This is a genomic window from Lysinibacillus sp. FJAT-14222, from assembly GCF_001278875.1.
Taxonomy (GTDB): domain Bacteria; phylum Bacillota; class Bacilli; order Bacillales_A; family Planococcaceae; genus Lysinibacillus; species Lysinibacillus agricola.
Genome location: NZ_LIYL01000002.1, coordinates 1 through 113,136 on the forward strand (window position 1 = coordinate 1; position 113,136 = coordinate 113,136).

At 35.8% G+C, this 113,136-nt stretch carries 120 protein-coding genes, 9 pseudogenes and 1 other annotated feature; of the genes and pseudogenes, 30 read left to right on the top strand and 99 right to left on the bottom strand.

Going from position 1 to position 113,136, the window contains the following annotated elements; translation table 11 throughout:
- Positions 1-824 precede the first annotated feature (824 nt).
- On the top strand, positions 825-2,015 hold the full coding sequence (locus tag AN161_RS00820; protein WP_053592483.1) for an MFS transporter: 1,191 nt from the start codon (positions 825-827) through the stop codon (positions 2,013-2,015).
- Positions 2,016-2,371: 356 nt separating this feature from the next.
- Here AN161_RS00820 and AN161_RS00825 read toward each other — a convergent pair whose 3' ends face one another.
- The 3 genes from AN161_RS00825 to ileS form a co-directional block, all read right to left on the bottom strand.
- Positions 2,372-2,557: a hypothetical protein gene (locus AN161_RS00825; RefSeq protein ID WP_053592484.1), complete on the bottom strand. Its 186-nt coding sequence runs from the start codon at positions 2,555-2,557 to the stop codon at positions 2,372-2,374.
- A gap of 13 nt (positions 2,558-2,570) precedes the next feature.
- Positions 2,571-3,767 (bottom strand): class I SAM-dependent rRNA methyltransferase, encoded by a 1,197-nt coding sequence (locus AN161_RS00830; RefSeq protein ID WP_053592485.1) that lies wholly within the window; start codon positions 3,765-3,767, stop codon positions 2,571-2,573.
- Between the two features lie 276 nt (positions 3,768-4,043).
- Entirely contained in the window at positions 4,044-7,133 is a 3,090-nt protein-coding gene (gene ileS, locus AN161_RS00835) for an isoleucine--tRNA ligase (RefSeq protein ID WP_053592486.1), read from the bottom strand.
- A 53-nt stretch (positions 7,134-7,186) separates the two neighbouring features.
- Positions 7,187-7,426: a binding site (T-box leader), on the bottom strand.
- 164 nt (positions 7,427-7,590) lie between these two features.
- Here ileS and AN161_RS00840 point away from each other — a divergent pair.
- Positions 7,591-8,112, top strand: a pseudogene (locus AN161_RS00840) (DJ-1/PfpI family protein); the annotation flags it as partial.
- A 15-nt stretch (positions 8,113-8,127) separates the two neighbouring features.
- Here AN161_RS00840 and AN161_RS00845 read toward each other — a convergent pair.
- Positions 8,128-9,012 (bottom strand): LysR family transcriptional regulator, encoded by an 885-nt coding sequence (locus AN161_RS00845; RefSeq protein WP_053592487.1) that lies wholly within the window; start codon positions 9,010-9,012, stop codon positions 8,128-8,130.
- A gap of 176 nt (positions 9,013-9,188) precedes the next feature.
- On the opposite strand from AN161_RS00845, the gene AN161_RS00850 reads away from it, so the two are divergent.
- Positions 9,189-10,331, top strand: a complete 1,143-nt coding sequence (locus AN161_RS00850) for an MFS transporter (RefSeq protein ID WP_053592488.1) — start codon at positions 9,189-9,191, stop codon at positions 10,329-10,331.
- 188 nt (positions 10,332-10,519) lie between these two features.
- On the opposite strand, the gene AN161_RS00855 is transcribed toward AN161_RS00850, so the two are convergent.
- From AN161_RS00855 to AN161_RS01175, 66 genes are all read right to left on the bottom strand, one after another.
- Positions 10,520-11,926 (bottom strand): YcdB/YcdC domain-containing protein, encoded by a 1,407-nt coding sequence (locus tag AN161_RS00855; RefSeq protein WP_053592489.1) that lies wholly within the window; start codon positions 11,924-11,926, stop codon positions 10,520-10,522.
- An 80-nt stretch (positions 11,927-12,006) separates the two neighbouring features.
- On the bottom strand, positions 12,007-14,712 hold the full coding sequence (acnA, locus tag AN161_RS00860) for an aconitate hydratase AcnA (RefSeq protein ID WP_053592490.1): 2,706 nt from the start codon (positions 14,710-14,712) through the stop codon (positions 12,007-12,009).
- A gap of 493 nt (positions 14,713-15,205) precedes the next feature.
- Positions 15,206-15,646 carry a hypothetical protein gene (locus AN161_RS00865; protein WP_241774459.1) on the bottom strand — a complete coding sequence of 147 codons (441 nt, stop codon included), beginning with the start codon at positions 15,644-15,646 and terminating at the stop codon, positions 15,206-15,208.
- Positions 15,647-18,241, bottom strand: a complete 2,595-nt coding sequence (locus tag AN161_RS00870) for a hypothetical protein (RefSeq protein WP_053592491.1) — start codon at positions 18,239-18,241, stop codon at positions 15,647-15,649.
- 426 nt (positions 18,242-18,667) lie between these two features.
- Positions 18,668-19,486 carry a GH25 family lysozyme gene (locus AN161_RS00875; protein ID WP_241774460.1) on the bottom strand — a complete coding sequence of 273 codons (819 nt, stop codon included), beginning with the start codon at positions 19,484-19,486 and terminating at the stop codon, positions 18,668-18,670.
- Entirely contained in the window at positions 19,483-19,749 is a 267-nt protein-coding gene (locus AN161_RS00880; protein WP_053592492.1) for a phage holin family protein, read from the bottom strand. The genes AN161_RS00875 and AN161_RS00880 overlap by 4 nt, the downstream gene beginning before the upstream one ends.
- A gap of 12 nt (positions 19,750-19,761) precedes the next feature.
- Positions 19,762-20,007: a hemolysin XhlA family protein gene (locus tag AN161_RS00885; protein ID WP_053592493.1), complete on the bottom strand. Its 246-nt coding sequence runs from the start codon at positions 20,005-20,007 to the stop codon at positions 19,762-19,764.
- A 61-nt stretch (positions 20,008-20,068) separates the two neighbouring features.
- A complete protein-coding gene (locus AN161_RS00890) occupies positions 20,069-20,374 on the bottom strand; it encodes a hypothetical protein (protein WP_053592494.1) in 306 nt (101 codons plus the stop codon).
- Between the two features lie 199 nt (positions 20,375-20,573).
- Entirely contained in the window at positions 20,574-21,197 is a 624-nt protein-coding gene (locus AN161_RS00895; protein WP_143114535.1) for a hypothetical protein, read from the bottom strand.
- Between the two features lie 77 nt (positions 21,198-21,274).
- Positions 21,275-21,427 (bottom strand): XkdX family protein, encoded by a 153-nt coding sequence (locus AN161_RS27190; RefSeq protein WP_082339562.1) that lies wholly within the window; start codon positions 21,425-21,427, stop codon positions 21,275-21,277.
- Entirely contained in the window at positions 21,424-21,642 is a 219-nt protein-coding gene (locus tag AN161_RS00900) for a hypothetical protein (protein ID WP_053592496.1), read from the bottom strand. Before AN161_RS00900 ends, AN161_RS27190 begins: the two co-directional genes overlap by 4 nt.
- Positions 21,643-21,664: 22 nt before the next feature.
- Positions 21,665-23,443: a DUF6273 domain-containing protein gene (locus AN161_RS00905; RefSeq protein WP_053592497.1), complete on the bottom strand. Its 1,779-nt coding sequence runs from the start codon at positions 23,441-23,443 to the stop codon at positions 21,665-21,667.
- 150 nt (positions 23,444-23,593) lie between these two features.
- Positions 23,594-24,235, bottom strand: coding sequence for a hypothetical protein (locus AN161_RS00910; protein WP_053592498.1), 642 nt, complete (start codon positions 24,233-24,235; stop codon positions 23,594-23,596).
- Positions 24,235-24,537, bottom strand: coding sequence for a hypothetical protein (locus AN161_RS00915; protein ID WP_053592499.1), 303 nt, complete (start codon positions 24,535-24,537; stop codon positions 24,235-24,237). The genes AN161_RS00910 and AN161_RS00915 overlap by 1 nt, the downstream gene beginning before the upstream one ends.
- A 13-nt stretch (positions 24,538-24,550) precedes the next feature.
- Positions 24,551-25,210 (bottom strand): putative phage tail protein, encoded by a 660-nt coding sequence (locus AN161_RS00920; protein WP_053592500.1) that lies wholly within the window; start codon positions 25,208-25,210, stop codon positions 24,551-24,553.
- Positions 25,194-26,303 (bottom strand): baseplate J/gp47 family protein, encoded by a 1,110-nt coding sequence (locus AN161_RS00925; protein WP_053592501.1) that lies wholly within the window; start codon positions 26,301-26,303, stop codon positions 25,194-25,196. The genes AN161_RS00920 and AN161_RS00925 overlap by 17 nt, the downstream gene beginning before the upstream one ends.
- A complete protein-coding gene (locus AN161_RS00930; RefSeq protein ID WP_053592502.1) occupies positions 26,281-26,745 on the bottom strand; it encodes a DUF2634 domain-containing protein in 465 nt (154 codons plus the stop codon). Before AN161_RS00930 ends, AN161_RS00925 begins: the two co-directional genes overlap by 23 nt.
- Before the next feature lie 8 nt (positions 26,746-26,753).
- Positions 26,754-27,038: a hypothetical protein gene (locus AN161_RS00935; RefSeq protein ID WP_053592503.1), complete on the bottom strand. Its 285-nt coding sequence runs from the start codon at positions 27,036-27,038 to the stop codon at positions 26,754-26,756.
- Positions 27,035-28,066: a hypothetical protein gene (locus tag AN161_RS00940; RefSeq protein WP_053592504.1), complete on the bottom strand. Its 1,032-nt coding sequence runs from the start codon at positions 28,064-28,066 to the stop codon at positions 27,035-27,037. Before AN161_RS00940 ends, AN161_RS00935 begins: the two co-directional genes overlap by 4 nt.
- Entirely contained in the window at positions 28,063-28,716 is a 654-nt protein-coding gene (locus AN161_RS00945; protein ID WP_053592505.1) for a LysM peptidoglycan-binding domain-containing protein, read from the bottom strand. Before AN161_RS00945 ends, AN161_RS00940 begins: the two co-directional genes overlap by 4 nt.
- A gap of 4 nt (positions 28,717-28,720) precedes the next feature.
- A complete protein-coding gene (locus AN161_RS00950) occupies positions 28,721-31,936 on the bottom strand; it encodes a hypothetical protein (RefSeq protein WP_053592506.1) in 3,216 nt (1,071 codons plus the stop codon).
- A 170-nt stretch (positions 31,937-32,106) separates the two neighbouring features.
- Positions 32,107-32,592, bottom strand: a complete 486-nt coding sequence (locus AN161_RS00955) for a hypothetical protein (protein WP_053592507.1) — start codon at positions 32,590-32,592, stop codon at positions 32,107-32,109.
- A 65-nt stretch (positions 32,593-32,657) separates the two neighbouring features.
- On the bottom strand, positions 32,658-33,101 hold the full coding sequence (locus AN161_RS00960; protein ID WP_053592508.1) for a hypothetical protein: 444 nt from the start codon (positions 33,099-33,101) through the stop codon (positions 32,658-32,660).
- A 51-nt stretch (positions 33,102-33,152) separates the two neighbouring features.
- On the bottom strand, positions 33,153-34,553 hold the full coding sequence (locus tag AN161_RS00965) for a phage tail sheath subtilisin-like domain-containing protein (RefSeq protein WP_198926825.1): 1,401 nt from the start codon (positions 34,551-34,553) through the stop codon (positions 33,153-33,155).
- A 3-nt stretch (positions 34,554-34,556) separates the two neighbouring features.
- Entirely contained in the window at positions 34,557-34,736 is a 180-nt protein-coding gene (locus AN161_RS00970) for a hypothetical protein (RefSeq protein ID WP_053592509.1), read from the bottom strand.
- Positions 34,733-35,578 (bottom strand): hypothetical protein, encoded by an 846-nt coding sequence (locus tag AN161_RS00975; protein WP_053592510.1) that lies wholly within the window; start codon positions 35,576-35,578, stop codon positions 34,733-34,735. Before AN161_RS00975 ends, AN161_RS00970 begins: the two co-directional genes overlap by 4 nt.
- Positions 35,575-35,997 (bottom strand): hypothetical protein, encoded by a 423-nt coding sequence (locus tag AN161_RS00980; RefSeq protein WP_053592511.1) that lies wholly within the window; start codon positions 35,995-35,997, stop codon positions 35,575-35,577. Before AN161_RS00980 ends, AN161_RS00975 begins: the two co-directional genes overlap by 4 nt.
- Positions 35,997-36,377, bottom strand: coding sequence for a hypothetical protein (locus tag AN161_RS00985; protein WP_053592512.1), 381 nt, complete (start codon positions 36,375-36,377; stop codon positions 35,997-35,999). Before AN161_RS00985 ends, AN161_RS00980 begins: the two co-directional genes overlap by 1 nt.
- A complete protein-coding gene (locus AN161_RS00990) occupies positions 36,377-36,730 on the bottom strand; it encodes a hypothetical protein (protein ID WP_053592513.1) in 354 nt (117 codons plus the stop codon). The genes AN161_RS00985 and AN161_RS00990 overlap by 1 nt, the downstream gene beginning before the upstream one ends.
- A gap of 13 nt (positions 36,731-36,743) precedes the next feature.
- A complete protein-coding gene (locus AN161_RS00995; protein ID WP_053592514.1) occupies positions 36,744-37,805 on the bottom strand; it encodes a hypothetical protein in 1,062 nt (353 codons plus the stop codon).
- Entirely contained in the window at positions 37,805-38,206 is a 402-nt protein-coding gene (locus tag AN161_RS01000; RefSeq protein WP_053592515.1) for a capsid cement protein, read from the bottom strand. Before AN161_RS01000 ends, AN161_RS00995 begins: the two co-directional genes overlap by 1 nt.
- Positions 38,207-38,219: 13 nt before the next feature.
- The gene (locus AN161_RS01005; RefSeq protein ID WP_053592516.1) at positions 38,220-39,404 is read right to left on the bottom strand and encodes a hypothetical protein; all 1,185 of its coding nucleotides are present in this window, start codon (positions 39,402-39,404) and stop codon (positions 38,220-38,222) included.
- Between the two features lie 69 nt (positions 39,405-39,473).
- Positions 39,474-40,436 (bottom strand): hypothetical protein, encoded by a 963-nt coding sequence (locus AN161_RS01010; protein WP_053592517.1) that lies wholly within the window; start codon positions 40,434-40,436, stop codon positions 39,474-39,476.
- The gene (locus tag AN161_RS01015) at positions 40,433-41,929 is read right to left on the bottom strand and encodes a phage portal protein (protein ID WP_082339565.1); all 1,497 of its coding nucleotides are present in this window, start codon (positions 41,927-41,929) and stop codon (positions 40,433-40,435) included. The genes AN161_RS01010 and AN161_RS01015 overlap by 4 nt, the downstream gene beginning before the upstream one ends.
- Positions 41,922-43,349: an AAA family ATPase gene (locus AN161_RS01020; RefSeq protein ID WP_053592518.1), complete on the bottom strand. Its 1,428-nt coding sequence runs from the start codon at positions 43,347-43,349 to the stop codon at positions 41,922-41,924. Before AN161_RS01020 ends, AN161_RS01015 begins: the two co-directional genes overlap by 8 nt.
- On the bottom strand, positions 43,342-44,232 hold the full coding sequence (gene terS / locus AN161_RS01025; RefSeq protein WP_053592519.1) for a phage terminase small subunit: 891 nt from the start codon (positions 44,230-44,232) through the stop codon (positions 43,342-43,344). The genes AN161_RS01020 and terS overlap by 8 nt, the downstream gene beginning before the upstream one ends.
- A gap of 43 nt (positions 44,233-44,275) precedes the next feature.
- Positions 44,276-44,515, bottom strand: coding sequence for a hypothetical protein (locus AN161_RS01030; protein ID WP_053592595.1), 240 nt, complete (start codon positions 44,513-44,515; stop codon positions 44,276-44,278).
- A gap of 132 nt (positions 44,516-44,647) precedes the next feature.
- Positions 44,648-45,673, bottom strand: a complete 1,026-nt coding sequence (locus AN161_RS01035; protein ID WP_053592520.1) for a DNA cytosine methyltransferase — start codon at positions 45,671-45,673, stop codon at positions 44,648-44,650.
- On the bottom strand, positions 45,670-46,200 hold the full coding sequence (locus AN161_RS01040) for a ParB N-terminal domain-containing protein (protein ID WP_053592521.1): 531 nt from the start codon (positions 46,198-46,200) through the stop codon (positions 45,670-45,672). The genes AN161_RS01035 and AN161_RS01040 overlap by 4 nt, the downstream gene beginning before the upstream one ends.
- 29 nt (positions 46,201-46,229) lie before the next feature.
- A complete protein-coding gene (locus AN161_RS01045) occupies positions 46,230-46,553 on the bottom strand; it encodes a hypothetical protein (protein ID WP_053592522.1) in 324 nt (107 codons plus the stop codon).
- Positions 46,554-46,619: 66 nt separating this feature from the next.
- Positions 46,620-46,850: a hypothetical protein gene (locus AN161_RS01050; protein WP_053592523.1), complete on the bottom strand. Its 231-nt coding sequence runs from the start codon at positions 46,848-46,850 to the stop codon at positions 46,620-46,622.
- Positions 46,851-46,885: 35 nt separating this feature from the next.
- Positions 46,886-47,656, bottom strand: a complete 771-nt coding sequence (locus tag AN161_RS01055; RefSeq protein ID WP_053592524.1) for an RES family NAD+ phosphorylase — start codon at positions 47,654-47,656, stop codon at positions 46,886-46,888.
- 385 nt (positions 47,657-48,041) lie between these two features.
- Entirely contained in the window at positions 48,042-48,308 is a 267-nt protein-coding gene (locus AN161_RS01060; protein WP_053592525.1) for a hypothetical protein, read from the bottom strand.
- Between the two features lie 115 nt (positions 48,309-48,423).
- Positions 48,424-48,636 carry a hypothetical protein gene (locus AN161_RS01065; RefSeq protein ID WP_053592526.1) on the bottom strand — a complete coding sequence of 71 codons (213 nt, stop codon included), beginning with the start codon at positions 48,634-48,636 and terminating at the stop codon, positions 48,424-48,426.
- Positions 48,637-48,744: 108 nt separating this feature from the next.
- A complete protein-coding gene (locus tag AN161_RS01070; RefSeq protein WP_053592527.1) occupies positions 48,745-49,332 on the bottom strand; it encodes a hypothetical protein in 588 nt (195 codons plus the stop codon).
- A gap of 735 nt (positions 49,333-50,067) precedes the next feature.
- Complete coding sequence (locus AN161_RS01075) at positions 50,068-51,147, bottom strand: DNA-processing protein DprA (RefSeq protein ID WP_053592528.1); 1,080 nt, start codon at positions 51,145-51,147, stop codon at positions 50,068-50,070.
- A 15-nt stretch (positions 51,148-51,162) separates the two neighbouring features.
- Positions 51,163-52,380, bottom strand: a complete 1,218-nt coding sequence (locus AN161_RS01080; protein ID WP_053592529.1) for a ComF family protein — start codon at positions 52,378-52,380, stop codon at positions 51,163-51,165.
- A gap of 26 nt (positions 52,381-52,406) precedes the next feature.
- Complete coding sequence (locus AN161_RS01085) at positions 52,407-52,901, bottom strand: HAD-IIIA family hydrolase (protein WP_053592530.1); 495 nt, start codon at positions 52,899-52,901, stop codon at positions 52,407-52,409.
- Positions 52,902-53,085: 184 nt separating this feature from the next.
- Entirely contained in the window at positions 53,086-53,538 is a 453-nt protein-coding gene (locus tag AN161_RS01090; RefSeq protein ID WP_053592531.1) for a LuxR C-terminal-related transcriptional regulator, read from the bottom strand.
- A 459-nt stretch (positions 53,539-53,997) separates the two neighbouring features.
- Positions 53,998-54,735 (bottom strand): hypothetical protein, encoded by a 738-nt coding sequence (locus tag AN161_RS01095; RefSeq protein ID WP_053592532.1) that lies wholly within the window; start codon positions 54,733-54,735, stop codon positions 53,998-54,000.
- 43 nt (positions 54,736-54,778) lie between these two features.
- Complete coding sequence (locus AN161_RS30295) at positions 54,779-54,964, bottom strand: hypothetical protein (RefSeq protein ID WP_053592533.1); 186 nt, start codon at positions 54,962-54,964, stop codon at positions 54,779-54,781.
- Positions 54,965-55,046: 82 nt separating this feature from the next.
- Entirely contained in the window at positions 55,047-55,394 is a 348-nt protein-coding gene (locus AN161_RS01105) for a hypothetical protein (RefSeq protein ID WP_053592534.1), read from the bottom strand.
- Between the two features lie 227 nt (positions 55,395-55,621).
- The gene (locus AN161_RS01115) at positions 55,622-56,041 is read right to left on the bottom strand and encodes a hypothetical protein (protein ID WP_053592536.1); all 420 of its coding nucleotides are present in this window, start codon (positions 56,039-56,041) and stop codon (positions 55,622-55,624) included.
- Positions 56,042-56,059: 18 nt separating this feature from the next.
- On the bottom strand, positions 56,060-56,680 hold the full coding sequence (gene ssb / locus AN161_RS01120) for a single-stranded DNA-binding protein (protein WP_053592537.1): 621 nt from the start codon (positions 56,678-56,680) through the stop codon (positions 56,060-56,062).
- Entirely contained in the window at positions 56,677-56,943 is a 267-nt protein-coding gene (locus AN161_RS01125; RefSeq protein ID WP_143114537.1) for a hypothetical protein, read from the bottom strand. The genes ssb and AN161_RS01125 overlap by 4 nt, the downstream gene beginning before the upstream one ends.
- A 180-nt stretch (positions 56,944-57,123) precedes the next feature.
- A complete protein-coding gene (locus tag AN161_RS01135; RefSeq protein WP_053592540.1) occupies positions 57,124-57,438 on the bottom strand; it encodes a hypothetical protein in 315 nt (104 codons plus the stop codon).
- Positions 57,439-57,526: 88 nt separating this feature from the next.
- Entirely contained in the window at positions 57,527-57,724 is a 198-nt protein-coding gene (locus AN161_RS01140; RefSeq protein WP_053592541.1) for a hypothetical protein, read from the bottom strand.
- A 104-nt stretch (positions 57,725-57,828) separates the two neighbouring features.
- On the bottom strand, positions 57,829-58,794 hold the full coding sequence (locus tag AN161_RS01145) for a DnaD domain protein (RefSeq protein WP_053592542.1): 966 nt from the start codon (positions 58,792-58,794) through the stop codon (positions 57,829-57,831).
- A 184-nt stretch (positions 58,795-58,978) separates the two neighbouring features.
- The gene (locus AN161_RS01150; protein WP_053592543.1) at positions 58,979-59,677 is read right to left on the bottom strand and encodes an ERF family protein; all 699 of its coding nucleotides are present in this window, start codon (positions 59,675-59,677) and stop codon (positions 58,979-58,981) included.
- 302 nt (positions 59,678-59,979) lie between these two features.
- On the bottom strand, positions 59,980-60,153 hold the full coding sequence (locus tag AN161_RS29330; RefSeq protein WP_158002944.1) for a hypothetical protein: 174 nt from the start codon (positions 60,151-60,153) through the stop codon (positions 59,980-59,982).
- An 80-nt stretch (positions 60,154-60,233) separates the two neighbouring features.
- Positions 60,234-60,368: a hypothetical protein gene (locus AN161_RS30905; RefSeq protein WP_277815913.1), complete on the bottom strand. Its 135-nt coding sequence runs from the start codon at positions 60,366-60,368 to the stop codon at positions 60,234-60,236.
- Positions 60,369-60,434: 66 nt separating this feature from the next.
- Complete coding sequence (locus AN161_RS01155) at positions 60,435-60,644, bottom strand: hypothetical protein (RefSeq protein ID WP_143114539.1); 210 nt, start codon at positions 60,642-60,644, stop codon at positions 60,435-60,437.
- A complete protein-coding gene (locus AN161_RS01160) occupies positions 60,641-60,928 on the bottom strand; it encodes a helix-turn-helix transcriptional regulator (protein WP_053592545.1) in 288 nt (95 codons plus the stop codon). Before AN161_RS01160 ends, AN161_RS01155 begins: the two co-directional genes overlap by 4 nt.
- A 238-nt stretch (positions 60,929-61,166) precedes the next feature.
- A complete protein-coding gene (locus AN161_RS01165) occupies positions 61,167-61,469 on the bottom strand; it encodes a hypothetical protein (RefSeq protein WP_053592546.1) in 303 nt (100 codons plus the stop codon).
- Positions 61,466-62,209, bottom strand: coding sequence for a Rha family transcriptional regulator (locus AN161_RS01170; RefSeq protein WP_053592547.1), 744 nt, complete (start codon positions 62,207-62,209; stop codon positions 61,466-61,468). Before AN161_RS01170 ends, AN161_RS01165 begins: the two co-directional genes overlap by 4 nt.
- 93 nt (positions 62,210-62,302) lie before the next feature.
- Positions 62,303-62,557 (bottom strand): helix-turn-helix transcriptional regulator, encoded by a 255-nt coding sequence (locus AN161_RS01175; protein WP_053592548.1) that lies wholly within the window; start codon positions 62,555-62,557, stop codon positions 62,303-62,305.
- A 171-nt stretch (positions 62,558-62,728) separates the two neighbouring features.
- Between AN161_RS01175 and AN161_RS01180 the strand changes: the two genes are divergently transcribed.
- From AN161_RS01180 to AN161_RS01210, 7 genes are all read left to right on the top strand, one after another.
- Positions 62,729-63,148 (top strand): helix-turn-helix transcriptional regulator, encoded by a 420-nt coding sequence (locus AN161_RS01180; RefSeq protein ID WP_241774465.1) that lies wholly within the window; start codon positions 62,729-62,731, stop codon positions 63,146-63,148.
- A 25-nt stretch (positions 63,149-63,173) separates the two neighbouring features.
- Positions 63,174-63,611: an ImmA/IrrE family metallo-endopeptidase gene (locus AN161_RS01185; protein ID WP_053592550.1), complete on the top strand. Its 438-nt coding sequence runs from the start codon at positions 63,174-63,176 to the stop codon at positions 63,609-63,611.
- Positions 63,612-63,621: 10 nt separating this feature from the next.
- Positions 63,622-63,888: a hypothetical protein gene (locus AN161_RS01190; protein ID WP_053592551.1), complete on the top strand. Its 267-nt coding sequence runs from the start codon at positions 63,622-63,624 to the stop codon at positions 63,886-63,888.
- 179 nt (positions 63,889-64,067) lie between these two features.
- Positions 64,068-65,189: an SAP domain-containing protein gene (locus AN161_RS01195; RefSeq protein ID WP_053592552.1), complete on the top strand. Its 1,122-nt coding sequence runs from the start codon at positions 64,068-64,070 to the stop codon at positions 65,187-65,189.
- Positions 65,190-65,353: 164 nt separating this feature from the next.
- Positions 65,354-66,523 carry a tyrosine-type recombinase/integrase gene (locus tag AN161_RS01200; RefSeq protein WP_053592553.1) on the top strand — a complete coding sequence of 390 codons (1,170 nt, stop codon included), beginning with the start codon at positions 65,354-65,356 and terminating at the stop codon, positions 66,521-66,523.
- 620 nt (positions 66,524-67,143) lie between these two features.
- Positions 67,144-67,563 (top strand): DUF4183 domain-containing protein, encoded by a 420-nt coding sequence (locus AN161_RS01205; RefSeq protein ID WP_241774461.1) that lies wholly within the window; start codon positions 67,144-67,146, stop codon positions 67,561-67,563.
- A 36-nt stretch (positions 67,564-67,599) separates the two neighbouring features.
- Positions 67,600-67,920 (top strand): DUF4183 domain-containing protein, encoded by a 321-nt coding sequence (locus AN161_RS01210; RefSeq protein ID WP_053592555.1) that lies wholly within the window; start codon positions 67,600-67,602, stop codon positions 67,918-67,920.
- A 176-nt stretch (positions 67,921-68,096) separates the two neighbouring features.
- Here the strand turns inward: AN161_RS01210 and AN161_RS01215 are convergent.
- The 3 genes and pseudogenes from AN161_RS01215 to AN161_RS27195 form a co-directional block, all read right to left on the bottom strand.
- A pseudogene (locus tag AN161_RS01215) lies at positions 68,097-68,546 on the bottom strand (IS5/IS1182 family transposase); the annotation flags it as partial.
- 205 nt (positions 68,547-68,751) lie between these two features.
- Positions 68,752-69,141: a Rid family hydrolase gene (locus tag AN161_RS01220; RefSeq protein WP_053592557.1), complete on the bottom strand. Its 390-nt coding sequence runs from the start codon at positions 69,139-69,141 to the stop codon at positions 68,752-68,754.
- A gap of 186 nt (positions 69,142-69,327) precedes the next feature.
- Positions 69,328-69,530 (bottom strand): annotated as a pseudogene (locus AN161_RS27195) (transposase); the annotation flags it as partial.
- A 349-nt stretch (positions 69,531-69,879) separates the two neighbouring features.
- On the opposite strand from AN161_RS27195, the gene AN161_RS01225 reads away from it, so the two are divergent.
- Both AN161_RS01225 and AN161_RS29335 read left to right on the top strand, forming a co-directional pair.
- Positions 69,880-71,136, top strand: coding sequence for a nucleoside permease (locus AN161_RS01225; RefSeq protein ID WP_053592558.1), 1,257 nt, complete (start codon positions 69,880-69,882; stop codon positions 71,134-71,136).
- Between the two features lie 75 nt (positions 71,137-71,211).
- A complete protein-coding gene (locus tag AN161_RS29335) occupies positions 71,212-71,388 on the top strand; it encodes a hypothetical protein (RefSeq protein WP_158002945.1) in 177 nt (58 codons plus the stop codon).
- Between the two features lie 350 nt (positions 71,389-71,738).
- Here AN161_RS29335 and AN161_RS27200 read toward each other — a convergent pair.
- Together AN161_RS27200 and AN161_RS01230 are read right to left on the bottom strand one after the other, a co-directional pair.
- A pseudogene (locus tag AN161_RS27200) lies at positions 71,739-72,031 on the bottom strand (IS3 family transposase); the annotation flags it as partial.
- Positions 72,032-72,477: 446 nt separating this feature from the next.
- The gene (locus AN161_RS01230; RefSeq protein WP_053592559.1) at positions 72,478-76,254 is read right to left on the bottom strand and encodes a S8 family serine peptidase; all 3,777 of its coding nucleotides are present in this window, start codon (positions 76,252-76,254) and stop codon (positions 72,478-72,480) included.
- A 324-nt stretch (positions 76,255-76,578) separates the two neighbouring features.
- Here AN161_RS01230 and AN161_RS31230 point away from each other — a divergent pair.
- A pseudogene (locus AN161_RS31230) lies at positions 76,579-76,748 on the top strand (sigma factor-like helix-turn-helix DNA-binding protein); the annotation flags it as partial.
- On the opposite strand, the gene AN161_RS30075 reads toward AN161_RS31230, so the two are convergent.
- Both AN161_RS30075 and AN161_RS01240 read right to left on the bottom strand, forming a co-directional pair.
- On the bottom strand, positions 76,708-77,037 hold the full coding sequence (locus tag AN161_RS30075; protein WP_053592560.1) for a hypothetical protein: 330 nt from the start codon (positions 77,035-77,037) through the stop codon (positions 76,708-76,710). The pseudogene AN161_RS31230 and the gene AN161_RS30075 overlap by 41 nt on opposite strands.
- 88 nt (positions 77,038-77,125) lie before the next feature.
- The gene (locus AN161_RS01240; protein WP_053592561.1) at positions 77,126-77,356 is read right to left on the bottom strand and encodes a hypothetical protein; all 231 of its coding nucleotides are present in this window, start codon (positions 77,354-77,356) and stop codon (positions 77,126-77,128) included.
- 124 nt (positions 77,357-77,480) lie between these two features.
- Here AN161_RS01240 and AN161_RS01245 point away from each other — a divergent pair, with 124 nt between their 5' ends.
- Complete coding sequence (locus tag AN161_RS01245) at positions 77,481-77,990, top strand: hypothetical protein (protein ID WP_053592562.1); 510 nt, start codon at positions 77,481-77,483, stop codon at positions 77,988-77,990.
- 346 nt (positions 77,991-78,336) lie between these two features.
- Here the strand turns inward: AN161_RS01245 and AN161_RS30415 are convergent, their stop codons facing one another.
- The gene (locus AN161_RS30415) at positions 78,337-78,474 is read right to left on the bottom strand and encodes a hypothetical protein (protein WP_241774462.1); all 138 of its coding nucleotides are present in this window, start codon (positions 78,472-78,474) and stop codon (positions 78,337-78,339) included.
- A gap of 139 nt (positions 78,475-78,613) precedes the next feature.
- Between AN161_RS30415 and AN161_RS01250 the strand changes: the two genes are divergently transcribed.
- Complete coding sequence (locus AN161_RS01250) at positions 78,614-79,564, top strand: MBL fold metallo-hydrolase (protein WP_053592563.1); 951 nt, start codon at positions 78,614-78,616, stop codon at positions 79,562-79,564.
- A gap of 127 nt (positions 79,565-79,691) precedes the next feature.
- Here the strand turns inward: AN161_RS01250 and AN161_RS01255 are convergent, their stop codons facing one another.
- Positions 79,692-81,512, bottom strand: coding sequence for a DNA ligase D (locus AN161_RS01255; protein WP_053592564.1), 1,821 nt, complete (start codon positions 81,510-81,512; stop codon positions 79,692-79,694).
- 104 nt (positions 81,513-81,616) lie between these two features.
- Between AN161_RS01255 and AN161_RS01260 the strand changes: the two genes are divergently transcribed.
- Positions 81,617-82,435, top strand: a complete 819-nt coding sequence (locus tag AN161_RS01260) for a Ku protein (protein ID WP_053592565.1) — start codon at positions 81,617-81,619, stop codon at positions 82,433-82,435.
- A 45-nt stretch (positions 82,436-82,480) separates the two neighbouring features.
- Here the strand turns inward: AN161_RS01260 and AN161_RS01265 are convergent, their stop codons facing one another.
- On the bottom strand, positions 82,481-82,984 hold the full coding sequence (locus tag AN161_RS01265; RefSeq protein ID WP_053592566.1) for an AAA family ATPase: 504 nt from the start codon (positions 82,982-82,984) through the stop codon (positions 82,481-82,483).
- 10 nt (positions 82,985-82,994) lie between these two features.
- On the bottom strand, positions 82,995-83,201 hold the full coding sequence (locus AN161_RS01270; RefSeq protein WP_053592567.1) for a hypothetical protein: 207 nt from the start codon (positions 83,199-83,201) through the stop codon (positions 82,995-82,997).
- Positions 83,202-83,510: 309 nt separating this feature from the next.
- Here AN161_RS01270 and AN161_RS01275 point away from each other — a divergent pair, with 309 nt between their 5' ends.
- The 3 genes from AN161_RS01275 (at position 83,511) to AN161_RS01285 (ending at position 86,331) form a co-directional block, all read left to right on the top strand.
- Positions 83,511-84,266 (top strand): class I SAM-dependent methyltransferase, encoded by a 756-nt coding sequence (locus AN161_RS01275; RefSeq protein ID WP_053592568.1) that lies wholly within the window; start codon positions 83,511-83,513, stop codon positions 84,264-84,266.
- 111 nt (positions 84,267-84,377) lie between these two features.
- Complete coding sequence (locus AN161_RS01280; protein ID WP_053592569.1) at positions 84,378-85,076, top strand: DJ-1/PfpI family protein; 699 nt, start codon at positions 84,378-84,380, stop codon at positions 85,074-85,076.
- 232 nt (positions 85,077-85,308) lie between these two features.
- On the top strand, positions 85,309-86,331 hold the full coding sequence (locus AN161_RS01285) for a serine hydrolase domain-containing protein (protein WP_053592570.1): 1,023 nt from the start codon (positions 85,309-85,311) through the stop codon (positions 86,329-86,331).
- Between the two features lie 199 nt (positions 86,332-86,530).
- On the opposite strand, the gene AN161_RS01290 is transcribed toward AN161_RS01285, so the two are convergent.
- Positions 86,531-87,064 carry a dihydrofolate reductase family protein gene (locus AN161_RS01290; RefSeq protein ID WP_053592571.1) on the bottom strand — a complete coding sequence of 178 codons (534 nt, stop codon included), beginning with the start codon at positions 87,062-87,064 and terminating at the stop codon, positions 86,531-86,533.
- Between the two features lie 105 nt (positions 87,065-87,169).
- Between AN161_RS01290 and AN161_RS01295 the strand changes: the two genes are divergently transcribed.
- Positions 87,170-88,114 (top strand): YafY family protein, encoded by a 945-nt coding sequence (locus tag AN161_RS01295; RefSeq protein ID WP_053592572.1) that lies wholly within the window; start codon positions 87,170-87,172, stop codon positions 88,112-88,114.
- Positions 88,115-88,207: 93 nt separating this feature from the next.
- The gene (locus tag AN161_RS01300) at positions 88,208-89,248 is read left to right on the top strand and encodes a DUF418 domain-containing protein (protein ID WP_053592573.1); all 1,041 of its coding nucleotides are present in this window, start codon (positions 88,208-88,210) and stop codon (positions 89,246-89,248) included.
- A 605-nt stretch (positions 89,249-89,853) separates the two neighbouring features.
- On the opposite strand, the gene AN161_RS01305 is transcribed toward AN161_RS01300, so the two are convergent.
- From AN161_RS01305 to AN161_RS01315, 3 genes are all read right to left on the bottom strand, one after another.
- Entirely contained in the window at positions 89,854-90,246 is a 393-nt protein-coding gene (locus tag AN161_RS01305) for a RidA family protein (RefSeq protein ID WP_053592574.1), read from the bottom strand.
- Between the two features lie 400 nt (positions 90,247-90,646).
- A complete protein-coding gene (locus AN161_RS01310; RefSeq protein WP_241774463.1) occupies positions 90,647-92,017 on the bottom strand; it encodes a serine hydrolase domain-containing protein in 1,371 nt (456 codons plus the stop codon).
- A 355-nt stretch (positions 92,018-92,372) separates the two neighbouring features.
- Positions 92,373-93,065, bottom strand: coding sequence for an SDR family oxidoreductase (locus tag AN161_RS01315; protein ID WP_053592575.1), 693 nt, complete (start codon positions 93,063-93,065; stop codon positions 92,373-92,375).
- Between the two features lie 292 nt (positions 93,066-93,357).
- On the opposite strand from AN161_RS01315, the gene AN161_RS01320 reads away from it, so the two are divergent.
- From AN161_RS01320 to AN161_RS01335, 4 genes are all read left to right on the top strand, one after another.
- Positions 93,358-93,699, top strand: a complete 342-nt coding sequence (locus tag AN161_RS01320) for a hypothetical protein (RefSeq protein WP_053592576.1) — start codon at positions 93,358-93,360, stop codon at positions 93,697-93,699.
- A 442-nt stretch (positions 93,700-94,141) separates the two neighbouring features.
- Entirely contained in the window at positions 94,142-95,209 is a 1,068-nt protein-coding gene (locus AN161_RS01325; protein ID WP_053592577.1) for a hypothetical protein, read from the top strand.
- A gap of 26 nt (positions 95,210-95,235) precedes the next feature.
- The gene (locus AN161_RS01330; RefSeq protein ID WP_053592578.1) at positions 95,236-95,625 is read left to right on the top strand and encodes a hypothetical protein; all 390 of its coding nucleotides are present in this window, start codon (positions 95,236-95,238) and stop codon (positions 95,623-95,625) included.
- Positions 95,626-95,750: 125 nt separating this feature from the next.
- Positions 95,751-96,083, top strand: coding sequence for a hypothetical protein (locus AN161_RS01335; protein ID WP_053592579.1), 333 nt, complete (start codon positions 95,751-95,753; stop codon positions 96,081-96,083).
- A gap of 491 nt (positions 96,084-96,574) precedes the next feature.
- On the opposite strand, the gene AN161_RS01340 is transcribed toward AN161_RS01335, so the two are convergent.
- On the bottom strand, positions 96,575-97,600 hold the full coding sequence (locus AN161_RS01340; protein ID WP_053592580.1) for an alpha/beta hydrolase: 1,026 nt from the start codon (positions 97,598-97,600) through the stop codon (positions 96,575-96,577).
- 261 nt (positions 97,601-97,861) lie between these two features.
- Between AN161_RS01340 and AN161_RS01345 the strand changes: the two genes are divergently transcribed.
- The 3 genes from AN161_RS01345 (at position 97,862) to AN161_RS01350 (ending at position 98,848) form a co-directional block, all read left to right on the top strand.
- Positions 97,862-98,101, top strand: coding sequence for a hypothetical protein (locus tag AN161_RS01345; protein ID WP_053592581.1), 240 nt, complete (start codon positions 97,862-97,864; stop codon positions 98,099-98,101).
- Positions 98,102-98,321: 220 nt separating this feature from the next.
- A complete protein-coding gene (locus tag AN161_RS30910) occupies positions 98,322-98,480 on the top strand; it encodes a tyrosine-type recombinase/integrase (protein ID WP_277815915.1) in 159 nt (52 codons plus the stop codon).
- Positions 98,462-98,848 carry a tyrosine-type recombinase/integrase gene (locus tag AN161_RS01350; protein ID WP_277815916.1) on the top strand — a complete coding sequence of 129 codons (387 nt, stop codon included), beginning with the start codon at positions 98,462-98,464 and terminating at the stop codon, positions 98,846-98,848. Before AN161_RS30910 ends, AN161_RS01350 begins: the two co-directional genes overlap by 19 nt.
- A gap of 76 nt (positions 98,849-98,924) precedes the next feature.
- Here the strand turns inward: AN161_RS01350 and AN161_RS01355 are convergent, their stop codons facing one another.
- From AN161_RS01355 to AN161_RS01405, 12 genes and pseudogenes are all read right to left on the bottom strand, one after another.
- Entirely contained in the window at positions 98,925-100,130 is a 1,206-nt protein-coding gene (locus AN161_RS01355; protein ID WP_053592583.1) for an EAL-associated domain-containing protein, read from the bottom strand.
- 665 nt (positions 100,131-100,795) lie between these two features.
- Positions 100,796-101,899 carry a TFIIB-type zinc ribbon-containing protein gene (locus AN161_RS01360; protein WP_053592584.1) on the bottom strand — a complete coding sequence of 368 codons (1,104 nt, stop codon included), beginning with the start codon at positions 101,897-101,899 and terminating at the stop codon, positions 100,796-100,798.
- 14 nt (positions 101,900-101,913) lie between these two features.
- A complete protein-coding gene (locus AN161_RS01365; RefSeq protein ID WP_053592585.1) occupies positions 101,914-103,230 on the bottom strand; it encodes an SPFH domain-containing protein in 1,317 nt (438 codons plus the stop codon).
- A gap of 192 nt (positions 103,231-103,422) precedes the next feature.
- Positions 103,423-103,797 (bottom strand): DUF423 domain-containing protein, encoded by a 375-nt coding sequence (locus tag AN161_RS01370; RefSeq protein ID WP_053592586.1) that lies wholly within the window; start codon positions 103,795-103,797, stop codon positions 103,423-103,425.
- Positions 103,798-103,808: 11 nt separating this feature from the next.
- Positions 103,809-104,234: a thioesterase family protein gene (locus AN161_RS01375; protein ID WP_053592587.1), complete on the bottom strand. Its 426-nt coding sequence runs from the start codon at positions 104,232-104,234 to the stop codon at positions 103,809-103,811.
- A 470-nt stretch (positions 104,235-104,704) separates the two neighbouring features.
- Positions 104,705-104,881 (bottom strand): hypothetical protein, encoded by a 177-nt coding sequence (locus AN161_RS29340; protein ID WP_158002946.1) that lies wholly within the window; start codon positions 104,879-104,881, stop codon positions 104,705-104,707.
- Between the two features lie 653 nt (positions 104,882-105,534).
- Positions 105,535-105,828: pseudogene (locus AN161_RS27220) on the bottom strand (phosphoenolpyruvate hydrolase family protein); the annotation flags it as partial.
- A 687-nt stretch (positions 105,829-106,515) separates the two neighbouring features.
- Positions 106,516-107,070, bottom strand: a pseudogene (locus tag AN161_RS01385) (phosphoenolpyruvate hydrolase family protein); the annotation flags it as partial.
- Positions 107,030-108,289, bottom strand: a complete 1,260-nt coding sequence (locus tag AN161_RS01390; RefSeq protein ID WP_053592589.1) for a Tm-1-like ATP-binding domain-containing protein — start codon at positions 108,287-108,289, stop codon at positions 107,030-107,032. The gene AN161_RS01390 and the pseudogene AN161_RS01385, both read right to left, overlap by 41 nt.
- 341 nt (positions 108,290-108,630) lie before the next feature.
- Entirely contained in the window at positions 108,631-109,851 is a 1,221-nt protein-coding gene (locus AN161_RS01395) for a phosphoenolpyruvate hydrolase family protein (protein WP_241774464.1), read from the bottom strand.
- Between the two features lie 295 nt (positions 109,852-110,146).
- A pseudogene (locus AN161_RS01400) lies at positions 110,147-110,713 on the bottom strand (histidine phosphatase family protein).
- An 81-nt stretch (positions 110,714-110,794) separates the two neighbouring features.
- A complete protein-coding gene (locus AN161_RS01405) occupies positions 110,795-111,280 on the bottom strand; it encodes an Lrp/AsnC family transcriptional regulator (protein WP_053592590.1) in 486 nt (161 codons plus the stop codon).
- Between the two features lie 203 nt (positions 111,281-111,483).
- Here AN161_RS01405 and AN161_RS01410 point away from each other — a divergent pair, with 203 nt between their 5' ends.
- On the top strand, positions 111,484-112,386 hold the full coding sequence (locus tag AN161_RS01410) for a DMT family transporter (protein ID WP_277815914.1): 903 nt from the start codon (positions 111,484-111,486) through the stop codon (positions 112,384-112,386).
- A gap of 47 nt (positions 112,387-112,433) precedes the next feature.
- On the opposite strand, the gene AN161_RS30080 is transcribed toward AN161_RS01410, so the two are convergent.
- A complete protein-coding gene (locus tag AN161_RS30080) occupies positions 112,434-112,607 on the bottom strand; it encodes a hypothetical protein (protein ID WP_198926827.1) in 174 nt (57 codons plus the stop codon).
- A gap of 360 nt (positions 112,608-112,967) precedes the next feature.
- Here AN161_RS30080 and AN161_RS31235 point away from each other — a divergent pair.
- A pseudogene (locus tag AN161_RS31235) lies at positions 112,968-113,066 on the top strand ((2Fe-2S)-binding protein); the annotation flags it as partial.
- Positions 113,067-113,136: the final 70 nt, after the last annotated feature.

Below are 113,136 nucleotides of genomic sequence, written 5' to 3' on the forward strand. Positions count from 1 at the left end.
ATATGTTCTATAAAGAAAAAGCACTTCATTCCTCCCACCTCTGAAGAAGTGGGCTTCCTGAAGCTCACTTCTGTGAAGTATAAAAATGCCCTAGAACATAGGGACAACGTCAAAATAAGATATTTATAGACTTTAAATAAACATAAAAAGCCACAACCCATTCTAAATTTCACTTCAAAAGAAATGAAATTACCAAAAAAATCCAATCATTGCTATTTAATGATTGGATTTAAACCTCACTTACTTACGGTACGGTTCACCGTAAAGTAACTAAACGAGGTTTTTACATACATATTTTTTTTAATACCTACTGCTATCAATAACATTATCAACAGAAGTATGCCTTCTTAAGTAATCTTATTCTAACTCTGCAGCCCTGTCGATTAACATCTATTTGATCAGACGTGTTAATTAACCATTTTAATTAATTCGAAGACGCTGATTTCCGCTGCGGGCGAGCGTCGGGCCGCTTCCTCCGCTTTGTTGTTGTTGCTGCCGCTTTGCTTTCGCACAGAAAACATCCGCTCCTTGCAGGGTCTTGTCTGTCTCGCTTTTCCCGTGGGAAGCTTTGCTCTGCGACGAAAGCGAAGCAACAGGAGCACTCTAGTAGCCCTCCGCTACAATCCGCAAAAATGGGCACACATAAGTAAAATATCAACAAAAAAATCCTTTTATCGCTCAATAATAAACCTATATTTTCCTAATCAACACGCCTGCTATTTGATTAAGAAAGGGTTTTTCTCGCAAAAATATTTTATGGTATGATGTTTAGGTTGTGTATCTACTATGTGACACATTTACATTTTCTAAGAAAAGAGATATTTATGAAAACCGCAAATTTATCGAAGCGACATTGGTTGCTCATCTTAACACTTTCTTTATTAACATTTGTTCTCGGGACAAGTGAATTTGTTATTGTTGGAATCTTAACAGATATTTCTTCAAGCCTTCATATGACAAATGCAAAAGCAGGCACACTGGTTTCTGCGTTTGCAATTACGTTTGCCATCGCCACACCACTAGTGATGTCAGCAACAAGTCATTTTCCAAAGCGTAAATGGATGTTGTTTTTGATAGGATCTTTCATCGTCCTGAATGCTTTGTGCGTAATTTCGACGAACTACATTATGCTCCTTGCACTTCGGATTTTGACAGCGATTGTAACAGGAGTATTAATCTCTCTAGCCATGATTGTTGCAAGTGAAACCATGCCGATAAAAAAACGCGGACTTGCTATATCATTCGTTTTCGGTGGTTTCACACTTGCAAATGTCGTTGGAGTGCCAATTGGTATTGTAATCGCCGAATGGTACGGCTGGAATGCCTCTTTCATGTTAACCACTTTCCTTGGAGGGTTGGCGTTTTTGGCATCATTTTTTTTCTTACCGAATAAACTCAGCCAAGTACGCAGTTCGATACGGGATCAGTTTTCTTTAATGACACAGCCACGAATTTTGATAGCTTTTTTCATTCCTGCTCTCGGATTTGGCGCAACTTATGCCGTCTTTACGTACCTTGTTCCTATCTTGAAGGGAATGGGAGCACCAAATAATTCTATTAGTTTAATCTTATTTGGTTACGGGTTTATTTCGATTTTCAGCAACATCCTCGCAGGTAAAATTGCCAGTCACAATGCAATCGGTCGCCTTCGCTTTGTTTTTCTTGTGCAGGCAGTTGTTCTGACAAGTTTATTTTGGACTACAAATCATTTTATTTTAGGACTGGTAAATATCTACTTAATGTCGTTAATGGCCATCCTCTTAACAACATCTACTCAGCTTTATTTAATAGACCTCGCCGGAATTTATCAGCCAAAAGCTACAGGACTCGCTGCTTCACTTATGCCAGTGGCAAGCAACGTAGGCATCGCTTTTGGTTCTGCATTAGGCGGAATTGTATATCATCAAGGGAATTTAATGAATGTAACATGGGTCGGTGGGATCGTTGCAGTCTGTGCAAGTCTGCTAACTTTTTATAGTCATCTTTTAGACCAAAAACAAAAGAAATCAGCATAATAATAATAGGCGCAATCATACATGAGTGAGATTTATTCTACAACTAGAGTCCAAGCATTAAATGAAAGTCCATCCCCTTCAATGATTTCTAAAATACGGTCTCGAATTAGTTTGTTGAATACCGGCATAATGCTCCCTCTTTTCTATTGAAATACTAGACACTTTTTTCAAAATACTAGATACTTTTTGAAATTTACTCGCCAAAATGCTCTTTAAAAGGTAAAAGAAAGCTACTTTCAAACGAAAGATTCGATTTGAAAGTAGCTTTTTGAACTGACCTTTACATAGGTTAGGGTTCATCTTTTTTAACACGTAATCAGATAACACATATCACTATTAGTATGCACCACGATTTATTAAAGTCGCTCTAAATCCTGGTATTCTTTCATATAAGGACCATCCTCTGCCACATATGAATGATATAATGCCTTTACTGCAAAATTTTTCTCTAAACCCATTTCAGATTTTAGCTTTTTTAATTCATCATGCAACGCTCGATGTTCATTGATAAGCTTTAGCATAATTGATTTATTATATTTCATTTCATCCGTCCTTTTAGCTTATAACTTGAATAATTACAACTTTTAAATAGTTAAATTCAGGGAAGTTATGTGGAACTGCAAAATCCTCGGGCAACTGATGTTGTTCTAGTATTTTGTAACGTGTATCTGTCTCTTTAAATGCTTTATCAATAAACGTTTTAAATTTTTTCATGTCAAAGCTCGCGTTATTCGTTGAAGCTATAATTACACCATTATCAATCGTAATCGCAAGAGCATCCTTTAAAAGCTTTGGATAATCCTTTGCTGTACTAAAGGTCATTTTTTTTGTTCGTGCGAAACTCGGTGGATCAAGTACGACAACATCAAACTTCAATTCATGACGCTTTGCATAGCTAAAGTAGTCGAAGACGTTCATCACTTTAATATCCTGTGATTCATAATCAATCTCATTCACTGCAAATTGTTCGATTGTTTTAGCTAAGCTACGTTTAGCTAAATCAACACTCGTTGTACCTGATGCGCCACCAAGTGCTGCTGCTACAGAAAATGCTCCTGTGTAAGAGAATGTATTTAACACGGTTTTGTCGATCGCATAATGATCGCGTAGTGCTTTCCGAACATTACGTTGATCAAGAAAAATCCCTGTCATTGCCCTATCGTTTAAATCAACAGCAAAGTTCATGCCATTTTCCTTGACGATTAATGGGAAATCACTTTTTTCACCTGATACATAATCATCTTGTTCTACATATTGTCCGTTAGTATTAAATCGCAATTTTTCATAAACGCCGCGCGTGTTCAGTGCTATATTTAACGCTTCATACACGACATCACGGAAAGCATAAATTCCTTCACTATACCAGCTCACCATATAGAAGCCATTGAAGAAATCAATAGTTAAGCCACCAATTCCATCACCTTCTCCGTTAAATACACGGAAAGCCGTCGTTTGTTCTGAGGCAAAAAAAACAGCACGTTTCTCAGCCGCCTCGCGAATTTTTTTTGTGAAGAAGCGCACATCGATGACTTCTTTTTGTTTGCGTGATAGTACCCAGCCGATGCCTTTGTTTTGCTCACCATAATAGCCTGTCGCAATATAACCACCTTGTGCGTCTAATAATTCCACAATCGTTCCTTCTGAAACGGCTACCTCTGGCATATCTATAGCTTCTTTTAAAATAAGTGGATAGCCATTTGTCATTTGCTTAATAAATTTTGGTTTTACATATATTTCGCGTATCTGCTCCATCGAGTCATCCTAACTGTTTCATAATCTATCTATTATGTCATGTTTCGCAGGAAAAAGCGAAGGAGTTAGGTATTTGCAGCATAACAGGGACGATCGTTAGTTTTTCGTGGCGCATATCATACAAGGATGTGCTGATAGATTATATACGTTGATTGAGTGATTGAGGACTTACATTAATAACAACAATCAAGTTAAACAGAGCTAAAGATTGGCCTTATGAGAACCCCGCAGGCTTGCCAACCAGATTGTTTGAAACTTACCTGAGCATTAAAGATTTTACAGCTTAAAATAAACAGTAACTTTTTCATCAAACACTTCTGTCTCTATATATCGTTCACCCTGATCTTCACTCACATAATGAATATCATTTAACAACACATTGGCCTTTAGTAACGATTCATGCTGTTGGATGATAGTTATTGCTTTGGCACTTCCAGCAATCGAAATCGATACATACTGCTCAACAGGAAGTTTCCATTTTTTTCGTGTATCTTGAATTGTGCGAATTAGTTCTCTAATTTGGCCTTCCTCAAGTAAGCTAGTTGTCAGCTGAACATTTAAAAGGACTCGACATGAAGCATCTTCGGCTAAGATGTAATGGTCCTTTACAATGGATTCAGTTAGCACGTGTGCTTTTAACAATGTCACCTGTTCCCCATCAATCGTTAACTCAACTGAACCTGTTCGTTGTAAATTATTTTTCTCTTCATCATTTAATTGCACTACGTAATCTTTTACTTTGTTCACTTTTGGTCCAAATGCTGCACCTGCCGTTTTAAAATTAAGCTTATAATGAACGGTTTCATATGCTGAGAAGTCATTTGTCCAAATGCATTCTTTTATATTTAATTCTTCTTTCACGAGCTCGCTATATGGTTGATAATCTGTTAGCTCACCTTCAACAGAGGCAATGATTTCACTTAAAGGCTGCTTTACCTTGATTCCTTGACTATTTCGTATGCTGCGGCCTAGTTCTACGATTGATAAAATATTCGCCATTTCTTTCTCAAGCTTAGCATTTACGAGCGCTTCATTATATGTTGGGTAATTTTGTAAATGTACACTTTTTCCACATAATTGTCGATATAAATCCTCGGCAATAAATGGTGTGAAAGGTGCTAGCAATTGACAAATTGTTGATAGTAGCTCATACAGCGTACTAAAGGCACCTCGTTTATCCTCTGACAGACCATTTGCCCAAAATCTTGCTCGAGAGCGACGGATATACCAGTTACTTAGCTCTTCCACAAGCTTACCGATTTCACGTGTTGCCTGTGTAAATTGATAATCATCCATAGATTTTGTCACAAGCTGAATTGTATGATGTAATCGAGACAGTATCCAATGATCTAATTTTGTACGTGTACCAGTTTTGTTAGCATCGTACTGGAAGCCATCTATTTCTGCATATAGCTGATAAAATTTGAACGTATTATCAAGTGTATCAACTAGCTTTGATTTCGCATCCATCACAATCTTCTTAGAAAAACGTTTAGGATTCCAAGGAGAACTGTCTACTAAGAACGCCCATCTTAAAGCATCTGCTCCGTACTGCTCTATCAGTTCAACTGGCTCTAATGCATTTCCTTTACTTTTCGACATTTTCTGTCCATGCTCATCTAAAACATGCCCTAAAGAAAGTACATTTTTATAAGGTGCTTTACCAGTAAATAATGTCGAAACAGCTAATAGACTATAGAAAAAGCCTCGTGTTTGGTCAATACCTTCGATGACAACATCGGCAGGGAACTGATTGTTAAATGTATCAAGATTTCCAAAAGGATAATGATGCTGAGCAAACGGCATTGAACCACTGTCAAACCATACATCTATCACTTCAGGTGTACGTTCCATATCACCCTTACATGTTGGACAAGTACAAACAACCTCATCGATATACGGCTTATGAAGCTCGATGTCATGTAAAGTGCCCTTCGCTAACTTTTTTAAAGAAGCAATACTATTTGGTGCCTCTTCATGTCCACAATCCTGACAAACCCAGACATTGAGCGGTGTACCCCAATAACGATTTCGGCTAATATTCCAGTCCACTAAGTTTTCTAAAAAGTTGCCAAATCTACCGTGCTTAATGTGATCAGGATACCATGTAACTTGTTCATTATTTTGTAAAAGTTTATCTTTCATTGTAGACATGTTGATAAACCAGCTGTCAGTCGCGTAATAAAGCAATGGTGAATCACAGCGCCAGCAATGAGGGTAGCTATGCTCATATTTTTCCTTATCAAACAATAGCTCATCTTTAGCAAGCATTTTGATAATATCGACATCACAATCTTTCACAAATCTACCAGCAAGCTCTGGAACCTCTTCTGTATAACAACCTTTCAAATCAACAACATTGACAAACGATAGCCCATTTTGCTGAACCGTTTTATAATCGTCCTCCCCATAGGCAGGCGCAATATGGACGATTCCAGTTCCACTATTCTCTGTAACGTAATCCGCTAGTACAACGACATGCCCTTTATCAACGGTTACGTATGAAAAAGGTGGAATGTACGATACACCTTCAAATTCATGCCCATTATGCTCACTTAATATTTCAACGGGTGCAGTAAAAACCTTTTCCACTAATGATTTTGCCAAGATATATACTTTATCGTGCTGTTTCACTCGAACATACACAAGCTTAGGATTCATAGCCAATGCAACATTAGCAGGTAATGTCCATGGAGTCGTTGTCCAGCCAAGAAAATACTCATCTTTATCCTTCAATTTAAACATTGCCGTGACAGATAAATCCTTTACATCCTTATAGCCTTGTGCAACCTCATGAGAGCTTAATGATGTTTGACAGCTAGGGCAATACGGTGAAACGCGGTGCCCCTTATATAAAAGCTTTTCCTTGTGCACATGACTTAAAATATTCCAAACAGACTCAATGTAATCATTGCTAAGCGTTAAATATGGATCATCCATGTCAATCCAATAGCCAAGCTGCTCTGTAAAGGAGCGCCACTTCTTCTCATAGGTAAAGACACTTCCCTTACACTCTTGAATAAATTGTTCGACACCATATTTCTCAATTTCTTGCTTGCCAGAGATACCTAGCTTTTTTTCCACGCCTAACTCTACAGGCAAACCATGTGTATCCCAGCCAGCTTTACGCTCAACCAAATAACCTTGCATCGTTTTATAACGAGCCACGACATCTTTAATCGTTCTACCAAATGCGTGACCAACGTGTGGTAATCCATTTGCTGTTGGCGGTCCTTCATAAAATACAAAAGGCTTATTGTTAGAACGGTTCGCAACAGATGCCTGGAACGTTCCTTCCTGTTCCCACAACTGACGAACCCTCATTTCCCTTTCTACAGTCGTTTCTTTTTTCTCTTCAACTTGCATGTAATTCCCTCCTATACAATACGTATAAAAGGCATACAAAAACCCCGTCCCAAGCAAGGGACGGGGTTAACCGCGAATACCACCCTAATTCTATTGAAACAGCGTTCAATAGCACTTAGCAACGTACAATCATACGTGTTCTTTTTAACGGTAGACACCCGAATCGGCTTACTATGTTCAGCCAATCTTCTCAGAGAGGATCTTCATGTAACACTTGCACACCGACTTCCACCATTATGTCGGCTCTCTGTAGAACAAAATGAAACATTACTCTTTCTCATCAACGAATTTGTATGCTTTTATTGTCATTCATCTTAACAAACTAATTTTTGTCTGTCAATAATTTCAAAGCACTAAAATTGGTAGTGATTTCCTTATAATTCATCGAGACATGTTTCGATGCTTTTATGAAGAGCTGCGAGCTTAGGCTTTCCATTTGTTTTAATATAAAAGCTTTGATGTACTTGGCTGGAATAAATGGGAGGGCGACGGCACAACAGAGGTCGTGACAGTAGGATTGTATCAACAATTGCAATGTACATGGAATTTTAATGTAGCTCCTGAAAAATTGCTTCGTGAAATTTCATTAGAGGATTTTGATGCACTAGCGATTCCTGGAGGCTTTGAGGAGGCAGGGCTTTATGCTGATGCCTTTAGTGACGAATTTCAGGCAGTTGTTCGTCATTTCGATGAACACAAAAAACCGATTGCTACGGTTTGTGTAGCTTCCCTTATTTTAGGTCATAGCGGAGTACTACATAATCGAAAAGCTACTACTTATAATCATCCAACAAGTAAACGATTAGCACAGCTACAATCCTATGGTGCAGACATCGTCAACGAACGAATTGTTCAAACTGGACATATTATTACATCCTCCAATCCCGGCACTGCATTCGACGTTGCATTTAGCTTTCTGGAAATGCTGACATCTGAGGAAAATGCAAAAAAGGTAAAGGATTTAATGGGGTTTAATTAATTGAAAGAAGCTGTCTCAAAGCGTTAAATTGGGACAGCTTCTTTCCATTTTATTTGATAATAAATGTTGTAACTTCGATCCAAATTCTTTGCTTTTTGTAACCAATGAAATGGTTCTTGTTCTTCCAAAATTATTAATTGGTAAGGCAAAAAGCTGAAGATGACCAATATTTTTTGCCATTAGCTCTGGTACAATCGTAATCCCCATTCCAGAGGTCACAGCCCCCAAAATAAAATCGCCAAAGTTCACTTCACTTATAATATTTGGTTTATAGCCAAGTGCTTGTATTTGTTCTACTATATCCTTTCTTGAATCACAAGGAGCCTGATGAACAATAAGCGGCTCCTCACACAATTCTGCAAGGTCAACTGCTGGCCTTGAATTAAAACGATGGTTCAAAGGAAACACAGCATAGTAAGGTTCCGTAAACAATTCGCAACTCCACAAAGATTCTCCCGTATATTTTGCATCCACAAAGACTGCATCAAGTCTACCTTTTTGTAAAGATTGCAACAGTTCATTTGAAGTATTTTGAATCATTAAGGTTATAGGTCGATCTAGTAGCTTAAGTTCATTCATTTTATTTGGCAAATAATAAGTGGCTAAGCTAGGTAGACCACCGATGGCAATTGGATTGCTCTGGTTAAATTGCTGTAATTCTTCACGAATGGCAGCTAGTTCAGTAATAACTGGTGTAATTCGAGTGTAAAAACGTTCTCCAGCTTCTGTTAATTCGATACCAATGGATGTCCTATGAAATAGCTCGATGCCAAGATTATTCTCTAAGTTTCGTATATGTTTACTTAGTGCAGGTTGGGAAAGATTCGTGATTTGAGCAGCTTTAGAAAAACTTTTTTGATTGGCAGCAGCAATAAAACTATGTAACCATTCTACATTCATTGTATTCCTCCCTAACCTATAACGATTTGTTATACCCTTATAAAATAGTGATTGTTCCATATTCAGCGTTTTTTAGTAACCTATTAAATATAGAAGGTGCTTCGATTATAACATATTGTTATAAGTTATCTAATCGACAAAATACTTAGCATCTTTACTATATGGAGGTTCAATAAATGAAAAATGTTTTATTATTATCCTTTGGCATGTTTGCCTTGGGCTTTGATGCCTATGTGATTGCAGGGCTTCTCCCAGGAATTAGCGATACGTATCAAAAAAGTACATCACAAGTCGGCCAGGCTGTGAGCATTTTTACTTTGTTTTACGCAATCTCAGCGCCGTTTTTTTCTTCTTTACTTGCAGGAAAACCAATAAAAAAAATCTTATTAGGGTCAATGCTTATCTTCACAATAGCGAATAGCATCACTGCTTTAGCGCCGACCTTTTCTATTCTTCTACTATCGAGAGCAATTGCAGGGACAGGGGCTGGTTTATTTTCACCATTAGCCGTAGCAGCCTCTTCAAAGTTCGTTTCTAGTGAAAAGAGAGGGAGAGCTCTAGGTTTGACAATTGGAGGAATGAGTATGGGAACAGTGCTTGGCGTTCCTTTAGGTATATATATATCCAACTTATTTGATTGGAAATTAACGCTTTGGCTATTAGTTATGATCGGTGTAATTGCTGTTTTATGTATGTATATTTTCCTGCCCGATTTCCCAACAACGCCTCCCCCTGCACTTAACGAACGATTAAAGATGTTCCTAGATAAAAGAGTAACTATAACTGTATGTATAACATTTTTCGCCAGTGTTGCTAGCCTTGGATTGTACACATATCTATCTCCCCTATTAGAGGAAATGGCAGGCTCCAGTAACTTAACGATATATCTTTGGGCATGGGGATTCGGTGGCTTGGTTGGAAGTATAATGATTGGTTACTTAATCGACTATTTCGGGAAACCAAAAACTTTAGTTACAATCATTTTATTCACTTTAACTCTATCCATTATTTGTATACCATTAATGATTCACTTACCGATATTAAAATACTTACCGTTCTTTGTCTGGGGAGCAATGGGTTGGGCATGCCAAGCACCTCAACAACATATTTTACTCTCCTATCAGCCGAATAACGGAAGTTCGGCAGTAGCATTAAACAGTTCTGTAAATTATTTAGGTAGTGCAATAGGTGCAAGTTTAGGTGGGATTGCATTGTCCTTACAGATGGGAACAATAACATTGATTTATTTTGCGATAATCTCAATGTCATTCGCAATTTGTTTACAGTTTTATAGTATGAAGAAGAAATTTAGCGTATAAATGGATTTAAAAATTGCGGCTCTAATCGTCTATTTGATGATTCTATCCATCACTTCGATGGTTAGAGTCGCAACTTTGATGGCTCAATTCATCAATTTGACGCTTCCATTAACCACTTTGGTGGTTCTATCCGTCATTTCGGCAGTTCAATCCATCATTTTAGCGTTTCTATCCACGATTTCGAAGGTCTATACATTACTGACAATAATTTCGCCAGTTGTTGCATCAATATACCGAATAGGTAATCTAGTATGTCGATCACAAGCTTGATAGACAAGTTGATAAGACTCTATTTCATCATCGTAATTTTTGTCCCAAGTCAATTGGAAATCGACATTTTCTAGAAATTGAAGATATGCTTTTTCCAAAGAGATAGCTGGCACTGGAGGTATTTGGCTAAGTTCATCCAAATCAAAATTCGGTCCATTATAATGATCAATCAGACCTGTCGTACGATTAACAACAATGATCACCATATCAAAAATAATTATACCTTGATTACGGGCTTGGAATATAAAGGATTCTGATTCTCTTTCATCCTCTTCCTCATCTCCTCGAATTAATCGTTGAAGATAAGGATAGTAGTCAGGAATTATTTTTAGTAAAAAGTCTATTGCTTTTTGATAACATGCTTCGTGATTAAGCTGTAGATTTCCTAAGCGTTTATGCATCCATCCAAAGCTATTTATTTTACCAGTTTTTATTGAAATAAAAGCTTTTACTGTATCTTCTGATTGCATTTTAAAAAAGCTGTTCATCGATAAATCTTTTTCTTTCATCTCCCAATTCCGCTTACGCCAAACAATCCCTTGATCTGCTCCTCTATCTACTTCTCGAATAAGCTCCAGATCATCTGTTATACCAATAATATCTTCATTCGTAAATTCATTGGTCATTAAGTTAGCTGGCAAAGGAGGCAAAGCAGCATAACTTTCAGGTACATTTTCATCATGAAGTATCGTTAATGTTGGGTCTAATGCATCTGCTTTAAAATTTAGAAATGAATTTACCTCATACACGAGATGAAGTCCATCTTTCTTCACATTGTAAATATCTCGTGATAATTTTGTTATCACTAGTTGTAACGCCAATGTATTCCGCACATATTCTATCAGAGCTTCCTTCGAAACTAACTTTGAAGGTATTTCAGGGCTCGTTTTCACTCCGTAGTAACTAAATCTAACAATATTTCCCAAGAAATCAACATCAATAAAACAACCAGCATGTGCTAATGGTACATCCATAACAAACTGTTCAAAATAAAAACTTTCTACACACGACAGTTTTTTTATTTGAGAACATGTTAAGTCTTTTAATGCTTCTGGATAATGACTCAGTAAAAATTGTTCCGCACTTCTTCTTTTTTCCTCAATAGATAAAGAATCAGCTTCTGACACAATATCATTCGTTTCAATTGATAAGTGTATGAGGTGACCGGTGCAATCTAACTCAACAGTCATACTTTCATCCTGTTGTTCATTCACCCAAGAGAACATCACTCTTTCGTCATCAGAATATTCTTCTATGATAAGCTCATAGTGACTTGGTAATGAAACAATGGATAAAGCCCGTTCTTTTAGTTCATCTTTTTGCAAACTAAAGCCCTCCTTACAAATATTTTTATGTATAGACAAAAACCGATCTCCTAAGAGATCGGTTTTTTATTTTTAAATGATTACTGAGCAGCTTTCGCGCGAAGAACCATTTGTAGGATACCACCGTGACGGTAGTAGTCTACTTCTACTTCTGAGTCGAAACGAGCTAAAGCTTGGAAAGTTTTAACTGATCCGTCTTCAGATTTAGCAGTTACTGTTAAGATTTCACGTGGTTTCACGTTGTCAGTAATGTTAACAGAGATTTCTTCTTTACCAGTTAAGCCTAAAGTATCAGCTGATTCACCTTGCATGAATTGAAGTGGAAGAACACCCATCATTACTAAGTTAGAACGGTGGATACGCTCGTAAGATTGTGCGATAACTGTTTTGATACCAAGTAAGTTAGTACCTTTAGCAGCCCAGTCACGAGAAGAACCCATACCATAGTCGTTACCAGCAAGTACTACTAAGCCAGTACCTTGCTCTTGGTATTTCATACATGCGTCATAGATGTACTCTACTTCACCTGTTGGCCAGTAAGTAGTGAAACCACCTTCTGTACCAGGAGCAACTTGGTTACGGATACGGATGTTTGCAAATGTACCACGCATCATAACTTCGTGGTTACCACGACGAGAACCGTATGAGTTGAAGTCACGGATTGCAACACCGTTTTCGATTAAATATTTACCTGCAGGTGTTTCTTTACCGATTGCACCAGCTGGTGAAATATGGTCAGTTGTAATTGAGTCACCGAACTTCGCCATAATGCGTAAGCCATCTAAGCCTTTAATAGCTTCTGGTTCTTTTGCAAGACCTTGGAAGAATGGTGGGTTTTGGATGTAAGTTGATTTGTCATCAAATGTGTATAGAGACTCAGTTGATGTTTCAATTGCATTCCATTTTTCGTTCGCTGTGAATACAGTTTCGTATTCTTTTTGGAATAATTCACGGTTAACTACAGTACCTAATACTGCGTTAACTTCTTCAGTTGAAGGCCAGATATCAGCGAAGAATACTTCGTTGCCATCTTTGTCTTTACCGAATGAATCTTTTTGTAGGTCAACATCCACAGTACCAGCAAGTGCATAAGCAACAACAAGTGGTGGTGAAGCTAAGTAGTTAGCTTTTACAAGTGGGTGTACACGGCCTTCGAAGTTACGGTTACCAGAAAGAACTGAAGTTACGAATAAGTCGTTCTCTTTGATAGCGTCTTCGATTTCAGGAAGTAATGGACCTGAGTTACCGATACATGTTGTACAACCGTAACCTACAGTGTTGAAACCGATTTGGTCAAGGTAAGCTTGTAAACCTGAATCTTCAAGGTAACCAGTTACTACTTTAGAACCTGGTGCTAAAGAAGTTTTTACCCATTTAGGCACAGTTAGACCTTTTTCTACAGCTTTTTTCGCAACTAAGCCCGCAGCGATTAATACGTATGGGTTAGATGTATTTGTACAAGAAGTGATTGCAGCGATTGCTACAGCACCTGTTGGGATTTCTACATCACCTTCAGCGAATTTAGCTACAGAAGTTTTTGCGAATTCATCTTCAGTTAAACCGAAACCTTGTGTACCTTGTGGTGCCACTACTGCTTCTTTGTAACGAGTACGCATTTGAGATAGTGGAATTAAGTCTTGTGGACGTTTTGGACCAGAAAGGTTTGGTTCGATATCAGCTAAGTTTACTTCTAATACGTCAGTGTAAACTGGCTCTAAAGTTGGATCGAAGAACATGTGGTTAGACTTTAAGTAAGATTCTACAACCGCGATGTGCTCTTCGTCACGACCAGTTAAACGCATGTAGTTTAATGATTCTTCGTCAATTGCGAAGAAACCACATGTAGCACCATATTCAGGAGCCATGTTAGAGATTGTCGCACGGTCAGCTAGTGGTAATTTAGTTACGCCAGGTCCGAAGAACTCAACGAATTTACCAACTACGCCACGTTGACGTAATACTTGAGTTACTTTTAATGCTAAGTCAGTAGCAGTAGTTCCGTTTGGAAGATCGCCAACTAATTTAACACCGATAACTTCTGGAATTGGGAAGTATGAAGGTTGACCAAGCATACCTGCTTCAGCTTCGATACCACCAACGCCCCATCCAAGAACGCCAAGACCGTTGATCATTGTTGTATGTGAGTCAGTACCTACTACTGAGTCAGGGAATGTTTCGAAAGTACCGTCAGCATTTTCGTTTACGTGTACAACTGGAGCTAAATACTCTAAGTTTACTTGGTGAACGATACCAGTTGCTGGTGGTACAGCACGGAAGTTATTGTAAGCAGTTTGAGCCCATTTTAAGAAGTTATAACGCTCAGCGTTACGTTCGAATTCTAGGTCCATGTTTGCTGCTAATGCAGATGCATTACCGTATTTGTCAACTTGTACTGAGTGGTCAATTACAAGGTCAACTGGAATAGCAGGGTTGATTTTGCTTGGGTCGCCGCCCATTTCCTTCATTGCAGAACGAAGAGATGCAAGGTCAACTACTACTGGTACACCAGTAAAGTCTTGTAATACAACGCGAGAAGGTTTGAATGGTACTTCTGCTTCTGGATCTGCACCGTTACCCCATTTTGCTAATTCGTTTACGTGCTCTTCTTTGATAACATATGCATCATATTGACGTAAAACTGATTCTAATAATACTTTGATTGAGTAAGGAAGGTTTGAAACTTTTGCAACGCCAGCTTTTTCAATCGCAGCTAAGTCATAGTAATTATAAGTTTTACCATTAACTTCGAATGATGCGCGGCTGTTGTGTAAATTACCTTGTGCCATTTGCGGATCCCCCTAAATATCTTTTTGAAAAGGCCTAATTAAAATAAATTTAAAGCATCTTTTCTCCAATACCCATGATAACGCATTTATATTCATAAGTAAATTACATTAATATTATCTTTTTCAATAAGCAATACTTATGACCTTGGTTTGTAGCCAAATGTATTTAATTTTTATGGGTGCATAACATCAAGGTTTTACAAATCGGAGATTTTTATACCTTCCTATTTAAATGTATTTAAATGTATTTAACTGGGGCGTTTTTTGGGGCTCTTTCTGGGGCGTACGTAGTTTTTTAAAAATAGTGCCCCACCTTATAAAATAGTATTTTTATAATAATAGTTCGGACAGGTACGTTATATAGTAGAAATCTTAACAAAGAAAATAATTTACAACAACTAGTATTTTTTTATTGTTAATCAGGTCTCAAAAAAAGTCACTCATTTAAATAATAAAAAAATGAGTGACTTTAATAAATGTATTTTTTATAAATCTAACTCAGTACATCTGCAAGATGAATATTTTGATCAATTTTCAAAGTTATATTGTAATCTTTCCAAAATGCATCATTTTCATTATTAGCAATTATTTTACCAAGCTTTAATGATTCTTTAACTTCATTTCTAAAATTCCCCAACCCTAAGTCCTTGTATCTATTTAATCTAGGTGGCAACCTCTCAACATTTGATAAGTTAATTAAAAACGAATCCGGTATAAAATTTTCATAACTGTTTTTTCTAAGTTCTGTTATTATTCCATCTTCAATTCGTATTGTGATAAGAAAGTCTTCATAAAAAGTAATACTTAATTCGAAGTAATCTTTCTTTAAAAGGAATTTATTGTTGACCATTCTTTTAATCGTTTGTTCAATACTCTTTATGAATATTTTTTCATAATCAGCTACTACTGAGGAACGTATAAGATAATCCATCATTCATCCCCTCTTTTTAAGTTTTTTATCAATATCCTTAGTTACCTTCACAGTATCCAATTCCGAATAATCAGCAAGATCTTTGTCGAGTGCTTGTTCCATAACTTCTTTTATATCCTCAGTACTAATCACTAATTTATCAGTTATAAGTACTTTGAATAATTCTTCCATAAATATATTTCTTGAATTATTAAGTTGTTGATAATGTTTTCTATATTCTGAGTGTAAAAAAGTTAACACTTCGATAGGTAAGAAGATTGGTCTTGTATGATTATTCTCAGGAAGCTTTTTGTAAAAATAATCTGCCATAGTCTCATAATTGTTAGTGTTAAAGTTATTAGAAATAAATATATGTGCACTAAGCTGTTTAGTATTACTGAATTTCGTAATGTAATTTATTTGATTTAGCATTTCAACATAATCATAAGCCTTTCTCTGCTCACTTTTACCTAAGTCATATCCATCAGAAGTTTTATTTAATTTACAGTCATACGAAAAAACATATTGTTTTTTTTGTTCTTCAGCTCCTTGTACTGTATACGTCAAAGCAAAAATCCCTTCAGGCACTTCTTTTCCTGACATTTTTTTACCCCATTTTTCAGCATTTGGAAAAATATCTTTTATAATATTAAACACATCATCTTCAAAATCTCCTGGCGAATATTTGTCCCCAATTGATTCTGGCTCCGGTAAATTTACTAATATATCAAATGATTTACTTGCAACGCTTGATAAATATGATTTTGTACGATGTTTTATAGACTCATAAATCTGTCCAAAGAAATCCTTTGGTTCTTGCATGTTATAAACACTACCGAAACTTATTGGGAAAATACAATTATTGTTATATTTATCTAAATATTTCTCAAGAACACCAACAAAAACTATTACTGTAGGGGTTAAAGTACGATTTATTTTTTCAAGTACGCTGTTTGAAATTGCTCCTTGCTGTACAAGAATTTGTAAAGATTCGTTTGTTTGTTTATTATCTAAATTAATAAATTTATATTTATTTTTATTATATTTTTTTTCTGTATCTTTATTTAATTCCCACTCTGTCTTTTCACAAAATGAAGTAGCAAGCTTCTTTACATATGCTCTAATTGTATCCAATGAAATATTTAATGAATCATATTGACTTACTTTCAACTGTGTATTTCCGCAGCTTGGACATTCTGATAAGGTGAAGGTGATAGAAGTATCTTCTGAATAGTCACACTCTGGGTTTTTACAGGTAACATTTTGCTCTAATTCTTCAACAACGATTTTATCTTGTATTAATTTGTTGAATAAATCTTCTTCAATACTTGGAAAATCTTTTTTGAATGAAAGAGTCATCAAATAATCTGTTAAATCAGCTTTTCCAGCCACAAATTTTGAATTTGAAATTAATTTATTTAAAGGTATTCCAAATTTCATTAAAAATTTATCTTCGATATCTTTTTTCACTTCCGATTCAAGTCCGCTATCATCTATCGAAAACATAATGTTCCCATCATCAAATACTGTTGATCTAATTGTTCTACTCACCTTTGAAGTTTTAAAAGCTAAACTTTCTATATCTTTTATACTTTCTAAATCAACACACTCTCTTGTATGTGCATCTTTTACTGATGGTAAGACATCTCCGTTATTTAATTGAAAAATCAGACTGGGGGAATTTATTAAAGGGCTACTTCTGAAAACAATTTTATTAATAATAAAGTCCTGAACTTCATGTCCATTAGGTGTTATCCCTTCTAAAATAGCTTCCTTTAATTTTTCTGGTTGATACTTAGTAAATAACTCTGGCTCTATTTCAGTTAAATTAGTTGCAAATGTTTTTTCTAAATATTTTTTTATGCTAATTTTTTCTCTTTGGAATTTCGATCTAATTTCTAAAATGTTGTTTGAAATATCTATTTGAAACATAATTGGCGCTACTTCTTTGTTCCTAAAAGGTTCATCGAAATCCGGTCTGATTACATCACTAATTTGTCTGTACAACATTACCACTAATCTATTTTCTCCATCCATTGCATACGAAAATACATCATAATAACTCTCTTTATTTGAGTTAGAATGCATAAAATCAACAAAGTCCTTTTTGAATTCTGTAGGTATTTTTTTGCATTTCTCGAAAGTGACAATTTTATTTAACAAAAATTGTTTTCCAGTTCCTTTACTATCCCAATGATACCAAGTATAAATTTCATTTATATGATCGCTATTATCTTTCATCATCTGGTATAATTGACATATCGATGAATTTCTGTATAACTTATCATATTCTACAGCGACTGAATTATAGTATCTTGTTACAGTTTTTTTCTTTCTACTTAAAAACTCCCGTAAAATTATAATCTCCCTTAGAACATCAGCTGAAATAAATTTAAAACACTCTATTTTCTCTCCCTTCTTTTTTGTTTCATTTAAATCCACACCTAATAAATCCCCTATTTCTTCCAATTCAAAAAGTGAACAACTATTAAGCATACTCTTAAATCTAAATTGCAGTTCAGATATAGGTATTTCAAGAATTTTATCAATTGAAACTTCAACTCGTCTCCAATATTTAAGATCAAATTTTTCTAGTTTCGAATCTACATTATTTGACACTAACAAACACCCTTTTTGTTTTTTATTACTATTGTCGACTTTTACAAAGAGGAAATCAATACCATTTTACCATTTATTTTTAAAAACTTAATCTTATTACCATATTATCAGAACGTTTGTTCCGTTTCAATTGTTATAGCAAAAAATAGTGATTAAATTTATACTTTGAACATTTACAAAATTCGTTTCACAACTGAAATAAGCAACCCTAAAGCCTATCCAACAGTCGTCTACTTTAGTTCTTCATAAAATGTCTGTGTTAACCCAAGCATCCAAGAGGAGTTACAATGTACTTTCATGTTTAATTCATACACACTAGTAGTGTTTAAATAGATAAATAAACGCCAAAAACCAAAACAGCAATTAAGCGATCTTGGTCTTTGGTATATTTATGACAAAAACATTTGTGTACCATACTAATCTATACTATTTTTTATTATTTTCTCGTTGTGCAATGATGATTTTTAAACCTTCCAAATCGCCTCCCGTCAGAGTGCCTTTATCAAATTTATCTAGCCATGACTTATCAATCAGCTTTTTATCTACTGCTTGTTTGAGGTAATCACGTACTGCAGCTTTGGTTGTTGAGTTAGTAAATTTCATTTTATCATCATCCTTTTCATTTAGTTTAGGTGCCTTGTCCACCACAATTATATTGACAAACCAAGATAACGGCTTAGATCCGTTTAATACGTTTAGATCGACTGGCCCTGTAATACCTTGTACTATACCTTTATCCGTGAATTGCCATAAGTCACAGGCGAAATTAGGTTTTTTACCTGGGGCACTTGTGCCACTGTAACGTGGAATCCATAGAAAATCATAATTTTTAATGGTATCCATCCTATAAGGTTTGTAAAAATGATGACCTGTGTACAGCCCAACTTTAACGCCTTTGCCTTTCAAGTAATCCACGAATGCTTGTGTGCCCTGAACAATGTTTTGCACGCTTGCTCCAAAGCTTTCTTCGACATCCACAACGAAAAATAACGGATTGTGTTTTTGTGCTCGGTTGTAGAAATCTTTTGCTTGTACCAATGCCTCTGCAGCATTTTTAAAAGTCACATAAATATACACTCCAAACGGTATCTTGTGATTTTTACATCCATTGATATTTTGAATATATTTTCGGTCGATAGTGCTAGTACCGTATTGAGTACGGATAATGGCCAAGCTAACTTCTTTGCTAGCTTTAGACCAATCAATATCACCTTGATGATGAGATATATCAATAATTTTAGTCATTTGTTACCACCATCTTTACTTGAATATTGTTTATATAATTGGTTAGCAAATACAGCAGCCCCGCTTACTAGAATGCCTTGTACAATCGCTGGCATATTTATACCCATAATGCCAATTGTAAATAAAACTCCCAAAAACAATAAAATATATGGAATCAGCCAGTCTAGCATTTTAGGTGTGTTCTTTAAAACTTGTCCGATAACTAATAAAACAGGCACTACAATTAGCGCCTGTTCGATGATGTAATCATATAAAAATTCCACTTTATTATCCCCCTATTTTGTTTTGATAACTAGCGCTAATAATCCTAAAATAACAGCACCAATAATAGTAGTAGACGCCCACCAAACAATTTTATCGATTTTATTTAATCGATGGTGAGCACTTTTTGTGCTTGCTAGGGCTTCATCCGCTTTATCTTCTGCTCGGTTTGCTGTATCACGGATATGATTAATACCATCTAATTTTTCACCAATAGCCCCTAAGCGCTCATATACGTCTCTTACTAAATCATCACCCATAAGTCACCTTGCCTTTCTGCATAATAAAAGCCCTCCACAATTATCTGTGGATGGCCTGATATTAAAGCATTTTATTTAATTCGATTACAAACTCTTGATAATTTTTAATGTTCCCGTTTAGGCGAGATTCTTTTTTTGCAAGTTCTACTAATTCATCTCCAACAATATTAATATTCGCCTGAACAAATTCAGTTCTCGAGCTAGGAGTAACATGGTTCTTTAATTCTTTCAACAGCGATACTCTTTCTTCAGATTTTCTTAAATCCGCTTGCACTTGTATTAATTCTTGTTCCCATACAGCGATAAATTCTTTGTAAACTTTGATTTCTGCATTTATGGTATCTTGGCTGAATTTTACTTCTTGCATATTTATCATCTCCTTTTATCTACAAACATTCGACAAAAGGATAGGGTTTCCTTTCATTTCATTTCAGACAATAAATATAACTATAAAACGCAACGAGAATTAGTGACATGTACTGTTATCTATCTCGATTTCTCTCACAGCACATAATAAAAGACCTTCATATCTATGAAGGTCAATGTAATTTACACTAGTGTTTATCCTAAATACCAAAAAGTTTACGTTCATGTGGACCATCAACAATCATAGAAAACTCAGGATGTTCATAAGTGTCAATCTTTATTTCTTTTTTTATAAAAGTAATTTCATCTGATTTTAATTTTTTGACTTTTAAATCGGCACAAGGAAATTCACCTTGTATATATAATACTTTTAACACTTTTTTCGAATCTGGAGCAATATAATCGAACTTTTCTGTTCTATTGATTGTCTTGTAATCTATAAATCTCTTATTTAGTATATCAGCTTCATCAATTCCAAAATCAAAATCTCCCTTTTTAATAGTAATTGAGTAATCTAATACAACATTAGTTGCAGGTAACTCTCCATTATTCTCAATTGTCAACTTCCACAATTTAGTGTTATGTTGTATTTTTGGAAAACCTCTTGTTTCAAAATTTATTTCCAATAATTCTTTATTAACACTTTTACTATATTCATTTTCTGAATCTTCGAATGTAGATTTAACACTTAATTTGGGATTGACATCTTTCTTTGTAAATCTATATACACGATATGCTATTAATATATTTAGGATTGAAATAATCAGAGTAATAATTTTTTCGTTTAGTAGTTTTCTAAATAGAAATTCGATATTTTCAATCACAATAACCACACCCTTCCCTCTACAATAATTCGACAAAAGGAAAGGATTTCCTCCCAACTTAGACAATAAAAATAACGCTAAGCTTCTGCTTGCGTCTTAAAATCTTGCCCCGTAATTTCCTTGTACTGTTCTTCCATAATCTTCCCCGCCATGACAAAAATCTTCACTTGGTCTTTTGTGAAGAATCTTGGGTAGTATGCTTTTGCTGCATTAAAATAGACCTGATTCATAGTGACCCCTCCCGTTTCAATAATTGAAGTAAAATCTCCGCTTGAACGGCTTCGATATTTTCAATACGTAGATCTTTTTCAAGCAATGCGAAAGTTAGATTGGCGTTTTCCTCTTCTAATCTTACAATCTTCTCCTGGTCCGTTTCGCCACCAAACGGCTTGACCGCTTCGCCAAATGAGCCATCCGGTAAACGTCTTTTGATTTCCAAAGACATCTTCTTCACCCTTTCCTATACGTCATGCTTGAAATGCTCCAGACACCTTGGCAATGTTCCCGTCTGATATGGAAAGCTTCAGAACGATCTTGCCTTTCGGAGCCGGCGCGATATGGTCAAATTCATCTTCGGTGATGTTGTCTATCAGCTCGACAGTGTTCGTTTTATCCATGGCTTCAAACTTCTCTTGTTCAGCAGGATCTGTCATAGAAACAGCTACGGCCAGAGAGGCTGCTGTATCATGTTCAATCCAAGTGACAAGTCCCTGTGCTTCAGCCGTTGCCGGTTGCAGTGCGAAACGTGCCACCGCTTCGGTCAACTGCGAACCGTTGAACTCCCGCTGAATAGCGACTGTTTTCTGCATTGTGAAGTTGTATGTGTCCTCAACTTGGAGCGTGAGCGTGTTGTTCCCGTCCACCAAAGAAGAAACCGAAAGCGTGAAGTCGAACGGTCCTGAAGCTCCTCTGTACACTTGGACAAAACTTCCACCATTTAATTTATAACGGAGCGTCACGTCATTGCCGTCCGGATCGCTTACGTTCCCGCTTACAGTCATGAGCTCCGATTCAATTACTCCAGTTTGTTTCTTAAAGCTGTCCACTTGAAGAACCGGAGGTCGGTTAGCAACAATACGGAAGCTCCGCACTTGAACTGTAGATTCTCCGTTTTTGTCATCTTCAGCCCGTAATCTCAGGACATGGTCAACACCTTCAGCCAGGGTATCAGTCACGGCAATGGAACCGTCAAAAATTTTGCCATTCGTGAATTTCAGCGTCTTGCTGTACGAAATTGGCGTGAAGCCGTCAGAAACGCTAGCTGCAAGAGTGCGCTCTGTTCTGTTATTAATGCTATATTTCACACTTACAACATCACCAGCGTCTTTATATACGGCTTGCCCTGATAGATTGATAGTATCACCTTCATAGAGAGTACGGCCGTCTACCTCTGCAAGCGTAACTGTAGGGACAGCATTCCAAGTAATTACGTAAGCGTCGTCTGCATCAAGATTATCTGAAACCCAGATTTCAGATGGTAGATTCAAAGCGGGACGAACTCCAAAGTGCCCATAGAATGCTGCGTAGTAGTGGAGTAACCCAGCAGAATGTACGCCACGCGCGTAGTTCGATTCCCCGGCAAATGGGGTTCTTAACCACCAATGCCACGACCGAGTAGCACTCAAAGTTGAATTGGTATAGGATGTTTTTGAAACAGCTTCAGCTGTTGGATTAGCCTGCCTTGAAGCATCATTAGAGAAAAGAGCAAGTCTTGAGCCTTCCGAAATGCCGTTTTCGTTTGCAAATCCCACTTCGGTATTTGATAGGAGAAAAACCTTGTCTTGGACCGTTTCACTTCCCCCGCCGTCCGTCACCGTGTTCCGAGCTACTGAAAGAGTAGTATTCAGAATACGGTTTTTGAAATGCGCTGAGAAGTTCCCTAGGAAACCTCTTTCGCTATCATAAGGATTATAGCCAGACCAAACATTGACGCCTGTCGGCGGTTGGTCCGCTCCATGCTGTGCTGAATACCACGGCTGAGTGTCCTTGTTTAGCCATTGACGGATGTTGGAATGTAGATAGCGGTTATTCCCGTTTGTTCTCCGATTCGCGTCTGTGTTCCCAGGTTCAATGGCGTCAAAAGACTTCAATGTGATGATACGTTCAGTAAGTAATGTCACCGAATCAACAGGATAGCCCGGGTGGTTTTTAGCGGTTACCTGGAATATGATAGGTTTCCCGTTGTACGTTGTTCCGGGATCCTTTACCTTTGTCCCTACGGGCAGACTGCTTAATAGTTGCGCCATTTTGTTCACCTTCTCCTTCAAATAGTCTTTCAATGAACTTATCTATATTTGAAATCAAGTAATAGCAGTTACCATGGCACATAGAACATAGACCTTCCAACTGCTAAAAGACTGTTCAATTTGTTCAGGGCTCTTCCCCTCCCCTTGATGTTAGACAACTTCATTCATTGATACGGAGTAAGTTCCCCAGAGTCCCGGTTTCAATCGTTGCTGTACTACATCTAGTTCAGCATTTGAACGGGCAATGAAAGCCCCTTTCGAGTAGTTCTTCTTGGTTGCTTGCACTGTGAGAACGTTACTTTCAATAACTGTAATCAGAATGTCCTCTGAGTTAGTGCTATCGTAAAGCGTTACTTCAGTGAGCGGTTGAAAGCCTGAAGCATCCACCACATTTAAAGTAGTGGCTCCTATCGGAATTGTATCCTTCACCACAGTTTTTACTGTGTCTAGCTCCATCTTTCGTGCCTGTTCTCCGTCAAGTGCATCAACAAATGTTTCACTGTTGCCTGATACACGGTCATCTAATTCAAGTTGTATTTGTATACGACGTATAGTCGCCTCTAAAGAAATTAAATAATTCCTGTTAATTTCGATATTTTCATCAAGATGATTCATAACTTTCTGATTGTGTCGAGTACCCTCTTGCAATGCTTCCCACACAGGTAACCCAGTAACACGCTCATTTTTTTGTGTTCCTGTACTTAGGTCAATTACTGGGATAAAGTCCCCTTTTTCATCAATTCGTAAGATGTGATCTAGAAAATTTATTCTTTCATATTTTTTTATAGCCACTATGCAACAACTCCCTCTGCAATGATGGGAATATCAAAAACATACATGAAGCCATCATTTTCTTTGTAAAAATTCGTTGGACCACTCACTAAGATTGCATTATCTCTATCAAGTAATGCTGCATGTGTTACCGCTCCGCTGAAGTCATCCAAATAAAACATTACACGAATGATGTTCCCTAGCTGTTCCGTTTTAAAAATATCAATATCACGCTCAACACCTTCAATTAAAAAACGCCCCTTTTGTACATTGGAAAGTAGCGTTTGAAACAATAACTTTATTAATCTTTCATGGACTTGCATATCATCACCTCATTTAATAAGAAAATGCCATACCTGTAACTGGATAAATGACTTTGTAACCGTGTGCTTTTGAAGGAATATCAATCTTAGACTCACTTCTTACACCAACACCGTTGTCATTTGTAATTGCTTGATTAGTATTAGGATAGACAACCGGATAAACATGTTTACGCGCACTTACTTTAATACCTGGCACCTCAAATACATACATAAATAAACTTTGTAAATGAGCCGGTTTTATCTCTTCTATTGCTTCTACTAAGCCTTTTCCTACTAAACCACCGGTATGAGGTATTCTGACAATAAACTCATACGCACAAGGTACATCAATAACTTTTGCATTTCGATTTTCAACAAATGCATTAACCGCATTTTCTAGCCTTTTTCTTGTAATAGTAAAATACTTATTGAGCTCATATAATATTCTCTGAATTCTCTCAGCATCTGTCTTTTTCTCTTTATAGACAATACCTAATTTATCTTCCCAGTATGTTAAACTCCACGTGCCATGTTGAGGAAAAAGTTCAGTAGTAAGATTCTCTGCAAATTTAACTATCATATCCATGACAGATCCGTTAGCTTCAAAAATCGAAAGGGAATAGTTATCGTTATTATAAATTGGTGTTACGCCTTTGAGCATCTTTTTAGCAGTACTATTAAGCTGCTGTATCAATATGTAACACCTCACTAACTACAGCTCGTTCGCCTTCCGCTAACACAATATTGGCCGCAGCATCATTTAGTAATAAATCTTCATAATCAATTACTCCCTCCGTTTTGATAATGGTTGCACCGACTAGCGCATACTTGATAATTGGTTGATCTGAAAAATAATTATTTATGTTATCTTCCAGTTGTTTTAAAACTTCGTCTATTTCATACCCTTTTTCAAGCACTAATTTAACCTTAATTGATACCGGCACAGGTGTTATAGTTCCGATTGTTACATGGGCACCAATAGGGGCTTTACCTTCACCAATCCCATCTACAGGGTCGATATAGACTTTTACTTCATCTATGAGTTGTTGAGTAGCAATTTGTCGGTTACGGTCTGTAATTAGGACACGAACTGTTTTTGGTCCGTCCCATAAAGGTTGTACAATTACATCACCAACCCCATCAACTTCTTTCGCCCAACGTACATAATCACTCTTAGCACCACTTAAAGGCTTATTTCGATTCCTTTCCAATATCCGCTCCCTATAACTCTCATCATCCTCTATAGCAGCACCATCAGTTACAGCTTCTGGGTTATACAATCTTTTAAGTCCTTTGATTGGTTTTTCAATTCCAACAATCGTATTCGGTGGCACGTTACCGTGTAGACCCGCCTCAACAGCTTTAATTGGCAATGTTATCTCACCACTAGTACCAATCACACCACCTTTTTGTATACTGTATCTAACACTTTCCTCATGTTCATCTCCAAGAGTTACAACGATTTCTCCTGCAGGAATAACGGTACCTTCATCCGCAATAAATGTTTCGAGTGTTGTTGCTTGTACTGCAGCTTTACGATAAACACCGATTGGTTCGCCATGCAATTCTAAAAATTGTCCAAAAGCAAACTGTGGAAACATAATCATTAACGTGAGAGGAAGTGTATACTCAACAAGTTCGCCTGCTATCCTAGCCGTTGGTTTCGTGTGGTCCCAATACATATGACCTTCTGATGTATCAATGCCTTGTGGTGCCATTTTAAGCATTTTTTCATGTATTTGAGTTTCTGTAATCTGCAAATGTTCAGGCAACTGAAATTCTAGCATTCAATTCCCCTCCTCTCTGTATCTCAATTCGATCAATGCCATAAATACTTTCAATTAAAAAATGAACCCAACAGCTATCGCCTTCCCATTCAAAAGTGAATGAGGATACATTAACTGTGCGTTCATCAATCATTAGCGCCTCTTTAATTGTTCGTTTTAATTCGCTCTCGGCAATACCGCGAGGATAGTTAGCTCTTACAATAGCATCAAATTCAACACCAAAATCTGGGCTATAGCAATCTCGTTCATATCGCTCCGTTAAGCAACATTTAATAGCCCAGAAGCGGTAAGCATCTATTGCTGTATCTTCTAACGTTTTACCTGTGCCAGTAACAATTACTTTTCCTTCTTGATAGTCATATCTATATGACCTGACATCCTGTAATGTCTCAATATCTTCGCCGTACATTAATGTTGGTGCATCAAATGTAGCATAGCTCATGTTGCTTATCACCCCTTAATACGTGCAGTAATAACATACGTATGCCCATCTTCAATAGGAATACATAAAACCCTATCATTTGGCTTTAATGGATCTAACTCAGAACCTAAACTTAAAGAGTGACTTACAGAATAATCACCAGGAGGAATTTGTTTTGAAAAACCATCAGGTAGCAAATTAAGCTGGCCGTCTATTGTTCCGAAAACCGGGAAGCGTGTACGCTCCCCTGAAATTTTGTTAGCTATTGTTACAAATGCCTTTGCAAGAGCATTACCCCCTAAATTTTGAGTCATTTATTCGCCTCCAATGTAAGTGTCATCATACCTTTTTCTATGTTACGACTAACACTTTCGACAATACACTTAATACTGGTTTGCTTACCATCTTTCATTCCGCCAATTGTTCCCGAAGCGACCATAATAGCATCACCCTTGCGAACCCATGGAATATCAGGATGTGTAACACCTCGTTCAATTTCAGGCTTACCACGCTCTTTTAAAATTGTATTTGCAGCTTTACTTGCTTCACTTGCGGTTTTAAAATCTGACTTATATAAAATATCCTGTACCTTTCCAAATTCCGTTTTACCTGTTTTTGTAGCGTGTACAGCAGGTCTTTTCCCTTCACTTGAATTACTATAAATTTTTACAACAGTCACTAAGTCCTCGCTAGAATGCATATCATAGCCACTCTCAACTGTCCTATCAGTTAATTCATAAACAATTGGATTGGTACCTTTTTTGATTGATTCCAATTTTCCTTTAGTTGAGCGAACAACATAGTAACCATCACCTTTTTCTTTCGATTCCTCAAGACGTTGTGCTATTGTATTTCCCACGTTACCGTTATACATTTTCTTTGTTAAAGCAGCGTTTGGCCCGTCTATTTGACCCAACGGAACACCCATATCATTAGCAATTGTTTTAATTGATGTACCACCACTAATACCATCCTTAAAGTAAAAATGTTCTTTGGATTGCATGATATTAAACACTGGATCATAAGCGATAAATTCAATCGTGTGATTCTCAGCGATTGTTTTCCAATTATGAATCGAACCACGAAAAATTTCAGTAAAATTCATTCCAGCACTCTTTGCTTCTAACACTAAACGTTTTGCAAGATAAACGTGTTGATGAATCCATCCGTTATCACGCTTAATATTTTTCATTCGTACTTTTACATGTGCAGACAGCTCTCCGTCAAGTTCTTCATGGTGACACGATTCTATAAGGTTAGTAATATCAATGGTAGCTCCTGTAGGTGGTAAAATCACGAGACGATATACAACTTTTGTAAGATCAAATAACTTTGCCGTCACTTTAACCAATCCTTTGGTATCGTTAAGACCTCACCTGGATAAATTAAGTCTTTATTTTTACTTTTTAATTTATTTTTGTTTAGATTCCACAACTCGGGCCATTTGTTTCCGGATCCAGTTAACTTTCTTGATATGGTCCAAAGACTGTCACCTTTCACTACGGTGTATGTTTTAGGCATTGTTTTCGTTTCTTGACGCTTTTTCTGAGTTACATTTTGAGTGTTTGTAATTTCCTTAACCTCAAAGCTACGATACTCGGTTAAAATTAATGAATATGGGAGGTTGCCACCTGCTTTTTCAATAATAGGTTCAAAGCTACTAAAATATACAGGCAAGTTCCAATACGTTTTAGTTATTACAAGTCGAAGCTTCTTACCATATGGACCGGCATTACTCCAATTCCTAAACTTTTCAACAATTGCATTAGGTTCTAAATTTGAAGTCCGTCTTCCTAACGTAGTTGATCTTTTTGGCAGTATCCCTGTCACCTCAAAGGTAATAGGTAGGCGACCTCGAGGAATTTCGACACTCCCCAAAACTATAGGCTCAAATGATATGGTTTTTGTACCAATGGAGATCTTTATTTGAGATGGTGCGACAGGAAAGTAAACAATCTCCTTTGTTTCTGGATCAATTAAAGCGAAATCCATTCTATCACCCCGGTATCATCATATTTGAGAAAGCCTCAGATACTTTACTAGCTAATTTAACGCCAATAGCATCTAAAACTTCATCAGAAAGATTACTTAAATCAACTTGCCCATTCTCATTTGCTTGGATAGTTATTTGTACTTGTGGAATAATATCACCGATACTAATAGATGCCCCACCATTCGCTGTTGCTATATCACCATAGCCTTTTATAATATTTCCACCAACTAATCCACCATCAGCATACGGTTGAACTCCTAAAGCAGAAGCTGTTCTGTATAGTAATTCTCGGCCACGTCCTCTACGACTCGGCGATAGTGGGATAATAGCTTCCGGACCCGCTTCACCAACAAGTCCCATGTGTGGACGATTGATTAACCCGCCATTTGCATACGGCACATATCCACCGCCACTTCTTAGAGCTGGTCCTGAACTACTTTTTGACCCTGCAGGTGCTGCAGAAGGTAAAGAAACATTATTGATTCTTGTTCGTAGACCATCAATGGCACCTTTTAAAGCATTCACTTTTTCTGAAATTCCCGCGAATGTTGATATAGAAGCGGATGCTTGTAGAGTACCGATAACTAATGCAGACATACCAACATTCAATAAAATGCCTTTTGGCGCAAGTGGAAAGTATGCACCACCTACATATGCAGTAGATTGCATTAATGTCATAGTCATTAAATCCATAGTAGTACCTAACATTAAACCTCTGATTTGTAACGGTGCAAAGGTGCTTTTTAAGCTTCCTGTTACTTCACTACTTGATTGAACCAAATTATCAAAGTTTGTTTTAAAAGATTTTATACTCACATCGACTTCCGCAAATGATGTTAAGATGTTATATACACTTTGATGTAACGCGCTCGTCACATCTTCTAATTTCTTAGCTAATGCTTGCGCTTTTTGTTCAATCAATGCACTACTGCCGGTGCTTTCAATATTTGTAGAAGGTGTATATTTTGTAGTTGATGCAGGTGATTGAGAAGTAGAATCTTTTGCTGTGACTTCTGCTGCAGAAGCGTTTTTACTACTAAACAGACTACTAATTTTATTAATAATCCAGTTACCGAATTTTTCACCACCATAAGCTCCTCCAATGCCTCCTCCAACACCCCCAATAATTGTACCTGCAAGTGTTCCTGCAGGTCCTAAAAACGAGCCAAGTGCAGCTCCACCGCCAGCACCTAATTTAGCTCCTGCCCATCCTCCAGCGGCACTACCAGCAATCCCGCTCCAAGATGAACCTCCACTTAATCCGTCAAAAAGTGAGAGTGCAGCACCAATAACCGGAATACGTTTTGTCCATTTACTTACGCCTTTAGGCATTTTAAAATCTTTTATTTTATTCATAAATGATTTTGGTATTTCTTTCGCTTTATCCATAAAGGATTTAGTTTTAGGTGATTCTTTTTTATAGCTTGTAGATTTTGTCTTACTATCATTTGGCGAATTTTGATTTTGCGCCTTTTGTTTAGATTGGTCGGAATAATTACCTGCTGTTGGTTTTGTACTTGAAGTTTCTTTTGTTTTCGATCTTCCAAATTTATCGTATATATTTTTACCTTTAGACAATACACTCGTCCCACCCTTGAAGAATGGTTTTAGGAATTTAAATACTCCCCAACCAGCTAAAAAAGTTGGTACTGCAGCTTTTAAAAATGAGCCACCTGTCTCTTTACTGAATGCACCATGTTCTTGGCGATTGTTTTCAACGTCACCCCATAGGGTACTTAATATACCAATGCCCTCTTTAACAGCAATCCCCATCCCTTTAATTAGCGCTTCACCTATGAGTGTACCTGTATCAATCATGAATGGTTGACCTGTAGAATTCCACCAACTACTTATTGCAGGAACCGCACTTCCGTCCCACCATTTTTTTACGTATGTTTTAGCATCGTCAAAAACAATTTCAAACTTTGCTCCTATAGATAGATCCTGTCCATAAATATCTTCTGCTTGAGGTATTCGACCACCTTTTCTAATTTCAAATTGATGTTGCGGCGTAAATACGCCACCTAAATAATTGAACAAACCTTCACCCTTTGTAAACACAAAATCTGAAAAAGCTTTACCAGCGTCACTTACAGTCTGTTTCCATCCGGCCCATGTTTCTTGATTATTCTCAAGCCATAGGTTGATTTTATCAAGACGAGGTTTCATAGGCTCTAAGAAACCAGTACCTATGGAACGAAATAGTGAGCTTCTGTACCCTTTTAATGTTGCGAGTATACCTGATGCCGTCTTAGAAAGTTTTACCGCACCGTCTTTAAATGATTTTTCCACTTCGTTTATAAAACCGTCATACCCGCCCATCTTTTTTAACTTCTCTTTTGTAACTTGCATGCCAAAGCCCTTCATCATCTCATAGTTACCCATTTGAGCGTTTCCGAGTGCTAACATAGCATCTTCTACTGTTCGACCAGGAGTTAAGGACGCCATATCTGAAGTTATCTTTAATAATCGTTGCGCTTTTTTAACGTCACCATTCGTAATACTTATACCTTGTGTGAGAGCTGGGAATAACTCGGCGGAGCTAAATGGAGTGGTATCAGCAAATTGCCCCATCCACTTTGTTAATTCTTTAGCTTTCTGTACATTACCATCAAGCCAATGAGTCATAGAGACCTCGTACTCTTCCCATCTCATTGCTGCACCTACTGTAGCATTACTAAAATTTTTAATACCTACGTAAGATAGAGCTATAGTCACCATAGTAGGAATACTTGTGATAGATCGTCTGATACCACCTAAAATTCTGGTAGCCCTATCAATAGCCCTTATGGTAAATGTAACAATCCTGGCATTCCGAATGTTATTGAGCTTGCTCTGTATATATCCAATTGTTCTTGAAGCTCTATCCCGCACACCAATTTCAATCATTTGTTTACGTCGTGCAATTCGCTGTACAAGATTTGCTTTCTCTTGCATACGCTTTTCAACTCGGGACATCTGTTTATCAACGTTTTGGCTTACCTTGCCCACTTCTTTACTTGCTGTTGCAGAAGCGGTTTGCACTTTCTTTACTTCTTTTTCTAAATTAGAAGCACTTTTTGTTGCACTATCGAAATCACTAATACCTTTTACTTTTACATCTTTTCCGAGTAGTTTCCGAAGAGACAAAATAGCTTTTTCGGCTTTCTGAATCTCCTCAGTATAATCATCTGATGCAATAATAGGTATTTCTATTCGATATACTTCTTTACTAGACATTCAATCCACCTACTTTTTATTTAAAATCTCTGCTCTTCTTCTAGCTATCTCGTTTTCTCTTTCCAACGTATATGTCATTGACTCATAACAAAAACGTTGAATATTTTTTGGTTTACTTAATATTTCATCTGGCGTTTTTCCAGTCCGTTGAAAAATCTCATGCAGGAGGGTTATTCTTCCTCCTGCTCCGATGAGTTTTTTAACATGTCCTCAGCTTCAATCGTATAACCTGAAATGTCATCAATTATTTGTACTACTGCAGATTTTTCACCAGCTCGAAGTGCTTTTTCAATGAGTTGTGTACCCGTTAATACATTTGTAGCCTTCCAATAATCCTTGTTATCCCAAAGACGAACACGATCCTCTTTTATCGTTGCTTCATAGATAAGCATTGCACGCATTTTAGGATGATCTGTTTCCACAGGTACCTTTATCCCAGCCTTATTATCTTTAAATTTTGTTGCTAGGTCCTGGATCTGATCATATTTTTCCTCTGGAATAGGATTAACAGAAAAACTAAATAAATTTTTACCGTCTCGTGAAATTGTCACTTTCTTAGTTTCAGTTTGATTACTTTCAACCGCACGAAGTAAACCGTCAATAATGCTATCTTCTACCCGTAATAAATCCTCTTTATCTAGATTCTTATCGTTCATTGTTCATTCGCTCCATTTCGTTTTGTAATTAAAAAAGGCGCTTACTTAGCGCCATTTAATTATTTTTATTTTTTATGTGATCGTAATACACCTGTAAAATTCAGGTCGGGTATGCCTCGTCCACTCCTTTTAAAACCGTTTAGTATCTTCACTAATAACATGTCATTAACTACAGTTTCTTTGAATGTTAGTGTAAAAGAGTAGCCGGTTGTAATACCCCAAATAACCCATTGACCCGCTGCTTGATAATCTGCCGTTTCAAATGACATTTGTGCTTGCCACTCATTAACTGCCGCCAAAAAATTCCCATCATCATCGTATAGCTCACCATCTACACCGTGTAGGATATTTCGTGGATCAAATTCTCCTGAATCTAATTTTTCTTGTAACTCAGGTGGCATATTAACACGAAACGACCAATCACGTTGTAGGACTTCTCCCGGTGCTACATTCGCCACATCGATTGTATCAGTCGGAATGCAGCGTCGGAATATATAACGTCCATCCATCTGTAAAACCTCCTAAAAGTTAAAAGAGCCACCATTTAGGCGACTCTGTTCTTAATATTTGAATCCAAATGCAAGGTAAGCTTTTTCTAGTCCGTCTAAGTCTACTAGATTGTCGAACGTAAACCATGCAGAGTCACCCTGCGGTGGTGTTTTAGGATCAACTATCATTGCTCCCGATTCTAATCCACCATCACGAATCATTTGATCTATTTCACCATTTGCTAGTGTAATTACATGTTGACGTCCATCTGGATTATTGTCTACATTGTTAGACATGGCTTTGTCTACTTTGCGAACTATACGGTCAATTAGTTCATAGCGAGTTCGCATTCGTCGAATCTTCTTCCAACCCTCATCTTCATCCTCACCTATTGAAGCGAGTGTATTAATACCATAATCAATTTGCGGGATGCCATCAGAGTTTAGTGAAAATACCATTAATCCATTATTGGCCGCTTCAATATATTCTTGAGATTTTAATTCCCCAACAATTTCTACAGCACCATCAATTGTATTCTTAGTAAGACTAGATTTATAGGTTCCGGAAATCATCGTTCCCATAACACGAGCAGCTGCTAGAGCACCTTTTAATACTCGAGTTGTAGTACGAACAGCATTACCAATGTAGATGATAGCAAAATCATTGAATGCCTTCGCTTTTTGGATACGCGTATTAAAATCGTCCTCTAAGTCATTTGCAAACACTGCTGACGTTCGATATCCTTCTTGTATACGACGACGAATAAACGCTTGTGCAGACGCTTGTAACGCTGTATTTTCAGTATCTAAAATTAATGAATCAAAGAATTTTGTTTCTAGAAGCGGCATAGCTGACGTATAATCTTCAGCTGTCACTGTAGGATCACTACCACCTATTAATTGTTGGCTTACCACAGAAGGTAAGGAACCCTCCTTTGCTTTTTTAACATCTAAATAAGCGCTCTTTGTAAGCACCTCTGTTAAAGCAAGTGCTTCATTGTCACCCGCTTCATAACTATAGCTTTCTAGTTGTCTGCCCTCTTCGGTTATAATAATTTCACGCTTTGAAGGGTCCAAAGCATCTCGTAATGTTACCTCAAATTTGCGTGAAGTTGGATATTTTGTTGTTAATTCAATGTTTCCGGCAGATGCCTCTTGGATTGTTAATTTCCCTTTTGCTCCTCCATTACCAACACGTACAGTATGCATAAATACCGCTCCACCCAAGAACGCTTCTTCTAACAATTCAGCAACAAGACCAGAACCAATTAACTTCTTTAAAGTGGCTGGATCATTGTCTGATGCTTCAATTGTTTGAACAGCTCCCAGTGGTCCCCAATTCGATTTAACGAGTGCTGCACCTACACCTAATGGGCGAGCATAACTCTTATAACCACCGGCATTGTACCAACGTACATAAACATTCGGTCGAGCCTTTTGCTCACCGAGCTTAAACATTGCTCCAATTCCCATGTATTACACCTTCTGTTCTTTAAATTTTTTGATAGCAGCTTTTACCTGTGTACGTGTCAATTTGTCACCTTCAACAAGGGTTAATGCTCCGGCTAAAAATTCAGCCGATACTTCAAACACACCTGCAGCTGCTAGTATTTCTTCACGAATATACTCTTGTTCAGGTACTTTTTTAGTCGTCATTTATGCACCGCTCCTTTCGCCTTATCGCTATCATTCGTATATACATGACGTAGCGGATTTCGTGGTCTATCTTTTAAAATTCCATATCTAACTGACAGTTGAATTTGTCCTTGTTTAAAAGGATCGTAACCATCATTTATTGAAACACTTTCAAAATTCATCGGTGATTTATCAGACATGTAGGCTCTGTTATCTAATAACAGTTGCCGGGATACCTTTTCAGTTACCCGCTTCCGTTTTGCAACGTCTGGATTGATTACATGCCCTCTAAGAGTTGCAGTAATCCAAGCGCCCCATACTGCTGGTTCTGTAGCTGTAATAACTTCCTGACGCCAATACAATGCTGGACGGTCATCTGACGGCTTCCATGTAGCAGGATTAGTTTGTAAATCAACAAATTTCATGCTTGAATATGCAGTCATTGTTGTAACTGGATCAGGTTCAATAGGTGCATGAACAAGCCATGATAAAGAGTGTACCCGGAAGCTTAATCCTCTAGTTAGCGCGTCCCATTCCTCGTCTACAATATCCTCTGTAGAACCAACAAATTCGATATAGAATGGTTTGCCATCCACTTCAAAACGTTTTTTATTAATAACCTTATTAACTTCTTTTGCAAGATTATCAACCGCTTGGAATGTTGTCCGTTTCACATACGGCCATACTTCAAAATCAATAGAAAAATCCGCATACTTTTCTGTTTCAGTTTGAGGACCTTCTCGAAGTACTAGGCATGGTTTTTCCATTTTTGGACCAGCAGCTGACGGCTCCCACACCTCACCTTTAACAGTTGCAACCCCATCAACTAGTAAGTCATACAAAGCCCCACGTACTGTCGTCATGACTCCCAATACCTCCTGATTGCATTTTCAATTTCGCCTTTATGTTTTATAGCTGTGTTTTTCAGTACTGGATTAACTTTTATACCTTTCACAGACTTAACTACAATGGTTTTGCCGCCAATTTCAAACTTCAAAGCTTTTTTGTTTTTCGGAACAATTGGTTGTTTTTTCGGTCCGTAAATACCTGTCCCTAGCTCATGATACATCCCTACTTTTGCACCATGAGCGATGTAGATAATAGTTCCGTTATCAGTTTTATCAGCTCCACCGTGTATAGCTGCACGAGTTGCACCAGTACGATCAGTCCAACTTGCTGTTGATTTTGCGTCCTTTTCTAATTCTTTACCTAAATGAGTCCCTAGTGCATGTAAACCCGCTACTTTTCTATCCAATTTTTCTTTAAATGAATGAAGCGGCATTATGTCACCCTCTCCAGCTCGCCTTGATATCCTACAACCTCACCATTTATTCTTTGCGGATATATGGATTTCACCAAGAAGCAGATTCCTTCAACCTCAAATTCATCTTTAACAATTGTGCTTGCTTGTATATCCGCTTCAAAATCAGCCAATATACCAAAATATGTGTCCGTTTGCTTCTCGCCGGCCAGTGTAGTGACTACTTGAGGACTAGATGAACCTGAGTTAAAGATGCGAACCATAAAAGGGCCAACATCAATGTTCTTATCATCAATGTAGCCCTGTGATTTTTTCTTTATTGTTCGGTTGATATTAATAGTTGTGGGGTTTTGCTCGATGTTCCATTTTGTATGCTTTCGTCGCATTTCAACAATGTTCATCACATCACATCCGGAGCCTTAAATTTTAATAAAAAACTAGATTGTGTTTCACCCACTTCATTCGCTTGCTCTTTATACTTTTGAGCCATCCGCAAAGCGTGTGCCAACCTATCCTGTAACTTTGTTAGTTCATACTTTTCATTACCAGCTGAATAACCCTCGATGTCACCTTCAAGTAGTCCTGCCTTTATGGTCCATCCTTCAGAAGCGGCATAATAGATACTCTCAGACTCTCGTAACATATCATCCAATTCCGCATTCGAAAAAGTTGTATCCTTATCTGTACCGCCTTTAGGAATTATGTCATTAATCATTTTCCGTAATCGGTCGCGCAATGCAATTGTCGGCTCCATCTACTTCACCACCTTATCGCCCTGGCAACGTAATTTCTTGGACATTTTCCTCAACTGCAGCAAATACCCCACGCCAAAAATCGCCAACGACTTGAGCTTCAACTAAACGGGTTAGGTCGCCAATTGTTGCATTGATTTGTAAGCCTTGTTTCACTAATTCTTTAAATCCTCGTTTCGGACGAATTAGATAAACCTTTCCTTCTGGAACACCTTCATAATCATGTGATTTTTTTGATACTTGCGCTTCCCATCCATCGTAATAGATGATGTCACTAATACCTGTTGTAGCTCCATACGGTGTCGCTTGTAATGTCATGCTACTCAGTGCGTCTTGAATATCCTCTTTATGAGCAGAGTTGGCAAGAAGAACCGTTCCTGGACGCTTTGCAGTACGAGTATCTTTTAAACCTTCGCGTAACGTAGCACGTAATGACAAGATGTAATGTGCATCTGTTGATGTGCCGGCATTTCCATCCGGTTTTACATATACAGGAGCAGTTTTGTTTGCTGCTTTATAGCTATACTTAAGAATTGGTGCTAGGTGCAAATGATTTAGTAAAGCGTTGTGCGCCTCTCCAAATGCTTTATTAAGTAATTCAAAATTAAAGGTTTGATTAAAAATTTGCATTTCTTTTGTATACTCGAATCCAGCTGTAAATCCTTTGAGTCGAGCGATTGGACCTTGTTCAGCTTGTAAGCTACCAAACTTAACTTCTTCACCTTCTAAATGTTCAAAGAATACCACTGTTCCGTATTGCGCCCATTTCGCTTCAAATTCACGCGGGAAGTTTGGATCCTGCAAAGTTTCATAAATTGGCTTGTAAAGGACCGGTACATCCTCACGTCCTAACTCAACATCAAGAACCACCTTTTGAAGTAATTCTTTACGAGACGTTTCAGAAGTCATCATTTCGCCAATGGGCTTTGACAACTCATAAGTTTCCATTTCCCCGTTTACAATTTTTTTCGCAACTTCATCTTGTTGCCCATTAATTAAAAAAGGAACCACCGTTTCGTGAGTTCCTTGTCGTCGTTGTTCTTTTAATGTGTCTACAGAGTGTACTCTTGCTGTCATTATACATTGCCTCCTTGTGGTGCTAAGATGAACCAAATCACACCTTTTGCATCTTTGCTTTGTGTTACTGTACCTGCAAAGCGAGTTGTATCACTTTTTGTTTCGGTGAATTTGCCTTTATCAAAATAAATTTTCGTACCGAATTTGAATGATTGCGTTTTTTCAATTTGATCCGTTTCATATTCAGCTTGTTCAATGTTTAAAATTATCTCTGATGTATCACCAGCAAGTGTCTTTACAGACTGTATAGCAGAACCGAAGAAACCACTTATTTCATAAAAAAGTCCCGCTTCAATGGCTGTCTTTTCAGGCACTGGAATTCGAACACTTTTACCGTCACCAACTTTTGCTCGATACGCATTATAAACTGTACTTGATACTGGTTGACCTGTGTATGGCATTAAAATTACCTCCTTATAGCGCTGTACGCTTTGTTTTTAGGCCTTGTGGTGTATTGGTATTCCCACCTGTGTTACCCAATCCAGCGGGATTGTCAATGTGATAAGAATTGATGATGTTTTTTACTACTCCATCATTAAAAAACGAATCCATCTCTCCCTCTATTTGATCTTTCGTCATATCTGCAGTAATGGAATTTGAATGATAAGACCACAGCTTCCCAATCGGTGTTTCAACATTCGATATATCCTTTCGAACATTCTCAGTTTTAATTTTTGTTTCCATCATTTCGCCAATGATTTTCTCAACACCTGCATTTCCTTGTTTCTCTAATGCCTTCGCCGCTTCATTAGCAACAGTAACAACATCCATTTCTCCTGAAACACCAAGTGCTTCTTCGACTTTTTGCAATTTGTCTACTGATTCCGTAAGATTTTTAACCCACTCAGCATCAATATCTGATGCAATTTGCTCCGGCTTCAAGCCCATTTCACCAGCAATCATTGAAAAAGTAATTTGTTTATTTCCCAACATTTCTTTCAGAGCATTTAATACATCTTCTGGCTTCATGCCAGCACCTCCCTCATAATTTTCCAATTCACCTTCTGGTCCTTCTCCTTCCAAGTCCCACATTTCGCCAGACATTGCTACGATTCGAGTATTCATTCCGGCTCGATCTAATGGTGTCCAGTCAATTGACATCGGATCATACCCGATAACGTTGGTTTCTCCCGCTACTCTTTGTAGCTTTGGAATACCAAAAATACTTACTTGTCGTATTCGCTTCGATCTAATCCAACGCTTTAAATCTTTTGCTGAGGCATCAACAACGCCACGAAAATAAGCAATCTCTCCTACCATTTTTGCCCCTACCCAATGGGTAACAGGTGGTAAGAATTGATTGCTTACGTCTTCAGCCTTCTGGTGGCCTAGGAAACCATTTAATGTTTGAGTGTTAACTGCTTCAACAATATTTTTTAGAGAATTGGCTGTATAATTCCATCCTCTTTTTGATTTAGAAGCGGGTATTTCAACGACAACCTCTAGTGGATCATCATCTCCTTTTTTTAATTCATTCACATCAACTCCAGGTGCTGTTGGAACATCTTCTATTCTCATTTCCCCGGCAATATTGCCAAACAATTGAAAAAATTCGTTTTTCCCTTGTGCCATTTCGCCACAAAGCATAGAGTATGTCATGTGTTCACCCCCTCTCTATAAGAAACATAAAACCTGACATGATACTTTCTATAGCTTGTTCTTCTGTCACTATAACGCCCCCATTTTATAATGTTCTTGGTACCATTGTTCAATATCAGGTTGTGACATCGGATTATTGGTCCATTCAATCAGTCGGTCCACAAACGAGTCTGTATCCTCCAATTCCGGTGTAAGTTGACACATACAATTTGGATGTGCAGGATAGTCGGGCAATTCATCGAATCTATAAATACCAGCTCCCATACCATTGTCATTTGATGCATTTTCTTGACACTTTTTGCAGGCAGTATTTGAGTTTGATGTAGACCATTTCATACCTTTAGCTGATGGTAAGTTCTCAGCTGACATTTTGGAACTTATACCATAAGCACCCATTATTTCAGTCCTTGCAAGACGTAACGCTTCATATGACAGGTCATCAGGTACCATGTGCCCGATCCGTTCCATCATGTTAGGATACTCACTTACCAAAGTGCTTGCACCTTTATTAACATATTGTTGCATACGTTTAGCAATCTCAATAGGGTGCTCACCGATTTGTATTCCATCCTTAGCTAGTGTCCCTAAAATATTGTTTATTCGCTTACTATGACCCCATATCCGCTCCGACAATTTAAGTCCTTTAATACGTCGTCGCTCCATCTCGTCAACAGCTCGCTCACTAATACGGAAAAATGAACTAATAATTGGTTTAACATCTATATTCGCTTTGTTTAACAATCGGAATGTGATTTCTCGTGATTCGTGCATACCTGCGTTTACTCCGACAATAGCCGAAGCGGAAAGCACTGCTTTTAACTCTTTTTCAGTGATTACAGCATTTTCAACTATAATACTGTCAATTAATTCAGGTATAGCATAATAACGCCCTTCCGCTTTTAGTTGCTTAAATTTCTCAATCAATCTATCTAACGAGCGCAAAACAATAGCACGTACCTCAGCATCTTGCTTTAGCACGCGCTCTATGATTAATTTTCGCGATTCAAGTTTTAGCTTTTCGAACTCATTCATGCTGCATCGTTACCGATCTGTTTAATAATCTCCAGCAACTCTTTTTCAAGCTCAGCAGAATCAGGCATTTTAGTCTTGGCAATCAACGATTTGAGAATGCGTTCCTTTTCTCCTTCGCCTTCTTCCTCCTCATATTTGTACATTGTGTCAACAAATTTAGATAGGAAGTTAACTGCTGATTCATCAGAAATAACATTGGCTTCAAGTGCAGCTTTCAATGCATTCACAACATTAAGCAATTCTTCGCTGATTTCTTTTGATGTACGTGGATCAATATTTGTCCACTTCAATTCTGTGGCAAACGTCTCAAAAGCAATGTTTTCTGATTGTGCAGTCATTGCTAAGACTATTCGTGCAAGACGCTTCCAGCTGTCTGCAAAATGCTCACGTTTACGCTCAATGGAGCGGATAAGGATAGGCATTTGTTCTTTAACAGAAGAAAGACTAGACGGTGTATGCACACCGAACACAAACTCAGGTGTTTCGGATGTATCAACGATACAGTAGAAAAGGAATTTAAGTAGCTCTTTAGCATCACCGATTGCTGATTTAACTTCTATAAACTCAGCTTCATCATCTGGAGCCAGTAAGAGCATTTCATGTCCATCTAAATTTATAGTACCGCCATCTTTAGCAAATTTAGCTGGGTCTGTAATACCGAAGTTATTCTTTAAAAAAGTTGTAACTTCCTTAAGTTTAAGCTTCAGACGAGGTGTGCTGTGCATTTTCGAACCTTGCATAGCGTGTAACATAACATCATGATAAGCCTTTAAAAACGGTTCAATTGGTTCTATATCCGACTGGCCGAACAATCCTTCGTCTCCTTCATTTTTGAAGTGTATTATCGGAATGAAGTCCCAAGGAAGCGGGATTGTTTCAGATTTCACCCCCGGAGGATCATCTCCATCTACTTCGATAATACGTTCTCCCTTCCGGATACGTTGTGTTACAGTTCCTTTTTTCTTGTCGCCTCGTTCATCCTCCCACTCATGAGAGGAAACTAGCTTATACTCGTATATTGCACCGGTTAAAGGATGGCGTAATATATCCTTTACCTGTCCAGGAGGGATAATGTTATAAACCAGTCGAATAGGTTGTTCTGGATAAAGCGCTGTATCCTCTTCTTCTTCTCGAGTAATCCAAACGAAACAATCACCATCACGTAAAGAATCTCGTTCAGTTCGTTGTATGTTTGAAATGTTATTTTTGAAGAAAGCTTCTAATATTTCTTGAGCTTCTTTATCAACAATTTTAAATTCCGGCACACCCATAAAACTTACTGTATTGTTGATAACGGACTTAGCAAACCCTGCACCTAACTTGTAATCGTCGTGCGTGTTGTAATAAAGTTTTTTAGCCATTTCGTAATCAACTCGGCTACTGTCTAACTTATAGCCGCTTCCAACGGATCCAGAAAATATTCCGAGGCGGCCCATTATGTTATCACGTAGCTTTGACATTTCACCCACTGCCTTATTCCACCATTTAGCCATATACTCTCCCTCCTCTCAATAATGCAGCAACATCGTCGTTCAGTGGTTCTTGACCTGTCTTAGCAAATGCTAATACAAGGGCATCTGCTCGGTCAGGAGAACGTAAACCGCGCCTTTTCATTTCTTTCTTGCTTTCCAGTCGGATCTTACCTTTTGAAGTTACTTCATACTTTCTTGTAGATAACTGGCCAACTAAATCATCATCATTTGGAATTTGAATATCACCATCATGCAGTAAATCCCTAATAGTAGCCCATGCCTCTGAACCCCAATTGTCATAATGCTCCGCTTCAATTGCTCTTCCGCCGTTATGACAGTCAATGACAGTTATGTGTAAACCTTCTTCTCTCACGACTTCGCGCAAACGGTCAGTTACACCACCACCTACACCATCATCATCGACTTTGATAACACAAGAAGGTCGCCCAAATTGAAGCATTAGTTCTTTAGCAAGCTTTATAGTCTTACCAGCCGTCGGCATTGTATCCTGTTTTGAATATGTTTTAATAACAGGGACGTAGTTACCGATACGAGGCACAATAACCGTTTCATCATCCCCGAACCTTGCAACGTCTACACCTATTTCAAGTGGAACGGATTCAGGTATTACTCGGATACCATCATCATTAAAGTAGACTTCTTTAATAGTGGCCGCCTCTACTTTTTCAAGATGAATAAATGTATCTGGTTCAGATTTTGGAAACTCACCGAAGACACGAACACGAACAACATCGCTGCCCTTTCCATACTTACGAATAAGACGCTCAATGTTATCTTTACTCGCTCTGGAAGAATCATAGCTCGATACCTTATGTGTCTTGTAATCAGCCCTGTCACGATGGTGAGAATCATAAAAAACCCCACTCGTTCGAGTCGGGTTACCACACATCAATAATTTGTTTTCAGCACCTGAGAGCGTACCAAGAATAGCCTCCATGATGTTATCAGCCACTCCTGACGCTTCATCCACCACAAATAGCATGTAATCTTCGTGGAAACCTTGCATGTTTTCAGGCTTAGTAGCTGTACGAGCAGTAGCAAACCAACGTTCCTCATTACCCATCATGTAGACCTTAGTTTTGGTCCATTTAAGGAAGTTTTTAACCAGTGTACACTCAAGCCATTTTGCTATTTCAGCCCATAAGACATCGTTTAGTTGTTGCCTAGTTGGAGCGGTGCATATCACCTTTGGATTTGGGCGACAGCAAAGGTACCAAATGACCGTTACCGCTTCTAACCCTGTTTTCCCCACCCCTTGACCGGAGCGGACACTTACAAAAGGATTTTGAGCCAGATCATTTAAAACATTACGTTGCCACTCGTCAGGATAAAACTCTAATATGTCCTCTGCAAAAGCCACTGGATCATCCCAGTAAACGTCTATAAGATTAACTAGTACATTATAAGGATTGTTACTCATGGGCTTTTACCTTGCGTTTTTCAGCCACCTTGCCAAGTGCTGACACCCAATCTTCGGCACTTTGATTTTTATTGCCACCCTTGATATTTTCAATTTCAGCCTTTGTCTTTTCAACATTAAGATGCAACTGTTCAAGCTTTACTTGTTGTTCACTGTATGACTTTTCAATGTCATGCTTTTGCTTTACTGCTTGGACAAGCTGTTTCGTAATTCTGGTAAGAGCTTCTTCAATGTTCAAAATATCATCGATTGCTCTAAAATCCGTTTCCTCAACTTCAACTGTTACCAATCGCTCTTTAACAATTGGCACTGTTTTAGTTTCTCCGGTTTTCTCATCAACTGTAGAAGCGGCTTCTTTCACTTTTCTTAATTGCTGTAGTACACGCTTTTGCTTTTCTGTAAGGCCATCTTCAACATATTTAATCCGCTTCATCATCCTACGTTGCCTTATGGTCAATTCACGAATGGTTATGTCGATTTGAAATAATGGGTCCGTTTCGATAGATTCAAAAATTTCTTTTTCTTCATCGTCCAGGTAATCCCACATTATCGTTTCATATTCACCCGTTGTAACAGCGTTTTTATTCTCGTAGGGAGCGGCACCGCCTTTGTTTCCTATAGCATTGCTATTGCCATGGGGAGCGCCCCCTGCGTTGCCTATAGCGTTTTGATTGTCCTTTGGTGCGCCTACTTTGGTGTGCATACTTTTTTTACTTGGTGTGCATACTTTTTGGTTGGCATCGACATTGTTATCCATCTCTTTCCACTTGCGTTGTTGCCAACTCTTAACAGTATTGATGGACACATTGTATTTAGCAGCAATGTCCTTTTGCTTCATACCATTTTTATAATCTACATAAGCTAGTTCATAATTTTCAGCCATGCTGCATTAACACCACCTCCAACGATTGAGTTGAGTTTGTTTTTCAAATTTCATCTTTTTGCAGGTCAATATCGAGCTCGATGAGTTTCTTTAGATCATCCACTGTATTTACTTTTATGTGACCGCTTTGGAAATCCTTAATCCATTGAGCTATCCCCGCCTGTACAATCTTTCGGTACTTCTCTTTCGATTCGTTTATGTTCTCGGTAAGTTCAATTTCATGCTGCAGTAACAAAAGTGAGTTTTCCTCACACTCAAAAGGAACGTTTGTTCTTGTTTTCATTGCCTTCAACCGACCTCTCATCTATAATGAAAGTGAGATAGCAAGTTGAGAAAAAACCGTGCACGGTGTAACTCTATCTCTGCCGGTATCCGGCATTCATTTTCATGGAGGTGTTAGAGCACCTCTCTTTTTTTATTTAAACCATTGATGATATACTTGTTCAGCAATTTTTTTCATCATAATTGGCGGTACACTCATCCCACATACATATTGGGTGTCAGCACTTCCAAAATCATAGTCATAGGGGAAACTTTGAATTCGAATTATATCATTATCGCTAATAAAAAAAGGTTCATCATATCTGATGAACTGTGAATTACTGGCTAGTGTATATGGAACTTTGTTGTCTTTAACAAGTATTGTATTGAATGAACTATCTTTTCCTTCTGTTCGTTTGGTAATATCTCCAATATTGTTGTCGATTGGCCGTCTTTTTAACCAACGTTTATAAGTAACTGTTTGAGGATTTAAGGCCTTTCCTCTACCCGACCTGATTTCTTTATACAAAATGGGTTTTTCGTTGAATGAAAGGGTTAGTTTAGGGAAGTTTAATTCTTTTCTATGCGCAATAAAGAAAACTCTTTCCCTTCGTTGAGGTACACCCATAGATGCACTGTTTAACAAGAATATTTGTAGCCTATATCCAATTTCATCAAACGCATTTGCAATAAGCGTAACAAAACCTCTCGCCTGTCCAATAAGCATCCCTTTAACATTCTCAGCAATGATTACTTTGGGTTGAAGCATCTCAGCAACATCAATAAAGTCAAAAAATAAATCGTCTAACCTTTGCTTTGCTTGACCCTCTCTAAAATGGTGAGCATCCCCCCATTTTTCTTCCCTTTTACCTGCAGTAGAAAAAACACTACAAGGTGGCGAGCCATCTAAAATGTCTAGATCGAATAACTCTGTTGGAAGCTGACTATCTGGTATTTCTTTAAATTGTTGAACTCCCATTAAAAAGGGATATCTAGGATTATGATTTTTCTTATATATATGCATCATATCCGGATCAATTTCAACGTTGCCAATAACATCAAATCCAGCTAATTTATAACCCATTGTTGAGCCGCCACCGCATGAAAAACAACTAAAAACTTTAAGATTATTTTTCTCTACGTTTTGTAAATCATCTAATGACCAATTCCATTCACTCATTGATTACTCTCCTTTGGATCAAATACAAAACCACACTTAGGACATTTACACTCAAAGTTCTCCTCTGAAAATGTCTCCAAAGAAAGTTCTTGGTTGTAAAACTCAGTCATTTCATCATCTTGTTCAGTAAATTGTTTTATGAGCGAATCAATCTCTTTCTGGTCAAATCCGCTTCCAAGATTCAATTCACTTTGCTCTAGCTCCATTAAAAGATCAGCAAGCTTTTCTTCATCCCAGTTACCACTTACTTTATTTAGGGCTAGATTAGCGAATTTCTCTTTTTCCTCTGAAAAATTTACAACTGATACATATATCTCTGTATGACCTTCTGCCAGAAGAACATTGAATCTTTGATGACCACCAACAAGATTCCCAGTCTGCTCATTCCAAATAAGGGGATCAATATAGCCAAATTCTTTTATTGATTTTGCTAACTTATCATATTCTAAATCACCAGGTTTAAGTTCTTCTCTGGGGTTGTATGGTGCTGGATTTATTCTTTCTACAGGTATTTTAATTATTTTCATAGTAATCGGTCCTTTCTATAAAAATAGAACTACCACCATCTATAGTGGAAGCCCTGAAATCCTTTAATATTTGGAATATACTCTTGTCGTAAATCGTCCATAAAAATAAGGCAGCCGCTCCAATTGCGATTTGTTACGTCACATGAAGCGGTTGTCTTTTCTTCAATTCGTTTAACCCCCATAGATGATTCAATCCGTCTATTTTTCACGAAATAGACTCTATCACCGATGTTTAGGTTTTTAGGTCGTCTTGATAGTTGCCAGAACTGTTCATATCCGCCCTGGTCGAAAACAGCTGTTTCTCTATCATCATTTTCATATTCATTCTTAGGAATCGTTACTACAATATCCAATGGCCTCACCCCATTATGCTAGTTGCTAGTTAAAATAAAAAAGACGTCGAAATGACGTCAATAAAATCAATCATATAAACACTTAATTACTTCTAAAGGACTTGATTTCAATATCTTTTTAATAGTGTTATCAACTGCAATTTCAACAGATTCTCCACTTCCGATACCTATTGATTCTGGGTAACCTGAATAATTCACTTGCACACGAACTTCGTTTGACAACGGAAATTTCTCAATTTCAATATATTCGAAATCATGACCATACATTTGGATCTGTTTCTTAGTATTCTCTGCCAAATCATTCACCTCTCAATATTTTCCATTTGCGAAAATTAATCCTCATTTAAAGTTTTTTCGTCAAAGTCGTACTTAATTCCAGTGATTTTGATTTCCTTTGTAATTGATATATCAAAATTTGAAGCAGAAAAAATACATATATTTTCTCCTCCGAAATTCATAGCACTACGGTATTTTACTCCATCAAAACCTTTATTCTTTATTAACTCTGTAATATATTGTGTTGGTATATATTCCAGTTCGGTATCATCAGGTGCATAAGGAGTAGAAAATAAAAGACTTATCATTTTTCTAAAATTATTACTCTTAGAATCATCATTATCCATCCTTGTTAAATCCAGTATTTTCAAATCTTCCATAGCTTCACAAGTTGAAATAACTACATTTGCATCCAAATGTGGACGAACTTCTGATACTACTGTTGTTTCATCGTTACTAATATAAAGATACGGAATAAATTTAGGGTTCAAACGTCCAGCATTTGTAATTCCTTCAGGTGGTATATTTAAATCTTTATCTTCAAAACTTTTTCGGTTTTTTCGAATCCTAGCTCTATAATATTTTTCACCCTTACTAATTGTTAATGCTTCGTCTTTAACAATTGAGTCCATATAAATTTGAACAAACGAGTTATCATTGGGTATAAAAAATCTATTCTTTAAGAATTCCTTCTTAAACTCCTCCCATTTTTTTATTACATCATCGTCTGTTGCGATGTATAAGTCAAAATTCATTTGAGAAATACCAGATGATTTAGGTTTGTATTTCTCTGGCAAATCAATTTTTATTTCATTATTTGATGTCATTTTATCACCTCAAACCAATCATAAACCAGAAGGTGAAATATATGTAACAACTTTCTGCTCACAAAACCATCCAAACTCTGCCCTCTCATCACATAACGTTTTGGCTGTTTGATGCAGTTTTCATAGCAAAAGCCACTCATATTTGAATGGCACTCATTTGTTTTTCTCTGTGCAATTAGCGTTCTTTGTCTTTTCAATCGACTCACAAATTGCAATAACAGCGATAGCAGCCCACAATGATGAAGATGAAAATACATCACGTTCAAATCCTTGAATAACTAATTGCATTAATCAAGGTGTATAAGATTACATAAAACCATGACAATGATTTAGCCCTCAAACACCATCTCTCAAGGCATAATAAAAAGCACCTCTTATGAGATGCTTAATCGAAGTCAGGATCATACGAATCAAAAAAATCTGGGTCTTCAGTTTCAGGACCTGAAAAATGTTCATCAGCACATGTTCGACACATGTTTGCACCATCAGAAAATTTTTCTGTCTCAGTATTTACATAGTCCTGATGCGCCTCGCAATATTTGTATTTTGGGTTACAACTACAACATATACCATCCTCTTCAAATGATAGACTTTCCATTTCATCTCCAAATTTCCTCTCACTTAAACATTCTGGACATTCTAATATTTCCATAGTAATACCTCCTTTTAAAACAAATGATAGTTTAAAAGGAAACAATTGTCACATAATATAGCAAAATAAAAAAGTCACACCTAGTTCGATGCGACTTCATGCATATAATTTTTAACTAGCTTTCAGATATACGGAAGGCAATAATATTTTTGCTAACGATGTACTCTTCATCAAATGATTCACTATTCTTGGGATTTATCACTCTAATAAGTCTATTGTTAAGAATATTACTTTCAATAAAACTTTTCGGATCTGTTATATCTCTTTCGAAAACTGTTTCATGTTCACTACCGTCTATCAATTTAATAGTTGCTACTTTCTCAGTCATATATAACACCCCCATTCTACCTACATCATAGTACAAATGGAACGCATTTTCATTATTAAATTAATACTTACTTTTTTAGGACAAATTAAAAAATACCTAATAGGTACTTTAAATTTTACTAGGATTGTTATTTAATATTTCTTCTCTTAACCTTTTAAGTTCTTCTTTTAGAATAGTTATACATTTATCTGTTTTCGGTTCAAATTCCTTATATCCCTCTAAACCAGATAAAAATCCATCATCATTTACTTCATCTTGTTGGCCTGTTAAAAAATCATAATATTCAACAATACTATTATAAAAAAAATCTGTTGATAATGTTGCGCTATCTAATATTCCTTCAAATTCATTAAATTTTTCGATTAATTTTTCTAATAGTTCATTATATGATTCTTCACATTCATTATAGTTTTTGATTAACACATTAGTAGCATCTATAAACATTCTAGTAGCTTTTAAACTTGCTTGATATTGTTCAACAAAAATTTTATAACTTTCAATTTCATTCCCATTCTTTATAGTTTTACGTACCCCAAGTAAAGTAAGGAAACCACCAATTATCGCTCCTACAAAAGCTATTATCCCAGCAACTAAGGTTGTATCTATAGCACCAAACTCTATAAATACCATCCCTAATATTATCAATGATATTAATGATGTTAATGCAATAACAAACCATTCTGCAATCTCTTTCATCGCAAATCACCTCCCATTTAATCATAATCTGAGAGGTAACAAATTGGAACAATTTTCTACAATTTCGCTCTCAAAACCACACCAAACTCCGCCCTACTAATAGCTAAGTCTTGTAAATCGCATGCCATAATCTTACTGACGTCCTTTAACTAGCTTCCGATTGTTTTATGGCTGTTTGATGCAGTTTTCAAAACAAAAGAAAAAGCCTTACCGTGCTAGGTGTAAGGCTCGTCTACTGCTGTAAAATATTTAATTGTCGAGTTAGCTCACTTTCAGAATCGTGGTAGAGCTGCTCCACGTTCTATTTGTAAAGCGAATTGTATTAGTGCATTTCCATGCACTTTGTAGCTGAAGTAAATTGACCGAATTACGGGAAGTGGACAAAGTTCACATGATAGGCACTCCTTCAGTTTAAATTGCCTTTTCCCTAATCTTTTTAAAAATATTGGCCGGCCAAGTTGTCTTGCCCCGAACAATTTTATGGAGCGCAGGTCGGTCATCGGTCTGTCTGCCCTGTTTATTAATTGTTTTAATAAATACCAAGTGAGGGAACCTTTACTACGCCGTCCTACCCCAAGTTTACATCAAAAGTTTTCTATCACAAACTATCGTACATGTTTTACATTTGTTTATTTTGTTACATATGTTTCATTGGTTCCTAATATCTAAAGTAATAAGGATATGTGTTATTCATATAAACAATAAATATCAGGGCTTTAAAACAACTCTATAATTTCACTCAATTTCTTTCTTTATCTTATTAAGTGTAGTTAAAATTAATTCTTCTAATTGATATCTTTCATTAACAACTTCAAGGCCTTTTTTCAAAACATTTTTTAATTCTTTTTCATACTGCAAAATTAATGTTTCATTTTGCTGTTGCAGATATTCTTTACCTAATAAATCTAATGCTATGTTCTCTAATAACACAAATAACTTTTTATAATCCTCGGTTTCCCGAATGACCGGCACCCCATCATCAATTAACTTATAAATACCTTGTGTAGCTTCTACTTTTCTATTTTCCATCGGTAAAGGACAGAACACTATCCTTTTTTGGAGTTGAGCAAAATTAATAGTGTGGTGTGTACCACTTTCCAACGGTGCCTGAACAGGACAGACTCCTAGTGACATCCCACTTTGGATTCTATCTCTTCTTACAAAAGACCCCCTATTAGTTATTTCTCCTAAAGCAATCTCTGATATCAATAAGCCATTCTTCAAAAGAATACTCTCTGCTAATGCTTTGTTTTCTGATGGATATATTTTATCCAAACTTCCACCCATAATAGCTATAGTTTTTCCATTCTGCGCTTCTAAAGCACCAATATGTCCATAAGCATCTATACCTTTTGCTAAACCACTTACAATTGTATAGCCTTCATTTGCAAAATGCCTTGCTAACTTTTTGGCAGCCATTACTCCATACTTAGTAGGTTCTCTCGTTCCAATTACTGCTATATTTTTATATTGACTTAGAAGTTCTATATTACCTTTACAATAAATAATAGGTGGTGGATCATCAATCAATTTCAATAACTTCGGATATTCAGGAGAATGTAAAGAAAAAATTTCGATACCTTTATCTCTATGCATCTTTATAAAGTTCTCAGCCTCTAAAATTTTACTTTTTAAATATTCTTTATTTGTAACTCTCTCAATAACAGCCTTATATTTTAATGCTTTGTGTATTTCTTTATTACTTATTAAATCTTCTTCGCTTAGAAAGGGATAATTTTTTAATACCTTAAGCAAAGTTTTTTCTCCTAATTTCTCTGTAAACTTTAATGCCAAAATTAATTTTAAGTTTGTCATTTTATCATATCCTTATCAAAACAAGTTGTCTAAATTATTCTGTTCTAAATATAATCCTTTTATTACCTCATGGTCTTTATATTCCTTATCACTCGCTACCCAAAACGGATTACCATTTTTATTGTTAAACTTTAACTTATAAGCTATCCCGTTAGATTTAATCTTAGCAATCGAAAGCATGGATGGACCTGCATCTTGAGTAACACCGAAAGGTATTAAGATTACATTTTCCGCTCCTTGATCATACAAGACACTAGCGCATTCTAAAGCTGTTGAACCTGTTGTTAGTATATCATCAAATATAATTATTGTTTTATTTTGCACATCATAATTACTATTTACAACAAAAGCTCCTTTTACATTAGCCGCCTTTTCTTTTTTAGTTTTGTAATCCTTTTGTGTTGGATAATCACGAATACATTCTAACAAATCGGGTTTAATCTTGCTCGATATTAGCTGATTTTTATTTAAAAACAAATCAAGGAATCTATCTTTTTTAGACGGCTTATTTGGGATATAGGTAATGTAGTCAATATCATATCTAGTAAGATTCCTAACAATCTCTTGTACCATTGGCTCCAAAAGTTTATAAGCTCCATCTTTTTGGTCTTTAAAAGCTAAAATTAGCTTAGTTAAAATATGACAATATGAACGTAAATCCTCACTTCTAAAATAACGCCCTATCATAAACACATGTACTTTTTTTTCTGGATTATAATAATACTCTAGTACTTGCTTATAAAGAGGAGTAGAGAGATCAGTCGTTCTGTCTAAAATACCTTCAAAATATAATTTTCTTCCCCTCTTGTTTTTCAAAAACATATTTTTCAATTCAGTAATAGATACTATATGATCCGGATAATTTCTCAAATTTGGAAGTTGATATTCATTTTCATTATTAGCAATAAAAATACAAGACATCCCAAAATTTTTAGCTACCTCTATAGCCATATTATCCGAAGAAATAAATAAAGTTTGATATTGTTTATAATCACCCCTGTTAAACAACTTCACATATTCATTGATATCATAAAGGTCAAAGTCATTAATTATTGCATAATCTTCACTACTATGGTTAAAGATAAAATCTGATTGACTATCAATTAACCAAAATCCATTTCCATTATCAAGAATAGAATTTAACAAATCTGTTAACTCTAAATTAGTGCATTTTGAACGAATACTATCATAATCTATAAACATATCATAAGGATTGAAAGCTAACTCAAACATATAAATACCTTCCTCTTCTATTCTATTTAAACCAATGACAACAAATAATCTTCTAATAATTTCTTTTCGGAATACAAAGCATAATAGTCTACAGCTTTAAAATCATTTTGGTTATGCTCTCCCCAAGTCACAGCTACTGATTTCATACCCGCTTTATTTGAGGAAATAATGTCATTAACATTATCACCAATTGCTATACATTTATCTGGTACGGCATTCATTTTCTTAGCAGCTAATAGCATTGGTTCCGGATGAGGCTTATGTTTAACTGTATCCCTATATGAAATTAATACATCTACATCTAGACCATGATTCTGCAGAACCATTTCAGCATAAAACTGAGGAGAATTAGTTACTATAGCTATTGAGTATTTTGATTTTAATTTTTTTATAACTTCTAAATTGATATTTAATTTTGTCTCAGTAGGTATTAATTCACAACATTTTTTCCAATTTACTCTTCTAAATTGCTTAATTTTCGAAGTATCTACTAATGTATCATCCAAATCAAATATTATCACTTTCATCCCTCTTTTTTTCCTTTATATTCTAAACATTAATACTTAATGGTTAAATTTTCAACTTTTCACATCCACTAATTAGATAATTTTTATTATATTTGTATCACAAGAAGTATTAGAATATATGAAAAGCTTGGAAAAAACCTATTATTTTAGGCCTCCAAGCTTTTTTTCTGAATGCTATTTAATTATTCCCATTCGATTTCACTATCATCTGAATCAAAATGTTATTTCTAACCCTAAATATCGTCGTACTAGATAGTTTCATATGCTTACCAATTGCTCTCATGCTATTCCCATTAAGAAGCCTATGAAGCACCTCAATCTCCCTGTCTCCTTGTACTAATGGAATACGCTTTTGCACCTCAACAACCTTATACTCATATTCGCGAATGAGTTTGTGATTTGAAAATACTCTTCGTTGTACCTCAATAAATACTGGATCATTTGTCCCACCATTGGCCTTTGGTAGTGCTGCCTCAATTCCATACGTAGCCGTTTTAGCCCCAATATAACTGTTGTTATCAACTTTGGCCATTGGCTGTCTTGCTTCTTCGATTGACTCAATCATCCAGCTATAGTCTTCAATCCATTGTAGTAAATTTTCTTTCGTTACCTTGTGTTGCCCTTGTTTCATAGTTTGCCCTCCGATGGTGTGATATAATACTTTTGAAAAACTTAAAGAGCATAACCAATTCTTAGCTGTAGCGTGTGTCGACGCTGCGGCTTTTTCTTTTCCAAACATACAAATATGTTATAAAATGGTTAGTATGAAAGAAGGTGATTTATGTGGCTTTTCTAGTGCTACTAGCAATAGCTTTAGGATTCGGCCTACGTATTTTGGGACGTATGGTTAAATACAACTAGAATAATGGCCTGGTAGTTTGCGATATCAGGCTATTTTCATATACTCATATCGTGCAGTAATAATGACTTTTCAGTGAGTCAATAATTCACAGTGCCAACCGCACTTACAAAGGTAATTCCAACAAGTAACTTCTTAATGTTTTTCCTTTTCTAAAACGTTTCCTGTACGTGCCTAAACAACTCTACCAATGGTAACTGTTGATATATTTTTAATTTTTCATTACTACTTTTAGGGCATTTTTCGTACTTCACGATTCTTCACCCGTATCTCTGCGCGGCGCTCTTTTTGCTTTTTCCAATATGATTCACGATAAGATTCTTTCATACGATACAATCGCTTATCTTCCTCTGTTACAATTTCTACCCATTCTTCATTCCATTTTCCCCTTAATGTAGCCATTGTAGATGGTTTGGGGCTGGCGTAATGAGTTTGTACTTTATCAAGAAGCTCATCAATCGTTAGACCAGCACGATGGGAGTACAAACACTCTTTTATTTTCTCTATTGTGAGCTTATATTCTGTTAGTGTTTTCCCACCTTTAGATCCGCCGACATTCACCAAATGAATTTCATCATTGATACAATCCGCAATATGATAATATTTGGAAACTCGCTGTCGTTTTCCCCAATAAACTATGTTTACACCTCTAGTTTCTGTGATGGTACTTGGATTTGCATTATAATACATTAATCCGATGCCTAATCCCTTTATCCAATCCAATACGAATTGGCGATGCAGGCTTTTTGGCTTCGGTACAAGAATAAATACATAATCAACTAGATTTTTGCGACTTATTGCCTGTTCAATCACTTTAAAATTCAACGATGTTTTCATTTCTACACCAATATAAACATCACCATGTTTGCCTACGACATCTATATCATTGACCTCCGCATACACTTGCTGGCAACCCATTTTTTGAAGTAAGAACTTCTTTAATGGTTTGAATAAATCAGATTCTTTCACAGTATCACCTTCCTGAATATTTTCCTTCTAATGCACTGCGTTATTAACCTTCTTGCACTATAGCCATTACTTTTTTTGCTCCAACCTTGTTTAAGTTGAAATAAACAGCATTACCCTTTTTGTTGTCACAATGATTTGAAAGAAACTCAATTAAAGCTTGATCAAATCTCTTATCGTCTGTTCTAATAACAAAAGTGGTGTTTTCTAAATTAACTCGCCTCTCATTCACTCTCCTGAAAGACTAAATAAATCCATCTGTTGCCACTGATCCCTAGGTAATTCTTCTATTACAGGTTCTACTTCAATTTTCCCTACTGGAATCTCGCCGTTTCAAAAGGTGCAATAATATCGAAATATTTCGTTTTATATGAACCCACTGGCGCTTTATCTGGACGACATTTTAAAAATACGCTGTAATAGCCATTGTCGCTTGGTTCAATGATAATGTATTCCTCTCCAACAAGGTAAAAGCGTGATGGTGGTTTAACAATACGAGCTAAGTATTTTTTAGGGTTTTCGTTCGCGTCAACTACAAGCGGCGACACTTCCGTAGCATCCTCTGCAATGATTTCAAAGCGGCTTTTCTGATACGTACCAAAATGAGAACCTGGGCGTGAAAATCTGCTAATGTTATATGCTAATCCTCCATGGGGAAACAAATAATATATTCACCTTCTACAAGGTTGGATTTTTCAGGAGCTTGTGTGCAACGTCCTTGCATCGATTACACCTCCACATGTAAACTCAGGATCGAATATTGTCATTTGAATCTTTATAAATTCTTCATCTTCCGCTTCTTGCGTGGCCTTCTTCTTACATCGCCGCCCCATACCATCATCAATTGATTTCTGTGACTTTAATTTACGGCCACATCTTTTACAACTGCTCATTCAGCCCGCACCTTTGCCTCCTCTTTTTTCGCTATTTCTTCGATAATTTCCACATCATTAACACTAAATGTTGGCGTCGGACCAAATTCATACTCTTCTGCTTCCCAATCCTTTATAAATTCATCACGCTCATTAACATAAGAACCAAAGTAAGGGTCTTGTTCAGCTTGGTAAAATAATTCTCTAATACGTTCATCATACTTTTCTTCCCATACATATAAACCAAAATCATCAACCCCAAAATGACTTCTTGTATATACAACAACTTCTATTCCGTCAATTATGTTGTATACTTTGATGTAACCCTCAATTTCTTCCTCACTAGGTTCTGGACCAATGGAGCCATCATACATTTTTTTAATATCCTCTGCCGTTTTGCCTGCTGTGCTCAAAGTAGCTTTAAACAATTTAAACACGAAAAATACCTCCTATTTTTAAAATGGCAAATCATCCTCTGATACTTCAATTGGACCTCTGCTGTTTGCAAATGGATCTTCATCCACTCGTGTATAGTTCGGTTGAATTATTAGTGGTTGGTTTTGCTGATAAGTATTGTTTCCAAATGCATTTTGTCCAGGCATAGTCCCACCAAAGTGTTGTTGTGATTGACCACCAACATATGCTGGTTGGTTGTTTCCGAAAGCTTGTCCTCCATATTGTTGTGGTGGCTGCTGTTGCTGATATGGATTTGGTTGGCCCTGGTATTGAGGAGCATTCGGTTGACCTCCTGTGTTGGTCCGTGGTTCTAAAAACTGAATGCTATCCGCTACCACATCGGTAGTGTAAACACGCTTACCATCTTGTCCCTCATAGCTTCCAGTTTGAATCCGACCTTCAATCCCTAGCAAGTTACCTTTCCTTTGATAGTTTGCTAGATTTTCAGCTTGCTTACGCCAAGCGACACAAGAGATGAAATCAGCGTCACGTTCTCCTTGTTCGTTAGTAAAGGTACGATTGACTGCCAATGTGAAGCGGCATGATGCAATACCATTTGGTGTGTACCTTAGTTCCGGATCTTTTGTTAAACGTCCGACCAAAACAACGCGATTTATCATGCTGCATCCTCCTTGAAATAAGCTTTGTTGAATGTTGTATCAAAAGCTTTGAGGCTGTAGTTTAATTCCTCGATTAGACTCGAAAAAACAAAAGTACTCATGCCTTTTAAATTCGTTATAGATACACCGTAATCAACTGTGTTCAAAGTTCTAAACAATGTTACGGTATATCCATTCTCTTTATCGAATCCTTTATTAATCAAAATTTGTTTGTACTGTTGTGCTCTATTTAAATTGTTCTTTTTATACTGTCTTCGTTTCATCACATTCACCCTTTCCTTTTTCTAGCTAGTCCTGCATGAATATTATTTTCAAGGTACCTAAGCTGTTGCATGGCATAGTGAGGGCATTTGCTATCGCTTAACCGCTTCTCTACGTCTTGTAGGACCCGAAGCGGGAACTGATACTCACTTATGAGTTGGTTTATACAGTCCGCTACTTCCTCATTTGTCATGGTTTTCACCACCGAGTGCTTGTCGTGCAATTTGACCAAGGTCTTTATCAATTGGTACCATCGGCGGAAACCATTCAGCTTGCTTGTACTCAGTTGTTTTATAATTTTGTGGAGTTGCATAAAGTTCAAATACTTTCTGAAAACTGACAATTTTATCAGATGCTTTAAACAATGCTTTTTCAACAATTTCATAGTATTCCTTTAATCTTTGAATCTCTTCACTCAATTTTTTATTTTTACGTTGTTCTTGCAGTAAATCCCGGTGAAGGTCCACAAATTGATTACGTATTTCATTAACGCTCATGCCATTATTGCCTTTAAGCTATTTTTGCAACTTAGCCATTTCTAATTGTTGTTTATCTGTATCAGCAGCAGTTTTAGTTAAATCCACATCACCCATTGATTTCACTCTCCTTTACCTTTGTCACACGCTTAGGCATTCCATATCTTTTTCTTACCGCCTCACGTGTCATATTGTGCACTAATTTACAGTGTGTTTTAGTGATGATGGTACCAATATGACCACAATTATCGACCGGACATTTCACAAATTCATTACTTAGTGCATTCCATGATTTATTTACAGACAATTTGTCATGTTACCTCCTAATGCTTTGTAATGGCTTTAATCAAAGCTCTATCAGTTAGTTTGCTCACCGGTTGACCTTTTGCTTGTAGGGCCTTAATCAGGTAGTTACGAATTTTTTTGTGTTTGTTCATACTGCTTATGCCCCCTATCTAGCATGGCTAATATTTTTTGTCGCTCTGCTTCGAAGTCCACTGGTTCTGTAGGCTCCGGTGGTTCAATAGGCTTTTGAGCAGATTCATTATTTCTGTTTTTAAACCATTCAGGTACTACCTCTTCGCGTCTAGGTTTCTGATAAGTCCTTTGAGGTCTATTTTGTTGTTGAGCTGCTTTTATACGTTGATCTTTCCAACGCAAGTCCTCCGCTTCGATAGCCTCAAGTGTAAACAGTTTCTTATTCCACCAGTCTTTTAATATCGTTTCAACGTAACCCCAATTGTTTCTACTGTTCATAGCAGCTTTCTCCATGGCATGTATAACTATTGGTTCTGACATGTCATTAATCCAAGTGTCAATTTTGTACGCGATTAGAGAACCTAAAGCTCCAAAATGATTTTGCTCGTAAAATGCAAATGCATTTTGTGTTGGTGGAATTGGAGGTTTTGATGCTACGTAAGCAGGTCCCTTATCATCATCATTATTATTATTTAATGTATTAGTACTTAGTGAATCAGTACTTGGTGTATTAGTACTTAGTAGTTGCGGGTTTTCCGTTAACGGTTTATCCGTCGACGGTTCTTCCGGTGACGGGTTTTCCGTATACGGTAAATCCATATACGGTACTTCGTAAACAATTGTTAAGTAATCAAATTTCCCACCATCAACACGACGGCGTTCTTTTTTGACATATCCATATTTCTGCAACTCTCTTAATCCAGCTGTAAACGAGTCCTTGCCATCTTTTGCCCATTGCTGTATTTCCTCGTTATAAAAAGTCCAATTATCAGGCTTGGAAAGCATAAATACATGTATTGCTTTAGCTTTCCAACTAAGTCTTGTATCTTGGATGGATGTGTTGTTTATAACTGTATAATCTTTATTTTTTTCCACTCTTACGATGCTCCTACTCTCCATCGTAGCCCCTCCTATAAAATGTCGTCCTTGCGTTCACATATTGCGAAACCACCACGTATTTCAGTAGTTCTATAATTTTGATAACGTCGCATATATTCACACACTAAACGTCTTATTTCGTATTCATCACCTTGAGCCTGGTCAAATATCCATTGTGGTAAAAGGACCCTATGAGGCACATATCTCATTGCACTTGTGACGGTCCCTTAATAGATAGCAAGTAATTTATTAACTTACTAGCTTCTTTTTCAGTTAATAAATCCGAGTTTTTATCAGGAATCTTACACGCCTGCATTGCGCCGTTATAAACTGCGTTAGGGTCCGAATCATACATGTTTGCAACCTTACTCAATGCTTTTGCTAATTGATTAAACTGTTCTTGAGATCGTAGGCCTGTATGTGTTGGTTGTTGATGCTGAGTATGCACTGGTGGTTGTTTTTGCTCATGAGAATAATTATTTCCAGTCATACCATTTGCATCATCGTCCTTTTCTGTAGAAATCCCTAGCATGGCTGCTAAACTATATCGCTTCATGTAAGTAATTTGCCCACCAAAATCCTGAATACTTTGTGCAGCCGGAAATTTAAGCGGATAAGATTTTACATACTCACCTGACCCATGAAGGAAAATTGTTTCAACACAAACCATTGTTGTGTTCCCTTCAACTGTTGAATAACTGTTCTGTATGATAGATAAGTTATTTTGAACAAATATTGGCTTAACAGCATCCAAAATCCCGTTTAGGTCAGTGTATTCAAAAGTGTATGAACCACCGTTTTTTGTACGAACTTTCACTTTTGAATTGTGTTTTGGAGTTTGAATAGCTGACCAAGCTTTAGCAAGCGCTGCTGAAATATTAGAATTACTCTCGGAAAAAATCATATCTTCCCTCCTAGTTGATTTTTTGAGCACAGTGACGTAAAATACAAAGTAACTAATTTTGTAAATTTCTTTTTTAAGGACTGCTGCTGGAACAGGAGTCCTTTTTAATTTCACCGTCTTTATTTGATGGTTGTCCCATCAAGCAGCCTGCAAATACGGCTAACCAACCATTTGCAAACTGCTTGACGAGAGCGAGTTACGACTCGCAAACGTCATATAAATTTGTTGACTTTTCCCTATTTTTTGTTTTATATTTACAATATCCATGTGCTGTTTAACAGGAAACTGTTAAGCAGCTTTCTTTATTTAAGGTCATATACCGTTGTCATGGCTTGACCGTATGTTTTTCTTTCTAAAACATTCACCGCATCGATGATGTTGTGTATTGCTTGTGCTATATCAATTTCTTTATCAACTGCATATATTTTATATAAAGCGCGTGCTTCGTTTTTGAGATTGTTTATGATTTCATCCACTGTTATGACCTCCACGTGTTATAATAGATTTGTATAAGTTATCAGGCTGTTTAATCGTTGCATCCGATTAAGCAGCTTTTTTATTGCCAGCATGAAATAATCACTGGTACTCCAATGGCTAAAATGATTAACCCACATATCACACAAAACTCCTTATGTTTTTGATCTCGGCCATCATCCGACATATAAAGATAATTCACTATCCACTTCAACATCTAAACCACCACTTACCTACTAAAGCCAAGCGTTCTTGTAACGATAACTTTTCCCACTTTTTAAACCTAAACATTTGGCACCTCCAACTGTTGCAGACTATTAATGATCTTATCCACTTTCACGTAATCAATTTTCTGACTAGATTGAAGTGCTTCTAAACTACGAATAATGTCGTAGGCTCTTTCTGTGGCTACATCGTATTCTTCCATAACCACATTTGTTTCGATTGCTCCCCAAGCTCCGTAGATCGCCTTACGATGTTTGATTATCGTCATAATATCCATCTAAATATTCCTCCTATAAACATAGGTATTAATTGAGTTGCAGTATTGAGTAAATCAATGCCGAATATTACTGATGCTAAATACACATCCGAGTTGGTAATACTAGTCCATTGCATAAAAGTCTCTATATCGATTACTTTCCGCCCAAGCTCATACTTGCTTACATGTGATTGGGATATATTTAATTCATGTGCTAGTTCTTCTTGAGTCATATTTGCATCTGTTCGAAATTTCTTTAGTAGTTTTCGATAATCCAAAGCAGTTAGTAATTTCAAACTGTCCACCTCCCCTCTTAGTCGGAAATCGACTATAGTCGAAAATGAACTACCAATTACCGATTGATGCTAATAAACTTGAATCATAAGCAATTAAAAATTTGCTTATTTTTTTAAGAGATTGTTTGCCCCAGTCTCTTAAAAAGTTAATAGATTTGTTGAGGCATGCCTTACTGCTATTAACTTTGTTGTAAAGTCTCAACCTGTTACGTACCTGTCCGGGTATGTTTTTTCAAATTTAATTGTTAAGTATTTCTTCGAGAGCTGCGGCTGTGGGTTCTGATAACCACACCCGCTTATATCTCGGGCCTATTTGTCTTTGATGAATCTTGATACGAGGATCACATACAATATACTTTTCTAAAGAAGCTTTACTGTATCTAGTTTCACGAACTAAATCGTCAATGTCCCAATACAATGTTCGTTCTCTTACGATTTCTCTAACCGTGCGATCATATCTATCTAATAAAATTTTTTTTGATAGGCCAGCTGTCTCAAGAACCCTTTGTGATAGATTATTATCTTTTTCTGAAATCATCATATGGCACCCCCTTCAACAATTTTTAACCCTTGTTGGTTGTATGCTTTAATTTCCATCCTTAAAGTTGTTGAGGGTTGCCACATTGAAATAAACTTGATACTTTCAGCAAATCGTGTTTTTGGTATTTCTCCATATCGAGGAACTTCAAAATGATTTTTAAAGTCTCTCCAGAATGCAGAAAATACTTGGCGACTAATTTTTTTGTAAGCATTAGAGTCTTTCCCACCTAAGGCAGTTACAATAACTTCTCTAGCGCGTTTATTAATTTGGGCTTCTTGATTACCGTCTATGCGCATTGTGTCAACTATTGATTGAACTGTTTGTTTAACTTCCGTAACTTCAGTTTTCAAAGACTCAACCTCTTCGGAAGTTTCAAGTGATAGTCTCATAGAAGCCTTTAATTGATCTTTTTCCGTTAAAGGTTGCGGGTTGAGTTGTTGTTCCATTTGATTGAACGCATCGATGTATTTGATTTTAAAATCAAACGCTTTTTTACCAGTAAAGCCCATAGCTAGTAAGGTGAATCCGTCTCGGTTCATGTAGTATGTTTTACGATCCCTCCCGTAAGAGTCAGGTTCATTACCTTCAAAAAACATCTGCTGAAGTTTCAGCACATCTAATTCCTCGCGGATGTTTTCAATAGATTGAAGAACATTCTTATGTTCTTTTTCAAACGTTTCGGCAACTTGTAATGAAGTTGTGACTACTTGGCAATTTTGAATAGTGACTATTTTGTTCATGCAAATACCTCCTAAGATTTTCTAATGTAAGCCATCTAGTCATATTGAAATCCCTTTTCGATTTGTATTCAGATTGTTATTGGTTAAGAGACATTAAGCTAGTTGTTTTTCTTGAAACGAAGAACCTTCAATTTCTTTTATAACGGATTTCGTTAGTTCATCATTAAAAAAAATTGCCACTTCTATACCTAATAAAACAGCTATAACCTTTAAACGTTCAACACCTAGCTCACTTTCACCTCTTTCAATTCGACTATATGTCATAGGTGTTACATTAATTTGTTTTGCTATACGACTTTGAGTTACTCCTTTAGCTATACGTAACTTTTTTAAATTTTCGTGTATCATAGTTTCACCTCTTCTTTCCAAAGGACTAACGTAATCCGTTAAATACACTATACTAACGATTTCCGTTACTGTCAACGAAAAATATAAAAAAAATCTCAAATTCCGTTAATGTAGTATCAGAATCCGTTACTTGTGATATATTTCGAGTAGATAGGAGGTTTTCTATTGAAAGTGAATGACCGTATAAAAGAACAACGAAAAAAGATGCGCTATACACAAAAAGAGCTCGCTGATAAAGTGAATGTTTCCCCTCAAGTAATTTCTAATTGGGAACGTGGATATACAGAACCTAGTGCTGATGATATAAATCAACTCTCAGAAGTACTTGATTGTACTAGTGACTATCTTTTGGGAAGAAGTAATCGACCTGATAACAAGAAGAATCATCTTTTAACCAAAGATGAACGTGATATAGCAAAACAAATTATCGAATTCACTCAGAACATTGAGAAGTCGGATGGACTTTCATTTGATGGTGAGCCAATGTCAGAGGAAGCAAAAGAATCACTTATTGAATCAATGGAACATATTTTTAAACAAACCCAAAGAATAAATAAAAAATATACTCCTGAAAAATATAGAAAAGAATAGCAATAAAATTATTTGGGGTGATCAAATGTGGTTGAAGGATATTGCAGACAGCTTGATAAATAAACATAAAACCAACTGCCCGTTTGATATCGCATCTAATTTAAAAATATGCATTACTCCTTGGGATTTGCATGAAGAAATTAACGGCTATTATAAGTATCATCGTCGTAACAAATATATAGTTATTAATAATAACTTAAGCGAAGATATGCAACGTGTTGTCTGTGCCCACGAGCTTGGGCATGCTTTGCTTCATCCTAGGGCCAATACACCTTTTATGCGTAAAAGCACCTTTTTTTCCATTGACAAACTAGAACAAGAAGCAAATAGATTTGCAGTCCAATTACTAATTTTAGACCACGAAATAATTGAATATTCCAAACAATTCACCATTTTTGATATTGCAGCAAAATATGGTGTTCCAATTGAATTGATAAAATATAAATTCAGTACAATCTTATGAGGTGAATATATTGTTAATTGCAATTCTGTTATTTGTCCTAATTATTGTATTTTTTTTTGGTAAAGAAATTAAAACTCTTTTTAGTATATTGATAGGGTTAGCCTTAATAATTACTTTATGGCAGTATTCATGGTGGGGAAAATTAATAGTTATTGCAATGATTGTTATTCCCCTAATTGCTGGGATAATTCAAGGCGCTAAAGAGGATGGGGTTTTCGAAGAATTAAAAAGAAAACGAAGAATCAAAAAAAATAGAGGTAAATCTATATATAAGTAATTTACAGTAGGTGTACATAAGTGCGCTTTTTTATTTATAAACAAAACATAATTGCATCATCTTATGGAGTCATTATCCCTACCAGCTTGTTAAATTATAATTATGTACTTGAGAAAAAAGAGTTAGAAGAATATGAAAAAGAATTCAGTTATAGTTTCTTATATTAATAGGAGGTAATTATGGGCATTTTTGATTTTTTTAAACCAAAAAAGGCAACACCAATAATTAAGGAAAACAACCATATAAATAATGAATCTATAAATTTACCTGAACCCGAATTAACTGTACGAATAAATAATGATTTTGCTACAGAAATAAACCCAATATATACAAAAAAACTACCTAATAATCTTTTGCCTGGAGAAATCATTATGTTGTATTGGGCTTCTAATCATATTGCTGATAGCGATTACCCTGGTTATTTTAAATATGAATATGGAATAGACTCCAAAATTTCTCTAAATACTCTTTTAAATGAAAAATATATTCGTGATTCAAATAATTTAGAGAAAATATACTTGCTAAAAAATACACAATTAAAAGATATATTGAGGAATAACAGTCTTAAGGTTTCAGGAAATAAAAAAGAATTAATTGAACGAATCACTAGTAATTTGGAAATTAACAATATCCTTGAATTAAATAAAATCAATTCTTTATCAGTTACCGAAAAAGGTCAAAATACCCTGCAAGAATATGATTATATTATATATGCGCACAAAAACGATACCAAAGATGGTACTTTTAATCCTGCTTCAGTACTGAAATTTGTTAATAAAATTGGATACGTTCCAAATAATTTAGATATATTTTGGTCTATTGTCCAAAATAAAGAACAAACTGCCCTATTAAAAAATGATCTCATTGATTTAAGAAGTTCTTGGTTACGAATGGCTGAACAATTATATAAAGAACAACGATATGATGAAGCACTCTCGATGTACCAAAATATATTTATTATTGATCTCAGCGGTATGGATAGAGATAAATATATCAATCCCCCATCCCTGATTTTTTTAGCTCCACATATTGTTAATAGAATTTCAGAATTGGCAGATTTCTTTGGATTTAACAAAGAAAAACATTATTATTCGTTTTTATTTTCTTGGCAATCAACTATATCGTTATTACCTTTTCATTATTTAGACAAAGATGAGTGTTTTAAAATTATGGATTTTGCAATTAATGGTGGCAGTGAAGAAGAAATTAGAAAATTATTAAAAATAAAATTTGAAGAAATAGATGCTGATTTGTTATTGAAAAAATATGGTGTGAAATATCCAAGATATATCCCAGATTGATTTTATAACCATAAACTGATTTGGTTTACATTTGTAATCTGAATCGGTTTTCTTTATAACAATAAAAGAACATATATTCTATTTTTAAAGGAGGTGATGTTCAATTTGTCCAAACCTGATTTACGTACCTGTCCGGACGAAATATAAATAAGGAGCGGACAAAAATGGTTAGAATAACACTAAATCCTACAAAAAAAGAAAACATTTATTGGTACCTGAATACCGATAAAACGAAAAAATTTGCATATCGTTATAGGTTTTACGACCATAACGGTAAGCGAAGAGAGAAAAAGAGACAAAACTTTAACACTAGCCTTGAAGCAGAACGTGCCTTAACTGCTATAAAAGCTACCATATTGAATGGTGGAGAAAAAATTGTAGTTAACGAAAATATGATAGTTTCTCAATGGGTCGAAATTTATTTTGAAAGGAAGTTGCCTCATTGGCAAGGAACTACGCCTAAATCTTATCGTAATATTATCAACAATTATATTACGCCCTTAATTGGTCAATATAAATTATCGAGGCTAACAAAGAATATTTATCAGTCTGAATTTGTCGATAAATTAGTTCCTATTGCCGCTCCAAAAAGCATTGAAACGTATCATAACTTTTTTGTTGGTTGTATTAATGCAGCTGTAGAAGATGAAATATTAGAAAGGAATCGTATTTTAAAAGCTGAATTACCTCGTATTAAAAAACAAAATAATGACGAGGTTGAAGGAAACTATTTAACCCCTACAGAGTTAGAATATTTATTACAGTGTGTTAAACGATCTTGTGATATGTCTAGATATACTTTAATTGCAATTCTTGCAGCTACAGGAATGAGACGAGGAGAAGCAAAAGCATTACGGTGGTCAGAAATTGATTTTGAAAATAAATTGATTTATATCAACCGTACTCGTGATGCTCTTGGAGAAAGATCAGCAAAAACGCTTAATAGTATCCGGTCTATCGATATGACATATGATTTAGCATTACTGTTGGAGCGATATCGGAAATGGTGCATCGAAAGAAAACTTGCTTATGGTAAACAGCAACAGGATGACGATTTGGTCTTTATCAGTAAAACATGTAAGCCTTTAAATCAAAATGCTGCCAGATTAACTTTGTTACAAATGCATGAGATTTACGATGTGAAACTAATTTCTCCACATGGTTTAAGGCATACATTTGCTACCATTTCAATTGCTTCCGGTACACCACCTACTTCAATAGCAAAAATTCTTGGTATGACAACATCAACTTTATTTAAAACATATGCGCACTCTTTTGTAGAAAAAGAGAAACAGGCTATGCAAATTATCAGCAATATAGTTAATTTTAATTAAACTCTTTTAAAATGGGGCGCTTTTTGGGGCACCGATATGGTGAACCCCTCCCCGCCCCTTTGATATCAAGGGGTTTATAATATTATTATCATAAGCAATACTTATGACCTTGGTTTGTAGCCTAATGTGTTTAATTTTTTGATGTGCATAATATCAAGGTTTTGTTAAAAGGACATTTTCTATACCTTTCTATTTAAGTATATCTAAATGTTTTTAACTGGGGTACACGGAATTTTTTATTAAAATTGCGCACCAGTAAAATAATGGTAATCCAAAACTGTTATGTGACTTTCCGGACAGGAATATTTAATAGTAGGAAAAAAACTGTCTCCCTCCATATCGTCTGTAATCTCAAATAATTTTTCTTTTTTTGAGTTGATACAATGCTTTTTACCCGTAACAATGCCATAAACTGCTCATTGATCCCTGCATTCATTTTAGGGGACAAAGAACCCTGCTTTATTAAAGGAATTATGTTTAATAGACATATTACCAATCATCTTCCAACATCCATTCATAAATTAATTAATGTAGGACTAGATTTTGATATTTTTAAAAATTTATATTTTAAAAGAAACGCCCAAGGGGTCAACAATTAAAAAGGGAGGTGACAAACGATAATGAATAAAAAAAATCCCCAAAAATTTGTTTGCAATGATTGTTGTGAAGAAAATAGATTTAATTGGCACCGTTTAAAAGCTAGTGATATATCTTCTATCTCCCCTCCCCCAGTCACTATCCCTGGCGGAACTATTTTTCCAACAATAAATAGATATTTCTATATTGTTACAGAAGATATTGATCTAACAAACGGAGCAACCCTTCCAGCTAATCTATTTTCAGATGATAATGGCAATCCAGTAACAGAATTCAAAATTTTTAATCCCAATGGATATGTCAATCTTTACATCAATGGTGTGATGCAAGAGGGCGGTGCATATAAAGTAACTCCAGATTCGTTAATAATTAGCCCAACAAATGATACGATTTTTGCTGGAACTCCAATCATTATAGAATCATTGGGATTTCAATCAATGTGATATAAAAACCTTCTATATATGAAAGGAGGTGAAAAAATGGCTCTTTCAATTATTAATATTCATGTCAACGTTACAGGTACTTCGACTAGATTCTTTGATGTATTAGCAGCAAATTTGACGGTCGCTGATGGTACCACTATCCCTGCAACTGACTTTCTAGATGATAGCGGGACTGCTGCGACGACTTTTCCAATAGTAACGAACGGCTACTATAATTTCTATATTAATGGTGTATTGCAAGAAGGTGATTCGTATACAATTTCCGCAACAGAGTTAACTTTTAACACCGTTACTGGCACAATATCTGCTGGAACTCCATTGGTAGTAGAAGCTGTAGAATTAACTACCCAAACTTAATGACGAGTTTTTAATAATAATGTAAAGCTTTTGCAAGATCTCCCCAAAAAGAGAAATCGATGCTGTTCGATTTCTCTTTTTTCTTGTTTGACCAAGTCATTCTATTTTCTTTACCCTATTTCTCTGTTATTGGCAGTATATTTCTGGAGATTTACTGCCATTAATGCAAAGCCTATTAGCACTTGTTTCGGTGCTTTTCGTTCAGAACGTATTTTTTTACGTTCACTACCATTCGTTGACGCTTCAATTTTTTGGTCATACGCTTGCACTTTTTCATCTAATTTCTCTACGATTTGTGACAGTTCTTCAATCGAGAACTCATTTGGATTTTCTCTTTCCATTTCAAGGATGATTTCTTTTTTTAACAGTTCGTCGTACAGTTGATTCGATTTTTCCACAAGGGTCGTGCTATATTGTTCAACGGATTTTTTCCATACAAATGTGAATTTGTTTGCGTTCGCTTCAATCTTTGCTCCGTCGATAAAAATCGCTTCATTCTCAATAAGCTTCTCTTGCACAAGCTGACAACGAAACTGGCGTAATAGTTCCTTCACCTCTGGATGAATACGAAAACGATTAATTGTTCGATAGCTCGATTCATAGCCTTGAGCTAACCATATCATTCGAAAGTAGCTTTAAAATAAAGTTTGAATAAAAAACCACTTCAACCCTAGTTTAATCATATATAGAAAGACTCCATTTTGAAAAAAGAATGATTAAAATGGAGTCTTTTCACCTGAATACATATATAATTTTCATAAAAAAATTCGATCATTTCTATTTTTCTTATGGGAGAAAAATCCCGTGAGCACCATAAATCACTCAATAATTTTAAATATCTTTACACGCCCAAGCATCAACCTCTACTTTAAAGACTGGTGCTGCCAGAGCTACTACATAAATCATTGTCGTACAAGGGAGATGTTCACCTAAAAAATCGCCAATAATTTTTCTCCTTTGCTCTGCCGCAAAGTCACCAACTAAATAAAAAACCAACTTTGTTAAATCTCCGACTTGCATATCAGCAGACTCAAGGTTTCTTTTTATATTCTCCAAGGCTAACTGTAATTGTTCTAATGGATTCTCAGGTACTGTTCCATCTACTTCCATTCCTAATTGACCCGACAAGGTAAGCCACTTATGAGGCCCTGTGACCTCTATTTGGTGTACGTACGGTGCTACGGGTTTATGTACTGTTTCTGGGTTTCTTGAAATTTTCAAAATGCACCATTCCTTTGTTTTATTATTGTAAAATTCAGTATCTTATTATAACACAATTCAATTCATAACTTAACTGTACTAACCTTCACCATTAGTTCAAAAACAGCTTATGACTAATTCCGGTACATCTTTTTTATAAACGGTACGACTTTTTTACAAACAATTCAACTTTGTTTTAAAACAACATCGAACACTGTCTTTTACGAGATTTTCAATTTTTCTTTCAGAGAAAACAGATTGGGCGTAAGCACACAAAAAAATTTTTAACATCATTCGTGGATGATAAGCTGGGCAACCCGTGCTTCGAACAAATAAATCGAACGCTTCATTCGGAATGCTCTCAACTAAATCATTGATGGCGTAGGCAATATATTTTCTTGAAGTTTTATTTCTAAATCTAGCGGTAAAACAGAAGGTGTCCTTTCTTTTTATCAAAATTCATATGTTCAAATACAAAGCCCAGAAAATTTTACTGTCCGTAAAATTTTCTGGGCTACTTATTATTTCTTGAGGTTTTGTCCCAGCCTCTTTTTGAACATATATGACTATCCAAGGTGATTTTTTTATTATGGCTCGGTGGTGCGAACTAGCATAAGAACCTCCAATAAATTCGTATGAATCTGACATTAGGAGCAAATGCTGTAGTTATGTCAACAGTTCTAGAGTCCAATGTAGCGACTCATAAAAGAAGGTGCTTTGTATAAAAAGAACTCCATCACCTTCTATAGGAGGGAAAAAATGAATATAAAATTACGGCTTAAAATAATGATTTTTCTACAGTTTTTTATTTGGGGATCTTGGCTTGTTACATTTGGTTCTTATATGATCAATACATTGAATTTTACTGGCGCGCAAGTTGGAATTGTGTATAGTTCTAACGGTCTTGCAGCCATTATTATGCCAAGTCTGATTGGCATTATTGCGGACCGTTGGGTAAAAGCCAATGTTTTATACGGAATATTACATTTCCTCGGTGCAATTACCCTATTTACCGCTGCTGAAATTTCAGATCCTACAATGATGTTTTGGATAATGCTCTTTAACTCAATAGTTTATATGCCAACACTTGCTTTATCGAATACAATTTCTTATTATTACCTGGAAAACAAAGGCTTTGATGTTGTAAAGGACTTCCCACCTATTCGTGTCTATGGGACAATTGGCTTTATTCTTGCGATGTGGATTATTAGTCTTGCCAAAATCGAATTAAGTAATGTTCAGCTATTTATAGCTAGTGGTTCTTCGTTGCTACTTGCACTATACACAATTTCTCTTCCTGCCTGTCCAACTTCTAATGCAATTAAGGACAAGTCGTTGGTAAGCCTTTTGGGACTAGACGCTTTTGTTATGTTTAAAGATAAAAAAATGGCTCTGTTTTTAATTTTTGCAATGCTATTAGGTGTTGCGCTTCAAATTACCAATACATTTGGAGATCCGTTTTTACACGACTTCGCGTTGAACCCTGATTATAAAAATAGCTTTGCGGTAAAATATCCAGCTATTTTATTATCAGTGTCACAAATTTCAGAGGTATTCTTTATTCTGACCATACCATTTTTTTTACGTAAATATGGCATTAAAAAAGTAATACTAATTAGTATGGTTGGATGGACTTTACGTTTTGTTTTCTTTGGATATGGCAGCCCGATTGGCGGAGGATTTTTACTATTGTTGTTATCAATGATTGTTTACGGTTGTGCATTTGATTTCTTTAATATTTCGGGCGCCATTTTTGTAGAAAAAGAAGTAGATCACCGAATTCGTGCAAGCGCTCAAGGCTTATTTAGTACAATGGTCAATGGGGTCGGTGCCTACGTAGGGGCTGTAGTTAGTGGCAAAGTGGTAGATTATTTTACAGTTGACGGAGTGAGAAATTGGCAATATATTTGGTTGGTTTTTGGAGCGTATACTCTCGTTCTTGCAATAATTTTTGCATTAACTTTTAAATATAAGCATGACAGCAATGCAATGAAAAATGTAACTGCAAAAAATTGATAGTAATGAAAAAATATAGGACTCATCACCAAAAGTTGTGGATGACATTTGTTAAAACGTATGTCATATATATGAGTGGCGGCTGAACGCCCCCAGGAAGCTTTGCTCTGTGCGAAAGCGAAGCGGCAGCGGCAATGTTTTATCTGCGCGAAAGCGAAGCGGCAGCGGCAAAGTGCCCCGTCAGAACGGAAATCAACCACACGTTATGGCAAGGATCCAAAATATACATTAATCAATTATCCCTCGGCATAATTCTGGATTCGGCTTGTGTTTGGATACCCGCTGAGATAAGCTAAATGAATTCTTTTATCCCTCTATCATCGTTAATGCATTCGACTTTAGGAATTGTTACCACAAAGTCCAACTGTTCATCCCCTCAATCACATATAGTTAATAAAGGATAGTATATAGCTAAATACAACCGCACAGGCTGTATGCTATTCCATGTAATTGAATTGAATTGAATTGAATTGAATTGAATTGAAGCAGCAAAATAGCTAAGCTGAGCAGGAAACCTAACTCACTGACTGCTTTTTAAGTAAAAGAAAGAGCCTTTTACCAGCTTTAAACTGTACCCTTTGTAAAGGACATTTTTAAAAAAGCTAGGCAACTTGTTGAAGCTGCTGTCTGTACTTTGCAGGCGGCAGCTTTTTCAAATGCCATTGCCCTCGATAATGGTTGTAATACATTATATAACTTTTCACTTCTCGTTTGACTTCTTCTTATGTTTCGCATTTCTCGATATTTGTTTCATCTTTAAAGTGGCCAAAAAATGATTCTTGTGGGGCATTGTCCCAACAGTTTCCTCGACGTGACATAGATTGTCCTAACCCCATTTTCTTCACAAGTTTTTGGAATTGTGGATTGGTATAAGGAATCCTTGATCCGAATGAATATAACAACATGGCGTTTTTGTATAGATAGGCTAATCATGTAGTTTCCATAATGCTGTACAACACTTTTCATTGTTTCTGGCTCATCCTTTTTTGCAGCTAAATAATTAGGTATAGCAATAAGCCATGCTCGTTGTTTTCAGTATCAGAATTAATCATGCCATTCATTTGCATGTACCTCCCAAAACCGTTTTAACCGTTCAATAAGGCTCTTTTACTGTAGTAGAAATACTTGCTAATGGATGCCAAGGAATTACCCAAAATCCTTTATTAGGTTAAATGGATTGACGCTTTCTCTACTTTTCATGTTTAGTAAGATATTATAGTTGCTAAAGAATATGTCACAGTTAATTTAGTAGGAGATAATCTTTTTAAAGGAATTGCTTTATAAATACCAAAAAGAGAAATTGCGCTGTGCAATTTCTCTTTTTGCTTGAACTGAAATTAATTATAACTCATCCTCGGTAACTTCATTATTATTTTTATTACCATTGCCGTTACCATTTCCATTGCCATTTCCATTTCCGTTGCCATTTCCGTTACCATTTCCATTGCCATTTCCATTGCCATTTCCATTGCCATTGCCATTTCCGTTGCCGTTGCCGTTGCCATTCCCTGGCTTTACAACCAACACATCAAATGTTAGTGTGTGCTCACCATACGTTACCGTAATCGTCGTATTACCTTGACCTTTTCCTTTTACAGCCCCTGCTTTTACAGTAGCTATTTTATCATTCGCTACTTCGTAGGTTGCAAGCTTTGTAACATCTTTTTCTGTTGTTTTACCATCAAAAGTAGTTACTTCAGTAATCTTAACTGGTACTTCTTTACCTATTCTAGTTTCAACCTGAGCTTGATCAATTTCTAGTGTTACTATTGGTACTTCTACAATAGGTGCTTTAACTTTAACATTTATAGTAACTTCATTATCACCGTATGAAATAGTAATTGTAGTCGTGCCCTCACCTACTGCAGTTACTAATCCATTTACTATTGTTGCAACATTTTCATCTCCAACAACATAAGTAGCTTTTGAAGTTACGTCTTCCTCTGTTGCATCACCTTCTGCAGGCGTTGACGTTTCTGTTACCGTAAGTTGTGCAGTATCTCCAGCTGTTAGGTCTAGCTTAGTTGGATTTACAGAAAGTGCTACTACTGGTTCTACTACTTCTTTTTCATATATCATTGCTTCACCAACATTCCCGGCAGCGTCATTAATGATTACTGATACAGCATTAGTTTCTGCTGTTACTGGGAATGTGAAGCTACCGTCTTGATTTAATTCAAAAGCAACTGGCGCTTGTACTTCGCCATTTACCGTCGAAACATAGGAAGCTTTTAATTTATCATTTAAATTGTAATCTAAACCGTATAAATATAACTCTTCATTGTAGTCGATATACTTATCTGTTACCTGTCCTGTAGCGACACCTTTAGCTACTGAACCAGTAATTTCTGGTTTAGTCGTTTTCACGATAATTGGTCCAACATAATCGGAAACTACTCCTGATGCTGCAAGACCAGTGAAGTCAATTGTATACAGACCATCTGGAATCGTTGTGGCAGGTTTTGTTCCCCATGGTTTGTACTGCCCACCAATATTCAGCGTATAAGAACCTTTTCCTAGCGCAGTACCTGCATGTAGATAACCAATGTAGCCGTCTCCGTATTCTCCACCTTCAGGATTCATAATATCCCAAAGCTCGATATAGTTAGTTGTTACATCTCCAGTTAATGTGAATGAAAGTACAGCTGAGTCTTTTACTCCATCTCCGTTAAAGGATAGGTCTGTTTCTGTAATTTTAAAATCTTTAATTTCAGTTGCTGCCGCGCCGCCAAAGTCAGCTGCGAATGGCAATGAAATTTCTGTATCTCCACTGCTGATGTAAATATACCCTAGTATTTCAGAGCCATTTGGTGCCGTAGCTTGTGAAGCAGTTAATGTAATATTTAAAACTTGCTCCCCATCTAGATTAAATGTCGGCTGATCTACTGTAACAGTTGCATCACCAAATGTTTTTGTTACATCAATGGATACGTTATAATTGCCGCCGTTCCCTTTAATATCTTTTACTAAAACTTGTTTCGTTACAGAAATATCCCGGTCTTTAAGTGATTGTGGACCGAAAGTAACTGTACCTTTCAAGTTTTCTGAAACTGCACCAGTTCCATCTATAATTGCGCTATCCAGTGCATAGGCAAGAATTTCCGGATGAGCTGCTGCATAAGCATTTACACGCCCTGCACCTTGAGAAAACACATCGTATTTTGTTTTATCTAAAACCTTTGCTGTATTAGAAAGCGCCACTTTTACATCGAACGCGTTCCAATCAGGATTTGCTTGTTTAACTAATGCAGCAATACCTGCAATATGCGGTGTTGCCATAGAAGTTCCTGTTTTACGACCATATGCTTTCCCATAATCTGCATCAGGGAAATCTTTTTTATACATTGGAATCGTTGACATAATGTTTGTTCCAGGTGCACTAACATCTGGTTTAATATCAAAGTTTGGTGTAGATGGTCCACGTGAACTTGAATCGTTTACATCATCTCCCAGTGTCTTTGTGGAAGCAAATTTACTAAAGCTTACTTTTCCGGTTCCGCCTGCTAATGCAGCGCGAATTGCAGCGCCATCCGTTTGGGACATATCAAATGTTGGCAGAAATTCAAATGAATCACCAAGGAATGTGCCTGAAATGTTCGGTGCATTCGTTCCACCAGCAAAGTTATGAATAATTGTTGCGACTGCTCCATTTGCCTTTGCATTCGCAATTTTATCAACGAATGCGATACTGCCACGAGAAATCAATGCCACTTTACCTTCTACATCAATTCCTTCAAAGTCTTTTACTTCCCCGTTTCCAGGAACAGCAACTAGGTCAAATTCTCCTTGAAGCTGTGTTGCTAAATTTTTCGCAAAAGTCGTTCCCATTAACGGAAGCTGTTTTGTTAAGTTGTAGTCGCCAACTGTAACATTCACTTCCCCGTTATACATTGTTTCAGGATTTGATGTGTTACCAACAGCAATTCCTAAACGAGCGGTTGCAGGCGTGCCCATTGTTCCACGATTTGGACCCTCGTTCCCTGTTGCAATTACTCCGATTGTTCCAGCCATCATTGCATTATTAATAGCAAATGAACCAGCATCCGTTTCAGAGTTAGCTCCCCCGCCAAGTGAAAGGTTGATAACGTCCATTTTTTCTTTTACAGCAGTTTCAATTGCTTTAACAATACCAGATGTAGCTCCACTTCCGTACGCCCCAAGAACACGGTAAGCATAAAGGTCTACTTTTGGAGCAATTCCTTTAATACCGAATTCGTTAGCTCCGATTGCTGCAATTGTTCCAGCAACATGTGTACCGTGAGAAGTATAGAATGAGCTTCCTTTTTCATTAAATTCAGGTGTCCCGACTGGACGCTCCGAAGGCAATGTTTCTGATGCATCGTCATCTGTCCGAGGCTTCGTGTAAGTTGCTGAATTCGGAATGAAGTTTTTTCCACCTTTGTAAACCCCAGCAAAATCAGGGTGATCTGCATCAATACCAGTATCTAATACTGCTACTTTTATTCCTTGTCCTTCAAGTCCTTCCTTCCAAAGCTGTTCGATGCCAAGGAAAGAATTACTTGTATTCATTCGAGCTTCTAATGGATCTTCCTTAATAAGTTCCGATGATTTCATCGTATTATCTTCTGATGCGTAAACAATTGCATCAGGTTCGATTAATGTAATTCCTTCTACTGTCAGCAGTTTCGGGAGATCATTTGCTTTCACAGTTGCCGCAAAACCGTTTAAAACAGTATCAAATGTGTATCCTTGAGTCATCTGAACTTTTTTAGTAGCTAACTCTTTTTTAACTTTTGCTTGTTGTGCTTTTACATTTGAACGAACTTCATTTGCTCGGGCATTAGAGAATTTTTGGCCTTTGACTTGGCTCATTCCTTGCTCTAGTGCCACAGGCTTTTCAGATAAATGAACGATGACTGCAACATCTTGATTGCCTGATACATTTTGTAAGCTTTCATGAAGAGTTGGACCATCTTTAGACAAGCTTAGCTGTTCAGCGATAGCCGCTTTTTGTTGAATTATACTTTCACTTTGACTATCCTGCTTGAATGGTTTCGATTCTTCAGCACTAGCACTCGACAATGGAACCAATAGAGAAAGCACCATAACAAAAGCTAGAATACTACTTAAGAACTTCGTAAACTTAAACTTTTTCAAATCTCATTTCCCCCTCCGCCTTTAATTGTCACACTTTTCAGTTTAGTGTGATATTTCCAATTTATCACAAAAGGGCTAATCATAATATCGGAATATTTAAACATTTTAAAATATTGATAATTAGTATCAGTTTATCAAATATAGATTAAATCTATCTTCCTAGTAATTTAATAAAAAAGTAGAACTTTCAAATGAGAAATGACTTACAGTAATTCATTAATTTTTTCAATTAATCCTATCAAAGCAGCAATTATAGGTATAGTCGGTGGTGTAGTTGCTTATAGAAAATTAGGAGGGCAGTAAGAGGAGTGATTGGAGGGGAAGATGGATGAACCATATAAGGAAGTATTTTCACTCCGTACCTTTGGTGAATTGCCTTTTGAGAAAATAGGGCGTCTCTTTGGGAAAAGTGCTGGATAGGCAAGGGTGACTTTTTACAGAGCGAGGAAAAAATTATCGATTATATGGAGGAGTTGGAATATGAGAGAAACTAAATGTACAATTATACAGGATGTTTAACCTCTCTATATAGATGAGGTAGTTAGCCAAGATACAAAAGAAATGATAGATTAGCATTTCGTGCATTTTTTGCCTTTTCCCCTTATTTTTCTCATCTTTTAAAGCAATTCGTATAGTCTCGCCCTTTAAGAACTCAAAATGTGCCCAACATCGACTATCTTTCTTTTGCTCAACAACTATTTTCACTTGAAACTTAATAGAGTTAATGTTTTTTAGATATTCTCTTATTTCATATGGTATTTCATCTGCCTGTATTGATTGCAATTAAAAATCCTCCTCAGAAAAGAGTTCATTATACACTTCGCCCCTGCCTTCCACTAATATTATGATAACTTAGTGAACACCTATTTCATTAAAAATCAGGCGTAAATGCATCAATTGCAACAACAATAAGATAGATTGTTTCAACAATCATAGCGACTACGCTACCAATTCTGATCAACTTGATTTGAACATCTGATAACTCGGGTATTTCTTTGTATCGCCATCGATCAAAGAAGAAATAGCTTTCCTCTGGCTGATACATGCTCCAAATACAAAAGCCATATATCGGTATGGCTAATACTATACTTATGAACAACATCTCTTCACCCCCATATAGGACTTTAATTATAATTACGATTAATTTTGCCATATGTTTCAATATTTCTGTTATTTTTTATAGAGGACAATTTACTTTTCGATACCTAAAATAAATGGGGGATTGTATGTTTTATAGGAGACTTTTGCTGCTAAGTACACTTTTACTCCTTTCTGGCTGTACAGAAGAGACGAATACTGACGAGGCAAATAAAAACGCCGTCGTTCAAGAAGGACAAACGATTCATAACATAGAGAAATTATATAAATTTATGGAAGACGCTAAAAATGGGAAGGAGGCAGAAATAAGGGTCATTCGTCATTATGGAGAGCTCTCTTACGATAATGGACAGGGCAAATTTAAAGGCTATGATGACTCAGAGAAAAATAATGAACAGGCTACCGGGAAAATTATCTATGATTTAAAAGCTGTACATGATGAAAACGCTGGAGAAAAATGGATTGAAGTACATTCAAATATGGATGATTTCGAGCAATCTGAAGATTATCCTGAAACAATGATTGACTCCCAACAGTGCGCTTATATTAGAATCGACGAAGAGATAGGTGCCTATATGTTGACAGAATGCTTTCATGCTTGGGAATATAGTTTATTACCAAAGCCAACGATAGATTGATACGAGAAGCCTACTATCAAGTGCATTGACTGTAGGCTTCTCGTCTTATTTCTTCATATATAATTTTTAAAAAGATTCCCTTTCCTTTTTCATAACAAGTGACTTTAATGTATTGCTTAATTCCTGAATACAACTAGTTGTGTTCGTCATCATTTTTAACATATTATTTTCGTCCTCCACTAAGATAATGGCCCCGTACAAAGTAAAATATAATGTTTATTTAATGAAAAGCTATCGACTAAAAACAAAATAAAGACAACACTTGAAGGAATCATTCCGAAAATAAAGCCTTTAACATACGTATTAATAGGCAAAAAGTAATTACAAACTGCTATTGCAATAACGACTAATCCAACAAATAAGATAAGAACATAATGCTCTTTGAAAGTATCAACGGTCCACAAATTAGAACAGCTAAAATTGAAATGATGGCCAAATTAATATGATGGACTTTTCGTGTATCAAAACGAATCTTTTTCTCCATTAATGTATCCCCCTAAAAAACGAATAGACATTCAGTGTATTTTTCTATTATCATAAAGTATAACTACTGCTTTTTGTAGATAAAAAATGCATATTAGAGAATGTTTTACACTTCTTAAAAACGAAGGGGGATTATTTAAATGAGTAGAATTCAACAACTTGCACCAAATTTTTATTGTATTGATACACATGATTTAAATCGGGAACAGCGTACAAGCTCCTATTTGCTTATCGATGAAAAAATTGCATTAATCGAGACTTCTGCCAGTCCGTCTATGCCGTATATCGTAGAAGGTTTAGATGAATTACATATTGCTCTAGAGGATATTCAATATGTAATTGTTACGCATATCCATTTAGACCATGCTGGAGGTTCAGGGTTATTTTTACAAAACTGCCCAAATGCTACATTCGTTGTACATCCAAGAGGTGTATCTCATATGGTTGATCCTAGTCGTCTAATTGCGAGTGCAAAGAGTGTTTATGGGACAGAGTTCGATCGTTTATTTGATCCAATTGTACCTATCGATTCTGAGCGCATTATAGAAATTGGACATGAAGAAGTACTATCTTTAGGTCAACATCAGTTAACGTTTTATCATACAGAAGGACATGCAAAACATCATGTCTCGATGCTTTATTCTGCTACGAATGGTTTGTTTGTTGGAGATACAACTGGTGTACGTTATCCAGAAATGGAGAGCGAATCAATCGATTTAATTATTCCCTCTACTTCACCGAATCAGTATGACCCAGATACAATGGAGCAATCTATTCAGCTATATGAAAAGCTCAATGCTACAGAATTGTATTTCGGTCATTTCGGTGCTTATAAAAATCCAGCTGAAGCCTACAAACAGGTGCGCTACTGGACACCATTATTTTTAGCTGAGGGGAAAAAGGCGCTAACTGTATCTAGCGATTTTAAAGAACAAGTACACTTTCTAGATACTCGCTTAAAGGAACTTTTACACAACTATTTACAGGAAAATGGCATTCCAAAAAATCATCCGGTTTATGAAACAATTCCATTCGATACAATTGTTTCGGCAATGGGAATTCTGGATTATCTAGAAAAAAAGAACACCTAATTAACAAAAATTTTTTACACGATACTGAAAAAACGTAAAGCATCGGTACTGAACCCGATGCTTTTTTAATATGATATTGGCTTTAATCTTTTTGCAAATTTAATCGTCCTGATTAAAAAGCAATTCATTATTCCTTTAAATGATCTAAGACTGATTGAAAATCCTGGCTCTCCCCTACTTGACGGAAATCTTTAAATGGGTTGCTTACTCTTTTCATTCGCTCCAGTACAGCAGGAATGGTAAAGATATCAGGTGTTAAGTGCTCATTGACCTCCTCCCAATGTAATGGCGTTGCCACTAAGCCCTTTTCATTACCACGAGTTGAATATGGAGCAATAATTGTTTTCCCTTCTGCATGCTGCACATAATCTAAATATAATTTTTGATGTCTATTCTTCTTTAAACGCTCAATCGTATACAATCCCGGTTTTTGCTCACATAAAAAACGACAAACAAATTCAGTAAATACTCGCACCTCTTCATAGGAAAATGCATTTTCAGGTAACGGTATATATAGCTGCAACCCTTTTCCTCCCGATGTTTTAACAAAAGATTGTAGCTTAAAATAATCGATAATTTCCTTTAAATCCAGTGCTCCAGTGATGGCAAGTGAAAATTGATCAACAGAAGGAGGATCTAGATCGAAGACAATCTCAGTAGGATGCTCTGTTTGCAACGTTTGGAATGGTATGTGTAGCTCTAATGCTAGCTGATTGCCTAGCCATAATAATGCTTCAAGGTTGTTACATACAAGATAATGAATTTCGTCCATCCATCCTGTTGAAACAAATTCAGGTATTTTCTCAGGACTACTTTTTTGATAAAAGCTTTCACCCGGCACTCCATGAGGAAATCGAATTAACGTAAGCGGCCTATTTCGAAGAAAAGGTAATACATACGGAGAAATCATTTGCAAATAGTGCAAGTAACCATCCTTCGTAATACCGATTTCAGGCCAAACAGGCTTATCAGGATGCGTAATCTGAACAGTATCTGGAATAGGGAAAAGTTGACGCTGCATGTGCTGCCACTGACAATCCTCTGGCAACATCTCCAGTCGAAATACTTGGAAACGCGGTTCTCGACATTTGCTTCCATCAAAATCAATACAGGCTATATCAACACAAATGGATGGCTCCAGTTCCCATATTTCATTATTCCTCTGTCCATTCGCTTGAAAAAAAGCAATGAGTGTTTTACGCTCTTCCTCTGACATTCCATGTTTAAAAATAACCAATTCAACAAGCTCGTCCTGTCGATAAACAGAGCCATGAAAATAGCCATTTCCATGATCATATTTGGTGACTATGACCGTTACATAGCGCCAATTCTTGATTTTTAACCAATGTGTAGAGCGCGTATCTCCAATCCATTTACTTGTTTTCTTTTTAGCAACCATTCCTTCCCCATTGTTTACCCTAATAGCATGCCAAAGTGGCTCACTATGCTCCACACTGCTAATCGCTTGCAAAGGGCGTGGATCCTCATAATTGATAGTCTCAGGGAGCTTTAAGGTTGTAAAAAGCTTTGAGAGTTGCTGTTTACGTGTTTTTAAATACTTATTTGTCAGCGGCTCCCCTTTATAACGCAGTAAATCAAAAGCAATATAATGAAAAGTAAAGGCTTGTGCATGCGCAGCAATAACTTCTTTGTTTTGCATCCTACCTCTTTTTTGGACAAGCGAAAAATCACTTTTAAAATCATTCGTTAAATAAACTAATTCCCCGTCAAATGTTAATGGTAAAAACGCTTTAACTTGATCGAATAAGCTCTTACAAAAATCAAGTATCTCTGGAAACAAGTGATTTAAGTTATTGCCATTTCTGCTTATTAACATTGGCTGTTCGTCCCATACTAACATACATCTAAATCCATCATATTTTGTTTCATACATCCAGTCTTCACCAATAGGTGTTTCAAGCGCTTCCGTTAATAGCATTGGTTTCATAGGAATACCTACTTTGCTTTTTACCTTCAGTTTTTGACGATTTCACTTTAAGATACATAAAAATAAGCAAAATATATCATAGTAAGAAAAACGAGGTGATACAAATGCATACAGTTTGGAAAGGCAGTATCTCATTTGGTCTTGTCAATATACCGGTAAAACTTCATGCCGCTACCGAAAATAAAGATATTAAATTACGACAGCTTCATAAAGAATGTCATACACCTATTAGCTATAAAAAGGTTTGTGAAGGCTGTAACCAAGAAGTAAAAGATGAGGATATTGTGAAGGCATATGAATATGCCAAAAATAAGTTTGTCGTATTAGATCAAGAAGAATTAGAGAGCTTGCGGAAGGAAAATGAAGATAAGGCCGTTGAAATCATTGATTTTGTGAAATTAACTGAAATCGATCCTATTTATTTTGAACGCACTTATTTTTTATCCCCTGATACGACTGGTGGAAAGGCTTATTCCCTATTACGTCAAACATTAGAGCAATCCGGAAAAATAGGCGTTGCTAAAATTATTATCCGTTCCAAAGAGCAATTAGCGATTGTCCGCGTTTATCAAAATGCTTTAGTGATGGAAACGATTCATTTCCCTGATGAAGTAAGAAGTGTTGGTGATGTTCCAAATATTCCAAGCGAACAAAACATTGTTCCAAAAGAGCTAGAAACTGCATTGATGCTAGTAGATCAATTAACAACCGAATTTAATCCTGAAAAATATACAGACGATTATCGAAATGCTTTAATGGAGCTTATAGAAGAGAAAAAAGCTACGAATACAATTTCAGCTAGCGATAAACAGCCAGTACCTGATAATGTCACGGACTTAATGACAGCACTTCAAGCTTCCTTAGAAAAAACGAAAAAGCCAGCAACACGAAAACGAGCAACGAAAACAAAGAAAAATGCTTAATTTTACACATAAAAAGCATATCCATTTTTATTGGATATGCTTTTATTAAAGAATCTCCCTTTTACTTGTTACGACCATTAGCTTGCCTCTATACATTCCATATTTCTGATAAAAATTAGGTTTGCCAATCTCCTCAAAATAACGATTCCATTTAAACATTTTTATAAATATTGAAAAAGTCGGTTTGTAATTGGACTTTTCCAAACCGATTTTTTGTAACGTAAATCTCTTTATAATTCGATAGATTCTGATGAAATAATTCGTATCTAAGAAAATAATTAAGTCGGCATTCGAAAAACTTTCTGCTACCCAGTCCTCATTATGAACACCCTCAATAATCCAAGCTTTTGTAAGAACAATATTATGCAAATAATCAACTTTTTGTGGATCGGTTCTTCTAATATCACTGGAATTTTGCCTTACCCAAACAACATTATCTAGTTCATAATAAGGAATATTTAATTGTGCTGATAATTCTTTCGCTAAAGTTGTTTTCCCACTTCCAACAGAGCCAATAATATGTATTTTTCGAGGAAATTTATTACTCAAATGAACCCTCCTATTCATTTTTTAATTTGATTATTTTTAGTTCCACCATAAGCGTGGGGTTGATTTCCGTTCCGGCTGGGCGCTTTGTTGCTGCCGCTTCGCTTTCGCTACAGAAAACATTTGTTGCTGCCGCTTCGCTTTCGCTACAGAAAACATTTGTTGTTGCTGTCGCTACGCTTTCACACAGATAAAACAATTGCTGCCGCTTCGCTTTCACACAGAGCAAAGCTTCCTGGGGCGTCGGGGCAACAGATGTTTTTTGCGCGAAAGCGTAGTGCTAACGAAGCGTCAGCGGCAGGATGTTGGTCACGAAGGCGTTATCACAGGATGTGATGCTCTTAGCCTTCGTTCCCCTGACGCTAATCCCCGAGGAGTCGCCCAGCCTCCACTCCAATCAACTTATATACATAGCATACGTTTTAATAAATATCATCTCATCTTTTAAAAAGAACTCAATTTGTGTGAATATTATATTTATTGTACAATATTCACACAAATTAAGATAAAGTTGAAGGAGCTAGATTGTATGTATCAAAATGAGTTTAGTGGAAATTTAGAGAAATATAAAGACCCTATTGATTATGATAAACTTCATGAAAATTACAACGTGGATTTATATTATATTGAGAATCTACTTAGTAAGAAAAGCGATACGATAATTGAATTAGCTTGTGGGACAGGTCGATTAGCTATTCCCCTTGCCAAGCAAGGACATGAAGTTTATGCAATTGATATTCATGAAGGGATGCTTCAGCAAGCTATTGAAAAAGCGAAAAAAGAGAATGTTGATGTACATTTTACTGTGCAAGACTGCACACAGTTTCATTTACCAATCACATCAAATTTTATTTATATGACAGGTAATTCATTTCAACATTTTTTAAGTAACGAAAGTCAAAATACTTTATTCCAATCCGTTAAAAAGCACTTACATCCAGGAGGAGAATTTGTATTCGATACGCGAAATGCCCTTCTAAGCGAGCTATCTATTGTAGATGAATATGAAGAAAACATAGTCAATAGTAAAGGTGAAAAATTAACTATTCAACATCGTGAAGAATATGATCCTATCACACAAATCTTAACTTGCCGTTCTATTAATAAGCTAGAACACTCAACTTTCGAAGATTCAATTCTACTTCGCTATACATATCCAATGGAATTGAAGAGGCTATTAGAACAAAATGGATTCGACTTGTTACACCTGTATGGATCATGGAACAAAAGTGACTTTACAAAAGATAGTATTTGTATGATTGTACATGCACGATTGAAAAAATAAGGCTACTTTCGAAAAGTTTGTTGCTATTCAACTTACGAAACAGTTTAGTTGAACTAGGATATAGGTTATTTGTGAGTTAGTTTGTAGAATGAGAGGAAGGTTAATGTAAGTATGAAGGTAATCATCTTTTTATATAATGGAGTAACTATGCTGGATGCGATTGGGCCTTATGAAGTTTTAAAGAATATGGAAGATACTGAGGTATTATTTGTCGCAGAGAAGATAGGTGAAATAAAAGCTGATTCAGGTTTTATAGACATTAATGTGAAACATAGTATCGATGATATAAAAGATGCAGATATTTTAATCATACCAGGTTCAACTATAGGGTTTATGCAGGAAATGAAAAATGGTAACGTATTGAATTGGATAAGGGAAGTAGATAAAACTACAAAATGGACAACTTCTGTATGTACAGGTTCTTTATTATTGGCTTCAGCCGGTTTGCTCAATGGATTAAAAGCAACATCACATTGGAGAGTTATCAATTTGCTTAGTAATTTTGGAGCAATTGCAACAAGAGAAAGAGTCATAGAACAGGGGAAATATATTACTGCATCAGGGGTATCTGCTGGTATTGATATGGCTTTACATTTATCTAATAAACTAGTTGGTGAAGATCAAACCAAAGCAATTCAGCTTACTATTGAATATGATCCACAGCCAATATTTAATGCTGGTAATTTTTCAAACGCAGAAGATAAAATCAAAAAAATTGCAGAGAAGAAATTATCAAAAGACGCACAAAAAGAGCTTGGATTGCTAGGTATGATTAAACACTCAAAAAATATACTTAAGTTAATGAAATAAACTTTTATCGTTACAATTAAATAGTTTAATTCTTATTCTACTAAAGCGTGCATGCTGTCATGTTGGCAGCTTTTCTTATTGCATTAAAAGGCAGATTAGTGAGGGTTAGTTGAAGAAGATAGCCAAACTAGAAGTAGCAATCTTTGAGAAACAGCCAAAAATAAAAAACCCATTTCGCAAACACAAGTTCCCCTATTCTGTTATAATGAAGAAAAAACTAGGAGCTCACTAGATGATAAACTTTCGTGAACGTATGGAGCATTACCGTATAACAGGTTTAAGCATGGTAGCTTTCGAAAAGGGAAAAATAAGTAAAGAGGATCATTTTGGTGTTCTAGAAGCAGGTACCGATAAAAAAATTAATGAGGACACCATTTTTAATGCTTGCTCAATCAGTAAGTTTCTAACAAGTATTTTAGTGATGAAATTAGTGGCACAAGGGATAGTAGATTTAGATGAAGATGTTAATAAAAAACTAGTTTCATGGAAGGTACCTGATAATCAATTGACTAAGCATAAAAAAGTTACATTACGCAACTTACTAAGTCATCAATCTGGTATTGTGGACCCTGAAGACAGTTTTATGGAACTAGAATCTTTCAACGAAATACCGTCCATGGTAGACATATTGAATGGTACAACTCCTTATTGCCCTGCTACCATTGAAGTGACCTATGAACCTGAAAGTGAATTTCACTATTCTGATGCAGGCTTTTGTCTTGTTCAATTATTGCTAGAAGATATCACGCAAAAACCTTTTTCTCATCTCATAGACAATTTTATATTTAAGCCACTGCGTATGACGAGCAGTACATTTTCTACCTCTCTTTCAACATCAAATTTAGATAATTTTGCATGTGGCCATGATCAAAATGGAGCGTTAATACCAGGGAAATATTCTATTTACCCTTATCTTGCAGCTTGTGGTATATGGACTACCCCAAGCGATTTAACAAAATTATTACTAGATGTTATGAATGCTGTCAAAGGGCAAAGTAAAATCGGCATTACATCAAAACAAACAAAAGAACTTTTCCGCCAACAGGGATGCAAGGAATGGACGGGCCTTGGCGTATTTCTAGATGGCACGGACGAGAAACTTGAATTTTCCTCGCTTGGCTGGGGTGTTGGGTTTCAATGTATGCTAGTAGCCTATCCATACCTCGAACAAGGGATTGTTCTGATGACCAATACTGATACAGGTATGCATCAAATGAAGGGTATCATGGGTGAAATCTACCATTCGCTTTACTAAGAACAGAAAAGAGGCTGATCATCAAGCCTCTTTTTTTCCTTGCACAAAGTTGTAAGGTAATAGAATCAGCAGGCTCTGCCATTTTGGTTTCAGCATAACTGAAGAGGAACTGTTGATTTTCACGGAGAGTGGCGACTCCTACGGGATGAGCTTGCACGGAAAGCGCCATCTCGGAGTGAAAATCAACCTTTTAGGATAATCATTTAGCCTCTTTCTTCACCTTATAATGCATTTGCACCATTTGCCCATAGCGTTGTGTAGTTACTAACTCCAGATCTTGATATGGATTATTATCCTTAAACAATGGTATTCCAGAGCCTAATAGGTGCGGTGTAATCGTTATGATTAATTCATCGATCAACTGTTCCTTCATAAAGGCATCGAGAATTCCCGCTCCGCCAACCATCCAAATTTTAGAGCCTTTCTGTTCCCTTAATTTTTTCGTAAAAGCTACAACATCTTCATTCACAAACTCAACATGTTCGTTTTTACCACTTAGTGACGTTGTGAATACATAACATTTCTTATCAGGATATGGAAAAGATTCGATATGCTCTACGACGTAATCATACGTTCTTTTGCCCATAATAATGGTATCGATGGATTGATACATGTCGGAATAGCCATTATCCCCTTCTCCCTCTGCCTCATCTAGCCATTGTAAATCATCATTCTCTTTCGCTATAAATCCATCCAAACTTGTCGCAATAAATAAAATAATTTCTCGTGACATATTGTCATCTCCTTTTCTCTTTTGAAAAACTCATGAACAATATTTATAATAAACATAAAACATGACAACTACTGGCATAATTAAAAGAAAAGGTGAAAAAATAAAATGTCAAAAGCAAAACGTTTATTAGATATCCTTCTATTTGTTAGTGCAAAAAAGAAATTTACTGCACAAGAAATTGCTGATGAATTCAATATATCAATTCGCACGGTTCATCGATATATTTTAGATTTAAGCGATATGGGCTTACCTATTTACGCAGAACAAGGACGAAACGGTGGCTATACTGTCCTAACGAGCAGACTACTTCCGCCTATTTTATTTACAGAAGATGAGGCAGTTTCGATTTTCTTTGCCTTCCAATCACTTCATTATTACCGTGATTTACCTTTTAATACGGAAATTAAATCCGCTTCTCATAAGCTTTATAGCTCGCTTCAGAAGGAGGCGAAGCGGAAAGTGGATAAACTTCAATCCTACATCTCGTTTTGGAATCCTAAACGGGCTATTGAAACCCCTTTATTGAAAGCCGTTTTAGAGGCAGCTTTGGAAAACAAAAATCTACATATTCACTATGAATCCAAATCAGGGACAACAACGAAACATATTCATCCAATCGGTGTGTATGCGCATGATGGGTTGTGGTATATGCCCGCCTTTGATTTTACAAAACAAAAAATATTACTGTTTCGTGTAGATCGTATTCTTTCCATCGTAGAAAGCGAAGAAAACAAAGAGGAATTTTTAAATTTGGAGGAGTGGTTTGGCAGCACATATGAAAATAAACAACCCATTCGTTTACATGTTCTATTATCCAGAGAAGGTGTACGACAATGCAAAAGTGATCCAAACCTTGAGGATTTTGTCTTCATAAAAGAAGATGGTACAGGTTATATTGATTCCATTATAGACAAAGGTGAGCTTAATTTTATTAGCCCCCTCTTCTATCGACTGGGTATGCATGCTCAAATTGTAGAACCAAAAGAGTTAATCAATATTTTACAACAGCAAGCAAAAGGCATTTTATCTATGTATCCCGAAAATGATTAATGTTATATGACGATTTTGTAAGATTGGCGTAACATTCATCGTTACTACTTTGTGGTCAATTTCCTTATACTTTGTGAGTGAGGAGGAAATAAAATGCAACCAATTGAATTAAACAAACGAATTGATACATTAGATTATTTAAGAGGATTTGCTTTATTAGGAATTATTTTAGTCAATATTCCAGGACTATTGAGGATGGAACCACCAAATACATCTGTTGATATTACGTATAATAGATTTCTAACACTATTTGTGGAAGGTAAGTTTTTCACCATCTTTTCATTTTTATTTGGTGTAGGCTTTTACATTTTCATTTCCCGTGCAATGGCTAAACATGAAAATGCCTACCTATTATTTATTAGAAGAATGATTATTTTATTGATAATCGGACTTGTACACTTTTATTTCCAACCCGGAGAAGCATTAACCATCTATGCAATATTTGGGCTAATAGCGTTACCATTTTACAAAGTTCGGAAAGAAATAAACTTGACTATCGGGCTTATACTATTAGCGGTATCAGCTTATTATGGAATCAAAATTGTTATGCCGTTCCCTCTAATTCTACTAGGTTTAGCTGCTGGGCAGTATCGAATTTTTGAAAAGATCCATGACAATCGTAAAAGATTAGTAATCATGACAGTTATTATGTTCTTTATTAGCATAGGGGGATTGCTGTATCAATGGCATTATGTACCAGAGGCAATGGTGAACTTTGATCATATGACAGAAAGTGAATTGAATGAACATGTGACAAACTTTGAAAAGTTTGCGCTAATAGGTCTTCAGTTTAGCCCATTTGTTTCAGCATTTTATGTAGGACTACTAATGCTCTTACTGCAACTGCCTTTATGCCAGGTCTTGCTTTCACCATTAAAAGACTATGGCCGCATGGCATTAACAAACTATTTAGGGCAAACAGCGCTGATTTTAATGATAGGCAATGCCTTTCATCTTATTGGCAATATTCGTTTCATCCAATCTCTTTGGATTTGCATAGGCATTTACATTTTTCAATTACTGTTTAGTAAGATTTGGCTAAGATTTTTTAAATTTGGACCAGTTGAATGGTTGTGGCGTATGGGTACTTATTGGACAGTACCTTCATTGCTTAAATCTAAGGAACGCTCTTAATGAAAATACAGCTTATTGTTTTAGAAAATGACAAACACCTAACAGAAAGTTTTTCCCATTCATAAAATGGTAGTGTACCCAATTCGCTTCTATCTTGCTCATACCTTCGGCAAGAAACGCACCCCCATCATTTAAATTTTTATTTTGGTCACTTATTCATCGAAAAAGTGACCTTTTTTCTTATCAACATACTTAAATCCATTATGTACTGCACAAGACTCCCGAGGAATGCTTTCTGTATGGAGGAAAAGTTGATGGATAACAAAAAATCAAATCAGAATAATCAAGTTCCAAAATTAGAAAACCCAGCGGCCAAACTCGCAGTGATAGGTGGCGCAATTACTATCTTGGTGATGCCATAACTACGATTGCAGCAGGATTCGCGTTAGAAGAACAACTAAACGATAGCAATAGTCATAAGACAAATCCAAAAAATGCTGCGCTAAATAAGTAATAGCTACATAAATTACCCTCCACCATTCAAAAGAATTAAATAACCCAAGTGGACAAGTAATGGCTTTCTGAGACTAACTAAAGCTTAAAATGATAGACTTTTTTGTATGAAAAACCGACAAAACCATTATAGATTTTGTCGGTTACATAGCTTATTTAGCAGCCCAAATATCAATCTCTATTTTAATGTCAGGCAGACCTAATGCACTAATATAAGCAATCGTCATAGAAGGATAAGGATTTCCAAACATTGCTTCCCATTGTTGATAGAAATCATTCCAATCTATTTCTTCTGTTGCCCAAATATTGGCTTTCACCACATTGTCTGCGTTTAGTCCCTCTGCCTCTAATATTAATTGGATGTTTTTTAATGTGTTCCTAACCTGCTCTGTTAGTGATGATGGTATTTCACCGTTACCCCCAACGCCAATTTGTCCAGATAATGCATACATTGTTGCATCCTTAGGAATTATTGTTAAATGGCTGTAATTGCCAACAGGGCTAGGTACTTGGATCGGATTTTTGCGTGTTATTTTATTATTCATAGTTAATCTCCTCTAGGTTTTATTTTTCTAAAAAAAGGCAGACTTGTCCCTTAAAAACTCAATTTTAGAAAAAAACAGCAGTCGAGAACCCAATACCCATACTTAAAAAACGTATTGATCTTTTTTTCATTTGGATTCTCCCCCTTCACCTAAAGTTGCTTTCACATTACCATATTTTTCATAAACAATCAAATTTCTAATTTGTTATTTAATAATAAAAAGTGAATTATCACTTTTTTACTATTTCGTTACACTATCATTGCTCCATCAACTTTTACTCGTTTTCTCTTTAGTAAAAATATTCAATAACCCCAATGAATAAAAAATCACACTTGTCACTATTGCACTATAAAACAACACAGAAATTGAAGCTGGACCCCATACTTTCATAAATCCCCAATTAGATCCCCCTAATAAAATTTTTGGGAGCATAATTATAAGTGTTAAAACTATTGCTACAACTAAAGAATGTATGAATAGAAAAAAAAGTCCTTTTTATATTTAAAGATACTCTAATTCGTTGTTCTTTAACAATTTTTCTCAAAGTTGTTAGCAATAAGATGCTTAAAAACATCCCAAGGCCGACAACAAAAACGCATAGAAGTGTCACCGTTTTATCCAACTTTTGGAGGTTGTCGGAATGAATATTATTAACATTTTTCCCCTCCCATAAATCCATTACACCTTGACCTATGTCCGTTGTATAGCTTGAATTCATATTGGATAATATAGCTACTCCTAATTGTTCATCAGGCTGCATAACGAAATAAGATGTAAATGTTGGATTTTCACCGGCATGGAATATATATTGTTTTTTGTCTCTCTCCATAACTCCCCATCCACTTGCGTAGTATGTATCCTTATCGAAAGGCTCTACAGATTGATCAGGGATATGCGATTCTTGAATCATTTTTTTATCAATAGAATAAATTTGGCTATTTCCTAACTGTAACTTTAACCATTTTGCTATATCATTCGTGTTACTTATCATATATCCAGCAGGTACATTTCCACGATAGATAGGCGGTGTATACTGCTGATCTCTCATAAGTCCTATTTTATAACCTGATGCCATCTCATTAGATTTAACTTGATGCAGACCAACAAATGAATCATTCATATAAATTGGCTCTAATATATGATGTTTGATATACACATCAAAGGGCTGTTTTGCTACCTTTTCAACAACGAGTCCCAAAACATCATAATTAAGCGTTGCGTACTGAAATGAGCTACCTGGTTGTCGATTTAATGGCTGATCAAGTAATTTATTTACAGTCAACTCAAGAGCATTACTTTCGTTACTTTTTGGGATATCATATATAGAGTTATAAGGTATGCCACTTGTATGATACAATAACTGACTAATAGTAATCGACTGAGGCTCACCATTATATTTTAACTTAAACCATGGGATATACTTCTGGACATCATCAGAGCGTTTTAGCAACCCTTCCCTTTCCAATTGTAGAATAGCTAGTCCTGTAAATGCTTTCGATGTGGATCCTAGTTCAAATAATGTATTAGAAGTAACTGGTGTTTTTGACTTAACATCCGCGTATCCAAAACCTTTTTCATAGACCGTTTTCCCCTTCTCTACAATTACTAACGATATCCCTGGAATTTTACTAATTGCCCTTTGCTCTTCAACAAATTGTTCAATCTTTTGAATTTTTTCATCTGAGTCTGCTTTAACTATTGTTGGCGCTAAACTATAAAATGCTACAATCATAGCAATCATAAACATATAGATTTTTAACGATGGTTTCAATTTCATTTCTCCTTTAGCTGGGTATCAAGTTATAAATTCCTTAGCAACATCGTTAACTATAACAAGCAATTAGTACTGCAACCATCGTTTTGCATGACTAAAAACATCAGAACATGACAGTTTTGTAACGTATCATTCTTTTACAGTCAATCTATGTAGACACTTTTCGTTAAAGTGGACAACCAGACAGAAATCTTGCATTATCACAAAAAGACCAGGTACTCATTATAAAAATGAGTGCTGATCTTTTTTGAATAACTGTATATTTTAGCAAATGACCAGGCTCAACATAAATTGTAGTGCCTGGTCATTATCTTTTAGCGTACTATCATATTAGAAATTCAAAATCATTGTGTTATCGATGATTTTTAATAACAACCTCAGTTACAGCTAACGCTTTCCTTGGTTTAATATTATCCATGATAATATCCGCGATATCATTAGGGTCCATTAGGTTCTTGGTTTGTTCCTCTGAAAATATCCCGTCCCAAAACTCTGTTCTCATACCACCCATGTATACTGCACATACATTAATAGATGTATCGTTTAATTCTAGTGCTAGACTCTCTGTAAACCCTTTTACACCAAATTTACTCGCACAATAAACAGATTCCGTTACTTTCCCTTCTTTACCAGCTGTAGAAACAATATTTACGATTGTTCCTTCATTACGTTCTTTCATACCTTTTAGCACTTCTTGTGTGCAAAAAATTGTGCCTTTTAGATTAATATCAATCATTTGTTGAACTGAATCTTCACTCAAGTTTTCAGCATAATCAAAATAGCCAACCCCAGCATTATTAATTAGTAATTGAATGGATCCAAATTCACCTTGTATAGATTGAATTATTTGAGCAACCATTTGTTTTGAGGAAACATCAACCTCATAAATAGAATATCCATGAGTTAAAGTTTTAGCCGTTTTTTCAAGCTTTGATTTCGTTCGCCCAAGCAAACAAACGTAATAGCCTAAACCCGAATATTTTTTAGCAAGTGCTGCACCTAATCCACTACCAGCACCAGTTATAACAACGATATTTTTACTCATATTTATCATCCTCTCTCGCAGTTAATTATACCAGAATAGGAACTCCTATCAATAAACGACCGTTGAATATTGTAATAACATCACTTTTGCCCTATTCAATTCATAAAAACTAGGTGAAGCATCGACTATAACATGTACTGTTACCCATCTCAATGGCTCATTTATTCAATTTACACATTTTTTATTGATAGCAAATTGATTAATATATCTAAAGCATTTCAATAGAACCTTCATATTATGAATATGTAATCTGTAGATTATAAATTTATTATTTTACAGGAGGGAATTTTTAATGCCTTTAACTACTGGTCCAATTGAAAATACAGGAAATCTACCAGCTAATGCAACTAGCGTCCGTGTCATAATTCTTAATCTTACTGGAGGCTTACTTACAGGGGCAGTCAGAGTTTTTAAACTTAACGGTACAAGAAAATTATTATCAACAACTTCCTTTAGCGTAGATGCGAATGCTTCTACTTCTGTAACTCCAAGTGTGGGAAATGCTACTCAATTTGAAGTTGAAATTGTTCCTAATCAAACTGGCGGATTATATAGCGTTTATGGAAGAACAGCTTCAGGTGTTCTCATTACTGCCCAAAGGTTTCTTCATTCAGAACTAACAGAGATTTTTTAATTGTAGGAACAAACCTTTAATAACTTTCTTCGTTTAAAGTAAATCAATTATGCCTCGGCATAAAATGATTTTCATTGACACAATTGTTTATCAACAACATGGAAAGTCATTCATAAAAATGAGTGACTTTTTTTATTGTTAAAGAAACTATAGATTCTGAGTTGGAATAAACGAGTGGGTAGCACATTTGTTCTTTTGGTTTTAGTACTGGATTGACGTATCTCAAACTTCGGCATCTCCTGATCAAGTCACTTAATCTTTTGGAGAGTTCCTCTCTAATTTTTATTCAATACGATGCATATACGTTCCTAATCCATCCCTACTTATATGTCAACCAACACTTTTTTGTCATTTTTTGGGTATGCAAAACATATAATATTATATTATTAATTTTCAAGGCATAATTTCATCGGATACAGAATATAATTCTGGAGGGTGTTAAATGAATACAATTAAATCTTTAATTTTCCCCCAAGACTTGACTAGACTAAATAAAACTCTACTAAAAGAGGTTTGTCATAAAATGACTCTAGAATCAACAGGTAATGTAAATGATTTAGCAAGTAGAGTTTGGGATGCTTTTGAACATATAGAAGATGATGTTTTTAAAAAGATAAGCAATAATATTTTTTCTGGACCAGTGTCTTTAGCTTGGTATCAAACTACAAATCAAAATGGTTTAACAGGACTTAAACAAAGTATTATTGATAAAATGCCCTTTAATCCTTTCGAAACAGTAATTACACCAAACAGCGAAAGTGTTCCCATTGAACCTACAATTATTGCTGCTGCGGGAATCGAAAGTTCACAAGCATATTATTTAAGGTTTATTCATAGAACTGGGGTAAATGTTGATTACTTTTTAACTAACCGTAGAGAATACATTAAACATGAAATTACGACAGTTTATATTGATGAAATTAAGGGAATATTAGAAGTACGAGCAAGTTCAACTGTTGCAAAGAAAATTATTGCTGAGTTAGCTAAAATAGTGGATATAAAATACGAATTCAAACAGTATGATTTCTTAGAGAAATATGGTGGTTCTCTTGAGCCTTTAGCTGATGTTCTTCAAGGAAAGCTTATTGATGCTACAGGAAGACCAGCAGGATTAGTAAATACATTTGAAGAGACACAAGGTCAATCAATTGTGAGTATACTTTCTGCCATTGATGAATACTATACTAATGGTGAATTGTCCGTGCTTGAGCAAAACTTAAATAGCGAGGATATTACCGGTATTTTAGAAACAACACCTTTTACTTTGTTACTTTTAAGTGGTCTTGAAACAATAGGATTAGGTAGTATTAGAGAACTAAGGGGGTTACCATTATACAATTATTTAGAACCTTACCTATCCAAACAAAAAGGATCAATACTATTTGAACATAGTGTTGGTGGCGTAGTACAAGAATATTCTATTCGAATCGGCATAACCACGAAGACATTTAAATTCAATGTATTTGCGTCTGAACATGTATTGGATTATATTAGAGAAAAGTTGATTTAACAAATTTATTCTGCGAGGTAAAATGTGTGAGCAATTTAAAGCCATGGGAAATTTCTCAAAAAATAGATAATGCACTACAAGCAATTGCTATAAGTGAAATTAGTAAATTTTACCATAGTTATATTGCAAAAATAACTAACTTACCTCTTGGAGTAGTTATTGATAAATTAGCTGAACTAGAAAAACAGGAAGCGCTTGTTATAAAATTAGAGTTCCATTGCGAAGAATGCAGTAGAAGTATATTAACTGCTAATAAATATGATCTGGGAAATATTGATTCCATTACTTGTAAGTATTGTGGTACAGAAAACTGTTTTGATCCTTTAAACGCTATTCCAATAATTGAATTAAGTGAGGATTTTAAACAAAGTTTTTCAAAAAAAAAAATAATAACAAAAGGGCTAATGTCGGGTTAAGTAAACAAAATAAACCTGAGAGTTTAAGAGAAATTATAGATATTTTAGCAAAAGAAAATTCTAGTCAATTATTAGATAAAGTTTCAAAAATTGGGCAAGTAACTATTTTTTTAGGAGATGGTTATATGGGTGAATCTAGTAAATATGGTGGTTTAACTTTTGGAGAAAACAATGGTAATATAACTATTGAAAACAATGGTACACTAAATCAAGGGATAGCTTGCCAATCTGATGATATGATCAATGCTTTACGACAGCTTCACGAGGAAATTCAACACCTATCAGATGAACAACGAGATATTGCAGAAGCAAATTTCGAACTACTTCAAACTTATATAAACAAAGGTGATAAAGAGAAAGCTAAGAAACCATTAGAGAAATTAAGTAGTTTACTAGGTGTTATTAGCTCTATTGTATCGATCGCTTCTGCCCTAGGACTTGGAATCCCTTTAAAATAATAATTCAATTAAAGACCAAAATTAGTCTGCACCCCAATTGTTAGTCACATCTAACAATTGGAGGTGCAGTTTTATATTTGTATCCCCTAAAACCTTGATATATAAGCGTTTGTAAGACTATCTAAATATATTGTGTTCATAAATGCATATAAATTATAAAGGTTTATCAATTTTTAAGAACGTGGACATAAAAGCTTTTAAAAATGACAGTTTACTTTAGTGACCTTCATTTATGGTATTAAAGGTAAATCAATTGAGGTACATTTTGGGTAGTAAAATATGATGTTTTGTACCCCACTAAAATGAAACTTTTTGTAACTAATGCCGGGCGAGTGTATGTAATCTTTACCTTAAGTAATCACTTAATTTAAAGAAAATTAAGTAAAAGTCACTCATTATTTTTCACTTTGAGTGACTTTTTAATAATAAGTAATCTGCGAATACCTATTAAGCGTAGTTTTATTATTTTAATAGTAACAAAAAAGCAGCTATCAATTGATTTCATCAGCCGTTTCCAATATTGATTCTATTATTACCTCGGGTTGGTCATACATTACGGAGTGACTACTATTTGGAACTAAAACGAATTTACTATTAGTGGATAAATTGGTCAATCGTTTTTGAGAATCCTTCCATTTCTTGTTAAGGTCACTCGCCTCTTGTTCTGAGAACCCTAATTCTACGGCCATTAATTCTACATCAATTGGTGTGACAATCGTTAAAGGCTTATCACCTAAAGATTGAGTGTCTTTCAGTAATTTTTCAGAGACTTTTATTTCCTTAATTTCTTCACCTAATACTTTAAAAAACGGAGCGTCCCAATGGACATTTATATATTTTTCTGCGGAAATGTAATCAGGTATAGAATCTGAAAACATATTTTTTCCTATTAGTCGTACTATTCCAATTTGAGATAAGATACGATTCATAGTTTGGTCTTGTGTCTCGAAAAACTTGTTATTATATTCTGTAGCTTGTTCTGAAAAATATTCATTTCTTGAATCAACAAGAACTAATCCAGATACCTTTTCTGGGTATCTGTCTGCAAAGAGACGAGAATAAATCCCGCCAACAGAATGACCAACTAATATTACAGGTGTGTCAATTTTAGAAGATTCGAGAATTTTACTTAAATCTTCAATCGTAGTGTCGACAGAAAATCCATTGGGAGAAGGGTCACTCCATCCATATCCTGCTCGGTCATATGTTATTACTTGGGTATGCTTTGATAATTCTTGCTGAACATTTGACCAATCATAAGACCAAGAACCTGTTCCTGTTTCAATTACAACAGGTGGTAGATTCGTTTTGATTCCTTGGATATTCATATGTATTTCTCTATTTCCAACATCAACCATCTGTCCATCTGGTGGGAATTTGTTTTTAACATTTTTATAACTGATTAATTCATAAAGAAATCCCGCGATCAATGTAAGTGAGACGACAGTAATAAAAACCAATCCTATCAGCTTCAATTTTCTAAACAGTTTGATAATAATCGAATATTTAATCTTCAAACTACCACATCCTTTCACTAACTCTTTAACACTTGCGACCGTTTGTCTGTTAAATTGTACTATAAATCAATATCATTTATTCTAACATTCAGAATTTTTAAAATAGTTATTTATTTCATTAACGGAAAAGCAGCCTAATGAAGAGCATAACCAATTCTGAGCTGTAGCGTGTGACGACGCTGCGGCTTTTTCTATGTTATAATTTACATATAATACATAATGAGGTAACTGAATGGACTTACTAAAAGATGAGGTAACTAAATGGACTTACTAAAAGCTTTTGCATCTGGTGGATTAAGCGTGCTATATATCATACTGCCAGTAATAATACTAATGGCTGTTGAAATCGGATGTATCGTTGTTTTTTCGTCAATTTTTGAAAAACTACTCCCCAACAAAATTTATAAATCCCTTCTAGTCTGCGTGGCTCTAGTTATTTTTTACATTTGGGCTGTGCCAATGGATTTGGGATTTTTAAATTTTTTTAGAGCGATGTTTTAATCGCTCTTTTTTAGTTTAATCCTTAAAGTGTGCATTAACTTTTAGGATTATCTGCAACTCGTTCCCAACGATTAATCCCCATCGTAAAGAAGAAATAACATGTTAAATAAATTAAGTGACACTATTTATTAATTATCAAATCAAGATGATAGAGAACGACCAACATTAGGATTGGTGTGTGGTGACCAATATAGTCTAATTATAGATTCTGGCTTACGCAATTCTCTTAACTTTAGCAACTACTGGTATGCGTAAGGGTGAATTAGCAGCTCTAACTTGGAAAGATATAGATTTCGAAAGCAAAATAATTGCTATAACTAAAACACGCGATGAATATGGAATCCCAAAACTCGTAATAGCATTCGCACTATCCATATGAGTGCTGAACTAGCAGAGCAATTAGAAGGTTTTAAATCTTGGTGTGTGGAATCAAAGAAAGTATATGGTAGCCAATTAGAAGATGGTGATTATGTATGTATTACTGCGAACCTTGAACCAATAAGTAGTAGTTACATTGTGCAAATGTTCAATGCTATAAAAAATGAGCATCAAATCGAATGGTTTTCTGCCCATATATTGAGACACACTTTTTTGAGTATTTTAATTGCAGAAGGCGCTGCTATTACAACAGTGGCAAAAACAATTGGAGATACACCTGAAATGGTGATGAAAGCATATGCACATTCACTTGATGATGAAGAATTAAAAGCTACTAAAATTCTTTCATCCTTAATAAAACTCAAGTGAATCTATTTTTTATCCAAATTTGGGGTACAAAGTGTTTTTGTACCCCTAAAACCTTGATATATAAGCGTTTGTAAAACTATCTAAATATATTGTGTTCATAAAGATAATCATAGGAAAGATCGACGAACAAATACTCATGCTCGTTAATAGCAATCGAAAATGTCCTTGTAATTTCCCCTGTTTCAATATCTCGATAAAGCTCTGAAATTTCCCCGCTTTGATCGTTACGCATTTTAATGATTGTTTGTAAGAAGTATGGACGCCAACTCCAGTTTTTATTGATGGCTCTTGGCTGCAACTCCCACTGACCATCTATTCGCATCACGTTTGGGGATAGTTGGAAGCCATCTTCATTACAAATATATAATCGGAAAGAATAACTATCCAATAGCTGTGCCAAATGCTCTAAATGTGTGATGTTGTCACTAGAAGGTTTAACACGATGGACAATTGCTTCTAGCTCTTCTCGCAATTTTTTCAGCTCAAAATATTGCACCTCTAGCATTTTCTTTTCAGAGGTAATAAATTGCTGGCACTCCTCCTTAAAACGCTCTTTTAAAATATCCTTTTCTACAAATGTCATTGCAGGATTTGCCAAGTACCGTCCTTGATAGAAGCGGCCTCCATTTTTCCAGGCAAACTGTAATTGATAAACAGTTTCGATTCCTTCAAATAAGAGGTTTGCGCCAATTTTATAAGCAAGGCTACCTATTGCTGATATCATATCTGACTGTGCAGACCAAGAATCATAATTTAAATCTTTAATATTGACCTTTAAAATTTGTGGGGATAATAGTGCAATGTGCTCTAAATGACTCTCCGCTCCCACTTCTTGAACGGCAATTTTCATACCGAAAGTCGTAAAATAACGTAGCGCATGATGCAACTTATGAATGTCTCCTAGAAAACGATGCTCAGAAACTACTAATACAATACGATGTAAATCTTCTTCACTGATATATTGTTGAATAATATTAAAGTGACTTTCTCCAAAATCCTGCATCAGCAAGTTCGGATTACTCGGAATATAAATATCAATATCTGGTGCGATTTCTTCTATTTTTTCTAATGCAGCATGTAGAATTTTATGTTCCATGTCAATACGATATTCTTCTGGAATATCTTCATTATTCACAAAATCTTTTAAATTAATTTGTTGACCCTCAATTTGTAACTGTCCGGAAATTTCGTAGGCAATCACCGTATGCGCATCCGCGCTAAATATAGGTTGAAAATACCCATGTAATTGATCTAAATTTGTTAACACTTCAATTGCGTCCATTGTAGAAACCTCCATACATGATGTTATTCAAGAATAACATTACATTCACAGCTCATTACATGAAAAAAGCTCTCTGACTGTATAATAATTTGTTTAAAGTAAATTGGCAACTTCACATGGCGTAATTTTATGGAAAAAATCTGTTTTAAAATTTAACAAACTTCCACCTAATAGTTGCTAAAACTAATCAGACCACAATAAATCCTTTACAGGTTCTCTGCACACCCCTGACACTAGAATTACCTTTATTTGATGCAAAGCGAAGTTATTTTTATCTGATAACACACTAATACATTAAAACACATGGCTATACCTATCCGCATTTTTCTGACAATTCATCACTAATAACGACTTTTTCGTATAATAGGTTGCTTAGGCCCACTTATTTTATATGCATCACACTAAAACATGTATTCGCTGAATTTTTCATGTATTGCTGTGTAAAAAAACTTCGTCAGAATTCCTTTATCACTATAACTTATGCAACTATTTAAAGCGACTGCCGTGATAACTAGAGATTTTCATCCCATTTCCTTCAATTATTCAGTCGTTCACCATTACTTTAGATGATTTTATTTTTATGTTGGCGCTTCCCCTACTACTTATAGTAAAAAAAAGCAGTATTCCTAAGGAGAGATTATATCCAACAGGAATACTGCTCATGACTATTCTGACATAAAGAAATACCAAATAATTGCGATTGCAATTAATGATAAGACTACAGCAATTGTTACACGAAGCGGTGAAATTGGAGCATCCCCACCTACTTGACCCGTTTGTCCATTTACCATAAATTGGTAAATTTTCTCTTTGTAGCGGAATGAAGAAAGCCAGATTGGTAACATAAGATACTTGTATGTAATATCATCATGTGTTGTAGAGAAACGTAAATTGGATACAACATCTGCATTCTTTTCCCAACGGACTTTTGAAGTAATCTGCGCACTTAGATGATCATGAATTTCTCTCTTTGCTTGGCTCCACCCGTCCTGCAAACCAATACTATAACGTTCTGATAAAAAACCAGTTACATATTCTGGCTTATAGGCTTTATTATTGAGTAAATTAAATGGCTCTATTTTCCGCATCATATTCCGATCATAACGTGTTGTCGCACTTATTAAATAATCGTCAATAAATTCCTGGTAAAAACCACTTGTGGAATACCAATCTGTTTCAGTTCGGGTATTTCCATCTTTATCTGTAACTGTGCGATGTCTACCGTATTTTGCGGAATACCTTGAGCTTGTTTTAGTGTCAAAAGTCCAATAAGGAAGATAAACCCCTTTAAACGAATCAGGCTTTGCACTATTTTTTGCTGCTTTCGGCGTAAACCATCTTCCCTTAATCCATCGTTGGAAATTATCGCCCGCTTGCTTATCTGTTATTTCAAATGCACATACCCCGTTTGGTGCTAGTGTGTTTTCAGCACTTGCTTCCATAACCTGATTATAGCCACAGTATGGACAGCTATCGGCTACCTGTAACGCATCATAAATCGTTTCTGCCGCACAGGCTTTACAAATAACTGTTTTTTTCTCAACACCCCAATTAAAATTCCCACGTTCTTCAGCCTTTGCAAAATCCATTTCCTGGGCAATTTTTTCTTCTTGCTCTTCTGGGGTTGCAATTTCAGTCTCATAGCCACAATAAGGACATGATAGCTTTCCAGTTGCTGGGTTAAACTCAATGGATGCACTACATGATGGACACTCAGCGTCGAAATCAAGCTTTACTTGTTTGACATTTTCAGCATCTTGCGTTGTCATCACTAGTCATCTCCTTACTTAACGTCATTTTCATCAAACACATCGCCACACTCTGGACAGAATTTTGGTGGGGTCGCAGGATTTTCTGGCTCCCAACCACATTTATCGCAAACATATTGTAATGCTTCTGAAGGTTTTTTAGCACCACATTCGCTACAGAATTTACCTTTGTTGACAGTACCACATGTACATGTCCAGCCCTCTTCGGCAGGTTTTGCTATGCCACAGTTTGAGCAGAATTTACCAGTGTTTTCATTACCACAAGCACATTTCCATGTACTTGAAGTCGCCGCTGTTTGTCCTTGCTGAGCCGTCTGTTTATTTTGCTCATTCATTTGGTAAAGCTGTCCTGCATTAACACCGCCTGCTTGTGTTGCCATGTTCATTCCCATAAATCCTGCCATTGCTCCACCATCATTGTTTGCAGCTGCAATCATTGCTTCCGCCTGAGCGCCTGTTAAATTAGCCGCAGCCATACCTGGATCACGCATAACAGCATTTCGTTGCAATTGTTTAATCATTGCTTCATCTTCTTCAGATGCTTTTAAAGAACTAATGCCAAAGGATACAACCGCTAAGCCACGAGTTGCAAGCCACTTCTCTGATAACACTTTATTAAGGGCATCCGCCAGTGCAACTGTATGTGCAGGAATTTCGCTATAGCGTACCCCACTTGCTGAAATCTGTGCGAAAGCTGGCTGTAACGCAGTCATCAACTCCGTTTTTAATTGGCTATCGATTGCATCTCGTGTAAACTCGCGCTCTATGTTTCCACAAACATTTGTATAAAATAATAATGGATCGACAATTTTATATGAATATTCGCCATGACAACGTATGGCAATATCAATATCTAGGCCGATATTACGGTCGATTACACGGAATGGAATCGGTGCTGGTGTCCCATATTTATTGCCTACAATTTCTTTTTTATTAAAATAGTACACACGCTGATCTTTTGCAAGCTCTCCCCCAAAAGTGAAGCGTTTACCGATCTGCTTGAATGTTTCCGTAATGCCTTCGGACAAATCATTGCCATACATAATCGAAGGCTCTGTTGATGTATCGTAAACATACTCACCAGACTCCGCTGAGAACTCGACCACTTTCCCTTGCTCGACAATCATCATACATTGACCTTCATTTATAGCAATAATGGAGCCATTACTAATAATATTGTCATTGCCTTTATTTGATCCTCGTTTAGAAGTACGTTTAACACCCTTTTCTACAAGAACATCCGCTGTGAGTGACTCACAATAGAAATATTCACGCCATTGATCTTCTAGAACGCCCGCTAAAGCGCCGACTCCTGCTTTTAATAAACCCATATTTATTCCCACCTTCAACTATATACTTAAGTCTTATTTTATCACTTAAAATAATCTAATCATTATGTAGTACGCATAAAAAGGACAATTTGTTTCATTTTTTTTAACTTCTCTATAAAAAAGAGATAGCTCCATAGGAACTACCTCTCTTGTATTTAGTACTATATTTTTTTTAGTGGATCATATCGTTTCTTAAGAAAATGCAGAAATAGCAACAAGTATCCAGGCAACAATAAATAACAGACCGCCGATTGGTGTAATCGCTCCAAGCTTTTTAACACCTGTAACGGCTAATACATATAAACTACCGGAGAAAAACACAATACCTGCCAACATTAAATAACCTGCCCAGGAAAGCATACTAGATGCTCCTAAAAGGGCATCACTCGATAAAATACCAAGTCCCAGTATACCTAGTGAATGATACATATGATATTGCACCGCAGTTTCCCAAATAGCCGCATAGTGTGGTGACGCAAATTTATCTTTTAGTGCATGAGCCCCAAAAGCACCTAGCACTACACCAAGACAAGCCATAATTGCCCCTAAAGCTAATAAAATTTCCATATATACTTCTCCTATTTCGTTTCACATGCGATTTCTTTATATTTCGCATCCCATGCTGGATCAATTTTACTTAGGGATACCGGACGTAACGTATCTTTGTGCGCTAGAATATGTACTGACTGAGCAGTTGCCGCAATCGTGCCATCTTCATGTAAAATTTCATAGCCATATGTTGTACGTAGACGATCGTGCTTTTCCACCCATGTACGTACCGTCGCCACTTGGCCATAATGCATAGCCGCCTTATAAGAAATGGATAAATCCATCACTGGCGATACATAACCCTCTTTTTCTAATTCCGCATACTCAAAGCCTGCATCATTTACTAGCTGGGAGCGTCCAATCTCCATCCAAATAATATAGTTCGCATGATACACCACACCCATTTGGTCGGTCTCAGCATATCGAATTTCTATTTGTTTCTCACTTACAAACATTTTCTTCACCTCGTCATTCATTATAGCGTAAAAATATTGATTTAGTGGGGTTTTTGCTCTACTGATTTTTGTGAGATGAAAAATAATGACTCCATTAATAGTGATACTTAATTAAAGTTCAAATTTATTCAATATATTCCTTTACACCATATAAACTCATATAAACTCTTTTAATTGGGGTACTTTCTGGGGTACCGTTATTTTAAACAAAAGATACAAAAGCATTGAGCAGGTGCAACAATACAAAATCTTCAGGGCTCAAGCCGCTTCATACATTTTTATTGTTTCCATTGTCCTGTTGACAGGGAGCAGTTCACAAACGCTGCAGCTTTTTAATTTTCACTTCTCAAAATTTCATAATCTCATTTAAATAAAGAGATTATTGCTATAATCCATACTCCTATCACAAGTAATAAAAACCACCAGCCCATAAACGTTTATGATTTGTTAGTACTTCATAACATATATATTTACCCTTTAATATGTTCATTTCTAAAAAAACCAATAATTGAAATAATCATACCTATAACAGATACAATTAAACCTAAAATAGTGCCCTGTGAATATCCAAGTCCATTTGAATTGAATGCTATTTCTATAGTTAACCCAAAAAGAATTATTGCAACACCAAAATGCAAAGTCTTCAATTTTCAACACCTCCACATGTCTTAAAAACGAACTAACCACCTTTACTGATACTACCTTATTATACAATATATTCAAAATTTCATCTTTTGTATTGTTCTGTGGAACTTGGAATGTTGTCCTCGTAATACAGCCCTTCTCTGTTTAATTCTTTTCCATTTCAATTGCAATTTCTCAGACCAATAAGCGCATTTGCTGTTTAATTTACGTTCAAATATATCGCTATCAGGGTTGTAATAAATTACAGGTGTTGTTGGCCCACTTTTGGACTCGATAAGTACCAAAGTCCACGTTTCGAATTGTACCATTTCATTTTGAGCTTCCATTAAAATCTTCATCGCGTACTGCACAATATCTTTCGATTAATCATACTCATATTGTTCAATAAAATTAAGGAATTCTCTGCTTTGATTCAAGATGCCATTTTAAAATAGAATTTATTAAAAGTCACTCATTATTTTTCAAATGAGTGACTTTTTAAACGTTCTATTATAATTTCTTCCACCTGGTTTTTTAAGCCTGATTTGTGTAACGAAACACTTCAATATCAATTCTTTTATTTAGAATTTTAGAATTTATTAAAGGAAAAAAAGTCACTCATTTTATTTATGAGTGACTCAGACTGTCGACAAAAGAAAACGTCTCTATATGAAAGCTAATTACTATTGTTTATACCTTTGAAAGCTTCAGTTTGTTCCTTAATTCCTTTTTCTGCAGCAAATCTTTCAATACTAGATGCACCAAAGAATCCAACAATCCCATCTACTCTATCAATAATATAAGCAGCATCTCCCGGCTCTGCAATTGGACCTCCATGGCAAATTGCTAATATATCAGGATTTATAGACTTACCAGCATTAACAATTTTTTGGATTCGATCGACACAGTCGTCTAAAGTTAAGGCAGTTTGTGCACCAATAGTACCTTTTGTTGTTAATCCGATACGAAAAACATATACATTTCTTAAAAAATGTAAACATCTCTACTGTGACACAACTTTTATCTTCCGACTTTCGTTTTTGTGTCTTCCTTATTCTCCGAGTCTGATTTCGCCGAAGCTACTGCCATTTAGTATGACTCTCAAAGGCTTAAATTCCGCAGTATCGTTGTTAACATTTTTATATTTGTATATATTTTTCTTGTTCACACGAAGGCGCAACCCTTCATGCAGTCTTTCTCTCACGAGTAGACCTCTTATGCTTTCACATAAGCGCAGACTATATCTTCATCTTATCTTCTAATAAGAGCCACATTTTTCTTCCGCCATTCGCTTGCGGTTTTACTCTCCCTCAAGGAGATAGTCGTTGAACGTCTTCCTTGTCTCATTAGAGATTTAGGAGTTCGCTGCTAAACATCCATTGCCAAAGCACTTAGCGCTACCGTTTTCCGTTGTCACGACGACCCTTTACGGACACTGAGTAATTTTTTTCAGCTTATGCCATCCTTGTTGTTTTTTTTGCTTTCGCACCGTTACGTCTGCCGTTTCCAGCTCCGCTTTGGTCACAAGGCTTTAGGAGTTAAAAGCAATTAACGTGGAGTTCGCACCAATCGCTTGATACGAAGGGTATTCTGTTATAAATCTATGCTTCTATACAGATTTGTATAGTTTGTCTAAATTTGTCGTAACAGTTTAGTTACCCATGTGAGCCACTAAAATATCTGCACCCGCTTCAGCCATTTTCTTTGCTTGCTCTTCATCGAAGACATATGGAGTAGTTAACATATCTAATTCATGTGCTTTTCTTATCATATCTACTTCTAAATCATAGCCCATTCCTGTTTCCTCTAGATTTTGACGAAAAACACCGTCAATTAAACCAACTGTAGGAAAGTTTTGGACGCCACTAAACCCTTGATCTTTCAGCTGCTTTAAGAAAACTTCCATCACTTTAAAAGGATCTGTTCCATTAACACCAGCTAGAACTGGAGTATCTTTTACAACGGGTAATACCTCATTACCCATTTCAACAACTATTTGATTAGCATCACCATAAGATAATAAACCAGCTAGTGAGCCACGACCAGCCATTCTATAACGACCTGAATTATAAACAATCAACATGTCGGCTCCACCAGCTTCACTACTTTTAGCTGTAATTCCTGTACCAGCGCCAACGCCTACAAGAATATTTCCTTTATTGATTTCTTCTTTAAAACGATTCAATATTTCTTGTCTCTGTAACATTATCATTTTCCCTCTCTTTATTTTCTATTAATTCAATTAATTTTTCCGCTGCAGCTAATGCAAACTCTTCACTATTTATATCCGTATTGATTTCTATCATTTCTACTTTACTTTGGTCAACATTTTCTCTTAATGTATCAAATAACATTCTGTCTTCCTCTAAACCGTAGAAAGGCTGCCCTTCAACATCAAGACCTGATAGCCCTTTTAGCGGTAAAAATAACGCCGTGTAGCCATTAGCTAAAGATAATTTTTCTGCAATTACTTCACCTATTTGTTTGTTCTCTTCAACGGATGTGCGCATTAAAGTAACTGTTGGATTATGCTTATAAAATTTTCGTCCTTTAAATTTATTAGGGACAGAATCAAATGGACCAAAGTTAACCATGTCTATTGCACCCACCGACACAACTTGAGGAATCTGTTTTTTTGAAGCTGCTTCTAAACGATGCGGGCCAGCTTTCAATACACCCCCAATTAATTCATCAGCCCATTCTGTGGTCGTAATGTCAAGGACACCATCTATAAATCCGTTAGCTATTAAATTCTCCATTGTACGACCACCAACACCTGTTGCATGGAAAATTAATACCTCATATCCTTTAGCTTCTAAGAAATCTTTAGCCTGATTGATACAAGGTGTTGTCAGCCCAAACATCGTTGCAGCAATAAGAGGCTTTTTTTTCACGATCGTTTTATTTTCAAAGTTAAGCATACCTGCTATCGCAAATACTGCATTCGTAAATATTTTTGTCGAAATTACATTTAATCCAGCAACATCTACTACTGAAGGAATCATAATAATGTCACTAGTTCCTACATATGGCTCCGTATTACCAGAAGCGACAGTTGAAACCATCACTTTAGGAACACCTATTGGTAATGCTCTCATACCAGTTGTTACGATAGATGATCCTCCAGTACCTCCAAAGGAAAGTACACCGTCAAATTTACCTTCTTCATACAGTTTCGGCAAAAGCAATTCCATCCCTTTTGCAAGAACTGCTGTTGCATTTGCGCGATCTCTTTTTGCAGCAATTTCCTGTATATTCTCTTCAGCTGCAGCCGCTACTTCAGCATTTGATACGTCAGGCTCAAACGTTGGGTTAAAAACACCTGTATGAATCGTGAAAGTATTGAAACCTAACGATTCTATCAACTCTTTTACATATAAATATTCTTTTCCTTTTGAATCAAATGTTCCAGCCAAAGCAATTGTTTTCATATCAACTCTCTCCCTTCTTGATCTTTAAAACATCAAATAATCACTTAAGAAAGCGGTATCATTTATTACTCCATTCCATAATAACGTTTTCTTTCGGGAGAGTTAATGTGTTTATGTTCTAAAAACTTGTCTCTTTGTTATATTATCAATTATGCCTTGGCATAATTGCGTCTGGAATCGGCTTTGTGCTTGCACAAAGAACTCCTTTCCGATTCCATGACATCCGCCGGAGGCTTTAGGCCAACACGAAGTTGGTCACTCAGTCGTGTGTTGCTGTCGCTTCGCTTTCGCACAGATAAATTGCCACAGGACGTGGCGTTCTTAGACTGAGTTCCTCTATTTCAGCGGGTGTCCAAACACCTGCTGAAAGAAGTTAAATAGTTTTTAGGTGACACACCTTTATATTTTTTAAATATTTTACTAAATTGAGTATAGTCTGGATAACCTACCATTTCTGCGATATTATTTAACGGTATTTTTTCCAATTTTAGTATTTCAATTGCACGATTAAGCCGAAAATTAATAAGATATTGTGTAAATGAGACACCCATCTCTTTTTTAAATAAAGTGCTTAAATAAGAACGAGACAAATTTAATATTTCTGCTACTTCATTCAATGAAATTTCATCCATATAATGTAAATTGATGTATTTTTTTATAAAATTAATATAATCATCTTGACTTCCCAAACCATCAGTAATTTTACTGATTAATTCATCGAACTGAAAATCGTTCGTTTGCTTAAAGGATTTCGTAATATGTATGAGAGCCTGTTCATTGGGAATCCTTTCAAAAACAGAACCTCCGATATAACCCATAATCGTAGTATCATCATACATATATTGAACATCTATTGGTTTATTAACCGGGCCTCCATAAATCATTTTAATGATGTTAGGATTCAGTTCATTACATTTATTAAATATATTCACTGCCATCCTTTTGGCAGCCTGTAAAGATAAAATCTTTTTAGCACCTAATGATCCACCATTCGTTAAACCTAAGTGAACACAAATAATATCTGCATCAGCTTCTACCATCCTTATAGCTTGCTCCTCGTTAAATACAAAAGCTACAGTAAACAATCCCTTTTCACTAGCGAGACGAATAGCTTCTACCTCTTTATCATAAGAAATACCTTGTTCTTCTAATGCTTCTCTAAAAAGCCCATCTACTAGACCAATACTTGGATAATTATTAATGCCTGCAAAGCCTTTTTTCTTAATTAAATCGATGTAGTTATCTAGATCAATTGTTGGATCTGTTGCACATAAACCAAAACAAACAGGAATTTTTTTTATCATAGGAATGATCTCTTTACATGCAAAATCCATGACAACTTCATTACTATTTGCATACGGTAAAAAACCAGCTAATGAACTTACCCCCATTAATCTGAATCGTCCTGAATTTAGAGCCAAAATAAAGTCAGCGCCACCTTGTTCTGCGTATTTAGCTGTCATTCCAGAACCAGCGGCAACGCCTAAAATATATCTATTTTTAGTAATTTGTTTTTTAATATAATTTTTTATTTCATACTTCTTATCTTGCATTTCCTCCATATAATTTTCACCTCTACTACTACATTGTTTAGTCTTCAGTAAACCGTTCACCCTTTTAGTGTAATGTACATTATCCCTTAAACAAAAGCTATAAATGTCTACTAGTCTCTACTGATTTTATAAGGTGAAGTAAATATACTTGTATTGTGATTATCAATATTTTCCTTAATCAGTTGTTTAGTCTAGCCTTCAGGACAAAAAAAACACCCTTTTTAATCAGAATGTTTTTCTAAAATTTATTATTTGGAATATCTAAAACACAAGAAAATGTACCGACAATTTTCAGTCTCAAAGCTTAAATCTCCCATAATCTTTTTACATCGACCAATTCTTGCCCATCAAATTCCATTCTGTATATGTCTGGCTTTGTTGTATGTAGTAAAAAGTTCAAATCATATCTACTATCATAAAACCCCATCATTAAAGTCATAACAGCCCCATGTGTGCCAATTACTACTTTCTGTCCTTGATAGGTGTTTAATAATTCTTTCAGGACTTTTATAGCACGTTTCTGGCAGTCAGCATTTGACTCCCCTCCCTTTAAAGCATAAGCTGGGTCAGAAAATGACTTTTCTAATAAAGGGAATAATTCCTTGTCAGAAATTCGCTTATCTCCAGCAATAAATATTTGCTCTTTAAGATCTTCAAATACAATTACCTTTTCTATTTAATTAGCTACTTTCTGAACAGTTAGGATTGAACGACTATACGGGCTTGAAATAACAGCATCAATGCCCTCTTTTTGTAGAATATTAGTTATTCGTTGAGTGTCTAATCTACCTTTTTCAGTTAATTCTCTAGTTCTCTCATTTCCGTCTTTTGGTGAATCACCGTGTCGCACCATATAAATGAATGTTTTCATAATGCCTCCTATTGTGCTTGAGTTTTTGACCTAAACCATTTACGTGACGAAGCTAAAAATCGATATTGCTCGGAAGAGTTTCTACTGTTCATCCACTGATATTGGTAAGACTGTAGAATATTTAACTTCTCTTAAAGATAAGTTAGTTTGAATGCGGGATATGCCAAGCCTATTTAATTTTCTTATAAAGCTATTTAATTCTTTTCGATCCCTAATAACAACCTTTAAAAGATAATCATACTCTCCCGTTAAACAATGACATTCTAATATTTCTGTCATTGTTTTTAAGGTATTTTCCAAAGCTTCTAATTCCTTCGCTTGGTGAATATTTGTACTCATGAAAACATAGCAGAGTAAATCGAATCCCAGTTTCTCATGATTTAAAATGGCAACTTGTTTATCAATAAATCCTTCACTTTCTAATCGTTTTATCCTTGTATGTGTCGCTGGTGGGGATAAATTCACCCGTCTCGCTAGTTCTGCATTACTGATCTGAACTTCTCTCTGCAAGATATCTAATATTTGAGTATCCACACTATCTAATAATCTTCTTTCGAAATCTCTCATGCTATTCTCTCCTTTTTTTATTCGAAATTTCAGCTACATTTGACAATCATTATTAATTTTATTCTGTAAAATCCTTTTATTCTTACTATTATTTTGATTTTTATTCATTATACAAAATATTACACTGCCAAATAAGCAAAAATGTTATGATTCTTTTATCAAAACTCGATTGTACATATAAGAATCCAAGGAGAGATAGTGATTTGAAGAATATCTATGTTCTATTAATGCTTTTAACCAGTTTACTTTGGGGAGGCAATTTTGTAGTTGCCAAATCGCTTGTTGAGCATGCCTCTCCCTTAACATTGACGAGCTTAAGATGGCTCATTGCCGTCGCCGTACTTCTTCCTATGGTATGGTGGAAAGAAAAAAGATTGCTTCCCTCTCGAGATGCCCTTCTCCCTTTATTGTTAATGGGCATTACAGGTGTGGTATTGTTCAATATTTTTCAATTTTTAGCATTGGAAAGAACTACATCGACGAATGTTGGCCTTATTTCAACATTAAATACTATTTCAATTGCGATTTTTTCATTTGTTTTTCTAAAGGAAAAGATTAATATACTTCAATCACTTTCAATGCTACTTTCGCTGTTCGGTGTTCTTCTCGTACTTTCAAAGGGGAACATCAACCTATTATTGTCTTTTCATTTTAATTTGGGTGATTTATGGATGCTTGCAGCTGTATGTGTATGGGGAATTTATTCCGTCTGTAGTAAATGGGCAATGAAAACTACCTCACCACTAATGTCTAATTTGTATTCAGGAATATTTGGACTTCTTGTACTATTGCCGTTTAACCTTAATGATTTTACCATTTCTAATGTTAATCATTCTTTTATACTATCCCTTTTATATACAGGGTTTATCTCCACTGTCGTTTGTATGGTACTTTGGAGCATTGGTATTCAAAAATTAGGGGCTACAACATCCGGTGTTTTCCTTAATTTCAACCCGATTTTCACGGCACTTTTAGCGTTTTTATTTTTAGGAGAAAGCATCTCTTGGACTCAAGGGATTGGAGGATTGATTGTTATTATAGGCTGTTATTTATTTTCACATTTTAAAACGAAAACAACTTATCTAAATACATCCCTTTCAAATTAAGACTAAAACAAAAAAGTGTCAACACAATTAGTTACACTCTACCGAAGTTAAAGTGAATTATATTTTTTCACTTTTAAAGGAATAGATATAACATATAAATCTATAGCATAAGTGCTAATCGTAATCCCTTTACCTTCTTCCGTAAATTTTGCTTGAAGAAACTGTTCTGAAACTTTTCTTTTTCCCCATTTTTTAGGGAACCATTCAAATCCTAGAAACATAGTATTGATCACCTTAAAGTATTTTAGAAGATACCAACTTTATAAGACCAAGACGATAATTAGAACTGCATTCCAGTTAGTACTTACTAACTGGAATGCAGTTAATTTTATGAGCGCCTAGTTTAACTAGCTTTAAATTTATACTTGGTTCTCTCATTATTTTGGAATTAATTTTATTTTAGAATAAATTTTGGTGATTTCAAAAAAAAGAATTCCAATTTACACCTTCGAGCTCTTGATCTTTTTTGAGCGTTCACTGTCTTGTTGATAATGAGGCAATTCCTTTCCCATTTACCTTTGTGCATGGGTTATACTTTATATAAGGTGACGACTGAAAAAAATGTACGAGGTGATATGAAGATGGAAAATTGTTGTAGTAGCAGTAAAAAAAATATTAATGAAAACACTATTATTTGTCCCTCTTGCAAAAATAAAGCTAAAAATGTACAGTTAATAACTCAAACTTCGCAGACTGAAATCGACAAATAAGCCTTGATATAATTAGGAAGGCTGGCGATCCATTGCTGAA

Excerpts from the sequence above, each read along its gene's own strand:
- AN161_RS00820 (WP_053592483.1), top strand. The coding sequence starts at position 825 with ATGAAAACCGCAAATTTATCGAAGCGACATTGGTTGCTCATCTTAACA.
- AN161_RS00825 (WP_053592484.1), bottom strand. The coding sequence starts at position 2,557 with ATGAAATATAATAAATCAATTATGCTAAAGCTTATCAATGAACATCGA.
- AN161_RS00830 (WP_053592485.1), bottom strand. The coding sequence starts at position 3,767 with ATGGAGCAGATACGCGAAATATATGTAAAACCAAAATTTATTAAGCAA.
- ileS (WP_053592486.1), bottom strand. The coding sequence starts at position 7,133 with ATGCAAGTTGAAGAGAAAAAAGAAACGACTGTAGAAAGGGAAATGAGG.
- AN161_RS00845 (WP_053592487.1), bottom strand. The coding sequence starts at position 9,012 with ATGAATGTAGAATGGTTACATAGTTTTATTGCTGCTGCCAATCAAAAA.
- AN161_RS00850 (WP_053592488.1), top strand. The coding sequence starts at position 9,189 with ATGAAAAATGTTTTATTATTATCCTTTGGCATGTTTGCCTTGGGCTTT.
- acnA (WP_053592490.1), bottom strand. The coding sequence starts at position 14,712 with ATGGCACAAGGTAATTTACACAACAGCCGCGCATCATTCGAAGTTAAT.
- AN161_RS00865 (WP_241774459.1), bottom strand. The coding sequence starts at position 15,646 with ATGATGGATTATCTTATACGTTCCTCAGTAGTAGCTGATTATGAAAAA.
- AN161_RS00875 (WP_241774460.1), bottom strand. The coding sequence starts at position 19,486 with ATGACTAAAATTATTGATATATCTCATCATCAAGGTGATATTGATTGG.
- AN161_RS00885 (WP_053592493.1), bottom strand. The coding sequence starts at position 20,007 with ATGGGTGATGATTTAGTAAGAGACGTATATGAGCGCTTAGGGGCTATT.
- AN161_RS00890 (WP_053592494.1), bottom strand. The coding sequence starts at position 20,374 with ATGCAAGAAGTAAAATTCAGCCAAGATACCATAAATGCAGAAATCAAA.
- AN161_RS27190 (WP_082339562.1), bottom strand. The coding sequence starts at position 21,427 with ATGAATCAGGTCTATTTTAATGCAGCAAAAGCATACTACCCAAGATTC.
- AN161_RS00900 (WP_053592496.1), bottom strand. The coding sequence starts at position 21,642 with ATGTCTTTGGAAATCAAAAGACGTTTACCGGATGGCTCATTTGGCGAA.
- AN161_RS00905 (WP_053592497.1), bottom strand. The coding sequence starts at position 23,443 with ATGGCGCAACTATTAAGCAGTCTGCCCGTAGGGACAAAGGTAAAGGAT.
- AN161_RS00915 (WP_053592499.1), bottom strand. The coding sequence starts at position 24,537 with ATGCAAGTCCATGAAAGATTAATAAAGTTATTGTTTCAAACGCTACTT.
- AN161_RS00925 (WP_053592501.1), bottom strand. The coding sequence starts at position 26,303 with ATGCTAGAATTTCAGTTGCCTGAACATTTGCAGATTACAGAAACTCAA.
- AN161_RS00930 (WP_053592502.1), bottom strand. The coding sequence starts at position 26,745 with ATGAGCTATGCTACATTTGATGCACCAACATTAATGTACGGCGAAGAT.
- AN161_RS00935 (WP_053592503.1), bottom strand. The coding sequence starts at position 27,038 with ATGACTCAAAATTTAGGGGGTAATGCTCTTGCAAAGGCATTTGTAACA.
- AN161_RS00945 (WP_053592505.1), bottom strand. The coding sequence starts at position 28,716 with ATGGATTTCGCTTTAATTGATCCAGAAACAAAGGAGATTGTTTACTTT.
- AN161_RS00950 (WP_053592506.1), bottom strand. The coding sequence starts at position 31,936 with ATGTCTAGTAAAGAAGTATATCGAATAGAAATACCTATTATTGCATCA.
- AN161_RS00955 (WP_053592507.1), bottom strand. The coding sequence starts at position 32,592 with ATGAACGATAAGAATCTAGATAAAGAGGATTTATTACGGGTAGAAGAT.
- AN161_RS00960 (WP_053592508.1), bottom strand. The coding sequence starts at position 33,101 with ATGGATGGACGTTATATATTCCGACGCTGCATTCCGACTGATACAATC.
- AN161_RS00965 (WP_198926825.1), bottom strand. The coding sequence starts at position 34,553 with ATGGGAATTGGAGCAATGTTTAAGCTCGGTGAGCAAAAGGCTCGACCG.
- AN161_RS00970 (WP_053592509.1), bottom strand. The coding sequence starts at position 34,736 with ATGACGACTAAAAAAGTACCTGAACAAGAGTATATTCGTGAAGAAATA.
- AN161_RS00975 (WP_053592510.1), bottom strand. The coding sequence starts at position 35,578 with ATGACGACAGTACGTGGGGCTTTGTATGACTTACTAGTTGATGGGGTT.
- AN161_RS00980 (WP_053592511.1), bottom strand. The coding sequence starts at position 35,997 with ATGCCGCTTCATTCATTTAAAGAAAAATTGGATAGAAAAGTAGCGGGT.
- AN161_RS00985 (WP_053592512.1), bottom strand. The coding sequence starts at position 36,377 with ATGAACATTGTTGAAATGCGACGAAAGCATACAAAATGGAACATCGAG.
- AN161_RS00990 (WP_053592513.1), bottom strand. The coding sequence starts at position 36,730 with ATGGAGCCGACAATTGCATTGCGCGACCGATTACGGAAAATGATTAAT.
- AN161_RS00995 (WP_053592514.1), bottom strand. The coding sequence starts at position 37,805 with ATGACAGCAAGAGTACACTCTGTAGACACATTAAAAGAACAACGACGA.
- AN161_RS01000 (WP_053592515.1), bottom strand. The coding sequence starts at position 38,206 with ATGCCATACACAGGTCAACCAGTATCAAGTACAGTTTATAATGCGTAT.
- AN161_RS01005 (WP_053592516.1), bottom strand. The coding sequence starts at position 39,404 with ATGACATACTCTATGCTTTGTGGCGAAATGGCACAAGGGAAAAACGAA.
- AN161_RS01010 (WP_053592517.1), bottom strand. The coding sequence starts at position 40,436 with ATGAATGAGTTCGAAAAGCTAAAACTTGAATCGCGAAAATTAATCATA.
- AN161_RS01015 (WP_082339565.1), bottom strand. The coding sequence starts at position 41,929 with ATGGCTAAATGGTGGAATAAGGCAGTGGGTGAAATGTCAAAGCTACGT.
- AN161_RS01020 (WP_053592518.1), bottom strand. The coding sequence starts at position 43,349 with ATGAGTAACAATCCTTATAATGTACTAGTTAATCTTATAGACGTTTAC.
- terS (WP_053592519.1), bottom strand. The coding sequence starts at position 44,232 with ATGGCTGAAAATTATGAACTAGCTTATGTAGATTATAAAAATGGTATG.
- AN161_RS01030 (WP_053592595.1), bottom strand. The coding sequence starts at position 44,515 with ATGAAAACAAGAACAAACGTTCCTTTTGAGTGTGAGGAAAACTCACTT.
- AN161_RS01035 (WP_053592520.1), bottom strand. The coding sequence starts at position 45,673 with ATGAGTGAATGGAATTGGTCATTAGATGATTTACAAAACGTAGAGAAA.
- AN161_RS01040 (WP_053592521.1), bottom strand. The coding sequence starts at position 46,200 with ATGAAAATAATTAAAATACCTGTAGAAAGAATAAATCCAGCACCATAC.
- AN161_RS01055 (WP_053592524.1), bottom strand. The coding sequence starts at position 47,656 with ATGACATCAAATAATGAAATAAAAATTGATTTGCCAGAGAAATACAAA.
- AN161_RS01060 (WP_053592525.1), bottom strand. The coding sequence starts at position 48,308 with ATGGAAATATTAGAATGTCCAGAATGTTTAAGTGAGAGGAAATTTGGA.
- AN161_RS01065 (WP_053592526.1), bottom strand. The coding sequence starts at position 48,636 with ATGACTGAGAAAGTAGCAACTATTAAATTGATAGACGGTAGTGAACAT.
- AN161_RS01070 (WP_053592527.1), bottom strand. The coding sequence starts at position 49,332 with ATGAAAGAGATTGCAGAATGGTTTGTTATTGCATTAACATCATTAATA.
- AN161_RS01075 (WP_053592528.1), bottom strand. The coding sequence starts at position 51,147 with ATGACAAACTTAAAATTAATTTTGGCATTAAAGTTTACAGAGAAATTA.
- AN161_RS01080 (WP_053592529.1), bottom strand. The coding sequence starts at position 52,380 with ATGTTTGAGTTAGCTTTCAATCCTTATGATATGTTTATAGATTATGAT.
- AN161_RS01090 (WP_053592531.1), bottom strand. The coding sequence starts at position 53,538 with ATGAAACAAGGGCAACACAAGGTAACGAAAGAAAATTTACTACAATGG.
- ssb (WP_053592537.1), bottom strand. The coding sequence starts at position 56,680 with ATGATAAATCGCGTTGTTTTGGTCGGACGTTTAACAAAAGATCCGGAA.
- AN161_RS01125 (WP_143114537.1), bottom strand. The coding sequence starts at position 56,943 with ATGAAACGAAGACAGTATAAAAAGAACAATTTAAATAGAGCACAACAG.
- AN161_RS01135 (WP_053592540.1), bottom strand. The coding sequence starts at position 57,438 with ATGAGCGTTAATGAAATACGTAATCAATTTGTGGACCTTCACCGGGAT.
- AN161_RS01145 (WP_053592542.1), bottom strand. The coding sequence starts at position 58,794 with ATGGAGAGTAGGAGCATCGTAAGAGTGGAAAAAAATAAAGATTATACA.
- AN161_RS01150 (WP_053592543.1), bottom strand. The coding sequence starts at position 59,677 with ATGATTTTTTCCGAGAGTAATTCTAATATTTCAGCAGCGCTTGCTAAA.
- AN161_RS30905 (WP_277815913.1), bottom strand. The coding sequence starts at position 60,368 with ATGTTGAAGTGGATAGTGAATTATCTTTATATGTCGGATGATGGCCGA.
- AN161_RS01155 (WP_143114539.1), bottom strand. The coding sequence starts at position 60,644 with ATGACGATAATCAAACATCGTAAGGCGATCTACGGAGCTTGGGGAGCA.
- AN161_RS01165 (WP_053592546.1), bottom strand. The coding sequence starts at position 61,469 with ATGATGATTTCAGAAAAAGATAATAATCTATCACAAAGGGTTCTTGAG.
- AN161_RS01170 (WP_053592547.1), bottom strand. The coding sequence starts at position 62,209 with ATGAACAAAATAGTCACTATTCAAAATTGCCAAGTAGTCACAACTTCA.
- AN161_RS01175 (WP_053592548.1), bottom strand. The coding sequence starts at position 62,557 with ATGATACACGAAAATTTAAAAAAGTTACGTATAGCTAAAGGAGTAACT.
- AN161_RS01185 (WP_053592550.1), top strand. The coding sequence starts at position 63,174 with ATGTGGTTGAAGGATATTGCAGACAGCTTGATAAATAAACATAAAACC.
- AN161_RS01195 (WP_053592552.1), top strand. The coding sequence starts at position 64,068 with ATGGGCATTTTTGATTTTTTTAAACCAAAAAAGGCAACACCAATAATT.
- AN161_RS01200 (WP_053592553.1), top strand. The coding sequence starts at position 65,354 with ATGGTTAGAATAACACTAAATCCTACAAAAAAAGAAAACATTTATTGG.
- AN161_RS01205 (WP_241774461.1), top strand. The coding sequence starts at position 67,144 with ATGAATAAAAAAAATCCCCAAAAATTTGTTTGCAATGATTGTTGTGAA.
- AN161_RS01210 (WP_053592555.1), top strand. The coding sequence starts at position 67,600 with ATGGCTCTTTCAATTATTAATATTCATGTCAACGTTACAGGTACTTCG.
- AN161_RS01225 (WP_053592558.1), top strand. The coding sequence starts at position 69,880 with ATGAATATAAAATTACGGCTTAAAATAATGATTTTTCTACAGTTTTTT.
- AN161_RS01240 (WP_053592561.1), bottom strand. The coding sequence starts at position 77,356 with ATGTTGTTCATAAGTATAGTATTAGCCATACCGATATATGGCTTTTGT.
- AN161_RS01245 (WP_053592562.1), top strand. The coding sequence starts at position 77,481 with ATGTTTTATAGGAGACTTTTGCTGCTAAGTACACTTTTACTCCTTTCT.
- AN161_RS30415 (WP_241774462.1), bottom strand. The coding sequence starts at position 78,474 with ATGGAGAAAAAGATTCGTTTTGATACACGAAAAGTCCATCATATTAAT.
- AN161_RS01250 (WP_053592563.1), top strand. The coding sequence starts at position 78,614 with ATGAGTAGAATTCAACAACTTGCACCAAATTTTTATTGTATTGATACA.
- AN161_RS01255 (WP_053592564.1), bottom strand. The coding sequence starts at position 81,512 with ATGAAACCAATGCTATTAACGGAAGCGCTTGAAACACCTATTGGTGAA.
- AN161_RS01260 (WP_053592565.1), top strand. The coding sequence starts at position 81,617 with ATGCATACAGTTTGGAAAGGCAGTATCTCATTTGGTCTTGTCAATATA.
- AN161_RS01275 (WP_053592568.1), top strand. The coding sequence starts at position 83,511 with ATGTATCAAAATGAGTTTAGTGGAAATTTAGAGAAATATAAAGACCCT.
- AN161_RS01280 (WP_053592569.1), top strand. The coding sequence starts at position 84,378 with ATGAAGGTAATCATCTTTTTATATAATGGAGTAACTATGCTGGATGCG.
- AN161_RS01285 (WP_053592570.1), top strand. The coding sequence starts at position 85,309 with ATGATAAACTTTCGTGAACGTATGGAGCATTACCGTATAACAGGTTTA.
- AN161_RS01290 (WP_053592571.1), bottom strand. The coding sequence starts at position 87,064 with ATGTCACGAGAAATTATTTTATTTATTGCGACAAGTTTGGATGGATTT.
- AN161_RS01295 (WP_053592572.1), top strand. The coding sequence starts at position 87,170 with ATGTCAAAAGCAAAACGTTTATTAGATATCCTTCTATTTGTTAGTGCA.
- AN161_RS01300 (WP_053592573.1), top strand. The coding sequence starts at position 88,208 with ATGCAACCAATTGAATTAAACAAACGAATTGATACATTAGATTATTTA.
- AN161_RS01305 (WP_053592574.1), bottom strand. The coding sequence starts at position 90,246 with ATGAATAATAAAATAACACGCAAAAATCCGATCCAAGTACCTAGCCCT.
- AN161_RS01315 (WP_053592575.1), bottom strand. The coding sequence starts at position 93,065 with ATGAGTAAAAATATCGTTGTTATAACTGGTGCTGGTAGTGGATTAGGT.
- AN161_RS01320 (WP_053592576.1), top strand. The coding sequence starts at position 93,358 with ATGCCTTTAACTACTGGTCCAATTGAAAATACAGGAAATCTACCAGCT.
- AN161_RS01325 (WP_053592577.1), top strand. The coding sequence starts at position 94,142 with ATGAATACAATTAAATCTTTAATTTTCCCCCAAGACTTGACTAGACTA.
- AN161_RS01335 (WP_053592579.1), top strand. The coding sequence starts at position 95,751 with ATGGGTGAATCTAGTAAATATGGTGGTTTAACTTTTGGAGAAAACAAT.
- AN161_RS01345 (WP_053592581.1), top strand. The coding sequence starts at position 97,862 with ATGGACTTACTAAAAGCTTTTGCATCTGGTGGATTAAGCGTGCTATAT.
- AN161_RS01355 (WP_053592583.1), bottom strand. The coding sequence starts at position 100,130 with ATGGACGCAATTGAAGTGTTAACAAATTTAGATCAATTACATGGGTAT.
- AN161_RS01360 (WP_053592584.1), bottom strand. The coding sequence starts at position 101,899 with ATGACAACGCAAGATGCTGAAAATGTCAAACAAGTAAAGCTTGATTTC.
- AN161_RS01365 (WP_053592585.1), bottom strand. The coding sequence starts at position 103,230 with ATGGGTTTATTAAAAGCAGGAGTCGGCGCTTTAGCGGGCGTTCTAGAA.
- AN161_RS01370 (WP_053592586.1), bottom strand. The coding sequence starts at position 103,797 with ATGGAAATTTTATTAGCTTTAGGGGCAATTATGGCTTGTCTTGGTGTA.
- AN161_RS01375 (WP_053592587.1), bottom strand. The coding sequence starts at position 104,234 with ATGTTTGTAAGTGAGAAACAAATAGAAATTCGATATGCTGAGACCGAC.
- AN161_RS01390 (WP_053592589.1), bottom strand. The coding sequence starts at position 108,289 with ATGAAAACAATTGCTTTGGCTGGAACATTTGATTCAAAAGGAAAAGAA.
- AN161_RS01395 (WP_241774464.1), bottom strand. The coding sequence starts at position 109,851 with ATGGAGGAAATGCAAGATAAGAAGTATGAAATAAAAAATTATATTAAA.
- AN161_RS01405 (WP_053592590.1), bottom strand. The coding sequence starts at position 111,280 with ATGAGAGATTTCGAAAGAAGATTATTAGATAGTGTGGATACTCAAATA.
- AN161_RS30080 (WP_198926827.1), bottom strand. The coding sequence starts at position 112,607 with ATGTTTCTAGGATTTGAATGGTTCCCTAAAAAATGGGGAAAAAGAAAA.